The sequence below is a fragment of the Cognatilysobacter xinjiangensis genome (assembly GCF_014651995.1).
In the GTDB taxonomy this organism is placed as follows: Bacteria; Pseudomonadota; Gammaproteobacteria; order Xanthomonadales; family Xanthomonadaceae; genus Cognatilysobacter; species Cognatilysobacter xinjiangensis.
The window spans coordinates 339,541-447,309 of sequence record NZ_BMXY01000002.1; the positions used below are offsets into that span (position 1 = coordinate 339,541).

Consider the following 107,769-nt stretch of genomic DNA (forward strand, 5'->3'; position numbering starts at 1 on the left):
GCGGCGACGCCGTCGGGCGCGGCACCGACCACGTCGATGTCGGATTCCAGCGCGAGCAGCGCGGCGAGCGCGCCACGCACCATCGCCTGGTCCTCGGCGAGCAGGACACGGATCATCGGATGACGTGCGGCATCGGCATGGCGCCGCACGTTAGCAGACGCGGGCCGGTCAGGCGGCCGCGGCGCCGAGGTCGTCCTCGGGCACGTGGCCGGCCGCGCGCGGCAGCGGGATGCAGGCCTCCAGCCGCGTACTGCCAGGCGCGGATTCGATGCGGAGCCGGCCGCCGAGCGCCTCGATGCGCTCGCGCATGCCGCTCAGCCCGTTGCCCGGCGCGATCGCGCCGCCGCGACCGTCGTCGCTGATGCAGAGCTTCACCTCGCGCGGCGTCGACGACAGCGTGACTTCGGCATGCCGCGCGCGCGCATGGCGCTGGATGTTGGTCACCGCCTCGCGCACGGTGAGCGCGAGCACCGTTTCGATCTCGGGCGGCAGGCGTACCGGCGCGAGCGCGTACTGCAGTTCGACGGCATCGGCTTCGAGCAGCAGGCGCGCGGATGCGAGCTCCGCGCCGAGGCCCGCCGCACGGATGCCGGTGACGGCGCTGCGCACCTGCGTGAGCGCCTCGCGGGCCACGCGGCTGACCTCGTCGAGCTCGCGGCGCGCGGCAGCGGGATCGCGCTCGACCAGCTTGCCCGCCAGCTCGCTCTTGATCGCCACGAGCGACAGCGTGTGGCCGAGCAGATCGTGCAGGTCGCGCCCGATGCGCTCGCGCTCGGCGAGCGCGGCGAGGCGGCGCACTTCGTCGTGGCTGAGCTTGAGCGCCGCATCGACCTGCTTGCGGCGGCTGTAGTGCACGTTCATCAGCCCGACCACCAGCCCCACGACGATCGCGTTGAGCACGAACAGCCATGGCAGGCCGAGCATCAGCCAGTACGAGGTGTACAGGCCGAGCACCAACACCATCGCAGGAATCGCGCGCCGCGGCGCCAGGCAGAACGGCAGGTAGGCACACGCGTAGATCACGTAGCCCTGCGCACCCGGGTTCAGCGGCGTCAGCGTGAAACCGAGCGCGCCCATGCCCAGCGCCAGCCACGGGATCCAGCGGCGGTCGCCGTAGTGCACGCGCTGGAACATCAGCAGGAACAGCGCGTAGCTGGCCAGCGTGGGCAGCAGCCAGCCCGGGAAGGCGCCCGGGTTCATCAGCGGGACCAGGAAGATCCAGATCGACCACACGATGTTGAGCCAGGCCATCCAGCCGGTGCCGGGCTGCTGTAGCTGGAAGATCGGCTGGCGCGGGGCCGGCGTGCTGCGCATGGTCGATGCTCCTGTTCGCGGCATCATCGAGGCGACGCGTTCGCGGCTCAACCCCGCGCGAGCCGGCGGCGCGCGGCGAGGAAGAACACGATGCCGTAGAGCGCGAGCACCGCGACGTGCAGCCCGGCGCGGCCGTCGCTGGTCGCGCCGACCACCTGCAATGCGATCTGCGCCAGGTGATGCGCCGGCCACAGCGGCGCCAGCGTGCCGACGATGGACGGCAGCATCGACAGCGGCATCCACAGCCCGGCGAGGAAGGCCATCGGCAGGTAGATCATGTTGACCACCGCCGGCGCGCCCTGGCCGCTGGCGAGACTGCCGACGAACAGGCCGATCGCGCAGAACGGCAACACGCCGATCATGTCGACCAGCACCAGCGTCACGGCCTGCATCGCCGACAGCCGCACGCCGCCGAGCGCCATGCCGATCGCGAGCAGCAGCAGCGAGATGCCGACCGCGAACACCATCGCCATCGCCATGCGCGAGAGCAGCACCGCGCCGGCCGGCACCGGCTGCGCGCGCTTGAGCGCCAGGAAGCCGCGCTCGCGGTCCATCGCGATGGCGACGCCGAAGCCGAACAGGCCCGGCGCCATCACGCCGAATACGCCGTAGGTGGCGAGCAGGTGCGTGGCCACCTGCGGCCCGCCCTTGTGGTTGAGCACGATGGCGAACAGCAGGTAGAACATCGGCGGAAACACCAGCGTGGGCACCGCGAACGACGGCGAGCGCAAAAGGCGCATGAACTCGTTGCGGATCTCGAGCAGGTAGGCGCGCATCGGGTTCGGGCGCGCGGGCAGGGCGAGGGTGTTCATGCGGCCTCCTTGGTGATTTCGACGAAGGCGTCGGCCAGGCCGGCGCGGGTGACTTCGAGCTCCGATAGCGTCGGGTCGCCCGAGAGCAGGCGGTAGACGACGGCCTCGACCGCCGCGGCGACGATCTCCAGCCGCTCGCCGTCGCGCGTGGCGGCGATCACGTCGGGCCATCCGGCCACCGCCGCGGCGTCCAGCGCCGACACGCAGCGCACGCGGCGCTGCGACACGCGCGCACGGATCTGCGCGACGCTGCCCTGTGCGACCACGCGCCCGCCGTTGACCACCACCACCCGGTCGGCCAGTGCCTCGGCCTCCTCGAGGTAATGCGTGGTCAGCACCACGCCGGCGCCCTCGGCCACGAGCTCGCGGATCGCGGCCCACAGCTTCTGCCGCGCCTCGATGTCGAGGCCCGTGGTGGGCTCGTCGAGGAACAGAAGCCGCGGCCGGCCGCAGATCGCCATCGCGAACTGCACGCGACGCTGCTGGCCGCCGGAGAGCCGCCCGTAGCGGCGCTCCAGCAGGCCGTCGAGCCCGGCGAGGGCCACGCAGTCGGCGAGACTGCGCGGGTTGGCGTAGTAGCTGCGGGTGACGTCGAGCAGCTCGCGCACCTTCAGCGTCTCGGGAATGCCGGCCGACTGCAGCATCACGCCGATGCCGCGGCGCCCCTCGAGCTCGCGCGGGTCGCGGTCGAACAGCTGCACGCGGCCTTCGTCGGCGGTCGCCAGGCCGAGCATCAGCGCGATGGAGGTGGACTTGCCGGCGCCGTTCGGGCCGAGCAGCGAAAGCACTTCGCCGCCGCGCACCTCGAGGTCGAGGCCGTCGAGCGCGACGACGTTGCCGTAGCGCTTGCGCACACCGGCCAGGCGGGCGAGCGGCGAGAGCGTGACCGTGGATCCCATGACGCGTCTCCGGTGGAAGGTGGCCACACGATGCGCGGCGCCGGCCGGGTGGGGCAGTCGCGGATGTCAGGAATTCCACATGACAGCTGTCAGGTGACTTGCCCCCGGGCGCGGGCCTAACCTGCGCCTCGTCGCCGCCGCCGCCGCCGCGGCATGATGCGACCGACTCCACCGTCGTCACGGAACGCGATGAACACCTCTGCCGATCTGCTCAAGGAACTCCGCATCGACCGCAGCGCACCGCCGCCGCCGTCGAACCGTCGCCCGCTCTGGATCGGGCTGGCGGTCGTGCTCGGCATCGCCGTGGTCGGCGGCGGCCTGTTCGCCGCCTCGCGCGGTCGCGCCGTCGAGGTGCAGGTGGCCGAGGCCACAGCGATCGGCAATGGCGGCGCGAGTGCCTCGGTGCTGGACGCCACCGGCTACGTGGTCGCGCGCCGCATGGCCACGGTGTCAGCCAAGATCACCGGCAAGGTGCGCGAGGTGCGCATCGAGGAAGGCCAGCACGTCGACGCCGGCTACGTGATGGCGACGCTGGATCCGATCGACGCCGATGCGCAGCGCACGCTCGCCGCCTCGCAGGTCGCCGCCACGCGCAGCCAGATCGGCAGCGTGCAGGCCCAGCTGCGCGAGGCCGAGGCGAATGCCGCGCGGCTGTCGTCGCTGGTGCGGCAGCAGCTGGTGTCGAAGGCGCAGTACGACCAGGCCGTGGCGCAGCGCGACGCCCTGCGCGCGCAGCTCGCCACCGCGCAGCGCAATGCGTCGGTGTCGAGTGCGAACCTGCGCATCGCCGAGAACGGCGTCGACAACACCGTGGTGCGCGCGCCGTTCGCCGGCGTGGTGATCGCCAAGGCCGCGCAGCCGGGCGAAATCGTCTCGCCGCTGTCGGCCGGCGGCGGCTTCACCCGCACCGGCATCGGCACCATCGTCGACATGGATTCGCTCGAAGTGGAAGTCGACGTCGGCGAGTCCTACATCGGCCGCGTCAAGCCGGGCATGCCGGTCGAGACGGTGCTCAACGCGTATCCGGACTGGAAGATCCCGTCGGAGGTGATCGCGATCATCCCGACCGCCGATCGCGGCAAGGCGACGGTGAAGGTGCGCGTGGCGCTCAAGCAGAAGGACGCGCGCATCGTGCCCGACATGGGCGCGCGCGTGAGCTTCCTCGAACGTGAGCAGCCAGCCGCGCGGAAGCGAACGGGTGCGCTGGTGCCGGCCGCGGCGATCGTCGAGCGCGACGGCAAGTCGGTCGTCTATGTCGTCGAGGGCGATGGCGACAAGGCGGACGTCAAGGCGGCCGCCGTGACCACGGGCCGCACGCTCGGCGACGACATCGAAGTGCTTGCAGGCCTGTCCGGCGGCGAGCGCGTGGTGCTCGATCCGCCCGAGAAACTCGAGGACGGCGCGCGCGTGCGCATCGCCCCGGGCGACGCCGAATCCGAATGACCGCGGGCGCGAGCCCGTCCCATCCAGCAGGAGAGCTGCCATGTCATCGCTCGTCAGTATCCGCGGCCTGCGCAAGAGCTATCAGCGCGGCGCCGAACGCCTCGAAGTGCTGCACGGCATCGACCTCGAGATTCCCGAGGGCGACTTCGTCGCGCTGATGGGGCCGTCGGGCTCCGGCAAGTCGACGCTGCTCAACCTCATCGGCGGGCTAGACACGCCCAGCGGCGGCGAGATCGAGATCGCCGGCCGCCGCATCGACACGCTGAGCGCCGGCCAGCTCTCCACCTGGCGCAGCGACAACGTCGGTTTCGTGTTCCAGTTCTACAACCTGATGCCGACGCTCAACGCGCAGAAGAACGTCGAGCTGCCGCTGCTGCTGACGAGGCTCAACGCCGCTCAGCGTGCGCGCAATGCATCGATCGCGCTGCAGCTCGTCGGCCTGGCCGACCGCGCCAAGCACAAGCCCAACGAGCTGTCGGGCGGCCAGCAGCAGCGCGTGGCGATCGCTCGCGCGATCGTGTCCGATCCTACGCTGCTGATCTGCGACGAGCCCACCGGCGACCTCGACCGCCAGTCCGCCGAGGAGATCCTCGGCCTTCTGCAGACGCTCAACCGCGAGCACGGCAAGACCATCGTGATGGTCACGCACGATCCCAAGGCCGCCGACCACGCGCGCCGCACCGTGCACCTGGACAAGGGCGTGCTGGTCGACGAACCGGCCTTCGCGCACTGACCCGACGGCGTACGCGCCGCGACGCTCCGCATTCGACGAGGCGGTCATGAAATACCTGCACCTGATCTGGGCTTCGCTGTTCCGCAGCAAGACGCGCACGCTGCTCACGCTGCTGTCGGTGTTCGTCGCCTTCTTCCTGTTCGGCATGCTCGACGCCGTGCGCGTGGCCTTCAATTCCGGCGGCGACGTGAGCGGCGCCAACCGCATGGTGGTGGCGTCGCGGTTGTCGATCACGCAGATGCTGCCGTACCGGCTGCAGCGCGAAATCGAAGCGATCGACGGGGTGAAGCGGGTGACGCCGATCGCCTGGTTCGGCGGCATCTACCGCGATCCGAAGAACTTCTTCCCGAACTGGTCGGCGGGACCGGGGTATCTGGACCTCTATCCCGAATACAAGTTGCCGCCCGCGCAGCGCAAGGCGTGGGAGGCCGACCGCCGCGGCGCCATCGTCGGCGAATCGCTGGCCAAGCGCTTCGGCTGGAAGGTCGGCGACGTGATCCCGCTGCAGGCGACGATCTTCCCGACCAAGGGCAGCAACGACTGGTCGTTCAAGCTGTCGGGCATCTACCGGGTGGACGACGCCAAGCGCAAGGGCGAGGAGAACATCCTGGTGTTCCACTGGGACTACTTCGACGAGGCCAACGACTACGTCAAGGGCCGCGTCGGCTGGTACATCGTGCAGGTCGAGAACGCGTCGATGGCCAACCGCGTCGCCAAGCAGATCGACGCGCTCAGCGCCAACTCCGACCACGAGACCAAGACGCAGACCGAAGAGGCGTTCAACCAGGCGTTCGCCAAGCAGATCGGCGACATCGGGCTGATCGTCACCGGCATCATGGGCGCGGTGTTCTTCACCCTGCTGCTGCTCACCGGCAACACCATGGCGCAGGCGGTGCGCGAGCGCATACCGGAACTCGCCGTGCTCAAGACCATCGGCTTCAAGGACGGCGCGGTGCTGGGGCTGGTGCTCGGCGAATCGATCCTGCTGGTCGCGCTGGGCGCGGTGCTCGGCATGCTCGGCGCACCGCTGGCGATGCGTGCGGTGAGCGCCCTGAGCAGCGGCTTCATCGCGCTGCCCGATCGCCTGCCCGCCGAGAGCTGGGGCATCGGGATCGCGCTGATGCTCGCCTTCGGCCTCCTCGCCGGCCTGCTGCCCGCCCTGCGCGCCATGCGCCTCAACATCGTCGACGCCCTCGCGGGCCGCTGAGGAGAACCGACATGCGCATCCGACGTTTCCTCGGCAATGCCGCCACCTTGCTCGCGCTGCTCGCGGGCCTGCTGGTGTGGGCGAAGCTGCCCGCGCTCGGCGTGCTGGTGCTCGCGGTGCTGGCCGCGCTGTGGCTGGCGCTCACCCGCGGCGGGCGGCTTGCACTGGCCGCGACGCGCGTGGGCATCGCGGGGCTGCCGCAGCGGCTCGGCGCGTCCTCCGTGGTCGTGGTCGGCATCGCCGGCGTGGTCGGCGTGCTGGTGGCGATGCTGGCGATGGGCGAGGGCTTCCGCGCCACGCTGGCCAGCACCGGCGGCACCGATACCGCGATCATCCTGCGCGGCGGCTCGCAGGCCGAAACCAATTCGGTGATCACCCGCGACCAGGCGCCGCTGATCGAAACGCTCGACGGCATCGCGCGCGGCGCCGACGGCCGCGCGCTGCTCTCGCCCGAGCTCTCGCAGGTGGTGACGTTGCCCACCCGCGACGACGGCAGCGACACCAACGTGCAGTTCCGCGGCGTCGGCCCGGCGGCGTGGACGGTGCGACCGAAGCTGCGCATCGTCGAAGGCCGCCGCTTCAATCCGGGCCTGCGCGAGATCGTGGTCGGCCGCGGCGCGCAGCGCCAGTTCCGCGGGCTGGAGGTCGGGCGCCAGCTCAAGCTCGCCAACCAGCAGTGGACGGTGGTCGGCGTGTTCGAGTCGGGCGATGCCTACGATTCGGAGCTGTGGAGCGACGTCGACGTGCTCGGCCCCGCGTATCAACGCTCGGCCTACCAGTCGGTCACGGTGAAGCTCGACGGCCGCAGCGGGCTCAAGCGCCTGAAGGCGGCACTCGCGGCCGATCCGCGCCTCAAGCTCGACGTGTCGACCACGCGCGACTACTACGCCAAGCAGTCCGAAGGCCTGTCGAAGCTGATCAACGCACTCGGTACGGTGATCGGCCTGATCATGGCGCTGGGCGCGATCTTCGGCGCGCTCAACTCGATGTACGCGGCGGTGTCGGGCCGTGCGCGCGAGATCGCCACGATGCGCGCGATCGGCTTTCGCGGCCTTCCGGTGGTCACCGCGGTGATGCTGGAGACGATGCTGCTCGCCTTCCTCGGCGGGCTGATCGGCGCCGCGCTCGCGTGGCTGATGTTCAATGGACACTCGGTGTCGACGCTGGGCAACAACTTCAGTCAGGTCGTGTTCCAGTTTCGCGTCACGCCGGAGCTGCTGTGGACGGGCCTGAAGTGGGCGCTCGGCATCGGCCTGGTCGGTGGGCTGTTCCCGGCGCTGCGCGCGGCGCGGATGGAAGTGACCGAGGCGCTGCGCGCGCAGTAGCGCGCAGCGTCAGGACGGATCGGCCGGCGTCGTCGCCACGGCGGCCGGCACGGGCTTCGCGCTGCGTGTCTTCGCCAGCGTGATGACCACGACGCCCGCCAGGATCACCGCCATCGCGCCCACGTCCTGCGCGGTGAACACCTCGCCGCCGATCAGCGCGCCGAACACCACCGCGAGCGGCGGATTGACGTACGCATAGCTGGTCGCGAGCGCGGGGCGCACGTGGTGCAGCAGCCAGATGTAGGCGGTGAAGCCGAAGATGCTGCCGGCGACCACGAGATACAGCATCGCCGCGGTCGACGACGCACTCGGCACCGCGGTGAAGCGCTCGCCGGTGACCAGCGCCGCGGCGAGCATCCACACGCTGCCCGCGATCATCTGCCCGCTCGCGGCCATGAACGGCTCGGGCAGGTCCTGGTCGCGGCTCCAGATCGAGCCCCAGGCCCAGGCGATCGGCGCGATGGTCAGGCAGACCAGGCCGAGCGTCGACGAGCGTAGCGCGCTGCCCGCGTTGAGCCACACCACGCCGAGGAAACCGACCACGAGGCCGACCCATTCGATGCGCGTCGGGTGCCGCCCGCGCAGCATCGCGAACAGCCCCGCGAACAGCGGCATCGACGCGACCGCGATCGCCGCGAGGCCGGAACTCACCTGCGTCTCCGCGAGGTTCACCAGCCCGTTCGACAGCAGCACCATGAAGATCGACAGCACCGCGAGCGTGCGCCACTGCCGGCCGGTGGGCGCGGGCGTGCCGCGCATCCGCAGCACCACGTACATCAGCAGGCCGGCGATCGACATGCGGCAGGCGCCGAGCAGGAACGGCGGATAGCCGGGCAGCGCGAAGCGGATCGCCAGATAGGTCGAGCCCCACAGCACGTAGAGCGAGGCAAGGGCGAAGCCGACGGCGAGCGGCGACGGCGCGCGCGCGGGGGAGTGGCTCATCGGGACGGATCCGGAAGCGGGCCGCGTCGCGGCGATATGCAAAGCGTAGCGGCTGCCCGTGCGCGCCGGATGCGCCGGAATGCATGGGCGACGACGGAAACTCGCCTTGCAAGCGAACGTAGCCGACCATCCGTCGGCTGACATGCACCGATCACACCGTCATCAGCATGTTGAACGGCCGTCGGGCTTGAGCGGCAGGAGGGGCGATCTATAGCGTGTGAATGCCGGATCAAACCGGCGGCAGCCACGGAGTCGTCCGCATGATGTTCGAGCACCTGCCTCCGCTCGAGGATTCCACGCTGCACACCCGCTGGCTGCACGAGCTGCGCAACGTCGTCAGCACCGCCAGCGTGGCCGCCGCGATGGCGCGGCGTCTGGTCGACAGCGACGCCGAGACCGCGGCAGACATGCTGCACGAGGCCGAGCGCGCGCTGCTGGCCTGCCGTGACCTGCTCGACAGCGGCGGCGAGCACGTGATCCCCGACCCGCTGCTGCACGAAACGCTGCAGGTGCCGCCGATACCGGCCGTGCGCCGCAGCGACGACCGCGTCGCGCGCTGAGCCCGCTCAGGCGCGCTCGCGCGCCAGCACCTGCTGCTTGAGCGGCAGGCCCCAGCGGTAGCCGCCGAGCGAGCCGTCGCCGCGCACCACGCGGTGGCAGGGCACGACGACCGCCAGCCGGTTGCCGCCGCAGGCCCGCGCCACCGCGCGTGCGCCGCGCGGCAGGCCGACCGCGTCGGCAAGCTCGGCATAGCTGAGGGTCTGGCCCTTCGGGATGCGCATCAGCGCGTCCCAGACGCGCTTCTGGAAGGCCGTGCCGATCAGGTCGAGCTCGACTTCGGCCGCGCGCCCGGCCAGCGCGTCGGCGACGGCGGCCAGGCGCGGCGCGAGGAACTCGTCGCGGCCCTCGTCGACCCGCTCCAGCCGCGCGCCGGGGAACTCGCGGCGCAGGCGCGCTTCCAGCGCGGCCTCGTCGTCGCCGAGCTCGATCGCGCAGATTCCGCGTCCGGTGGCGGCCACCAGCGCCCGCCCGAGCGCGGTATCGATCACGCTCCAGCGCACCGATTCGCCGGCGCCACCCTGGCGATAGCGCGACGGCGCCATGCCGAGCCGAGCCGCGCCCGCCTCGTACACGCGCGACGGCGAGCCGTAGCCGGCGTCGTACAGCGCGGTGGTGACGTCGCGGCCGTCGCGCAGCGCCTGCTTGAGCCGGCCGAGCTTGCGCTGGGCGAGATAGTCGGCGGGGCTCAGGCCGAAGCGCGCGGAAAAGCGGCGCTGCAGGTGGGCAGGGCTCCAACCCACCGCGTCGGCGAGTTCGCGCAGGCCGGGCTCGCCTTCGTCGAGCAGGCGGCGCGCGCGGTCGAGCTTGGCATTGGCATCGTTCATGGCCGAAAAAATAACGGGCGCCCGAAGGCGCCCGCTATCCGTTCCTTGCGATCCGCGCTCAGTCGGCCCAGTGGCCGGGGTTGCGCGCGGTCGGCAGCACCTTGGCCGACAGCTGACGATCGGCATTGAGCAGCGCGACCGCGTCGCCGAGGATCGTCGCCGCCTCGCGCAGCAGCGGGTCCGGGCGCTTCTCGGCTAGCTTGGCGCGCTGCGCGTCCTTGGCGATGTCGCGCTCATTGGCCTGCAGGCCGTCGTCGTTGTCGTCGGCGAGAGGATCGAGCGCGAGGCCCATCTGCTGGCGTGCCAGCTGGCGCTGCTTGCGCTTGGCCTCCTCGCGATCGCGCTCGGCGCGGCGCTGCGCCTCGTTGAGCGAGATCGCCTTCTCGGCGCGCTCCTTGCGGAACTGCTCGACGTCCTCGGTCCACCAGCCGAACTCGCGATCACCGGTGATGCGCTGCTCGTGCTTGCGCACCAGCGTGGGCAGGATCGGGCTGAAGTCGCCGTAGGTGGTGTGCGGTACCGCGGCGATACGCGCCCACGGCAGCGCGTTGTCGTAGGTGCTCTCGCCGAACTCGCTGGCATCGACGGACGCCGGGAACGCGATGTCCGGCACCACGCCCTTGTGCTGCGTCGAGCTGCCGCTCACGCGGAAGAACTGCTGCACGGTGAGCTTGACCTGGCCGAAGCGCGCGGTCTCGTTGGCGGGCCAGCGGTCGAGGTCGAGCAGCGTCTGCACGGTGCCCTTGCCGAAGGTGGTCTCGCCGATGACGAGGCCGCGGCCGTAGTCCTGGATCGCGCCCGCGAAGATCTCCGACGCCGACGCCGAGCCGCGGTTGATCAGCACCGCGAGCGGGCCTTCCCAGGCGATCTGCTGGTCGTCGTCGCCGTTGACGGTGACGCGCCCGCCCGATTCGCGCACCTGCACCACCGGACCCTGGTCGATGAACAGGCCGGTGAGTTCGATGGCTTCGTCGAGCGAGCCGCCGCCGTTGTTGCGCAGGTCGAGCACCACGCCGTCGACCTTCTGCTCGCGCAGGGTCTGCAGCAGTTTGGCGACGTCACGCGTGGCCGAGGCGAAGTCGCGATCGCCGCGACGGCGCGCGTCGAAGTCCTGGTAGAACGCCGGCAGCTTGATCACGCCGATCTTCTGCGCGGGCTTGCCGTCGAGCGCGGGCACGTCGATGGTCTCGGCCTTGGCGGCCTGGTCCTCGAGGCGCACGCGGTCGCGCACGATGTTCACCCGCACCGGATGCGAATCCAGCGGCGATTCGGCCGGCACGATGTCCAGCCGCACGGTGGTGCCCTTGGTGCCGCGGATCTTGGCGACGACGTCGTCGATGCGCCAGCCGACCACGTCCTCCATCGCGCCGCTCGCGCCCTGGCCGACCGCGATCACGCGATCGCCCGGCTTGACCTTGCCGGTCTTGGACGCGGGGCCGCCGGCGACGATCTCGCGGATCGCGACGACGTCGTCCTGCTTCTGCAGCACCGCGCCGATGCCCTCGAGCGTATTCGACATCGACAGGTTGAAATTGTCGGCCGAGCGCGGGGTGAAGTAGTCGGTGTGCGGATCGACCGCGTTGGCGTAGCTGTTGAGGAAGGACTGGAACACGTCCTCGCCCTTGAGCTCGCCGATGTTCTGCGCGAGGTTCGCGTAGCGCTTGTCGAGCGTCTTGCGGATGTCGTCGGGTTGCTTACCGGCGAGCTTCAGGCGCAGCCAGTCGTTGCGTACCGACTGCTTCCACAGCGTGTCGAGCGCGGCGGCGTCGGCCGCCCACGGCACGTCCTCGCGGTCGTAGCGGAAGCTCTCGTTGCCGGTGAAGTCGAAGATGTCCTGCTTGAGCAGTTCGCGCGCGTACTGCGTGCGCGCCAGCGCCTGCTGGCGGTAGGCAGCGAAGACCGCGTAGGCGGGGCTGAGGTCGCCGCTCTTGATCGCGTCGTCGAGCTTCGTGCGATAGACGTCGAACTTCGCGATGTCCTGCGCGGTGAAGAACTGCTTGTTCGGATCCAGCGCATCGAGGTAGCGCTTGTAGATGTCAGCGCTCAGCGCGTCGTCGAGCTCGCGCGGGCGATACGCGTAGCGGCTGTCGGACAGCAGGCCGTAGACCAGCTTGGCCGCGGTGGCCTGGTCCTTCGTCGGCGCGTTCGGAATCGTGGTGACGGTGCCGTCCGGACGCGCGAGGAGCGCGAGCGGCGCGGCGAGGAGGAGGGCGAGCAGGGGAGTCTTGAGCTTCATCGGATCCGGGCGGTGGGGCCGCCGATCAGGTCCGGCGGATCGCCGGGAGTACCACGGTGGACAGGCTTGAGACCGCGGCCCAGTGCCGAAAGTTGCACCGGGCGTCCCGCATCTGAACGCGCCCGGGGCCGCGAGTGCAAGCCCGCGACGGCGGCCGTCGTCGTCGGTTCAGCCCGGACTGCGGACGTCGTCACCCAGCGGCGGAGGCCGCTTCACCGTCGACTATGCGCCGCCGCCCTGCGCAGGCGGCGTGGATGCCCGCGACGCAGCGTGCCGCGGGCGGAAATGCCGGTGCTTCAGGCCGTCTCGACCAGGCCGGCTTCGGCCGCCGAGCGGTCGGCGTGGTACGACGAACGCACCAGCGGGCCCGATGCCACGTGGGTGAAGCCCAGCGCGTAGCCGAACTCTTCCAGCTGCTTGAACTCGTCCGGCGTCCAGTACTTCATCACCGGATGGTGGTGCGGCGTGGGCTGCAGGTACTGGCCGATGGTGACCATGTCGACGTCGTGCGCGCGCAGGTCGCGCAGGGTGTTCTCGACCTGCTCCATCGTCTCGCCGAGCCCCAGCATCACGCCCGACTTGGTGCCCACGTCCGGGTGCTGCGCCTTGAAGCGCTTGAGCAGGGTCAGCGACCACTGGTAGTCGGCGCCCGGGCGCACGTTCGGATACAGGTCCGGCACCGTCTCGATGTTGTGGTTGAACACGTCCGGCGGGTTCGTCGCGAGGATCTCGAGCGCGCGGTCCATGCGGCCCTTGCCGCGGAAATCCGGCGTCAGCACTTCGATCTTGGTGCGCGGCGAATGCGTGCGGATCTCGCGGATGCAGTCGACGAAATGCTGGGCGCCCCCGTCGCGCAGGTCGTCGCGGTCGACGCTGGTGACGACGACATAGCGCAGGCCCATGTCGGCCACCGTCTGCGCGAGCTTGAACGGCTCTTCCGCGTCCGGCGGCTTCGGGCGGCCGTGGGCGACGTCGCAGAAGCTGCAGCGGCGCGTGCAGACCTCGCCGAGGATCATGAAGGTGGCAGTGCCGTGGCCGAAGCACTCGTGGATGTTCGGGCAGCTGGCTTCCTCGCACACGGTGACGAGGCGGTTCTCGCGCAGCTTGGCCTTGAGGTTCGCCACCGCGTTGCCCGACGGGATGCGCACGCGGATCCACGACGGCTTGCGCAGCACCGGGGCGTCCTCGAACTTCACCGGGCTGCGGCCGATCTTGTCGCCGCCGAGCTGCTTGGCGCCCTCGACCAGCGGAGCGGGCGACGCGCCATCGACGACGGCGAGGGGAATGGTGCGGGTGACGGACTCGGTCATGGCAGCGGCCGTGGGAAGCGGATCCGGCGTGGCGCCGGGCGTGCATTGTCCCGCGCGCGGGCGGCGAACACCAAAACGCGCGGGAAACGGTGGAAACGCGGGCTGGGACGCTGGCCCGCGCCTCGTCAGGCGAGCTGTGCGGGCGGCGCGGGGTCGGTCGAGACGGTGAGCCCGAACTGTCGCGCCACGTGCTCGATCAGGCGCGCCTTCACCGTGTCCAGGCTCGACGGCCCGCCGAGGTCGGCCATGCTGGTGACCGCGAGCCCGGCGTAGCCGCAGGGATTGATGCGGCGGAACGGCTCGAGGTCCATCGCGATGTTGAAGGCCAGCCCGTGGAAGGTGCAGCCGTGGCGCACGCGGATGCCCAGCGCGCCGATCTTGGCGTCGCCCACGTACACGCCCGGCGCGCCCTCGCGGCGCACGGCCTCGATGTTCCAGTCGGCCAGCGTGTCGATCATCGATTGCTCGACCTTGCAGACGTAATCCTTCACGCCGACTTTCAGCCGGCGCAGGTCGAGCAGCGGGTACAGCACGATCTGCCCGGGGCCGTGGTAGGTCACCTGGCCGCCGCGGTCGACGTGGATCACCGGGATCTCGCCGGGCATCAGCACGTGTTCGGGCTTGCCGGCCTGGCCGAGGGTGAACACGGGGTCGTGCTCGACCAGCCAGAGCTCGTCGGGGGTGTCGGCGCCGCGGGCGTCGGTGAAGGTCTGCATCGCGCGCCAGACCGGCTCGTAGGCGCGGCGGCCGAGGTCACGCACGATCGCGGTCGGCACCTCGCGCGACGACGGCGCGGGCGCGGCGGCGCAGGCCTCGCTCAGAGCGTCCACTTCACCTCCGGGTGATCGCGCAGCAGCTGGTGGGCGCGCTCGTGCGCCTCGCGGCTCGCGGCGCGGAAGCGGATGCGCACCGAGACGTACTTGCCGCTCGAGGACGGCTTCCAGGTGATGTCCTCGTGGACCAGGTCGACGCCGGCCTCGGCCAGCAGGCGCGGCAGCTCGGTCTCCAGCCGCGCCTCGGCCGGCCCCATCGCGGACAGCTCGAATTCGCCGGGAAACTGGAAGCCGTGGTCGGGATTGTCGGAATGGATGTCCATGCGCGGATTATGGGGCCGAAGCCGCGCGACCCAATCCCGGAACGCATGCGGCCGCCCGCAGGCGGCCGCATGGTGCGACACGAATGGCCGCTTACTTCGAGAGCTGCAGCAGCGTCGACGACACCCAGCCCTTGTTGCCGAACTCGTCCTCGACCTGCCACATGACGCCCTGCTTCTCGCCGGTCGGGTACAGCATCATGCCGACGTCGAGCGAGCGCACCACAGCGCCCTTGCCGGCGGCATCCGAGAGCAGGCGCGCGGGCTTGGCGACGGTGACCGCCTGCGTCGCGTTGGCGGCGCTGGCATTGGCCGGCAGGCCGCCGAGCTGCGCCACGATGTCGGTATAGGCCTGCAGGTAGGCCAGCGTGATCACCTGGCCGATCTCGGTGTTGGCGTAGCCGCCGGCACCCATCGCGCCCAGGCCCGAGCCGCCGAACAGCGCGCCGCTGCCGGACCAGCCCAGGTCGGTCTTCTTGGCGTTGCCCTCGCTCATCGCGACCTGCTCGGACGAGCGCACGTCGGTCACTGTCAGCACCACGTTGGCCGTCTTGCTCTTGAAGTTCAGCCCGCCGATCACCGAGCCGGCCTTGCCGCCGACGAGGCCGCCCAGCAGCCCGCCGATGTTGTTGCCGCTGGCGTTGCTGTTGGCCGCGACGAGGTCGGGGACCATCACGTAATCCGCCGCCTTGACCTGGCCCTTGCCGACGTTGGAACGCCCGCGCAGCTCACCGCTCGAGGCCAGTTCGCGCTCGCGCATCGCCGCGTCCATGCCGGCGCCGCGGTCGACCAGCGTGAAGCAGCGCGACTTGCTGACGAACAGCTTGATCAGCTTGCTGGGCGCCGGCAACTGCTGGCCGGACCACCAGTTGGTGCCGTCCTCGGGCTCGAGAACCGAGATCGTGCCGAGCGGCTTGGCGCAGGTCGGGATCTGGGCGACCTGTTCGCGGCGGGTGTCGTCAACGCTCTTGCCGGTGGCCGGCAGCGCGGCGGCGAGGCCGAGGGCGGCGAGGAGGGGGGCGATGCGGGCAGTCATTGCGGCGGGAGTCCTTGAGGTGGAGTCGGGGCGCGGGACGCGCCAGCGCGAGAGCATAAGCTTCGTGAAGGCGCCGTTGATCGGCCGGAAGTGCTAAGAAATCGCTAAGCCTGGAAACGACGAAGCCGGCGCGGGGCCGGCTTCGTCAGGTCATACGGGGCGGAAGGCGCTTACGAGTTCCACCACATCAGCAGTTCGTGCCAGAGGCGCTTGAAGAAGCCGGCCTCCTCGACCGCCTCCAGCGCGACGAGCGGGCGCTGCGCGAGCACCTTGCCATTGAGCATCACGCGCACGGTGCCGATCTTCTGGCCCTTGGCGATCGGGCCGGTCAGCGACTTCGGCACGTCCATCACCGGCTTGAGCTGCTGGTAACGGCCGCGCGGCAGGGTGACCAGCATCGGCTCGGCCAGGCCCAGGCGCACTTCATCCTGCGCACCCTTCCAGACCTTCTGCACGGCGACCTGCTTGCCGGCGTCGTAGAGCTTGTGGGTCTCGAAGAAGCGGAAGCCCCAGTTGAGCAGCGCCTGCGAGTCGTTGATGCGCTGGTTGTCCGAGGGCGCGCCCATCACCACCGAGATCAGGCGCTGGTCGCCGCGCTTGGCCGAAGCCATCAGGCAGTAGCCCGCGGCCGAGGTGTGGCCGGTCTTGATGCCGTCGACCGACGCGTCGCGCCACAGCAGGCGGTTGCGGTTGGTCTGGGTGATCGGGCCGACCGTGTATTCCTTGATCTTGTTGAGCGAGTACGACTCGGGGAAGTCGCGGATCAGCGCGCGGCCGAGCAGCGCGAGGTCGTGCGCGGTCGACAGGTGGCCCTCGGCCGGCAGGCCGTCCGGGTTCACCCAGTGCGTGTTCTTCAGGCCGATGCGCTTGGCGTAGAGATTCATCAGCGAGGCGAACGCGTCCTCGCTGCCGGCGATGTGCTCGGCCAGCGCGATCGCGGCGTCGTTGCCCGACTGCACGACCATGCCCTTCTCCATCTCGATCAGCGGCGCGGTCTTGTTGACCTCGAAGCCCGAGTAGGAGCCTTCCGTGCCGGCGCCGCCTTTGCGCCAGGCGTTCTCGGTCATCATGACCGGATCGTCGCGCTTGACCTTGCCGGCCTTCAGTTCGGCGGCGACCACGTAGCTCGTCATCACCTTGGTGATGCTCGCCGGGTCGACCTGGGTGTCGTAGTTCTCGCCGGCGAGCACGTTGCCGCTGGCGTAGTCGATCAGGATCCAGGCCTTGGCCTGCGGCTTCGGCGGCGGCGGGACGGGCAGCTCGTCGATGGCCGGCGGCGGCTGGTTGTTGGGCACGGGGCCGGTCTGGGCGACCGCGAGGCCGAGGGTCAGGGTGAGGCCGGCGGCGAACAGGCCGGCGAGGCGGGCAGGGGACTTCATTCGGTGGACTCCGGGCCGGCGGACCGGCGGTCAAACGGGTGTTCGGTCATGCACGGGGTGCAGGGGCGTGATTCTGGACGCGACGGCCCCGCGGGCGATACCCGCGCGTCGCGGGGAGGTTCAGTCGCGCACCCGCTGCGGCGCGGCGAACCCGAGGCCGCGCAGGCGGCTGGCGAGTTCGGCCTCCGCCGTCGCGGCGACCGGGCCGATGCGCAGGCGCCAGATCGGCTGGCCCTTGGCGACCGCGTCCAGCAGCCGCACCCCGGTGATGCCGGCGCCCTGCAGCGTGGCGAGCGCGCGGTCGGCGTTGTCGCGGGTGGAGAAGCTGGCGACCTGCAGGGTGACGGCATCGCCGACCGACATGGTCGGCGATGCGGCGGGCGCGGCCCCGACGGGTGTCGCGGCGATGGACGTCGGCGTCGCTGGCGTCGCAGCCGCCGTCGCAGGCGCCGGAGCCACCGTCGCCGGCTTGCCCGTCGCCACGCGCACGCCGCGCGCCTGCATCCAGTCCTCGAAGCCCTGCGAATTCGGCTGGCCGTCGGCGGTGCGCAGGTCGTAGCGGTAGTCGCGGGTGGCCGCGCCGAGCGCGGTGGGCGTGGCCGGCTTCGCGGGCAGCGTGGCGACGAGGCCGTCGATCGCGGTCGTTGCGGTCGTCGAGGCCTTCGCCGGTGCCGGCGCAGCGGCGAAGGTGGTGCCGGTGGCGGCGCCGCCCGGCTGCAGCGCTTCCACGCGCACGCGCCCCGTCCCGCGCGGGTAGACGCCGAGCTTCACCGCGGCGGCGAGGCTCAGGTCCATCACCCGGCCGTCGTGGAACGGGCCGCGGTCGTTGACGCGCACGATCACCGACTTGCCGGTGTCGAGGTTGGTCACCCGCGCGAAGCTCGGCAGCGGCAGCGTCTTGTGGGCGGCGGAGAAGGCGTACATGTCGTACACCTCCCAGTTCGAGGTGCGGCGGCCGTGGAACTTCTCGCCGTAGTAGGAGGCCAGGCCCTCCTCGACGAAACCGCGCGTGTCGTCCAGCACGCGGTACTGCTTGTCCAGCACCGTGTAGACCGGCTTGTTGCCGAGCTTGGCGCGCGGCAGCGCCACGACCTGCGGTTCGGGAATGCAGGAGATGTCCGGAATCACCGACGGCGTGCGGTCCTTTTCGCCCGGGCGATACAGCCCGCCGGCGACGTAGTCGCCGCGCTTGCTGAGGTCTTCCTCGGCGGCGCGGTACCACGAGCAGTCGCCGGCGGGAGCCGCGGGCGGCGCCTGCACGACGGCGGCGGTGGACGGCGACGGGCGCGGAGCGCTCGCGCAGGCGGCGAGGCCCGCGCACAGCAGCGCGACGACGATCTTCTTCATGGGGCCGGAGCGGTTCCCGATGCGGCGGCAGGAAGCGGCCGTACCTCGCGGCCGGCGATCGACTCGGCCAGCTGGTAGACCGCCATCGCGTAGTGCTTGGAGATGTTGTAGCGGGTGATCGCGTAGAAATTGCGGAAGCCCAGCCAGTACTCGGGCCCGTCCACGCCGTCGAAGTGCAGCGGCACCGCCGGCAGGCCCGCGGGCACCGGCGCCAGCGGCTGGTAGCCCTTCGTGCGCAACTCGGCGAGCGTGTAGACCGGGTCCAGCGCTTCGGGCTCGAAGGCCGGCAGCGCGGGATCGCGCGAGGCGCGCACCGCCACCGGGCCGCCGCGCACCCAGCCGCCCTTCTTCACGAAGTAGTTGGCGATCGAGGCGAACACGTCGGCCTTGCTGTCGAACAGGTCGCGGCGGCCGTCGCCGTCGCCGTCGACCGCGTACTCGCGGTAGCTCGACGGCATGAACTGGCCCCAGCCCATCGCGCCGGCATAGCTGCCCTTGAGCTGGGTGATGTCGAAGCCGGTTTCCTTGCCGAGCGCGAACAGCTGCGCGAGCTCGCCGCGGAAGAAAGTCTCGCGGCGGTCCTCGCGCTCGGCCTTGGCCGGGTCGCCGCTGCGCGGATAGGCGAAGGCCAGCGTGTACAGCGCATCGACCACCGAATAGCTGCCCTTGTTGCCGCCGTAGCTGGTTTCCACGCCGATGATCGCGGTGATGATCTCGGCCGGCACGCCGTAGCGGGCCTCGGCGCTGGCGAGGTCGGCACGGTTCTCGGCGAGGAACCTGCGGCCACCGTCGATGCGCGCCTGGGTCATGAAGATCGGGCGGTAGTCGCGCCAGGGCTTGGCCTCGGCCGGACGCGCCATCGCGTTGACGATCGACTCGCGGATCTGCGCCTTGGCCAGCACCGACTCGATGTAGGCCGGGTCGATGCCGTACGCACGCGCGGTGTCCTGCACGAACTTCGCGCGCGCCTGCTCGAACGGCAGGCGCGGCTGCGCGGGCGGCAGCGGATCGGTGCCGGGCGCGGGGGTCGTCGCCGGCGTGGTCGGCAGCTTCGACGGCGGCGGGACGGCGCAAGCGGCCGTGGCGAGTACGAGCGCGCAGGCGAGTGCACGCGTAACAGGGCGTTGCAGCGTCATCATCGTCGCGAGGTTAGCACGCGTTTTTCACCGGAATCACACATGAAGCGGCCGTCGTAGCGAGGATTCATGCACGCGCGCGCAGTCGCCCCGCAAGCGGCGTGAATGCGAGCAGCTGGCCCAGCAGCGCGCCGATCGAATTGGCGAGGACATCGAGCACGTCGGGCTCGCGCGTTTCGGTGAGCAGGCCCTGCGCGATCTCGACCGCGACGCCGAAGGCGATCGCCGTGAGCATCGCGCGCAGGCGTGCGTCGCGTCGCTCGAAGAGCATCACCGACCAGCCCGAGAGCAGCGCATAGCCGGCGAGGTGCTCGAGCTTGTCGATGCCGTCGAAGGCCGGCGGCGGCAGATCACCCACCGGCAGCAGCGAGCCGAGTGCGATCGCCGCGAACATCGCCAGCCAGGCCAGCATCGCCGGCCGTGGCAGGCGTCGCGGGATCACAGCCGATAGCTCAGGTCGCCGGCGAGGAAGGCGGCGCCGAACTCGACGTCCTTGGACAGGCCCATGGCCTGGAAGCGCTCGCCCATCTCGCCGGGCATCGTCAGGCGCTTGACCTCGTTGGTGCGGCGCAGGCGCTCGGCCTCGTCGTCGATCTGCTCGATGCGCGAGAGCACGCCGGCCAGCCCGTTGCCGAGCAGGAAACTGGCCTGCGAGCAGTAGCCGGCGAGGTCGAAGCCCGCCGTGAGGCCGGCCTCGGCCAGCGCGGTGAAGTCGACCGAGGCGGTGATGTCCTGCAGCCCCGGCCAGGCCAGCACGTCCTCGTGCATGCGGTGGCGATAGAACGCGCGCAGCGTGCCGTCGGTGCGCTGCTCGCCGTAGTACTCGCCGCGGGCATGGCCGTAGTCGACGAACAGCATCGCGCCGCGCTGCATGCCGCCGGCGACGGCCTGGATCCAGTACGGCAGCTGCGGCAGCACCTCGGAGGTGTAGCCGTCGGGCAGCTGGCGGCCGATGCGGCGCTCGATGTGGCGCACCGCCTGCAGCAGCATCGAATCGGCCGGGCGGTACTGCAGCGCGAAGCGGTCGCCTTCGGTGGCGACGTACTGCTCCATCACCTCGCGACCCTGGATGCGGAAGCGCGGCGTGGGCAGCGCGTCGATCACCTCGTTGGCGAACAGCACGCCGTTCCAGTCGTGCGGCACCGGGCCGTCGATCCACTCGACCAGCGCGAACAGCATCGGGTGCAGGCGTTCGAACAACTGTGCGCGCTGGCGCTCGCGCAACTGCGCCGAGGGCTCCAGGATCAGGTAGCGCGCCGGCAGCGCGTCGAGTTCCATCAGCCTCATCAGCGCGACCTGCGCGAACGCGCCCGTGCCGCCGCCGAGCTCGAACATCAGCGCGCTCGGGCCGAGCTGCTGCAGCACCGGCGCCACCGCGTCGGCGACGCAGGCGGCGAACACCGGGCCGAGCTCGGGCGCGGTGACGAAGTCGCCGGCCTCGCCGAACTTGGTCGCGCCCGCGCTGTAGTAGCCCAGGCCCGGCGCGTAGAGCGCGAGCTCCATGAAGCGCGAGAACGGGATCGCACCGCCGTTGGCGGCGATCTCGGCGTGGATGTGGCGGGCGAGCGACTGGCTGTGCTCGCGCGCGGCCTCGTCGGGCGTCGGAAGCTCGGACGCGCGCGCGGCGGGATCGATCGGCATCGGAAAACCGGACGTGGGAGACTCGCCGCAGGATACGGGACGACGGCTGAAGGTTCGGATGACGCAGGCGGGCAACGACGGTGCGGCGCGGCCGGTGGTGCTGGTGACCGGCGCGGCGCGGCGCATCGGCGCGGAGATCGCGCGCGCCCTGCACGCCGCCGGCTGCGACCTCGCGCTGCATTACCGCGCCTCGCAAGCCGACGCCGAAGCGCTGCGCGACGCACTCGAACGCGAACGCCCCGGCTCGGTGCTGCTGCTGCAGGCCGACCTCGCCGAATTCGACCGCCTGCCCGAGCTCGTCGCGCGAACCGTCGGCCGCTTCGGCCGCCTCGACGGCCTGGTCAACAACGCCTCGTCCTTCCACCCGACGCCGCTCGGCACGGTGACGCCCGCGCAGTGGGACGACCTGTTCGCCTCCAATGCACGCGCGCCGTTCTTCCTCACGCAGGCCGCCGCGCCGCACCTGCGCGCCACGTGCGGCGCGGTGGTCAACCTGGTCGACATCTACGCCACGCGGCCGCTGCCCCAGTATGCCGTCTACTGCATGGCCAAGGCGGCATTGCTGATGGCGACGAAGTCACTCGCGCTGGAGCTGGGCCCCGAGGTGCGCGTGAACGCGGTGGCGCCGGGCGCGATCCTGTGGCCGGAGAATCCGTCCGACGTGGAGGCGCGCGACGCGATGCTGGCGCGCACGCCGCTGGGCCGCATCGGCACGCCGGCGGAGATCGCCGAGGCGGTGCGCTGGCTGCTGTTCGATGCGCGCTACTGCACGGGGCAGGTGATCGCGGTGGACGGCGGGCGCCTGCTCGCCGGCTGAGCCTCAGCCGCGCGCCATGTCGACGAGCTTGGCGACGGTGTTCATGTTGCGCGCGGTGCCGGCCTTCGCCGCCGGGACGACGAGCTTCGACGTGCCGATGCCGTTGGCATAGTCGACGTAGATCTCGCGACGGCCTAGCGCGATGCGTTCGTCGCACCGGTGCTTCGCCGTCTCGATCGCATCCGCGGGCGGCGGCGCGGGCAGGAAGATCGCGAGCACGCGGCTGGGCGCGCCGTCGGCGAACGGATTGGCCGCGAGCACCGCAGCGAGTTCGTCCGCACTGCGCAGTCCGACCCGTATCGGCTTGCCCGCATGGCGCAGCAGCGCGGCCTCCAGCGTGGCGACCACGTCGGCCGCGTCGAGGTCGCTGTCGAACACCACGTTGCCGCTCGCGATGTAGGTGCGGGCGTCGCGGAAGCCGGCCTCGTCGCAGAGCCGGCGCAGGTCGGCCATCGCGAGCTTGCCGGTGCCGCCGACGTTGACCGCGTGCAGCAGCGCGACCCAAGTGCTCATGCGTCGCCCAGCGCGCAGGTGGCGAGGTCAGTGTCGCGATCGGGGTGCACGGCCCAGAGCTGCGCGAGGGTGCGGCCGCTGCCGGGCACGACGACATCGGGCGCGATGTCGGCCAGCGGGCGCAGCACGAAGGCGTGCTTGAGTTCGGGGCGCGGGATGCGCAGGTGGCCGTCGCCGTCGAGCACGCGGTCGTCGAACAACACGATGTCGATGTCGAGCGTGCGGTCGGAAAAACGCGGCCCGCTGCGGTCGCGGCCGTGCGCGTCCTCGAGCGCGTGCAGCCAGTCGTTGAGCGGCTGCGGCTCGAGGTCGCTGTCGATGATGGCGGCCGCGTTGACGAAATCCGGCCCGTCGAAGCCGACCGCTGGCGTGCGGTAGGCGGGCGACAGCATGACGTCCCCGAAGCGCGCGCGCAGCGCGTCGATTGCCGCGCGCAGGTGTTTTTCCGGCTCGACGTTGCTGCCGAGGCTCAGGTAGGCGCGGCCGCTCATGCGGCGCGCGTGCGTTCGATCATCACGCCTACCGCGCGCGCGCCGCGCACCGCGCCGGGCTTGCTGAGCTTCAGGCGCAGGCGCTGCACCGGGAACTCGGCGAGCACGATCTCCGCGACGCGCTCGGCCAGCGTCTCCACCAGCCCGAAGCCCGACTGCGCCACGTACTCGCGGATGCGCGTGCTCACCGCCTTGTAGTCCAGCGTGTGCGCGATGTCGTCGCTGGCCGCGGGCACGCGGTTGTCGAAGGCCATCTCGAGGTCGAACACCAGCGTCTGCCGCACGCGGCGCTCCCAGTCGTAGATGCCGATCAGCGCCTCGATCTCGAGGCCTTCGATGAAGACGTGGTCCATGGCGGCGTTCCCCTGCGGTGCGGCGATGCTACGGACGCGGCGCGCGTTGTCCACCGCGGCGGGTCATGCGGTCGCGGCGAGCTTGACCGCGGGCAGCGTCGACATGTCCCAGCGCGGCGCGACGTGCACGCCGAGATCCTCGTGCTGGCCGGCCTGCAGGCGCAGCGCGCCGGCGAAGGCGATCATCGCGCCGTTGTCGGTGCACAGCACCGGCGGCGGGAAGCCGACGATCGCGCCGCGCCTCGCTGCGAGCTCGTGCAGCTTCTCGCGCAGGCGCAGGTTGGCGCCGACGCCACCGGACACCACCAGCCGGCGGAAACCGGTCGCGTCGAGCGCACGCGCGCACTTGATCGCCAGCGTGTCGACCACGGCGTCCTCGAACGCGCGGGCGATGTCGGCGCGCGTGGTCTCGGACTGGTCGGAATCGCGCCAGGCCAGCAGCACCTGGGTCTTGAGGCCGCTGAAGCTGAAGTCGAGGCCCGGGCGGTCGGTCATCGGACGGGAGAACTTGAACGCGCCGGGGCGGCCTTGCCCGGCCAGCGCGGCGAGTTGCGGGCCGCCGGGGTAGGGCAGGCCCATCAGCTTGGCGGTCTTGTCGAAGGCCTCGCCAGCGGCGTCGTCCAGCGTCTCGCCCAGCAGGCGGTAGCGGCCTATGCCGTCGACGCCGACCAGCTGCGTATGCCCGCCGGAAACCAGCAGCGCCACGAACGGCTCGGGCGCGCGGCCGGCGTGCAGGGCCGCGCGCTGTTCGGCGTCGTCCATCAGCGGCGCCAGCAGGTGGCCCTCCATGTGGTGCACCGCGATCGCCGGCACGTCCAGTGACCAGGCCAGCGAGCGCGCCACGCCGGCGCCGACCAGCAGCGCGCCGACCAGCCCGGGGCCGGCGGTGTAGGCGATGCCGTCGATGTCGGTGGTCGACAGGCCGGCTTCGGCGAGCGTCTGCCGGATCAGCGGCAGCGTCTTGCGCACGTGGTCGCGGCTGGCGAGCTCGGGCACCACGCCGCCGTACTGCGCATGCAGGGCGATCTGGCTGTAGACGGCATGCGCGCGCAGGCCGTCGGCGGTGTCGTAGACGGCGACGCCGGTTTCGTCGCAGCTGGTCTCGATTCCAAGGATTTTCAATGGCTTGGCCTTCGCGGCCCGGCGTGGATCGATGCCGGTCGATACCGCGTGTCGAAAAAATGTGAGCGGCGGCTTGCAGCGCCGCGGGGTAGGCCGATATCATAGGCGGCTCGCCTGGCCTGTGGCCGGCGGTCCCAATCACCCGAGATTCCGTATGCCGAGCGTCAAAGTCCGCGAAAACGAGCCTTTCGAGTTTGCCCTGCGCCGTTTCAAGCGCACCTGCGAGAAGGCCGGCGTCCTCGCTGAAACCCGCAAGCGCGAGTTCTACGAGAAGCCGACGCAGGAGCGCAAGCGCAAGGCCGCCGCGGCGGTGAAGCGTCAGGCGCGCCGTTCGTCGCGCGACGTCACCAAGCGCCAGCGCATGTACTGATCGCGTCGCCGGGTTTCCGGCACGCGACACTGCGGCACCAGAAAGCCGACCACGCATGGCGTGGCCGGCTTTTCTGCGTTCCCGTCATTTGCGGGTCACGGGGGCCCGCGTCCAGGCTGCGCGCTCGGATGTCGAAGTGATTCCAAAGTCCCGAGGGTTGTCTGCCCTCGCGACTGTGGCGGCTCAGTCGTTCTTGTCCTTGTCCGTTGCCGTGCCGGCCGGCGGCCTGGCGGCCTCGCGCGGCAGCTTCGGGAAATCCGGCGCCAGCTCCGCGTCGACGCGGATCGGCCGTGCCCAGCGCCCGTAGGTGGCCACCACGTCGCGCTTGAGCGCGTGGAAGCGCGGTGAGCCGGGCGCGATGTCGAGCGTGCGGGCCAGCGTCGCCCAGTCGGCCGTCTCGCCCGCGCGGCGGTCGGCGACCTCGCGGCACGGACGGCCTGCCTGACGGGCGAGGCTGCAGGCGAGGTAGACGTCGCCCGGCGTCCAGCCCGGGCGAGCCAGCAGCTCCTGCACCAGATCGCGCGGCGCACGGTGGTAGCGCGCGACTTCGTCGACGAAGGCGTCGCGGTAGGTCGCCGCATAGGCGTCGATGTCCGCCAGGCGCGCATCGAGCCAGGCATCGCCAGTCTCGCGCGCCGCCGCGGCCGGCTGCTGGGCGAGCGCGAGCATCGGCAGCGCCAGGCAGGCGGCGATCAGGAGAGCGTGGAAACGGGGGGATCGGGTCGTCATGCGGCGCCGATCATGCGCGCCACGGCGCGAAGGCGCCAGCGACGCGACGAAGGGCCACGGCATCGCTGCCGTGGCCGTGCGGTCGTCAGCGGCCGTAGCCGTAGCGCTTGTGGTCGTAGCGCGGGTCGTAGTACTCGGCCTTGCACTTGCCGTTCTTGTTGCACTTCACGGCACGGCTGGACGGCTGGTTGTAGTAGCCCACGGCACGGCCGTAAGGCGGCGCGTCGCGATAGCCGGTGCGATAGCCGTTGTCGACGACGCGGTAGTAGACCGGGCGGCCATAGGCGTCGCGGCGCATCATCAGGCGATCGTTCGAGCCGTAGTCGCCATAGCGGTAATACGGCTGGTCGCCGCGGAAAACGACGTCGGCGATGCTGACGATGGCACGCGTGAGTTCATCGGCCGACTGCGCCTTGGCGGGCGTCGGCGCGAACGCGGCGGCGCCGAGTGCGGCGGCGAGGACGGCGGGTGCGATCCAGCGGTCAAGAGCCATGGGAACCTCCACTCGCCCGCGACGTGCGGGCACGGTCCGACCATGCGCCGGCACCGGTGAATCACCCTGTAATCCGGCCGATATCCGCGATCCGGCTCAGCGCCTGTTCGCGTTCGTGATTCAGGCCGCGCTGCTTTCGATCGACACCAGCGCCTCGAACAGCGCGCCCGCATCGGCAAGTTCGCGCACACGCGCCGGATCGCCCACGCTCGCGTCGCGCTCGTGCACCCACGTGAGGTGATAGGGAATGTGCACGCCGACACCGCCCAGCTCGATCACCGGCGCGATGTCCGAGCGCAGCGAATTGCCGACCATCGCGAACTCGTGCGCGGCGATGCCGAATTCCTCGAGCAGGCGGCGGTAGGTCGCGGTGTCCTTCTCGCTGACGATCTCGATGCGGTGGAACAGGTCGGAGAGGCCCGACTCGCGCACCTTCGCCTCCTGGTGGAACAGGTCGCCCTTGGTGATCAGCACCACCGGCCAGCGCGCGGCCACGCGCTCGACCGATTCGCGGATGCCGGGCAGCAGCTCGACCGGATGCCGCAGCATCGACTGCGCGAGCTGCACGATGCGATGGATGTCGGTGGCGGCGATGCGCGCCTGGCTGATCTCGATCGCCGTCTCGATCATCGACAGCGCCATGCCCTTCACGCCATAGCCGAACACCGCGAGGTTGCGCTTCTCGACTGCGTACAGGCGCTCGTGCAGCGCCGCGCCGCGCAGTTCGACATAGGGCGTCATGATCGACTCGAAGGTCGCCTGCGCCTGCGCGAAGTAGTCCTCGCTGCGCCAGAGGGTGTCGTCGCCGTCGAAGCCGATCATCTTCAGTGCCATGCGCGAAGTATGGCAGCGTCCGCTCACGGGGCCTGCACCGGCGCGGCGCCACGCTGCCGCCATCCGGCGCGGCCGACGCGCCCCCGCTTGCAGGAGGCTCCATGAAGATCCGCCACGTCTACAGCACCACCGACCTCGACATGGCGCGCGCCGCGATGAACGCCGCCCGCGCCGCCGGCGCCGGCGAGGGCTGCCTGTCGCTGGTCGCCCGCTCCGACATCGAACTCGATTCGATCTCCAACGACTACAAGGAAGCCGACAGCGACTCGATGCCGGCGGCGATCAAGGGCGTGGTCGCGGGCGGCGCCACCGGCTTCCTGCTCGGGCTGGTCGCGGTCGTGGTATCGCCGCTGGGTATCACGCTGGCCGGCGCCGGGATCGCCGCGCTTGCGGGCGCCGGCATCGGCGGCATGGCATCGACCATCTTCGGCTCGGCGCTGCCCGACCCGGTGCGGCAGAAGTTCGACGACGAGATCCAGGCCGGGCGCATCCTTCTGCTGATCGACTGCGACGAGGAGGTCAGCGCGCGCGCCGCGCCGGCCATCGAGGCGACCGGCGCCAAGCACCTGCCGTTCGAGCAGCCGACCGCCATGGTGCAGTGATCAGCCGCTGCAGGCGCGCAGCAGCAGGTTGAGAACGATCGTCAGGACGACGGAAATGATCAGGCTCGGCAGGCAGCCGACGAGGCGGACACGGGCGGGCATGCGGGCGACGGGCTGCGGACGGCCGTCGATCCTGGGTTCTCGCGGGTGAACGGGCCGTCGGCCGTGCGCCGCGGAAGGACGCTGCCCCGCACCTTCTACCGCCGCGATCCGCGCATCGTCGCCGTCGATCTGCTCAACAAAGTGCTGGTGCGCGACGACGGCCGCCGCGGCCGCATCGTCGAGACCGAGGCCTACTGCGGCGCCGAGGATCCGGCGGCACATAGCTTCCGCGGCCCGACCCCACGGACCGCCACCATGTTCGGCCCGCCCGGGCGGTTGTACGTCTACTTCACCTATGGCATGCACTGGTGCTGCAACCCGGTCTGCGGCGAGGACGGTGAAGGCGTGGCCGTGCTCCTGCGCGCGCTGGAGCCACTGGCCGGGCTGCCGCTGATGCGCGCGGCGCGCCCGGCTGCGCGGAGCGACCGCGACCTCTGCCGCGGCCCCGCGCGCCTCTGCGCGGCCTTGGGCATCACTGGCGCCGACGACGGCGCCGACCTGGTAGGCGGCCGTGGCGGCCTGCGCATCGTCGACGACGGCCAGCCGCCGCCCGCCGAGCCGGTCGTGCGTCCCCGCGTGGGTATCACGCGGGCGGCCGATGCGCCTTGGCGCTGGTATGTTCCCGGCAGCGGTTTCGTATCCCGCACATGAAGGCGTCAGGCGGCCCGTATTCAAGAACGATGCGGGGCCGACCGTTATCGCGGTGGGGAAGACGCTTCCCGGGGGAAGGTTGCGGCCGGCGAAGCCGGTCGTGAAGACAGATGAGGACGGCGTTGACGGCGATCAGGACCAGCGAGGTGCCCGCGGCGGAGCGGCAGCGCATCGGGCACGTGCTCGGTGGGCTGCTCGATGCTGTCGACATCCCCGACTTCGCGCGGCGCGTGGCGGCGTATTTCGAGGGCGAGGGCTTCGCCCGCGTCGACGTCCTCTGGATGATCGGCGGCAGTGAGCTGCACACGCGCGACGACTGCGTCCTGCACGAGGACGACCGACGCCTGGTCGAAATGGCGCGCGCGAACGGCGAGTGGGCGGTGGACGCGGCGCGCGGCCGCATCGCCGCCGGCATCGAGGTGCAGCAGAGCGGCGACGCGATCGGCGTCGTGCTCGACGCGCAGCCCGCGCTGCAGGCCCGCGTGCGGCAGCAGTGCGACCTGCTGGCGCCGGTGGCGCGCGCTGTGTTCGAGAAGCACCGGCTCACCGCGTCGATGCGCGCACTCGAGCGCTCCGAGCAGCTGCAATCCGCGTTGTTCCAGATCGCCGACATGGCGAGCTCGGACATGGACCTGCCCGACATGCTGCGCGAGCTGCACGCGATCGTCGGCCGCTTCATGTACGCCGAGAACTTCTACATCGCGCTGTACGACGACCAGAAGGATGCGATCCGCTTCATCTACCTGGTCGATACCGAGGACACCATCACCCGCGATCCGGACCAGTTCCTGCCGATGGCCGAGCTGGAGCACGGCCTGACCTGGTACGTGATCCGCAACAGGCAGCCCCTGATGGGCTCGATGCAGGAGATCCGCGGGCAGATCGACGGACCGATGCGCGACATCGGCGCCGACTCGCACGACTGGATGGGCGTGCCGATCATGGTCGGCAACACCGTGCGCGGCGTGCTGGTGGTGCAGAGCTACATCGAGCGCCCGCGCTACACGGCGGCCGACCAGGCGCTGCTGACCTACGTCGGCAGCCACATTCTCACCGCGCTCGACCGCAAGCTGCAGCAGGAAGAGCTCGAGCGGCGCGTCGAGGAGCGCACCCAAGCGCTGACCCTGGAGATCCAGGAACGCCAGCGCAGCGTCCGCATCCAGGAGACGCTCTACCGCATCGCCGAGCTCTCGCATACCGCGACCAACCTCGACGAGTTCTACGCCGCGGTGCATCGCATCATCGGCGAGTTCCTCGATGCACGTAACTTCTACATCGCGCTGCTGTCCGACGACGGCGAGACGATCCACTTCCCGTACTTTGTCGACCAGCACGGCAAGACCGCCGAAAGCCGCCGCCTGGGCCGCGGCATCTCCGAATACGCGATGCGCCAGGGCAAGCCGCTGCTGGTCGACATGACGCAGCCGGAGACCGTCGCGCACATCGAGGAGCTGCACGCGCGCGGCGAGCTGGCGATGATGGGCAAGGCGGCGATCGCCTGGCTCGGCGTGCCGCTGATGCTCGGCGAGCGCGTGATGGGCCTGCTCGCCGTGCAGAGCTACACGCCGGGCGTGGGCTATACCGACCGCGACCGCGAGCTGCTCACCTTCATCAGCTACCAGATCGCGAACGGCCTGGAGCGCCAGCGTGCCGCGGCCGAGCTCAAGAATGCCTATGCGGACCTCGAACGCCGCGTGTCCGAGCGCACGATGGAGCTGTCCGAGCAGATCGAGGTGCGCGAGCAGATCGAGCAGCGACTGAAGCACGAGGTGCTGCACGACTCGCTGACCGGCCTGCCCAACCGCGCCTACCTGCGCGACCAGCTGGTGCGCGCGCTCGCCCATCGCGAGCGCGACCCGCACTACCGCTTCGCCGTGCTGTTCATGGACCTCGACCGTTTCAAGGTCATCAACGACTCGGTCGGCCACCTCGTCGGCGACGCGCTGCTCAAGGAAGTCGCGCGGCGCTTCGCGCATTGCGTGCGCGGGGGACGCGACATGGTCGCGCGCCTCGGCGGCGACGAGTTCGCGATCCTGATGGAAGTGGACGCGCCCGAGTCCGCCATGCGCATGGGCCAGCGCGTGATCGACGCGCTGCGCGAGCCGGTGCGCGTGGAGGGCAAGGAGCTGTTCACCGGCGTCAGCGTGGGCATCACCCTGTCGAGCCCGCACTACACCTCGCCGGAAGACCTGCTGCGCGATGCCGACATCGCCATGTACCGCGCCAAGGCCGGCGGCCGCCATCGCATCGAGGTGTTCGACGAACAGCTGCACGAGCAGGCGCTGCAACTGCTGGAAGTCGAGAGCGACCTGCGCCGTGCGATCACGCGCCAGGAGTTCGAGCCCTACTTCCAGCCGATCGTGCGACTGGTCGATGGGGCGGTGGTCGGCTACGAGGCACTGATGCGCTGGAACCATCCCGAGCGCGGCGTGCTCGCGCCCGGTGCGTTCCTGCACGTCGCCGACGCCAGCGGCAGCATGGAGGCGATCGACTGGCAGGTCTTCGACCGCACGCTGGACTGCATCGGCCGGCTGCTGCAGCCCGGCCAGTACGTCAACCTCAACTTCTCGCCGCGACATTTCCGCTCGCTCGAGCTCGACCAGCGCTTCCTGCAGCTGATCGCGTCCAAGGGTGTGTCGCCCTCGCAGGTGCGCATCGAGGTCACCGAGGGCGCGCTGCTGGAGAACCCCGAGCAGATCGGCCAGGTATTCAACCGCCTGCGCGAGAACGGCGTGCTGATCGCGCTCGACGACTTCGGCACCGGCTATTCCTCGCTGAGCTACCTGCACCGCTTCAAGCTGCACACGGTGAAGATCGACCGCTCGTTCATCAGCGACCTGCGGCTGGAGGACGAGGGCGGCAGCACCGCGGTGGTGCGCGCGATCCTCGCGCTCTCGCGCGCCCAGCGCCTCGAGGTGGTGGCCGAGGGCATCGAGACCGACGCGCAGCGTCGCGCGCTGCTGTCGCTCGGCGCGGAGATCGGCCAGGGCTACTTCTTCGCCAAGCCGGCCTCGCTGGACGCAATTCTGGCGGGCCGCAAGGACGATCTCGCCTAGCGCGGCCAGTGATGCGCGCGGCAGGCCCGCACCACGCTGGCCAGGGCACTGCCCGGCACGCCGCTGGCGACCGTGCGGTCGCCCAGCTTCAGCGCGAACGAGCGCGCCACCAGCATGCGATCCAGGATCGGCGCATCCAGCGCGATCCGGGTGCCGAACGCCGGCCGCGTGCCGACCCCGGTGCGTTCGACCGGATACGGCACTGCCGTGCCGTCGGCGACCAGCACGAGCTGCGGCAGCTTCGACGGCAAGTGGTCGCCCGCCAGTCGCAGGACGATGCGTGGATCGCCCGGGTCGCACTGGACCTGGATCCGCAGCCCGTCCCGCGCCGTCCACCGCGCCTGCGCCTGAAGGCCGTCACCGTACTGTCGCCAGCGGGCGTCGGGCGTGTCCGCGCCGCGACCGGCGGCGGTGCCCGCCGACAGCAGCAGGGTCAGAACGACACAGAAACGTGATGCAGTTCGCATAATTGGGCGACCGTAGCGCGTCGGCGTGGCGGCGGCGTGCATGCCGCACGCCTCGCCGACCAGCGGCGTTACGACCCGATCACCCGCCCGTGGCTCGCCGCTAACGCCGCCCTGCCCAGCATCGGCCCAAAAGGGAGATGGGCATGGGCACCAACATCCAAGAGAAGCACCTGCGCGATTCCGGCCGCGCCAATCCACCGGCCGGCCCGGACGGGCTCGGCGGCGGCACGCATGCGCTGCGCGCCGGCAAGGACGGCCCGACCCAGCGAAAGTCGGTGCAGCCGAAGGACGACGCCGGCGACGGCCCGTCGCAGGGCGACCGCATGGACCAGGGCCGCCACAGCGGCCGCGACGGCAATCCGGGTTGAGGAGGCGGCGATGCGACCCGACGAGCAGAAACTGAAAGCGACCCAGAAGTCCGGCAAGAAGACCGACGCGCGCGAACTCGATCACCACGGCCAGAAGGTCTCGTCCGCGCATCGGCCCGAGGCGCAAGCCGAGGACGACGCGTCGGCCATCGACAGGACGCGCTCGCGCGATCCCAACTTCGGCCGCGGGCATCACTGACGCATGGCGATGAATCGCGCCTACGTCGCGCAGGAACCCACGCGCGAGGCGGTGGAGGCGATGCCCGGCGCGGTGCTGCTGGAATTCGGCGCGCCCTGGTGCCCGCACTGCCAGGCCGCCGAGCCGCTGGTCGACCACGCGCTCTCGCAGCGCGACGACGTCGCGCACCTGCGCATCGAGGACGGCCGCGGCCGCCGGCTGGGCCGCTCGTTCGGCGTGAAGCTGTGGCCGACCTACGTGCTGTTGCGCGACGGCGTCGAGTACGGCCGCACCGTGCGGCCGCGCTCGCTGCGCGAGGTCGAGGCGCTGTTCGACGACGCGGAGGCCTGAGCGCGTGCAGCCCGACGCCGGAGCGTCAGCGTCAAAGCCGCCGGTGATGCCGGTCCCGCCGCCGCCGTACGACATCGCCGAGATCATGGGCGGCCTGTACGGCCCCGGCATCATCGCGCGCCGCGGCGCGTTCGAGCGCGGCTGGGTAGCGCGCCTGCGCGAGGACGTCGACACGCTGTTCGACGAGGCGCGCTGCATTCCCGGTGGCGCGGTGCCGCGCGGGCCGAACCGCCACTACGTCGAGATCCATCCCGAGCGCCTGCGCGGCTTCGTCGACCTGATGATGCATCCGTGGATCACCACGGTTGCGCGCGCCGTGCTCGGCCCCGGCTGGCGCGTCGTCGAGGTCGGCTTCGACGTGCCCGGCCCCGGCGCGATGGACCAGCCCTGGCATCGCGACTTTCCGATGCCCGAGGCGACGCGCGTGGGGCGCCGGCTGGACTCGCTCGCCTTCAACCTGACCACCATCGACGTGACCGAGGACATGGGCCCGTTCGAGATCGCGCCGGGCACGCAGTGGGAGACCGGCGAGGACTTCGCTGCCGGCATGTTCCCGCCCGAGGCCAACGGCCCGCGCTATGCCGCGCGCGCCGAGCGCAAGCTCGCGCGCATGGGCGACGTCTCCGCGCGTTCGGCGCTGACCATCCACCGCGGCACCGCCAACCGTTCGCAGCTCTCGCGCCCGGTGCTGGTGCTCGGCGTCGACGCACCCGATGCGCGCAACGGCGAGCGCCACGACCTGCAGCTCACGCGACGCTATGTGGCGACGCTGCCCCCGGGCGTGCTCGACCACCTCGCCTGCCGCCTCGTCGACGAGCTCGAGCCGATCGTGCAGCTGCACCAGATCGACGGGCTCACGATGGGCCGCGCCTAGCTGCGTAAACTGCGCGCCCCGTTCCGCACCGCCCTGCCATGAGCGCCTATTCCGAGATCGCCGACGCCATCGTCGACCATGCCGAGGCGATGACGCGCCTGAGTGCCGACCGCCTCGACGCCGCGGCCTTCGACGCCGCCGTGGCCGAGCACGTGCATTCGATCCGCGTGCTGGCCGTCTCGCACATCGACCCGGTCGCCGACCGCGCGTTCTTCAAGACGATCAAGGCCGCGACCGCGCGTGCGCCCGGCGTCTACGTGCACATTCCCGACGGGATCATCGAGTTCCTCGTCGACACCGCGCGCGGGCAGCAGCGCTTCGAGCTGTGGAACGCGAAGGAGCTGCGCGCCGGCGGGCGCGACTGAGGCTCAGCCCGCCGCGGGCGCCAGTTCCTCGCGCGTGCCGGGCGCCCGCGCGAGGCGGCGCAGCTTCGGCGCCACCACCGGTACCGTCAGCATCGTGCTGCCGATCGCCATCAGCAAGAGCGCGGTGAACATCGCGCTGGTGATGATCGCCTTGTCCAGCAGCACGTTGGCGAAGATGATCATGATCAGCGCCTTGGTCTGCAGCAGCCAGCCGATCATCGAGGCCTCGCCCGGCGCCCAGCCGAGGATGCGCCCGGCCAGGCGCACGCCGAGCAGCTTGCCGGCCACCGAGGCCACCAGCAGTGCCGCCGCTGCGAGGAATACCGCCGCGCCGCCCATCGACCATGCGGTCTTGAGCCCCGTGCTGAGGAAGAACACCGGCATCATCACCAGCAGCACGTTGTGGCGCAGGCCGTCGAGCTTCTCCTGGTCGAACCAGTGCGCGTCCATCACCACGCCGGCGAGGAACGCGCCGACCATGAAGTGCAGGCCGCACCAGTCGGCGCCGAGCGCGCAGACCGCCAGCCAGACCAGCGCGACGAACCAGCGATCGCGTTCGGGCAGCTTCGGCATCAGGCGACGGAACAGCACGCAGGCGATGCCGAAGGCGACGAGGAACAGGCCCTGGCGGCCGATGCGTTGCCAGTCCATCAGCACCAGCGCGAGCACGCCCCAGATGGCGACGTCGTCGAGGCTCGCGTAGCGCAGGATGCGCTGGCCCATCGGCGTGCGCAGCAGCTCGAGCTTCTCCATCAAGAGGATCAGGATCGGCAGCGCGGTCACCGCGCAGGCCATGCCGACGCCGACCACGAACTGCCAGGGCAGGCCCTTGTCACCGATCCAGCCGGGAAAGCCGAGCATGGCCACGGCGACGACCGCGCCCAGCGCCATCGGCACCGACAGCGCGAGCCCTGCGGTGATGCCGCTTTCGCGACGCTTCTCCCAGGCCTTGCGCAGGTCGAGTTCGATGCCGGCGATCATCACGAACAGCATCACTGCCCACCAGGCAAGGCCGTTGAGCGTCTTGACCACGTCGGCGGTGAACACGAACTCGTAGTACTGCGGATACGCCTTCCCGAGCACGCCGGGGCCGAGCAGGATGCCGGTGATGATCTGCACCACCACGAGCGGTGCGAAGTAGTCGGTGCGGCCGAGGCGCCACAGCACGTAGGGCACGAAGAAGATGATCGCCATCGCGATCAGGAAGACCTCGGTGGTGCTCATCGCGTGCATCTGGAACGTCCTTTCCCCGGAATGCCGCGGATTATGCCGGTGCCGCGGGTGCGCGCGTCAGGCGATCGACGCGCCGCGCTCGGCCAGCAGCTCGCGCAGGATCGAGCGGTGGCAGCGGGACTCGTCCTCGCAGTAGCAGCCCACCGAGAAGTCGGCGGTGTGCGAGAGCGCGGCCAGCGCGTCGAGCACGTGGCGTCCCTCGCCGCCGGCCATCTCGGCGCGGTAGCGGCGCACGAAGGTGGCCCAGTCGCGGGGGCCGGTGCCGTGCAACGCGAGCTTCAACGTCTCCGGCTGCGGCGCGAGCGTGGGCAGCCAGGCGTCGTAGTAGTCGCGCGTGGAGAAGTCCTCCTTGCGCACCCCACGGGGCGGACGGCGCACGGTGCCCAGCCGCGTGCCCTCGCCGGGCAGGCGCGGGGATCCGAGTCGGACGATGCGGACGGCCATGGACGCTTCCGGAAGGTGGCGGGCCATGCTCGCGCAGCCACCTCCGGAAGACCAGCGGGCTCAGGCGGCGCGGCGCTCCAGCGCCTCGACGGCCCGCGGCGCGCGGCGGCGGTCGACGCCGACGTAATTGCGGCTGATGACGGTGGGCAGGCGCAATACGCGGCTGCGGCGACGCATGCGCGCGAGTTCGTCGCGGGCCTCGCAACGGATCGCGTCGCAGACGAGGAAGGACAGGGCGGCGGCCAGGGAGAGCGTCAGCGCGGTGGCGAAAATCATGAAAGCGGACATGACGGCGGGGGACATGCGTGCCGGGGTGGCACCCTTATTCCGATGCATGCCGACGCGCATCGGTTGCAGTTTTTTCGCCCTCTAGGCCATCGGTCATGCAAGCGGCTAGGCCGCGTCCCGCCGCTCGCCGCGGCGCTGCCGCCGCTCCTGGATCAGCCGCCCGGCCGGGAACGCGACGGCCGCGCGCAGGCCGGCGACGGTGGAGGCATTGCGCACGCCGCGCCGCGCGACGTTGAGCACGTGCTGCAGCATCTCGCGCCTCGGCACTTCGCCTTCCTCGCGCACCGACGCAAGGCGATGCAGCGAATACAGCCCGACCGCCGCCGAGATCAGGAAGAAGAACTGCCACCAGCCGATCGACAGCGTGACCAGGTCGAGTGCGCCGGTGGGCGAGCGCCACTCCAGCGCGAGCCGCAGTTGGCGCTTCTCGAAGAACGTCGCGAACAGGCCGCCGAGCAGCGGCGCTGCGCCGGCCGCGAGCGCCGTTACCAGCGCATTGGTGGCCACGTACGCGGTGGCGCGCCCGCGCGGCGCGAGCTTCAGGCCGATCGCGCTGGAGGCGAGCGCGACGCCGGCGGACGTCATGCCCATCAACACGTGCAGCAGCGTGAGGTAGGCGATGGTCCAGCCGGGCGGGCCGATCTGCCCGGCGAGCGCCATCGCCGCGATGCACAGGATGAAGGCGGGCGCGGCGAAGCTCAGCACCGTCTTGTTGGTGAAGCGGTCCGACAGCCGTCCCCAGCCGCGCAGCACCACGATGTTCGCGGCCTGGCTGACGATGCTCATCAGCAGCACGAAGCCGGCCGAGGTGCCGAGCTGGCGGATCATGTAGACGCTGAAGAACGGCGCGGCGAGGTTGACCGCGCACTGCCACGAGGCGAAGAAGCGGATCAGGTTGCGGAAGCCCGGATCGCGCAGCGGCTCCAGCAGCAGGCGCCCGAGCTTGCGCTGCTGCACCGGCGCGGGCATCGGCGGCTCCGGTACGCGGGAGAGATGCCAGGTGCTGATCAGGCTGGACACGAAACCCAGGCCGTAGACCGCGGCGAACGCCATCGGGCTGCCGCCGCCACGCCCGCTCGGGTCGCCGAACTGCAGCGCCGCGGCGGCAAGGCCCGTGCCGCCGATGCCGAGCACCGTCGCCCAGATCGTGCGGCGCGCGAAGAACAGCCCGAGCTTCTGCTCGGGAATGAGGTCTCGGATCCACGAGTTCCACGCGCAGCCGGCCACCGCATTGAGGCCGCAATGGATCGTCTCGCCGATCACCAGCAGAAGCAGCGCGACGTTGCGGTCAGGCAGGAACCCCAGTACCGCCATCAGCGGCAGCGCCAGGCGCGCGACGAACAGGCCAATGATGGCCACGCGCCGACGCGAGCGCACGCGCTCGAGCAGCGCGACCGCGGGCGCCTGCAGCAACTGGGTGAGGAACGGGATCGCGGCGAGCACGCCGATCACCGTCGACGACGCGCCCAGCATCAGCGCATACGCGACCAGCACCACGCCGCTGTTGAGCGTGCCGACGACGGTCGCGAACGCGGCGTCGTACATCAGCCGGCGTCCGCCCTCGCGCAGTTGCCCCGGCGAGATGTCGTGGACGGGGGCGGGAGTCATACGGCGTCGCGTCGGCCGGCGCACGGGCCGCACAGGACAGCAGAGCGCACGTGACGGACGGATCGGCCGCTGGGCGGTCGTCGCGACGCCATGAGCGCGCTCAGGCCGCGTCGTGCGCGCCGCGCATCAGCACGATGCCGCCGAGCAGCATCGCCGCGCCCCAGGCGAGGAACACGTAGTCCCAGATCGACAGCCCGAGCACCTCGACGACGTGGTGGATCTGCAGCAGCAGGTGGTCGACGACGCCTTCCACGAGATTGAACACGCCCCAGCCGGCGAGCAGCGCGCCGACGAGGAGCCGCGTCGACAGCAACGCATCGGGGCGCCGGCAGGCGCGCCACAGCAGCGCGATGCCGAACGCGGTGAGCAGCCACACGCCGGCATGGAAGACGCCGTCCCACACCATGTTGACCTTCGCGCCCACCAGCACGTCGTTCGGCACGCGCGCCGACAGCATGTTGTGCAGCTGCAGGATCTGGTGGAACACGATGCCGTCGACGAAGCCGCCCATTCCCATGCCGATCGCGAGGCCGGCGGCGCGCACCGGCGCCAAGGCACGCGCGGTCATCGCGGGCCTCCGCGGCGGCGCTCGCGTCCGGCCAGTGCGATCAACCCGGCCAGCAGCGGCAGCGGCGCGGCGATGGCGGCGAGGTTCGCGCCGGGATAGCGACGCAGCACGCTGTCGCGCACCAGGCGCGCGGTCGGGCTTCGGCAGAGCGTGCAGGCCAGCGCTTCGGAGATCGGCAGCGCGAACAGCAGGACGAGGAAGAACGCGCGAAGTCGCATGGGCGCACCATCGTTCCGTGAAGCGCGCACGCTAGTAGGCGGCGCGCGCAGGTCGCGTGAGAGCGGCGCCTTCATCGGCGCACCACGGCGCATCGGGATTGATGAAGGCATGACGCCGCGCTACATCGCCGCCCGCCGCCCCGATGGGTCCCCTTCGCGCCACATCACGCGGCGCCGGCTCGAGCGCATGCGCCGGCGGTTCCGGCAGGCACTGGTGATCGCCGCGTCCTGCCTGGTCACGGCGGCCTGCGTTCTGCGTTGACGCGCTTATCGGGCGGTGCGGCGACGGACTAGCATCGGCGCATCTCCATTGCGCGTGCCCCGTCATGACCGCCCCCGCCTTCGAGACCCACGAGGTCGCCAACCAGCCGACCGAATTCGCACCGCGCGACCTGTGGACGGACGACGTCGCGCTGCGCGAGGCGGTGGCACGCGAGGGCGCGGACGGCTTCGTCGATCGCCTCGCCGCCTACGGCGCGCTGGCCGGCGATGCGCTGTACGCACTCGGCTTCGACGCCAACCGCGACCGCCCGCGCCTGCGCACGCACGATGCGTACGGCCGCCGCATCGACCGCGTCGAGTTCCACCCGGCCTATCACGGGCTGATGGAGGCCGCGGTCGCACACGGCGTCGCCGGGTTGTCGTGGTCGAGCGGCGTGCCAGGCGCACACGCCGCGCGCGCGGCGCTGAGCTACCTGCACCATCAGGCCGATGCCGGCACCAGCTGTCCGCTGACGATGACGCATGCCGCCGTGCCGGTGCTGCGCCGCGAGCCGGGGCTGCGCGAATGGGCGGACAAGGCCGCGGCCTTCGCCTACGACCCGCGCGAGGCGCCGATCGCCGACAAGCGTGGCGTCACGCTCGGCATGGGCATGACCGAGAAGCAGGGTGGCAGCGACGTGCGCGCCAACGCCACGGTGGCGACGCCGCAGGCCGACGGCTCGTACGCGCTGGTCGGCCACAAATGGTTCTTTTCCGCGCCGATGTCCGACGGCTTCCTCGTGCTCGCGCAGGCACCGGGCGGCATCAGCTGCTTCCTGATGCCGCGTCGCCTGCCCGATGGCGCGAAGAACGCGTTCCGCCTGATGCGCCTGAAGGACAAGCTCGGCGACTGGAGCAATGCGTCGTCGGAAGTCGAGTTCACCGGCGCGACGGCCTGGCGCATCGGCGACGAGGGGCGCGGCGTCGCCACCATCCTCGAGATGGTGATGCTCACGCGGCTGGACTGCATGCTCGGCGCCGCCGCGCAGATGCGCATGGCGCTCGCGCAGGCGATGCATCACGCGCGGCATCGCGTGGCGTTCGGCGCACGGCTCGTGGAACAGCCCCTGATGCGCAATGTGCTGGCCGATCTCGCACTGGAAGTGGAAGCCGCGATCGCGCTGTCGATGCGCGTGGCGCGCGCGGTCGACGCCGCGCCGCGCGATCCGCGCGAGGCCGCATTTGCGCGCGTCGCCACCGCCATCGGCAAGTTCTGGCTGTGCAAGCGCGCGCCGGTGGCGGTGAACGAGGCGCAGGAATGCCTGGGCGGCATCGGCTACATCGAGGAAACGATGCTGCCGCGCCTGTACCGCCAGGCGCCGCTCAATTCGATCTGGGAAGGCAGTGGCAACATCCAGTGCCTCGACGTGCTGCGCGCGCTCGCGCGCGAGCCGGCCACGCGCGACGCGCTTCTGGCGGAGCTGCAGGCCGCCTGCGGGCGCGACGCCGCCTTCGACGCGGTCATCGAGCCGACGCTGCGCTCGCTCGCGGACGCGGTACCGGGCGAAGCAGGCGCGCGCCGGCTGGTCGAGGCGCTCGCACTCGCGCTGCAGGCCGCGGTGCTCACCTCGGCGGGCTCGCCGGTGGCGCCGGCCTTCGTCGCCAGTCGACTCGTGCAGGCGCATCCGCTGGCCTTCGGCACGCTCGCGGCGGGCGTCGATACGGACGCCGCGATCGCGCGCGTGCTGCCGGGCTGAGACTCAGGCGACGGGTCGGCGGCCGTCCGCGGCGCGCAACGAGGCGCCGCGCACGCGCTGGCGCCAGGTCTCGGCGGTCTGCGGTTTGACGAACAGCGCGACCACGTCGGGATGCGCCTGCTGCACCAGCGATTCGATGCGACGGACGCAGGCCTCGATGCGCGGCGTGTCGAGGTGGTCGTGGAAGTCGGCGCTGAGCGCCGCGATCACCGTCTGCGGCCCCAACTGCTGGGTGATCACGCCGTTGGCGCAGTTGATGTCGGGGTCGGCACGCGCGATGCGCATGATGTCCTCGCGCACGTCGCGCCCGGCCACCTCGCCCAGCAGCAGCGCCTTGGTCTCGCGCGCGAGCACCAGCGCGGTCGCCGCGAGGACGATGCCGATCAGGATGGACGCCGCGCCGTCGAAGCGCGGGTCGGAGGTGAACTGCGCGAGCGCCACGCCGGCCAGCGCGATCAGCAGGCCCGCCATCGCCGCGGTGTCCTCGAACAGGACGGTGAAGGTGGTGGGGTCCTTGCTGAGGCGGAACGCCTGGAACCAGCCGAGGCTGCCCTTGGCGCGCTTGAACTCGCGCCAGGCGATGGCCCAGGAAAAACCCTCGAACACCAGCGATGCGCCGAGCACGAGGTAGTTCACCAGCGGCCGTTCCATCGGCTCGGGCCGCTGCAGGTGCTTGATGCCTTCGTAGATCGACACGCCTGCGCCCAGCGCGAACACCAGCAGCGCGACGATGAAGGCCCAGAAGTAGATCTCGCGGCCGTGGCCGAACGGATGCGCGTCGTCGGCCGGCCGCGCGGCACGGCGCATGCCGTAGAGCATCAGCACTTCGTTGCTGGTGTCGACCAGCGAATGCACGCCCTCGCTCAGCATGGCCGAGCTGCCCGTGGTGTACGCGGCGAAGAACTTGGTGATCGCCACGGCGAGGTTGCCGACCAGCGCGGCGAGGACGACCTTGCGGTCCGACGAGGCCATGGCGGTACGTGGAAAAAGGGAGCCCGATGCTCGACGCGCCGCCGTGAACCGGTCGTCGCGGCCGCGCTTCATGCGGCGGTCAGCGCCAGCGCCGGTTTTTCGCCTGCCGCTCGCCCGTTGCTAACGCGCGCGGCGGCAGGCTGCAGGTCCGAACGAAGGAGGCGAATCCCATGAGCAAGTCGAAAAAGCCGGCCGCCGAGAACGCGGTGCTGACGCAGGCCACCAACAAGGGCCGCGTGGACACGCAGACCCAGCGCGACGCGACGCGGCTCTACAAGGACAACCAGTCCGACCAGTCCGAAGGCGCCAAGGCCGAGGGCCAGCCCACCGCCATGCACGGCCGCGGCGCAGGCTTCAGCCGCAATACGCACTGACGAACGCAATGCGCACCGGATGCGACGCGGGCCCATACCCGCGCCGCATCCGTCGCTGCGCGCCCCACACGAGGATCCCCGCATGGCCACTTCCGACAACTCGCATTCCAACCCGATCTCGCGCGCTTTCGCCAAGTTCTTCGAGCGTGGCGACGTGAGCCGCAAGCACGAAGACGCCGCGCCGGCGCCGCGCCAGGTGGTGCCGCAGCAGGCGGCGGCCCGCACCGCGGCTGCGGCGCCCAGCGCCGCGGCGACGCCCGCTGCGCGTACGGCCACCGCGGCACCATCGACGCCCGCCAACGCGGTATCCGCGCAGGCGATGCCCGCGGCCGCGCCGTCGACCATCGCACCGGGCGCCGCCGCGGTATCGACGCAGGCCGCCGCCCAGCCGCGAACCTACACCGTCAGGGCCGGCGATTCGCTGTCGAAGATCGCGCAGCAGGTGTACGGCCGAGCCGACCTCTGGCCACGGATCTTCGAGGCCAATCGCGACACCGTGCGCGATGCGGACCTGATCCATCCGGGCCAGGTGCTGGTGATTCCCGACGCGACGACCCTGCACTGAGGCGTTGCGCGACGCGCGGACCGTCGCCCGCGCGTTGTCGGTCGCAGCGCCTCCCGGTCGTCGCAGCTCGGTGCTGAACGACGCGGCCACGCACCTTCAGGGAGGCCGCGTCGCGCCGATACCGTCGACGCGTCGCCCCTCCACCGGCGATCCGAACGGAGGGTCCGCATGAGTCGCCTGCCGCCGACCAGCGCGTCCGTCTACCAGCGCACGCTCGAGCGCGGCTTTCCCGTACTGCGCTTCGAGCCCGTGCTGGAGGTCGAGTACCAGCGCTTCCACAGCCGCGCGCAACTGCAGCGCGTGCGCTGGGCGGGCTGGCTGGGCTTCGTGATCTTCGCCGCCTTCATCGGCCTCGATGTGGCGACGCTGCCGGCGGACGTGCATCGCTGGACGGTGCCGATCCGCGTGCTGCTGATCATGCCGGCGCTGCTGCTGGCGGTCGTTGCCAGCCATAGCCGCGGCTGGCGCACGCGCATGCGGCTGCCGATCTTCATCGCCGCGCTGTCCACCGGGCTCGGCACCGCTGCGGTGATCGCGGTGGGCCTGCAGCGCGGCCATCCGCTGCCCTACGAGGGCATCCTGCTGGTCGCGATGGCGATCTACCTGCTGGCGAGCCCCGGCTGGTGGGGTGCGCTCGCGATCAACCTGCTCACGCTGGCGGCGGTGCTGGGCGCGGAGCTCGCCTGGCAGGCCGATGCGCAGGCCGGGCTCTACCAGGTCGTGTTCCTGCTGGCGGCCAACGTGGTCGGCGCGTCCGGCGGCTACTTCCTCGAGCACGGCGCGCGCTCGGTGTTCCTCGTGCAACGCATGCTCGACGAACGCGCGCGCCACGACGGCCTGACCGGCCTGCCCAACCGCGGCGCGCTGGACGAGCACCTCGCGCGCATCTGGCGGCAGGCGGTGCGCGAGCGCGCGGTGGTCGCGCTGGCGATGGTCGATGTCGATCATTTCAAGCGCTACAACGACCGCTACGGCCATGCCGAGGGCGACGCGGCGCTGCAGGCGGTGGGTGCGGCGGTGGCCACGCAGGCGCGCCGCCCGCTCGACCTCGCCGCACGCTATGGCGGCGAGGAATTCATGCTGGTCTGGTACCGCGCGGCGGGCGTGGACCCGGCCGAGCTGGGCGAGGGCGTGCGCGAAGCGGTGGAAGCGCTGGCGCTGCCGCATGCCGACAGCCCGCGCGGGCACCTCACCGTCAGCGTGGGCGTGGCCGCTGCGCATGCCGGCCCGCAGGGGGCGGTGCAGGCGCTGATGGAGGCCGCCGACGCCGCTCTCTACGCCGCCAAGCAGCAGGGGCGCGACCGCGTGGCGGTGCAGGCCGCCCCATCCGCTGCAGCCTGCACCGTCGGCTGAGGCCGTCACGGCGCGTTTCCGGGTCGCCGCCCAGTCTGGCGGCTCCGCGACGGACCGGACCGATGGCGCCTCACACCGACCACCGCAGCCCCGCCACGCGCGCCCGCGACCGCCGCGCGGCGGACGAGGAGAAGCGCGCGCTCTCGCACAAGCACCGCGACCGGCGTCCGGCCGACCGCCACGATCCGCCTGCGCCACCGCGCGATCGAAGCTGACATCGCCGAAATGCGACGCGCATCGGCCTTCGACGCTCATGCGCCGTCGCTTCCGGCCGATACCGGGAAGATTCCCGGTTCTCCGCAGTGATGACGCACGTCCTGATCGTCGAAGACGACACCACCATCCGTGACGGCCTCGCCGAGCTGCTCGAACTCGAGGGCTTCAGCGTGAGCCGCGCGGCGAACGGGCGCGAATCGCTGAGCCAGCTCAACGCGGGGCTGCGGCCCGACGTGATCGTGCTCGACCTGGTGATGCCGGTCATGGACGGGCTGCGCTTCCTCAAGACCGTGCGTGGCTCGGCGCACGGCGACATTCCGGTGCTGGTGATGACGGCGGTGGGCGACCAGGTCGACCTCGCGAACCTGGCCGAGGACATAGGCTGCCCGGTCCTGTCCAAGACCGGCCCGCTGGAGCCGCTGCTGGCGGCGCTGCACGCGTTCGACTAGCACCTGCGCAACGCCGACGGCCGTCGGGTTACAACGGGCGACCCGACGGAGGCCCGATGCCCGACACCGCCCTGTTCCCGCGCCCGCGCTGGCGCGCATTCCGCCATCCCTCCGGCTGGCTGCTGGCCGTGCAGCTGCTGAGCCTGCTGCTGTACGCGCAGCTGGGCGATGTCGACACGCAGGACCGCCGCGTGCTGTTCAGCGCGATCGCGCTGGTGGTGGTACCGCTCGCGGTCTGGGTGGTGCGCCGCAGCCCGTCGGTGAACTGGATCGCCTGGCTGCTCGCGGCGCCCGCGATCGCGCTGTCGGTGTCGGCGATCGCGTTCGACCGGCCGGACCTGGTGGTGTGGTCGTCGCTACTGGAATCGGCGCTGTACTTCTACGCGGCGGGCAGCCTGATCTCCTACATGCTGCACGATCACGTGGTCACCACCGACGAGCTCTACGCCTCCGGCGCGACGTTCACACTGGTGGCCTGGGCGTTCGCCTACGCGTATCTCGTCTGCCAGTCCTGGTATCCGGGCAGCTTCACCGGCGCGGTCGATCCCGAGCGACCACGCGTGTGGCTGGAGCTGCTGTTCCTCAGCGTGTCCACGCTTTCGGGCGTGGGCAACGGCGACATCGTGCCGATGCTGCCGCAGGCGCGCGTGCTGGTGATGCTCGAGCAGATGGCCGGCGTCGGCTACATCGCCATCGTGGTGTCGCGGGTGATCGGCCTGTCGATCGTGCGACGCCGCGAATGAGTCAGTCCGCGTCGGGCCGGTAGCGCAGCACGCGCACCACGTAGGCCAGCACCAGTGCGCCGACGACGATCTTCGTGCCGGTGCCGAGGTATTCGCCGATGCGCTCGAAGTGATCGCCGGCGAGCTTGCCGAGGTACACCAGCGCCGCGGTCCACACGAGCGTGCCCAGCAGGCTCGCGGTGATGAACGGCACGAGCGGCATGCGGTGCACGCCGGCGGGAATCGAGATCAGCGAGCGCAGCCCGGGCACCATGCGGCAGCCGAACACGGCCCAGGCGCCGTGGCGGTCGAACCACTGCGTCACGCGGTCCACGTCGCGCGGCGACAGCGTGAGCCAGCGCCCGTGGCGGCGCGCGAAATCCTTGAGGCGGTCCTCGCCGTAACGCGAGCCCAGCCAGTACAGCAGCAGCGCGCCGGCCATCGCACCGAGGGTGCCCGCGACGATCGCGCCGACCAGCGTGAGCCGCCCCTGCGCGACCAGATAGCCGCTCAGGGGCAGCACCAGTTCCGAGGGGATCGGCGGGAACACGGTTTCCAGCAACGTCAGCAGCGCGATGCCGAAGTAGCCGAGCGATTGCAGTGTCTGCTGGACCCACTCGTCCATGCGGAACCCGGTGGCGGAAGAGACGGCAGCCTCGCACGGCCGTCATCAACGCCGGATGGACGTGCATCGCGCCGTCGCGGCACGCGCGCTAGCCTCGCGTCGATCCCGTCCCGGAGCCTTTCGATGAAAGCCCTGCTCGCTATCGCCCCGCTGTTGCTCGCCACCACCGCCTGCGGCACCCGGGGCGCCACGCGCGAGGCCTCGGCGCCGCGCGCGATTCCGGTGGTCTGCAGCGCCGGACGCATGGACATCGAATGCTTCCGTCAGGCCAGCGAGATCTGCGGCCGCAAGGGCTACGACCTGTTCGATCTGCAGGGCCGGCCGGCGACGGCGAGCGACGCGCAGTACCGCGCGCTGGAGGCGCGTTGCCGCCCGTAGGCGCGGACGACACTACCGCCGCGTTGACGGCGCACGTCGATACTGCACGGGACGCCGGCGATCCGCGCCGCGAAGGAAACGACCATGCTCCGTGCGCTCGCCAAGATCGTCCTGACCTATGCCGTCACCCGCGCGCTGAGCCGCGCCGGTGGCCGTGGCGGCCTGATCGATTCCGTGTTGGGCGGCAAGAAGAAGACCGGCACGCGTCGCCGCGGCGCCGCCCGCGGCCGCGCGCGCTGAGCCGCGGGCGGCCGTAGCATCCGGGCTCCATCGACGAGGGAGCCTGCGATGACGTCCTATGCCTGCGCGAAGTGCGGGTGCACCGACTACAGCCGCAACGAGATCCGCACCGAAGGCGGCTGGCTGTCCGCCGCCTTCGACGTTTCCACCAACCGCTTCACCGCAGTGAGCTGCACGCGCTGCGGCTACACCGAGTTCTATCGCGCCAACGCGAGCGGCGGCTCGCAGCTGTTCGACTTCCTGGTGTCGTAACGGGGCGGCTCAGCCGCCGGCCGGATGCACGCGCAGCGCGAGCGCGGCGGCGATCTCGCGCATCGCGTCGTCGTCGCGGCTACGGGTGATCCAGCCCGCGTGCTCGTCACCACCGAGATCGCGCACCCACAGCGTGTAATGGTGCTCGCGCAGGCGGTCGAACGCGGTGTCGAGCAGGGCGGGCACGTCGGTGGCGTCCAAGTCCTCGTCGTCGTCGAGGTCCCAGTCGATGCGCAGGTTCCAGCGTGCGGCCAGCTCGTCCAGCGCCTCCATCGCGCCGTGCGTGTCGTCGGCGGCGACGCGGAAGCCGGCCTTCCAGTCGATGACGTCCTGCAGGCGGTCGATCGCCGTGTCCACGTCCTGGCCTTCGTCGAGGCCTTCCTGCCAGGCCAGCAGCTGCGCGTGCGCGGCGTCCTCGTCGCCCGGGTTGATGAGCAGCAGCAGCTGCCAGATCACCGCTTCGAGCGCGGCCTCGTCGTCGAGGTCGGCGCCGGCGTCGAACGCCTGCGCGAAGTTGTCGTCGGGATCGAAGTCGGAATGCATGGCGGGCTCGCCGGGGTGGGGGGGCGCATCATCGCGCCGGCGGCGTCGCGACGGAATGCCCGCGTCGCCTCAATCCGCCGATCGCGTACGCGCGGCCAGCCGGAACAGCAGCGCCGACAGCAGCCAGGGCGCCATGAAGAACAGGGTGACGCCGACGGTATGCAGCGGCCCGTTCACCGGCAGGCCCCAGCCGCCGACCACCGCGACCACGCCCACCAGCGCATGCAGCGCGGCCACGACGAGCATCACCCGCGCCATGCGCGCGGTACGGAAGCGCACCAGCAGCGTGCCGACCGCAGCAGCGAGCGGAATGCCCATGAACATCGCATTGGCCGGATTGAAGCCGTCGCCGACCAGCCCCACCGCGAGGTTCGCCCACACCATCGAGAAGCCGCCGAGTACCGCCACCGCGAAGGCCGCGCGCGACAGCCAGCCGCCCGACATCCGCGTCGCCAGCTCGAACGCGCCGCAGGTCAGCGCCAGCAGCACGCCCATGACCACGAAGTCCGAAGCGGTCCAGTTCACGCCGGTGTCGAAGCGCATGGCGATGGCCGGCACCAGCAGCAACGCGGCCGCGGTGGTCCAGATCGCAGCGCTCCAGCGGCCGCGCCAGGGCATCGCCCGTTCCCGGATCCACAGGGTCATCGTCGCTCTCCTCGCTCCATCGCCGCGCATGCGGCACCGGCGCAGCATCGCGCCGTCGCGTGAGCCGATGATGCGGCGTCGGTGAAGCGGGGAAGAAGTCGCGCTCAGCCCGGCCAGTAGCCGTCCGGCCAGCGCTGCATCACGGCGCGGTAGCTGTCGGGATCGACGTACCACATGCGCGGCGCGCGCCAGCCGATGCAGACCCCGTCGACGCGCAGGGTGAGCTGCATCGGGTTCTGTCCCAGCAGCGCGCACAGCTGCATCCAGTTGGGCGAAGTGATGGACACGAAGTCCTGCGGCGGGCGGGTCGATCGATGGGCGGCCATGGCGCCAGTCTCGGCGCGTGCATCTCACGGGCTGAGATGCCTTGTATGACGCCGGCTTACGCCTCGTCGGTCGCCGCGCGCGACGCGAGCAGTCGGCGGATCGTGTCGAGCAGGCGCGTGGCCTCGAACGGCTTGCCGATGAACGCGTCGGCCAGCGACTCCAGCAATTGCGGCGGCCGCGGCACGGCGCTGACCATGATCGCCGGCGTGCGCGCGAGTCGCGGCTGCGCGCGCACGTGGCGCAGGAAGGTAAGGCCATCCATGCGCGGCATCATCTGGTCGGTGATGATCAGGTCGCAGTCCAGCGACCGCAGCTTTTCCAGCGCCTGTACCGGGTTGGCCGCCGACACCACCGAGAAGCCCTCAAGCTCCAGCAGCAACTCGAGCGACTCGCGGATGCCCGGTTCGTCCTCGACCAGAAGGATGATGGGTGGCTGCGCCGGCGATCGCCCTGACACGCCTCAGTCCCCCGCCGGGTCCTGTCCGGCTCCGGCGGTATCCGGCGAACGGGGATCGGCCGGCCCCTCGAGCGCGACGCCTTCGGACGTGATGTGGAACGCGTGCGCGCACGGGTCGAAATCGCTCTCCCGCACCTTCAGCACGGCGAACGTGCGGCGCAGCCGCGCGCCGTCCTGCGCATACCGCAGCAGCAGGATGTTCTGCGCGATGGACGAGCGGTTGCCGGCCATGGTGAGCGCTTCGTGCCCGAAGATGTCCGGTACCTCGGATATGAAGATCGACGTGCAACCCATGTTGCGCAGCTCGTAGGTGAGCGCGGTGAGGAAGCGGCCGAGGCGCGGCGGATCCAGCGTCACCTTCTCGAACGCATCGAGCCCGTCGATCACCAGCCGCCGCACGCCCCGTTCGCGCACGCGGGCGAGCAGCGCGTGGCCGAGTTCGTCGATGTCGTGTTCGATCGGCGGATGCCAGGCGATTTCCACGCTGCCTTCCTCCACCCGCGCGGGCAGGTCAATGCCGCGCAGCGGCGCGATGCGCAGGCATTCGTCCGGCGATTCGTAGAACGTGAACAGCAGCCCCGGCTCCTGCGGCGAGCTGGCCGCGAGGAAGTGCAGGCCGAAGGTCGTCTTGCCCGTGCCCGATGCGCCCCAGAGCAGCGTGTTGGAATTGGCCGGCAGGCCGCCGCCGAACAGCGTGTCGACCTTGGCCAGGCCGGTCGGCACGCGCGCATGCCCGGCGGGCAGGCGCGGCTGGTGGCCGAGATAGGACTCCAGGCGTGGAAACACCTCGACGCCGCCGGTGGAGATGCGCAGTCGATGACGGCCGGGAATGAAGCCGCTGCCGCGCAGCTTGTGCACCTCGACATGGCGCGACGAACGATGCGCGCCGTCCTCGCGGCCAAGCTCGATCCAGCCGTCCACCATCGTGTATTCGGGGCTGTCCGATGCGCGGCGGCTGTTGGTCAGCAGCAGCACCGTGCAGCCCATCAGCTCGGCCTGAAGCGCGAGGTCGTTGACGAACTTGCGGTACTCGCTCTCCGACAGGCCCGCATCGGCCAGCACGAAAAGCCCGTCGAGCACGACGAGGTCGGCGCGGTGGCTGCGCGCCTCGGCCGCCATCAGCTGCAGCAGCGCGCGCGCGCCTTCCTCCATCAGCACCGAGTAGCCGCTGATGTAGTGGATGGTCTCGCCGATGTCGCCGTGGTCGAAGAACCGCATCGGCGTGAGCGCGCTGGTCATCCGGCCGTGCGACTCGGACAGCAGCGTGATGTACACGGTGCGCCCGCCGCTGCGCGCGTTGGCGAAGGCCATCTGGTTCGCGAGCGTCGTCTTGCCCGCGCCCGGCGTGCCCTGGAAGATCGCCACCGAGCCACGCATGAAGCCGCCGCCCAGCACGCGGTCTAGGCCGGCGTCGCCGGTGGAGACGCGGCCGGCCTTCGCTTGGTCGTCGTGGGTGTCCATCAGTCAGGTCCGGATGACCCGATCGGGTCGGCATGGGCGCCGAGCGCGCGGCGCGTGGGAGCATACCCGTTCGGCGGCGTCCACCTTCATGCGGCTTGAACACCATCGCGGCAGGATCGCCGGATCGCGCCGGGATGCATCGCAGGCATCCGCAGGCCCAATGTCGAGACTCCGATGAACACCGCCCCTGCCTTCCGCTCGCCCACCGGCTTCGACCTTGCACCACCGGCGCCCGAGCAACGCCGCGCGCTCGAGGCCTCGCTCACGCCCGACGAGCGCCACGTGCTGCTCGAGCACGGCACCGAGTCGCCGTTCTGCGGCGTGCTGCTGGAGAACAAGGAGCCCGGCGCCTACTGCTGCAGGCTCTGCGGCCTGCCGCTGTTCCGCTCCGGCGAAAAGTTCGACTCGCGCAGTGGCTGGCCGAGCTTCACGTCGCCGGTCGACGAATCGCACCTGCAGTTCGTCGAGGACCGCAGCTACGGCATGCTGCGCACCGAGATACGCTGCGCGCGCTGCGGCAGCCACCAGGGCCACGTGTTCGACGACGGCCCGCCGCCGACGGGCCTGCGCTTCTGCATCAACTCTGTGTCGCTGCGTTTCGTGCGCGCGGACGAGGCGCTGCCCGATCCGCTCGGTCGCGGCGATCGCCTCGGCGGCTAGACCGGCCTTCGCACCGCATCGCCGGCCACGCGGCTAGCCTGCACGCTCTCGTGGATGGAGCCCGCCATGCATCGCATCAATCGCCTCTCGCCGGTACGCCTGGACATCGAGCTGCAGGGCCGCCTCGACGCCGACGCGATGCGCGCGCTGATCGAGGCGCTGCTGCGCGAATCGGAAGGCATCGAGCACGGGCGCATGCTCTGCCGCGTGCGTGACTTCGAGTTGCCCAGCCTCGGCGCGCTCGGCGTGGAGCTTTCGCACATGCCCGAGCTGTTCGCGATGATCGGCCGCTTCGACCGCGTCGCGGTGCTGGCCGACGACGCCTGGATCCAGCGCCTGGGCCAGATCGAGAACGCGGTGATCCCGGGCATCGAGATCAAGGTGTTCGCCGGCGATGCCGCCGCCGACGCGGAGGCCTGGCTCGCCCGCTGAGCGCGCCGTCAGCGCTCGAAGGCGAGCGTCACCGAGGCCGCGCTGCGTTCGGCCTTGCCATGGAACACCGCCTCGATGTTGTTGCCGTCGGGGTCGATGAGGAAGGCCGCGTAATAGCCCGGGTGATACGGGCGTTCGCCGGGCGCGCCATTGTCGCCCCCGCCGGCGGAAAGGCCTGCGTGATGGAAGGCGTCGACCATCGCGCGATCGCGCGTCTGGAACGCAAGATGATGGCGACCGGTGAGGCTGTCGGTCGACGACTGCGCCGTCGTCGACACGTACAGCTCGTCGCACCAGAAGAAGTCCTTGCCCGCGCCGCCGATCGGCACTCCGAGCGCACCGAGCACCGCTTCGTAGAAGCGCCGGCTTGCATCGAGGTCACGGACCACGAGATGGAGATGGTCGATCAACCGACCGCGATGCAGCACCTGCTGGGCCATGGCCGCGCTCCGGATCACGGGGGCACCATCGTGCGACGCGGCCGGGCAGGGCGACGTGATCAGCCGCGACGCACCAGTACCACGCCCGCGACCACCAGCAACGCACCGAGCGCGCGACCGGCGCTCACCGGTGATTGCGGCAGGCCGAGCGCGCCGTGGTGGTCGAGCCACAGCGCCATGCCGATCTGCCCGGCGATGCCGATCGTGATCAGCGAGGCCAGCCCCCAGCCGCGGCGCCGCATAGGCCGCGACCGCCACGTAGGCCGCGCCGTACACGCCGCCGATCCATGCGTACCAGGGCAGCGTGCCGAACGGCGCCAGCCCCGGCCGCGACCCGCTTGCCAGCCATGCGAGCAGCAGCGCGACGGTGCCGACCGCGAACGAGATCAGCGCCGCGAGCAGCGGCGAGCCGCCCGCGCGCGCCAGCATCACGTTGGTCGGCGCCTGCAGCGCGATCAGGCCGCCAGCGAGCAGGACGAGCAGGGCGGGCAGCAGAAACGATGGATTCATGGCGGTTCGTCGGGAGGTCGTGGAGGCCGATTGTCGCAATCATGCGACGACGGACTGCAATCGCGGCGCATCCCGGCTACGCTGCCGCCGGTCGCCGCATCGCGGCGTATCGACCACACAAACAGGGGAAATCTATGCGCTTCGCCACGTCCGCCGTCCTGGCTTGCTGCCTGCTCGCGACCGCACCGCTGGCCCATGCCGACGCTTCCGTCGAGAAGCGCCTCAGCGAGCGCGGCATCAAGTTCGAGCGCGACGACGACGGCGACTACCGCGTCGTCTACAACTACGGCGACGAAGGCCGCACGCAGCTGGCCTACGTCAGCGGCAACACCGAAACCACGCGGAGCTTCGTGGTGCGCGAAGTATTCGCGCCGGCCGGCCATGTCGATGACGACCGGATCGGGCTCGAACGCGCGCTAAAACTGCTCGCCGACAGCCGCCAGTCCAAGCTCGGCAGCTGGGAACTCGCCGGCAAGGTGCTGTACTACGTCATCAAGCTGCCCGACGACGTCAGCGCCGCGGCGCTGGAAGCCGCCCTCGATACCGCGGCGACGCAGGCCGACAACATGGAGATCGAGCTATCGGGCGATCGCGACCGCTACTGACGCATCGCGTGGCGCGCCGCCGACGGACGGCGCGCGCCGCACGGGCGGCTTCGGCCAACCTGCCCTCCCGCCACCGAGGAGCCAAGCCATGTACATCGACGGATTCGTGCTGCCGCTGCGCGAGGAGCGCCTGCAGGACTACATCGCGATGGCGGAAACCTTCGCGCGTCGCGCGCGCGAGTGCGGTGCGCTCGGCGTGGCCGAGTCGCTCGGCGACGGCCTCGAGCACGGCCACACCACCGATTTCTTCCGTGCCGTGCAGGCCGAGGACGGCGAGAACGTCGTGTTCTCGTTCGTTCTGTGGCCCGACAAGCCCACGCGCGACGCCGCGTGGGAGAAGCTCATGACCGACCCGGAGCTGCAGCCCGGCCCCGAGCCCATGCCCTTCGACGGGCGCCGCATGTTCTGGGGCGGTTTCAAGCCGTTCGTCAACACGCTCGCCGTGCAGTGACGCGTTCCGCGCGCGGACGCCGGCCGACGCGGTGCCGGCGATGATCGTGACGTGTGAGGCACGGACCTCGCATCCAATCCGTCGGGTTGTGTGGCGCGAATGAAGTGCGCCTACATACGTTAGTCTCGGCCCATCGCAATTGTCCGCGAGGCAGCATGCAGGCGCAGCCGCGTCGGCCCGGGCCCTGGCCCCGATTCCTCGTCGTACTGGCCGCGCTCGTCGCGGTCGGCGGTTGTGCCACGGTGCACGTGGCCACGTCGCCCGCCGACAAGGCCATCCTGCACAAGCGCGGCGACGTGCTCACGCGCGGCAGCCTCAGCGATGCGGCACTGGCCACGCTGCGCAGCGCGGCGATCGAGCCGGCCGACTGCCAGCGCTACGTTGCCGACTGCCTCGCGCGGCTGCGCCGAACCGAGCCACTCGGCGACGAGGCGCGGCTGGCCACACTCGCCGAGGTCGCGAGCGTGGGCGCGTTGCGCGCGGGCGGTGGCGACGAATCCGGCTACAGCGACGCCGCCATAGCGGCCTGGCTCGACGTTGCGCGCTATGCCTACGGCTACCTGTTCCTGACCGCGCGCGCGCCGCATGCGCGCGTTTTCGAGGCGCGCCAGAATCAGGTGCGCGACTACTACAACGTCGCCGTGCAGCACGTGGCGCTGGGCGTGGCCGAGAGGAATCTGGACCGGCTGGCGCAGGCGCGCGACGGCGTGGTGCAACTGCGTGCGGGCGGCTGGTCGTTGGCCTTCGATCTCACGCACTTTCCGTCCGAGAACGCCGCAGCCGTGCCGGTGCGCGTGATCCCCACCGACGGCCTACGCTTCCGCGGCCTGTACACCACGTTCCGCCGCGACGGCTTCGGCTCGGAGATGGCGGTGGAGCTCGCCGCCGACAGTATCGGCGACCCTGCCGCGGCCAAGCCGCCCGGCAGCCCGCGCCGCGTCTCGCGCGTGCGCTTCGTGCCGTTGACGGTGGTGATCGACTTTCCCGGCCGCGACCTCGCCGAGGTGCTCGCCACCGATCGCGCCACGATCTATGCGTTCGATCCCTACGAGCAGCGCGACATCGACCTGCACGGCAGCAGGCTGCCGCTCGCCGCCAACTTCTCCGCCGGCTACGGCGTGTGGCTGGCAGAGTCGCCGTTCGCGCGTCAGGCCACGCTCTCCCTGCTCGGTCGGCCCGGGGGACTGCGCGAGCCGCACGTCTACCGCATGCAGCGCTTCGATCCCGACCGCCGCATCCTGCTGATGATCCACGGCCTCGCGAGCAGCCCGGAGGCCTGGGTCAACCTCGCCAACGAGGTGATGGGCGACGAGGCGCTGCGCGACGGCTACCAGATCTGGCAGGTCTACTATCCGACCGGCCTGCCGCTGGCCTGGAACCACCACGAGCTGCGCGAGGTGTTGGCCGAGGCGCTGGACGAGGTCGATCCCGCCGGCACGTCGCGTGCGCGCCACGACATCGTCGTGGTCGGTCACAGCATGGGCGGGGTGCTCGCGCGGCTGCTGGTCTCCAATCCCGGCGACGAACTCTCGCAGTGGCTCGACGCGCGCCTCGCCGCGCGCGGCGGCGATGCCGCGCTCGCGCAGCGCCTGCGTCCCTTCGTCGACTTCGCGCCGATGCCCGGCATCCGCCGCGCGGTATTCATGGCTGCGCCGCATCGCGGCACGCCCGCCGCGGAGCGCGGCATCGGCTGGCTTTTTACGCGGCTGATCCGCACACCGCTGGAACTCAGGGAGCACCTGCAGTCACGCCTCGGCGACGAGGAAGGCATCGCGGCGCTCGGTGGCGAACGCGCGCGGCCCACCAGCATCGATTCGCTGCGCGACACCGATCCGTTCATGCGCGCCGCGGCCAGCGTGCCGATCGCCGCGGGCCTGCCTTACCACTCCATCATCGGCGTCGAGGACGCGGCCGCTCCGCTGCAGGTCGCCACCGACGGGCTGGTGCCCTACGCGAGTGCGCACCTCGACGGCGCGGTATCGGAGCTGGTGATCGCCGGCGACCACCACGTGCAGGAACGGCTGGAGTCGATGCTGGAGTTGCGCCGCATCCTGCGGCTGCACATGCAGGCGGAGTGACGGCCCGCCGGCACCGTCGCTCCGATATCAGGTCGGGGCGAACGGCTTGACCTGCTTCTTCTCGTTCTTCGCCGCGCGCTTTTCCTGCGGCGTTTTCGAAGGCTTCTTCTTCGTTTCCTTCTTGCGGTCCATTCCCTTGCTCATGACGCACTCCGGTTCCGCAGGAGGGCTGCGGTCGCCGGCAGCATGGCACGTCGGCGGTGAGCGCGCCGCGCGGGAGGCCCGCGTTTCCCGGCGCACTACGGCCGGTTAGCATGACCCGCCGCCGCGGACGCGACGGCCGCCGCATGCGGCGATCACGAACGCCAAGGAAACCAACGGGATGAAGGGATACTGGAAGGCGGCCTGCGCCGCGATCGTACTGGTCGGCACGATGGGCGCCGCGGACGCCAAGTCCAAGCTCGGCAGGACCGACGTCGCGATGTACCAGGGCAAGCCGCCGCCGCAGGCCGCGAGCGCGTTGCTGGACATCGCCAGGACGCAGACCGAGGACGGCAGCTGGGAAACGATCGCGATCGGCCGCATCTACTACCTCGGCGGCCGCAAGGCCGACGGCGAGGCGATCTTCAAGACGCTGCTCGACAGCACCGAGAAGACCAGCGACGTGTTCCGCATCGCGCGCGTCTACATCGAGGCCGGCGAATGGGCGAAGGCACGCCCGTTGCTCGACCGCATGCTCACCATGAAGGAAACCGACGCCGGCGACGTCATGCGCGCCGCGCGCACCTATGCCGAACACAAGGAATGGGCGCGCGCCAAGCCGCTGTTCGAGAAGTTCCTGGCGATGAACGACTACGACGAGAAGGAGCTCGCGGAGATCGGCGCCTGGTACATGCTCAACGGCGACCGCGCCACCGCCGAGGCCTATTTCGACCGCTCGGTGAAGAAGGACCCGACCAGCGTCTGGGCGACCACGCGCATGGCCGGCGCGTACCTGGGCGTCGCACCGAAGGACTGATCGAGCCGATCCTGCGAGAACGCCGGCTTCGCGCCGGCGTTCCCGTTTGCGGGAATCGCGACGTCAGTCCGCTCTCGGCGTCACGCCCTTGAACGGCTCGACCGGCGCCGGGCGCCCGCTGGAATCCAGCGCGATCATCGTGAAGTGCCCGCGCGTGCACAGGTGCCGCGTGGCGGCCTGCGGGTCTTCGGTATTGAGCTCGACCTCCACGCGCATCGAGCGGCGGCCCGCGTCGACCACGCGCGCCACCAGCTCGACCAGCTGTCCCTGCCGCACCGGCAGGTGGAAATCGACCTGCTCCGAGCGCGCGGTCACCACGGTGGTGCGCTTGGCGTAGCGCGTGGCCGCGACGAATGCGGTCTTGCCCATCCACGCCAGCGCCTGGCCGCCGAACAGCGTCCCCGGGTGGTTGCTGTGGTCGGGAAACACGATCTCCCACAGCCGCGCCTCGCGCGGCGTTTCAGGCGTCGACATGGCGCGCCCTCCGTGCGCGGGCGAGGCGGCGCGCGCCGGCCGGTGCTGCTCGATGGGGGCGATGGAGCACTGCATGTCCAGTGATCCAGGACGGCGGCGGAAGCGCGGCGAGGCCGCGGGCCCCACTGTCGCAGCCCGTGCACGGACGTTTCGTTCACGCGCCGCGCCAGCCGCAGTGCCGCATGACCGGTCGCGCGTCCACCGCGGGCACGAAGCCGCTAGAGCTTAGGCCCGGTCGCGCCGTCCAGGATCATGCGCACGCGGCGTAACAGGTCGGTCATCGAATAGGGCTTCTTCAGCAGCTCGAATTCCGAAGGCGCATCGCGCTGCAGGCCGGCGAGGTCGCGATCGAAGCCGCTGGTCAGCAGCACCTGCATCGACGGATGCTTGCGCCGCATCTCCTGCGCGAGCATGTAGCCGTTCACGCCGCCGGGCATCACCACGTCGGTGAACAGCAGTTGCGGGTAGTCGTGCGGATGCATCGCCTCCATGCGCGCCAGTGCGTCCGCGCCGGTGTAGGCGATCTCGGTGGAATATCCCGCGCTCTGCAGGATCTCCGCGGCCAGGTCGGCGATCTCGGGGCGGTCGTCCACGACCAGCACGCGCTCGTTGCCGCCCCGCGCCTCGCCCGTTCCGACCCGCAGCGTCTGCGCGCCGGGCGTGTCGCCGATGGCGGGGAAGTACAGGCGTACCGTGGTGCCGCGCCCGGGCTCGGATTCGATTGCCGCCGCGCCGCCGCTCTGCTTGGCGAAGCCGTACACGCTCGACAGGCCCATGCCGGTGCCCTTGCCCACGTCCTTGGTGGTGAAGAAGGGCTCCATCACGCGGTTGATCAGCTCGGGCGGGATGCCCGCGCCGGTATCGCTGATTTCGATGGTGGCGTACGCGCCCGGCGGCAGGCTCACCTTGGCGTGTCGGTCGGCGCCGCTGATGTCCACGCGCGCGGTGCGCACGTGGATCTCGCCGCCTTCGGGCATCGCGTCGCGCGCGTTGACGAACAGGTTCAGCAGCGCCATCTCGAACTGCGTGTTGTCGAGCTGGCAGTTCGGCAGGTCCGGATCGAGCTCGTACGCCACGTGCACGCGATCGCCGAGCGTGCGACCGACGAGGTCCTGCATCGCCTTCGCCGAGGCGTTGAGGTTGACCACGCGTCCGCGCAGCGTCTGCTTGCGCGAGAACGCGAGCAGGTGCTGCGTCAGCGTGCTGGCCTTGTCGACCGCCGCGCGCACGGCCGACAGGCCCTGCTCGACGTCGCCCGGCTGCAGCAGGCCCATCTTCGCCTTCATGCCGAGGAAGTCGACGCGGCCGGCCATCACCTGCAGCAGGTTGTTGAAGTCGTGCGAGATGCCGCCGGTGAGCTGGCCCAGCGCCTCCATCTTCTGTGCCTGCGCGAGCGCTTCCTCGGCATCGCGGCGACGGCTGACGTCGAGCTGCGAGGCGAAGAAGTAGACGAGCTCCCCGGCATGGTTGAACACCGGCGAGACGAACAGCGCGTTCCAGAAGCTCGAGCCGTCCTTGCGGTAGTTGAGGATCTCCAGCGAGATCTCGGTGCGCGTTTCCACCGCGTCGCGGATCGCCGCCACGGTGTCGCGATCGGTATCGGGGCCCTGCAGGAAGCGGCAGTTGCGGCCGAGGATCTCGTCGAGCTCATAGCCGCTCATCGCCACGAAGGCGCGATTGGCGAACACGATCGGGTTGTCCGGCTGGCGCGGATCGGTGACCAGCATCGGCATGCGGGTCAGTTCGATCGCGGCGAAGAAGATGTCGTCCTTGTGGTCGCGCAACTCGTTGGCCGCGCCCTGCTGGACAGTCGGGCGCGGGCCCGGCAGACGGGGTTTTTCGTTCGACACGGGGGCTCCGGCGGCGTCTGTTCCAATCCCGCCCAGGTGCGCCGCAGTGGTCGGGTAGGCCGGGCGAGGATAACGGGCCTGCGAGCCACGAACGTCAAGAAGCGGCCGTAGCGTTCGCGGCCGGTTGCGGGGGATGACGCTCGCGTGACGTCGGCCGTTTCGGAGTTCGCGAAGCTGAACAGGCGTTGCGTCGCTTCACCGGCAACCCACCGGCGCCCGGCAGGCTGGTCGCGAGTCCATCTCCGAAGGTCGCCATGTCAATTCGCATCAAGCTGCTCGCCACGCTGCTTGCCCTCGCACCTGCGCTCCAGGCGGCGGAGCCTGTGCGCGCGGTCGAGCGCGTCGATCTCCGCCGCTACGCCGGTACCTGGTACGAGCAGGCACACCTGCCGCTGTTCTTCCAGCGCGACTGCGCGCGCGACACTACCGCCACGTACACGCTGCGCGACGACGGTCGGATCGACGTGCTCAACCGCTGCACGAAGGCCGACGGCACCACCAAGCAGGCCAACGGCGTCGCACGCCGCGTCGGCGACAGCACGTCGAAGCTCGAGGTGCGCTTCGCGCCCGCGGCGTTCTCGTTCCTGCCCTTCGTCTGGGGCGACTACTGGATCATCGACCTCGACGAGGACTACCGCTGGGCGCTGGTCGGCACGCCGTCGCGCGACAACCTGTGGATCCTCTCGCGCGACCGCGTGCTCGATCCCACGGTGCGCACGGGCCTGGTGGAGCGTGCGCGCGCGATGGGCTATCCGGTGGAGAAGCTGATCGACACGCCGCAGGGCTGAGCGCGGCCTGCGCGACGCCTCCCGCCATCAGTGCGGGAAGAGCCGGACGGATGCCCGGCTCTTCCCGATGGGACACGCGGATCAGAAGCTCGCGCGCAGGCCGAGGCTGTAGGTGTCCTCGCGATCGCCGAGTTCGACCGTACCCGTCACGCCCCAGCGCTCGCCGATCTTCACCAGCGCGCCGAGTTCGCCGGCATAGCGCGTGCTGTCGTAGCCCTGGTCGGTGTAGTGCGCCTTCGCCCAGCCTTCCACGCGTTCGCCGAAGGCCGCCTGCGCGCCGACGCTTGCGCGCCAGGTGTCGTCGGCGAAGCCCTCGTAGTCGCTGCGAAGCCAGCTGCCTTCGCCGAGCAGCTCCACGCGCGGCGCGATGCGGTACGCATAGCCCACGCCCAGCTGCGCGCTGGAACGGTCGAACGCCGCAGAACCGTCGGTCTCGCCCTGCCGGTAGGCACCGAAGCCGTACAGCCCGCTGTCGCCGAACGCGGCCGAGCCGCGCAGATACATGCCATCGAATTTCCGATCGCCGCCGAAAGCCGACGGCACGTCCTCGGTCAGGCGCGACACGCCGGCCTCGACGTAGTCATGGGACAGCTCCGCGGCCGACGCCGCGCAGGGGATCGCCGCCGTCATCAGGACGGCCAGGACACGCACACTCTTCATGAGATTCCTTCGTGCTCGAACCCGCGATGCGGGGCGGCCCGCCATGGGCCGCGCAAGACGGACACGAAGAGGCAACGGCCGGTTCCGGGCGCTTCCCCGCCTGTTCAGTGGGCAGCAGGCGTGGGCTGTTCGGCCTCGACCCCCAGCAGCGCCTCGGCGATGCGCGTCAGCGCCGCGCCATCGATGCGGCTGTTGTTGAGCAGCACCACGCTGCGCCCGTCGTCCGCGCGCACGATCAGCGACTTGTACGGGCCGTTGGAGTTGTTGTTCCAGCTCAGCCGATGCTCGCGGCCATCGATGCGACGCGTGCGCACGCGGCCGCCGTAGGCGTAGTCCTGCTCCGGCACGTTGACGCGCCACAGCGCCTCGCGCGACGAGGGCGACAGCAGGTCGCCGTCGTAGACACCGTCGAGCAGTCGCAGCAGGTCGTCCGCGGTGCCGTAGAGGCCGCCGACCGGGCCGAGGAACTCCGGCACCGGCGACAGCATCGCCGTCGATGCCGGCTTGGCCTGCGGATGCAGCGCGTCGTAGCCACGCGCCGCATGCGGAATGCCGTAGAAGTCGCCGACCGATACGCCGCTGTCGCGCAGGCGCAGGGGCTGCAGCACCTGCTCGCGCGCCACCTGCGCATAGGGGTGGCCGGTGACACGTTCGATCACCGCCTGCACCACCAGCCAGTTCGAATGCGAGTAGTCGAAGCGCTCGCCCGGCGCGAACGCGAGCGGCGAGCTCGCGAAGCGCCGCACCGCGGTGAGCGCGTCGATGCCGGCGAACGCGGCCATCGTGCCGTTGGCCTTCAGCGCGGCCGCGAGGTCGTTCGGCACGCCGCTGGTATGCGAGAGCAGGTGGTGCAGGGTGACGCGGTCGCCGTTGGCGTAGTCCGGCAGCCAGGTGGACACCGGCTTGTCGAGCGACAGCCTGCCCTGGTCGACCAGTCGCAGCACCACCACGGACGCCAGCCACTTGGAGAACGAGCCGGCCTGGTAGCGCGTCGCCGGCGTGGCGGCGATGCCGCGCTCGGCGTCCTCGGGGCCGTAGGCACGACGCATGCGCACGTCGTGGCCCCCGCCGACCAGGATCACGCCGTCGAAGTGTTCCTGCGCGGCGAGGCGGTCGGCCTGCGCCTCCAGCGCGTGGTCGCGGGCGGGCGCCGCGAGGGGCAGGGCGAGCAGCAGCGCACAGGCGACGGCGGCCAGGCGCATGGGGCGGAGGGACATGGGAATCCGGCGGCGTTCGGGCGGAACGCCACCCTAGCCGATGCGCGACTCAGCCGCCGCGCACCCGCAGCGTCAGCCCGCGCAGGAAGTAGCGCAGCAGCTGGTCGCCGCAGAGGCGGAAGTTCTTGTGGCCCGGCTGGCGGAACAGCGCGGACAGCTCGGGCTTGGAGATCGGATGCCCCGCGGCCTCGAAGATCGCGTGCATGTCGGTGTCCTTCAGCTCGAAGGCCACGCGCAGCTTCTTCAGCACGGCGTTGTTGTTGACGCGCTTCTCGGGCGCACGCGGCGCGGCGTCCTCGCGCGGGCCGCGGCAGTGGATCACCAGCCCGTCGAGGAACAGCCCCAGCAGGCGGTCGCTGAGCGCGACGAAGCCGGGCTCGTCCTCCTTGCGCAGGAAGGCCTGCACCTCGTCGCGCTCGAGCACCACCGTGGGGTCGGCCATCTGCACGAGGGTCGCGACGTGCGCGTCGGAGAGGTCGAGCAGGTAGCGCACGCTGCGCAGGACGTCGTTGTTGATCATGGAGCCGGGCCTGCGTGGAGGGGCGTGCAGGATAAAGACGCGGGCTGCATTCGCCCAGCGAAGCCGCCGTCCTGTCCTGCCGTGCTCCGATCCGCGACGCACCGACGCCAACTGCGGCGCGGGGCCCGCTAGGCTGGCGGTGCTGCGTTCCCGCGGCGATGGAGCCCCATGGACAGCACCGACACCCAGCACGACAGCCTCCCGGTCATCCACGACGACGCGCAGCTCGACGCCTACCTGGCCGCCTGCGCCGCCGCCCGCCCGGAGGCGGCACTGGACGGGCTGCGGATGACACGCGACGCCTGGCTTGCCCGCAGCGACGATCAGGGCGAGGCGGCCTGGGCGCACGCGCGGCGGCTCGGCCTGGCGCTGGTCGACCTGGCGCAGGTCACGCGCGATCCGTCGCTGGACACGCTGTTCCCCGAAGCGGTGCGCCGCCGGCTGCGCATGACGCCGCTGCGCGCCGCGCACGGCTGGGTCGCGGTCGCCATCGATGCCGAGACCGACGACGCGATGGTGTCCTCGCTCGGCTTCGTCAGCAGCCGGCCGGTGGTCGCGCTGGTCGCGACCGGGCAGGCGCGCCGCGGCAGGTCCAATGCGCGCGCCGACCGCGAGGAGGACGGCCGCATCGCCACGCAGCTCGGCCTGGTGCCGGGCCAGCGTGCGGCGAATGACGCCGCGCGCGAGGAGGCGCTGGCGAACGAGTCGACGATGATCCGCGCCATGCGCGCGCTGATGGCGTCGGCGGTTGACCAGCGCGCCTCGGACGTGCATATCCGGCCCGGCGCGGCGGGCGTCGAGGTGCTGTTCCGCATCGACGGCAACATGGTCCACCAGCGCGAGGTCATCCCCGAGCTGGCGGCGATGGTGGTCAACCGCATCAAGGTGTTCGCCGGTCTCGACATCGCCGAGCGCCGCCGCCCGCAGGACGGCCGCGGCACGTTCCGGCCCGAGGGTCGCCGCCCGGTCGACCTGCGCGTGTCGACGGTGCCCACGGTGCACGGCGAGAGCGTGGTGATCCGCCTGCTCGATACCGAGGAAAGCCTCAGGACGCTCGACGAGATCCAGCTCACGCCCGCCGATCGTGCCGAGCTCGACGCACAGATCTCGCGTCCGCACGGGCTGTTCCTCGCCACCGGGCCCACGGGTTCGGGCAAGTCCACCACGCTCTACGCGGCCCTGCAGGCGCTGCGCACGCAGCCGATCAACATCCTCACCGTCGAGGATCCGGTCGAGTACACGCTGGCCGGCATCCGCCAGATGGAGGTCTGCGAGGAGATCGGCGTCACCTTCGCCAGCGCGCTGCGCAGCTTCCTGCGCCACGACCCCGACGTGATCATGGTCGGCGAGATCCGCGACCGCGAGACCGCCCGCATGGCCGTGGAGAGCGCGCTCACCGGCCATCTGGTGCTGAGCACGCTGCACACCAATACCGCGGCGAGCACGCTCACGCGCCTGCTCGAGCTCGGCGTCGAGGCCTACCTGTTGCGCGCTGCGCTCACCGGCGTGATCGCCCAGCGCCTGGTGCGGCTGACCTGCGAACACTGCCGCGTGCCCGAAGACCCCGCGCCCCCCGTGCGCGCCGCACTCGGCGTCGGCCCGGACGAGCGCTTCAGCATCGGCCGCGGCTGCCCGCGCTGCCACGGCACCGGCGTGTTCCGCCGTCGCGCCGTCTACGAGCTGATGCCGGTGACGCCCGCGCTGCGGGCGCTCATCGCACCCGGCGTCGAGGCCGACCGCCTGCATGCCGCCGCACTGGCCGGCGGCATGGTGCCGATCACCGCGGCCGCCCTGCAGCTGGCGCGGGAGGGCCACATCTCGCTGACCGAGGCCTACCGTGTCCGCGCCGACTGAGCGACCAGTCGTCCCGCCGGGGCAGGCCGTCATACTGCGCGCATGAAGACGCCCGCCCTGATCGCCGCCATCGCCCTCGCCACCGCCGCCTGCAGCGCCGTCCCGACCGACGCCGCGCGCACGCAGGGCCTGACCCTCGCCTCCTGGAACACCGAGCACCTCGCCGAGCGCAACGGCACCGGCTGCCGCCCGCGCACCGACGCCGACTACGCCGCGATGCGCGCGCACGTCGCGCGCCTCGGCGCCGACGTCGTCGCCTTCCAGGAAGTCGAATCGAAGGCCGCCGCCGAACGCTTGTTCGACCCCGCCGAATGGACCGTGCTGATCGAGGACCGCCCGGGCGATGCGCGCACCGCCGACTGCGGCGGCCGCGCGCAGGGCCAGAAGATCCGCGCGCAGCGCACCGGCTTCGCCATCCGCAAGGGCCTCGCCTTCGAGCGCCAGCCCGACGTCACCGCGCTGCAGCTGGGCGATGCCGACCTGCGCTCGGGCGTCGACGTGATCGTGCGCCCGCGCGGCACGCAGCCGCTGCGCCTGCTGTCGGTGCACATGAAGTCCGGCTGCAGCGCGGGCGACAGCAACGCCGCGTGTGCGGTGTTCTTCAGGCAGGTGCCGGTGCTGGAGCAGTGGATCGACGCGCGTGCGAACGAGGGCATGCGCTTCGCGGTGCTGGGCGACTTCAACCGCCGCCTCGCGTTGCCGGGCGACGCCGCCTGGGCCGACTGGGACGACGCCGACCCGGCCAACGCCGACCTCGCGCGCGCCGGCGGCGACCGCAAGGCGACCTGCAATCCGCGCTATCCCGACTTCATCGACCACATCGTGCTCGACCGCCGGGCCAGCGCCGGCCTCGAGAGCTTCAGCGAGCTCACCTACGCCGAGGGCGCCGATCACCTGAGCGACCACTGCCCGATCTCGGCGCGCCTGCGCTGAACCACCGCACCGGGCGCCGGCGATGTGCCGCGCCCGGGCCGCGCATCGCTACACGATCGATACCCGCAATGCGTCACGCGGATGCATCCGTGCGCATGCGCGAATGCCGGCGCGTCGCTGACGCGAGTGTTGCCGCGCAAGTGACGTAGGCGCGCGCATCGACACCGCTTGCGCAGCACGTCCGATACAGCGAATTCATGCGAATCGACGTGCATTCGCTGCACCGTGCATGACGCGCCCGCCTACGGCCGCTCGATCGAAAACGCGCGAAATGCTAGAATTACTGCAGATTTCGCAGCGCCTCCGGCGTATTCGCGTACAGCGCGAACCCGAAGAAGACGTTCCGCCGCATCGTCGTGCACGGCATGACGCGGCGCGAGCAGCGTGGCATGCAGGCCGATCGCCAGATCCTTCGCGCCTGTGCCCTTCCGGTGATTCGCACCGCCCACGGCGGTCATGCCCACACTTCCGCACGGCCTCCGGGTCGTTTCCGGCCGACCGCACCGGCGGTTCGCGCCGCTTCGTCGCATCCATCGCGACCGAACGACAGGAGCCTGTCATGAGCCTGAGTACCCAGCGTCCCTTCGCCACGCGCAGCCGTCGCAGCAACGACGCGTCGCAGTCGCTCACGCACGAGCAGATCGCGCGCGACATCGCCGCCTTCCGCCGCAACGGCGGATCGATCGAACGCCTCGGCAACACGCGCGTGCTGACCCGCGTGGACGAAGCCGCCACGCGCGCGCCGCGTCCGGTGGCCGCGCCGCGAAGCCGGCATTGAGGTTCGTCGTCATCACGCGTGGCGCCCGGCCGTACGCCGGGCTCTGCGTCGCGGTGCCCTGCGCGCTGTTTCCGTGGCGCAGGGCGGGGATGTTCCGTGCGATGTCGCGCGGGGCGTTCCATTAGCGCCCGATACCGTCATCCGAACGATGTCCGGAGCCCGCCGCGTGCGGGCTCCGGCGTTTCAGAGCCCCTTGCAGGGCCCGGAATACGGCCCGCCCGACGGCGTGATGCCGCCCGCGTACGAACCGTCGTCGCCGTTGTCGTTCCACTTCACCGCGATGCGCGCCTTCAGCGCGAGATAGCGCTCGCGCTCTGCCGGCGACAGTTCTTCGCGCAGCTCACGCGCGGCCAATCGCAGGCGCGGCACCAGCGACGCGTCATTGAGTTCCGCGGCGTCGTACAACGCGAGGAACATCGGCACGTCGTTCACCACTGCGATGCCGTAGCGGCTGCGGAACCGGTTCGGGGAGTGCAGTTGCAGCAGCAGCGGAAGATCCGCGCGGTCGCGGCGCGCGATGGCCCGGTCGACGTAGCGCAGTGCGCGTACACGGTAGTCGCGCCAAGCATCGAGGTTCGACAGGAAATCGTTCGGGTCCAGTACCGGCATGCCGACGAGCCACCGCTCCTGGGCGATGCCGCCGTGGCTGGCGACGACCGTCTGGTAGCGGTAGAGCGTGGCCTCGTCGATGCGCGGTACGCCTTCGCACGCGTGCGCGCCGGCCTCGACCTCGTCGAGCGAGCGCGAGATCGCATCGAGCATCTGTGGCGTCGGCTTCTTCGGTTCCAGGCTGCTCGCCAGACGCATCGCTACCGCCACTTCCTCGCAGCGCGACATTTCCAGCACGATGCGGCAGGCGGCCGCGGGCGAGCCGCGCTCGGCGAACGGGCGCAGCTGCGCGACCACGTCGCGAACCGGCGTGTCCGGCGGCGGCACGGGCGCGGGCTGGGCCGCGCGCGCCGCATCGTTTCTGGTGGCAATGCCCGATGCAGCGGGCGCACGCGCAGGGGTGACGGCGTCGCCGCCGGATGCGGCATATCGATTCCAGCCGATGCCGGCGACGGCCACGATGGCCAGCGCCGCTGCGATGACGGGTGTGCGTTTCACGTCCGATGTTCCCCCGTGTCCATGGCCGGCGCGCGATAGGGTGGCGCCGGCGATGGCCGGAGTGTCGTCCGGACCACGCCTGTCGGGAAGTGGGCATCGCCGCCACCGCGCATCGCCGGCCTGCGACGCTGGACCCCCTGCGCGCGGCCACGCCTCACCCGTTCAAGCGGGTTCCGCGTGCGTCCCGTTCACGACGCCGGATCGAAGTGGAACACCCGCAGTTCCTGGTCCGCGCGGCAGGCCTTCGCCAGGCGCGCGGCCCAGTCGATGGCCGCCTCGCGCGTGGGCAGCTCGAACACGGCGAAGCCGCCGTCGATCGCACGCGCGCCGTTCGTCGCGCCGTCGACCACGCGGCCGTCGGCGGACACCCGCACCACCGGCGTGCCGTCGTCGATGCCGCCAGCGAACACGTAGACGCCGGCGGCCTTCGCGTCTTCGATCACCGCGTGCGAATCGCGCACCGTGGCGTCCCACTCGCCGTCGGGCACCGCCATCGCCGCGCTCGGGAATGCGATCAGGTACTTGGCCATCGTCGTCGCCTCGGGTCGTCGCGCGGATCAGTCGGCGAACGCCGGGAACGCCGGCAGCTTTCCGATGTCGCGCGGATCATGCTGGATGATCACCGTGGCCTTGAGGTTCTCGGCGATCTTGCGGAAGCGGTCGAGCGAGGCCAGCGAGTCGGCGCGGTTGGTGTTCCAGGTCGGCACGCCGTTGGAGCGGTAGTTCTCGTGGAAATGGGTGACGTCGCCCGTCAGCAGCACGTTGCCCTTCTTCGCCAGCTTCACCAGCAGGCCGCGGTGGCCCGGCGTGTGGCCGGGCAGGTCGAGCATCAGCACGCTGCCGTCGCCGAACACGTCGCGGCGGTCGCCGCTCACGCGTTCGAGCTTGCCGCGGCCGATCCACGGCGCGAAGCGCGCGCGGCGCTCGGCGTACTGCTTCGGATCGAAGCCCGCCGGCGTTTCGCTGGCCGTCACCGCGTTCCAGTCGTTCGCGCCGATCAGCAGCGTGGCGTCGGGAAACTGCGCGAGCTGGCCGGTGTGGTCGTCGTGGTAGTGGCTGATGCCGACGAAGTCGATGTCCGCCGGCTTCACGCCGATGCGCGCGAGCTGGTCGACGAGCGACACCTTCGGCGCGGCGTCCGAGCCGTCGAGCGCATTGCCGGTGTCCCACAGCAGGTAGCGGTCGCCGTTGCGCACGAGGTAGCAGCTGTACGTGAGCGCGATCTTGCGGTTCTCGTGCTCGAAGGTGTCGGAGAACGCGGCGACGCTCACGGCTTCGCGCGGGCCGCCGCAGTCGAGGCGGGCGAGGGCGACGTCGGCGGCATGGGCGGCGCCGCAGAGGCCGAGCAGGGCGGTGGCGAGCAGCAGGCGGGTGGTGCGCATGGGGACTCCGTCAGGTGTCGGTTTCGGACTGCAGGCGGACGACGGGCTCGCCGTCGTCGTCGATGTCGAGGATCACCGTTATCGGCCGGCAGCAGACCGCGCAGTCCTCGATGTAGGTCTGCGCGCCGGCGCTGGCGTCGATGGCGAGGCTGATCGGCTCGCCGCAGTAGGGGCAGCTGCCGTCGTGCGTGGTGAGCATGCGGTGCCTCCTGCCGGCGTCGAGCGGGTGACTGTAATCCCGCGCGGCCCCTGGCGTGGCCCGCCACATCAGTCGCGGCAGTAGCCCTCGCCCGGCTTCACCGTCAGGCAGTCCTTCTTGCCCGCCAGGTATTTCAGGCCCGTCGCGTCGCCGTCGGTGCGCACCGCGCTTTCCGCCACGCCGTCGCGCATGAAGCGCAGGCCCTCGGCGGTCACCGAGCCATCGAACGTGCCCTTGTGGTCGAGATCCCACTGCATCTCCAGCGTGACGCCGCCACCGGGCTTGGCCGCCACCACGAGGTACATGCCTTCAACGCCGGTCCAGCGGCCGAGGTAGTCCGCTTCGAGTGCGGCGCCGTCGGCCGGGGCGGGCGTCGCGGGCGCGGGCGTGGCATCGGTGGCATCGCTGGCGTCGCGTTCCGGCGCGGCAGGTGCCGTCGCGCTGGCATCGCTTGCCGGCGCATCGGCCGCGGGCGTGTCGGTAGGCGCGCGATCGGAACAGGCGGCGAGCAGCGTGCAGGCGACGAGGGCGAAGGCGAGTTTGTTCACAGGCGGTCCCGGTGGATGGCGGTCCACGGACGCTACGCGGGCGCGCGTGGACGGTGCGTCGGGCTGGCACCTGCACGCGAAACGCCTACTCGCGGCAGCCCATCTTGCGCAGCACCGCATCGCGGTCCGACGCGGGGATACCGGCGAGCGTTGCGGCGTCGAGGTTGCCCTGTTCGACGTGCACGGCCTCGTACAGCTCGGGCGTGATCTGGCGCCAGCCGACATAGCCGCAACTCTTCGCACCGGTCGCGTAGTCGACGACGTAATCCACGGCGACGTAGCGCCCGGCCGGTATGCCCTTGGGATCGTCCTGCCAGTCGAGGTCGAACAGGCGTACCGCGCCCGGTGCACCTGCCGCACGTACGAATGCGGTCTGGCTGGCGATCGCATCGGGCATCAGCAGGTCGCGTTTGATTTCACTGGAGTACAGCGCGGCCAGCGACGTGCGGTCGCCGGCGTCGCGCGCCTTGAGGAAGGTGGCCATGTTCGCCCGCACGCGTTCCTCGTCGGCCGGCGTCGGCGCCGGGCGCGCGGCGGAATCCGCGACCAGCGGACGCGCGTCGCCGCACTGCACGTCCTGCGTGAGCTGGAGCTGTTTCGGCGTCGTACCGGTGACGGCCTCCTGCCCCTCGAACGTGTAGCGCCCCAAGGTGACCGTCGCGCCCTGGCAGATCTGCGCGAATGCGGGCGCGAGCAGCGCCTGCGCCTCGCGCAGGTCGGTGGTGCCGGGGACGGTCGCGCGGATGCGATAGCGGCCGTCGCCATGGTCTTCCGCGTTGATCTGGAATGACACCGCGCCTTGCGCGGTCGCCATCAGCGGGAGCAGGGCGGCAAGGGCCAGCAGGCGGCGGGGCATGGTCGGCTCGCGAGGTGTTTTGGCGACGATACCCCGGTGCGATCGGAGCCGCTGGCCGTCGGGTAGTGGCCGGGCTTCCGGCGCAGCATGTACAACGCGTTTCGTGCGCTGCCCGCCTAGTCAGCTTTCTTTGCTGGCCCAAAGAAAAGATGACCAAAAGAAAGGGCCTTCCCGACGGATCTACAGCTCGCGACCGGACGGGATTGCGCGGATCGCGACACTCGGCATATTGCAGCCCGCCGCAGCGCGGCGGGCGTTCGTCAGCGCGCGAGCCAGTGGCTCGCAAGCAGCGCTTCCTCACTGGTTGGCGACGGCGCACGTCCTGTGTGCCGCCCTTCGGGTCTCTCGCGACATCTCCGGCCAGCGAGAAGGCGCCTTTTACGGCGCTTTCGCTATCGGGAACCCGAGCTTCGTCGCCAGCTCGTCCACGATGTTCGACACCACCTTGTCGCGGTCGTGGTAGCCGTGCAGCGCGGAGTTCTTCCATGCGCCGCTGCCGAGCAGAGTGCCGGTCTTGGCGTCATAGACTTGGACGTCCAGCGCACGCAGGTACATCACCATGTCCCACTTCCAGTTGTCGGCGTAGCGCACCAGCAGGTCGGCATCCGTCTGCTGGCCGTCCGGCCCCGACGTGACACGCAGGCCATGCGACATGAGTGCGCGCTGGAGGCTTGCGTCCATGTCAGCCGAGTTGTCGCCGTGCGTGACGACATGGGCGCTCTTGGGCTGGATCGACGTTCCCGGATTGACCACCACTTTTCGTGAGGTGGCGCAGCCGGACGACAGCATGGCGAGCGATAGAACAAGCGAGATGACGAAGCGGTTCACGGTCCCCTCCCCGGGCGTGTCTCGAATGAGATGACGCGGAGTGTAGAGCGCGAGCGCAGCCCTCCCTGGCCGCCAATAGCCAGCGGCACCCCGAAAATGTCTCGCCTGTGTTTCGAGCTTTTCCAGCCGAGCGCCCGCGTGATTGCCGCAAACGGCGACGGCCGACACTTCTGTCGGCCGTCAGTTGGTGCCGTGATGCTGCAGGGCGAGGCCAGGGCGATCGCGCCGGCCTCATTCGCCTCAGGCGCCTAGCAGCTCCACCTCGAACTTCAGCGTCGCGTTCGGCGGGATCACGCCGCCGGCGCCGCGCGCGCCGTAGCCCAGGTCGGCCGGGATGATCAGCGTGCGGACGCCGCCTTCGCGCATGCCCTGCACGCCCTCGTCCCAGCCCTTGATGACCATGCCGGCGCCCAGCGGGAAGATGAAGGGCTCGCCGCGGTCCTTGCTGGAGTCGAACTTCTGGCCCTGCTCGCCGTTCTCGTACAGCCAGCCGGTGTAGTGCACGGTGACGTTGCGGCCGCGCTGCGCTTCCGGGCCGGTGCCGACCGTGGTGTCTTCGTACTGCAGGCCGGAGGGGGTGGTGGTGTAGGCCACGGGGGTTCCAGTCGATGGCGAATGGGGGGCGGAGTTTAGCCGTCGACCGGTAAGCGGCCCGGGTGGGGCGCCCCGGGCAAGTCGCGGCCGGCCTTGCTCGCCCGTCGCCGGTGGGATGTAGGCAGGCGCGGACGTCGCGGGCGGGTGGCGATGTCGACGTCGCGCCTGCGCAGGCGCGGCGCGCGGTTCGCGAATCGCTCCAAGTGCCTGCGGAAGCGCTTCGAGGGCTTCGCGAAGCGGTCGGAGGGCTTATCGAGGCGGTCGAAGCGCCTATCGAAGCCGTCGGAGCGCTTCCGGAAGCGCTCGGAGTGCTTATGGAACCGGTCGGAGCGCTTCGGGAAGCGCCTGAAGTGCTTCCGGAAGCCCGCGAAGCGCCTCCGGAGAGGCTGCGAGTGGTTCGCGAACCGGTCTGGGCGATTCGCGGGGCGGTCTCGGCGTCGGTCCTGGCGCGTGGCCTGGCCGACGGGCCGCTCGTGGCGTATCCATCGGCGGGAGCGGGGCAGGCCGCCGCGGGTCGGCGAGTCGGACGCGTTTGGTGCGCTGCGCGCCCGAGTCGACTTCCTTGCCGCCGAAAGAAACGTAACCGGACGAAACTGCTGTTCTGCTTGCCCCGGCGCGCCAGCCGGTCCGACTTCCGGCACATGCCTCGACCCGTCGAAGGCGCCTAATTGGCGCGTGACCCGGAGTGGAGGACGTGTCGCATGGCTCACGAATCCCGTATTGCCCGCTTGTCCAGCCGCCAGAAGAAGGCGTCAGCACTCTTCCTGATGGTGCTTGCCCTGGCGTTCGCGAACGAGGCGTTCGATTGGCCGCTCGTTGGCACCTACGACTGGGAAGCCATCCTCGCGTTGACTCTCTTCGGTCTCGGCGGCATTGCGGGCGCCGCGGTTTCGAGTCGCCGCCCCGGCTCGAGCGCCGCGTCCCGCGCCTGAAAGGCGCTCGCGGTTGGCGAGCCGCGCCTCGTTCCGGCGCGGCTCGAGGCCGTCGACGCCGGCTTGCAGGGCGGGCCTGAGGCGACCTTCGCCAGACGCACCGCCAAAAGGCGTTACGAGCGCTGGCGCGCGCGAGTCGACTGCTTTGCTCCCGAAGAAAAGCAGCCAAAAGAAGCGGCGCGCGCCGAGGATCTACAGCTCGCGACCGGCTGCGACTGCCCGGATCGCCACACGCGGCACCCTGTAGCCCGTCGCAGCGCGGCAGGCGTTCGTCAGCGCGCGAGCCAGTAGCTCGCAGGCAGCGCTTCCCCACGTGATGGCGACGATGCACGTCCTGTGCGCCGCCCTTCGGTCTCGTGGCATTGACGGGCTATCGGGGGCGAGGAATTTCACTCCGCCCCCTGTTTCTCCTGGGCCCGGGTAGCCGCTTGGAAGTGGAGCCTGACGCCTTTTCACTTGCGACCGGCCGCCGCCGCCCGTACAAGGTCCGCGTCCCTCCGCCCACGCCGCCCCGTGATCGACCGCGACGCACTGCAACGTGACGGCTACGCCCTGCTGCGTGGCGCCATCCCCGACGCCTGGCTCGACCCGCTGCGCGCCGCCTTCGATGCGGGCGTGCGGCCCGGGCACGCGTGGCCGGTGCCGCGCGGTCCGGACTGGCGGCATGCGCTGGTCGATCTCGACCCCACCGTGCGCGCCGTGTGCCGCCTGCCGGCGATGATCGCCGCCGCGGGCGCATTGATCGGCGAGCGCTTCTTCCTGGCGCAGGTGGAAGGCCGCGAACCCCTCCCCGACGGCGGACACCAGGGACTGCACCGCGATCTCTCCGCGACGCGCGCAGGCGATACCGTCAACGCGATCGCCTTCTTCGACGACTACGGCCCGCACAACGGCGCTACGCGGTTGGTGCCGGGCAGCCACCGCACCGAGCCGCGCAGCGCTCCGGTCGACCCCGACGCCGAATCGCGCGCGATACAGCTCGCCGGCCGCGGCGGCGACGTGCTCGTATTCGACGCCGATCTGGTGCACGCGGCATCGTGCAATACCAGCGGTGCGCGCCGGCGGTCGATCCTGATCGGCTACTTCGCGGCGCCCAACCTCGAGGCGCACCGCGCGACGGCGGCGCTGCGCGGGGTGCGCATGGATGAGGTCGAGTTCTTCGAGCCGTAAGCGCGGCCGGATCGCCGACAGGCGACGGGACGGGCACGGGTCGGCGAGCGCGCCGGATCGCCACACTCGGCACTGCTTGCCCGCCGCAGCACGGCGGGCGTTCGTCAGCGCGCGAGCCAGCCGATCGCGAGCGGCGCTGCCTCGTTTGGTCGCGACGGCGCGCGTCGTGCGCGCCGCCCTTGGGGGGTCTGTCGATAGCACTCGGCAAATGAGGTCCAGGGAACTCGACTCTGACCTTCAATCCGGCTCGGCTACCGACGGCGACGAAAATGCACTCTGACCCCGTTTTCGTGGTGTTGCCAGGCTACTGAGGTCGAGGAATCGGACTCTGACGCCAATTTCCTAAATGAACCTGACCCCTTTGTTCGGAGCCCTTTGTTCGCTTTTTTTGCGTTACTACTCGGCTGCTGAGGTTGAGGAAATCGCACTCTGACCCCTGCCTCTCTCCTGCTTATCTGTTTCTGCTTCGCTAGGAAATAGACATCCGAAGCGCGGGATAAAACGTGCTGATCGGATTGTCCACCGCCTCGGGGTCGTCCAGAGCCCGACGCACCTGGCTGCTGATCTCCGCACGATGCGTTTCAAGCTTTGGGACTAGCGAATAGATGTCGGACGTATCTATACGTATCGTGCGCATCTGGTTTACATCGAAAGGCAATCGCTCCTGCGTTCGCGAAATTTGCACAATTGGCAATCGCGCGGCGTGGCGCAAGGCGAGTTCGTAAAACACGTTCGGGTTGTGAAATGACAAGTCTGCAATCACAAGTCTCGATTGCAGTATGCAGTCGATGATTTGCCGAGTGATCGTTCCTGGCTTGTCAATCGCATCCGCCCTGACAAGCTTCAATCCGAAAGGCTCCAGAGCAGGCTCAACAATAGAGCTGACAAAGAGATCGGAGTGCTTGCGCTGCTCGCTACCCTCCTCACCGATAGGCGTGATGTAAAAGCACATGGCGTCAAATTCGGCCTTAGGCGCTGTCACCATTGCGCCGTTTTCCACACGGTATTGATCTAGTTGTGGCCGGGCAAAATCGGATAGCACGCGCGAGTCCGCTTTCGCTGGAAGCGTATCTAAAAAGTGCTCAACTGAGACAATTCGTTCCGCGCCCGAGAGGGTCTGCAGCAGACCGACAAACCGCAGGTTGATCACAAATGTATCAACCGCTTCTTCTGCGAGATCTTCAGGCACCCCGGCATCTTTGGCCGCGTCGATCAGGGCAGCTCTCAGTGGAAGCTTATTTCCTAGAAATCGCTCGTATAGAGCTCTGAACGAATCGATTCGCTCGATTGCGAGGGCTATGCGAGCGCGGGACTGCTCACGAGGTGGGAGCTCATCATCAACCGCTTTCAGGCCGTCGCTTGTGAGTTTGAGAAATTCAGCCTGATAGCCGCCCTCGGTTAGCCCGTACTTGCCCGCATTGGTGATGAGCTGGCGACTTGCGCTGCTTTCTGGTGACTTTTGAAGGTGGTCAAAGACAGATACTCGTCTAACGGCTTGCCCGCTTCCGAAATCAAATATCGCCTTCGCAAATTCGAGCGCTTCCTGAAAAGACGCCGCAGGAAAAGGGCGGCTGTTCCTTGCCTTTTTCTTAGTCACGGCCGCCTCAATGCGTTCCTCATGCGTTTGAGGTGTTTGCGAGTGCCTAGCTTTAGTCACCATGCGCGCGGTCCGTTAACGGAAGAGTTGAGGTCAATTTTTCGCCCCCGCTCGACAATGGTATGCCGAGTTCTCGGCGGCAGATTTCCATGCGGATTTCATGAAGCTGCCATGCCCCTTTTCGGGCTTGGTCGAGCATGTAAATCGCTATTGCCGCAGTTGCGATCACAAGTCCAAGAGTCGTTTGCCAGTCGAATCCAACGTCTTTTACCCAGGCGAGTGCGATGGCAAATGCCGCGGATGTACACGCGGGAATCATGGAGAGCTCGAACTTCAACCGGGTGACCATGGCCCGAACATAGCGCTGCGCGACGAATCGTTCGGCCGAGGTGGTGAAAAGGTAGCTCATCCACTGTTGATCGAAGTCTGAGTAGGCGAGTGACTTCGTGCGGCAAACGTAGCGATCGACGTACTTAACCTCAATTTCTGATCCGACGTCCTCAATGATCATTCCTACGACTAGAGACAACGCCAGCACAGAGGCGCCGACGATTACGCCCGCGTCTTGCCACGTCGTTACCTGCAGGAGGGCCGGCCATATGAACCATGCGGCCCAAGGAAATGCGGCGAGCATTCCAGGCAGGAGGATCACAACCACCACGCGGAAGACGTCGGGCTTCAGCGGACTGCTGATATCCATCATTCATATCCACAAAAAAGGCCAGGTCGTGTCGATGCCTGGCCTTGATTGAAGTGCTGTTAGGGGTGGGGCCTCACCCGCACTTGCTATACCCACAATTCAAGCAAGTCGCACACCCATCCATCAGCACCAGCGCCTTCGTGCTGCACTTGTGGCACATGGTCGCGCTGGGCGGGAAGGTGGTGCCGTCGCCGGTGACGGCCACGCTCTCGTTCGCGGCGGGTGCATTCGCGCGTTCGTACGCGGCGCGCTTCTCGGCGATCAGGGCGCGGGCGGCGTCGCTCATTTCGGGGTCGTGGATCAGGCCGATCGACTTCATGTGTTCCTCGACCACGGCGCCGATCTCGGCCACCAGGCTCGGCATGTACACGCCGCCGGCCTTGAAGTAGCCGCCGCGCGGGTCGAACACGGCCTTCATCTCGTCGACCAGGAAGGTCACGTCGCCGCCCTTGCGGAACACGGCGGACATGATGCGCGTGAGCGCGACGATCCACTGGAAGTGCTCCATCGACTTGGAGTTGATGAAGACCTCGAACGGGCGGCGCTGTTCGTGCTCGGTGCCGGCGTTGAGCACGATGTCGTTGATCGTCACGTACATGGCGTGCTCGACCAGCGGCGTCTTGATCTTGTAGGTGGAGCCGATCAGCACGTCCGGGCGCTCGACGCGCTCGTGCATCTGGATGACGTCGGCGAGCTTGTTCTCCACCGGGGCGGGCGCGCTGCTGGCCTGGGCCTCGCGGGCGCGATCCTCCGCACCGATCACGCTGTAGCCCTTGATTTTCTTCTCGATCTTGACGGCCATCGGCCCTGTCCCCGTGCTGCGTTGCTGTTGTCGGTAGTGGCGCGTCGCCCTGGGCGGCGCGTCGTGGAATCGGAAGGTGCCGGCGGCGGGCCGCCGGCACCGGTTGCTGCGTTACAGGCTGGCGCGGCTGTCGCCGCGGCTGCGGCCGTTCAGGCCGCGACCGGCCAGCGAGCCGCGCGCCGTGGCGCCGCGCGAGGCGGTGCCGGTGCTGCGGGTGGACGCGGCCGAACGGCTGCCCGCGCTCTTGCGCGCGCCGCCCTTCTTCGCCGCCGCGCCGCGCGAGGACGCGCCGGCCGAACGGCCCGACGCCTTCTTCGCGGTGGCGGTGCGGCCGCCCTTCTTGGCCGCCGAGCCGCGGCCCGTCGAACCGCCGCGGCCGCTCGAGCTGCCGCCGCGGCCCGAGGCCTTCTTGGCCGCCGAGCGCGTCGACTTCTTCGCCGCCGCCGTGCGACCGCCGGCCGACTTCTTCGACGCGGCCTTGCGCGCGCCGCCCTTCTTGGCGGCCGTCTTGCGCGTGGCGCCGGTCTTGGAGGCCGCCGTCTTGCGCGCGCCGCCCTTCTTCGCCGCGGTCTTGCGCGTGGCGCCCTTCTTGGCGGCTGCCTTGCGCGCGCCGGTGGCGCGGGTCTGCGCACCCTTGCGGGCGGCGGCCGAGCGGCGTGCGCTGGCGGCCGTCTCGCGCACGGCCTTGGTGGCGCGCGTGGCGGACTTCTTCACCGCCTTCTTCGCGGCGTTGACCTTGCGCGTCGTCGCGGCCTTCTTGCCGGCCGCCACGCGCGTGGTCGACTTGCGACCGCCCGCGGCCTTCTTCGTCGCGGTCTTCTTGCTGGTGGCGCTCTTGCGCGCGCCGGCCGACTTGGTGGCCGACGTCGAGCGCGAGCCCGCCGCCTTCTTGCTGGCGGTCTTGCGGCCGCCGGTGGACGTGCCGGTGCCGGCCGAGCGCGAGCCCGCCGCCTTCTTCGTCGCGCTCTTGCGGCCGCCGGCCGACTTGCCGGCGCTGCCCGTACGCGTCGCGCGGCTACGCGACGCGGTGGACTTGCGGGCGCCCGACGAGCGGGCTTCCTTGCGCGCGGCGGTGCTGGTGCGCGTCAGCGACTTCTTCGCGTTCTGCACCACGCGGCCGACCGCGTCGCCCGCGCTGCTCGCGGTGTCGACGACCTTCTCGACCACGGTGCTGGCGGTGCCGGCGATGGCGCTGCCGATGTTGCTCGCGGTTTCCGCCACGGTGCCCGCCGCATTGGAGAGCGTCGAGGTCACGCCGTTGCCACTTCCGTTTCCATTGCTCATTTGGAAAGCCCTCCTTAGGGGCACTGTTTTTCAAATCGGGATAACGGGTGTCGTTATCGCGCTCTGCTATACAGCCGCTGCGCACAACAGCGTGTGAAAACCACGCTTACTTCATCGGGGTTTTTGACGGGACGGATGCGTTGCTGACGCGGTGTCGGAACGCATCGCGGGTGCCGCGCGCCGGGTGCGTTGCCCGCGCGTCGGCGGTCGATCAGAACTTGCCGTAATAGCCTTCCTTCAGCGCATCGAAGAGGTTGGCGGCGGTATGCATCTCGCCGTCGTACTCGACCTCCTCGTTGCCCTTGACCTCGACCACCTGGCCGTCTTCCAGCTCGAAGCGGTAGGTGGTGTTCTCCAGGTCCTTCTCCTTGACCAGCACGCCCTGGAAGGCGGCCGGGTTGAAGCGGAACGTGGTGCAGCCCTTGAGGCCCTGCTTGTGGGCGTAGGTGTAGATGTCCTTGAAGTCCTCGTACGGGTAGTCGGTCGGGACGTTCGCGGTCTTGGAGATCGAGCTGTCCACCCACTTCTGCGCCGCGGCCTGCACGTCGACGTGCTCCTTCGGCGTGATGTCGTCGGCGGCGATGAAGTAGTCGGGCAGGGCGGCGGCCGGGTCGTCCGAGAACGGCATCGCGTCCGGGTTGACCAGCTCGCGGTAGGCCAGCAGCTCGAAGCTGTAGACGTCCACCTTTTCCTTCGACTTCTTGCCTTCGCGGATCACGTTGCGCGAGTAGTGGTGGGCGAAGCTCGGCTCGATGCCGTTGGAGGCGTTGTTGGCGAGGCTCAGCGAGATCGTGCCGGTGGGCGCGATCGAGCTGTGGTGGGTGAAGCGGCTGCCGACCTCGGCCAGTTCCTTCACCAGCTCCGGCGCCACGTCGGCCACGCGCTGCATGTAGCGCGAGTACCGGGCGTGCAGCACCTTGCCGGTGATCTTGGCGCCGACCTTCCAGCCGTCCTTCTTCATCTCCGGACGCTTGCGCAGCATCTCGGCGGTGACGGTGAACTCCTCGTCCATGATCGGCGCCGGGCCCTTCTCGCGGGCGAGCTCCAGGCCCATCTCCCAGCCGGCCACCGCCATCTCGCGGGCGATCTGCTCGGTGAACTCGCACGACTCCTTCGAGCCGTACTTCATGCGCAGCATGGTCACCGTGCTGCCGAGGCCGAGGAAGCCCATGCCGTGGCGGCGCTTGCGCATGATCTCGTTGCGCTGCTGCTCCAGCGGCAGGCCGTTCACCTCGACCACGTTGTCGAGCATGCGGGTGAACACGCGCACGACTTCGCGGTACTCGTCCCAGTCGAACGTGGCCTGGTCGGTGAACGCGTTGCGCACGAACTTGGTGAGGTTCACCGAGCCCAGCAGGCAGGCGCCGTACGGCGGCAGGGGCTGCTCGCCGCAGGGGTTGGTGGCGCGAATGGTCTCGCACCACCAGTTGTTGTTCATCTCGTTGACGCGGTCGATGAGGATGAAGCCCGGCTCGGCGTAGTCGTACGTCGAGACCATGATCATGTCCCACAGGTGCCGCGCGCGGATGTGGCCGTAGATCTTGCAGGCCACCAGCCCGTCGTCGCGCGTGACGTAGTTGCGGTGCGTCGGCCACTCGCGCCAGACCACCTGCTCCTCGTTGTCGAGGTCGAGGTCGCCCTGTTCCTTGACGTGCACCGGGAACACCAGCGGCCAGTCGCCGTCGGACTCGACCGCTTCCATGAAGCCGTCGGTGATCAGGAGCGAGAGGTTGAACTGGCGCAGGCGGCCGTCCTCGCGCTTGGCGCGGATGAAGTCGCGCACGTCGGGATGGCTGACGTCGAACGTGCCCATCTGCGCGCCGCGGCGGCCGCCGGCCGACGACACGGTGAAGCACATCTTGTCGTAGATATCCATGAAGGACATCGGGCCGGAGGTGTACGCGCCGGCGCCGGCGACGAACGCGCCGCGCGGACGCAGCGTGGAGAACTCGTAGCCGATGCCGCAGCCGGCCTTCAGCGTGAGGCCCGCCTCGTGCACCTTCTCGAGGATGCCGTCCATCGAGTCCTCGATGGTGCCGGAGACGGTGCAGTTGATCGTCGACGTCGCGGGCTTGTGCTCGAGCGCGCCGGCGTTGGAGGTGATGCGGCCGGCCGGGATCGCGCCGCGGCGTAGAGCCCACAGGAAGCGCTCGTTCCAGTACTTCTGCTTCTCGCCGGTCGGCTCGGCCTCGGCCAGGGCCTTGGCGACGCGCTGGTAGGTGGCGTCGATGTCGGCATCGACCGGCGCACCGGTCTTGGTCTTGAGCCGGTACTTCTTGTCCCAGATGTCCAGCGAGGCCGGCTGCAGCGGGATATCCCCGTTGCTCGGATTCTTGGCCATACCGACTACCTCCAGGCGCGCCGTGCTCATTCCTGCGTCATCTCCGGTCGAGGCCGCGCGGAGGCGGCCGGGGATTGGGGTGGCCAGCGCCGGGGCGAGGGCCGGAAAGGGGTGGTGTTCCACGGGGCGACAGTCCGTCGAAGCGGCCGTGAAACCACTCTCGGGGGCGTTGGGGACCATGGGCCGGAGCCTCCGCTCCGACGCCTGCTACCTCAACCTATTCCCCGTCGAGTCGTCGTGAACCACAAGATTTAGTGGCTCCCGGGTTTGTGAAGGTAAGGACCGGAGGCCGGGTCGTCAACGCCTTGACGGCGCCCCTTCGAGTGCCTCACGAGGCGTTTTCACGGCATCTTGATGCTGCGATGCCGCATGTCCGACGAACGGCGCGGGACTGGCGGCACGAGCGCGCGGTCCGTGCTGCACTTGAATCCGTTCAGCTGCGGCGCGACATCGTTGCCGCCGAGGTTCCGTTTCCGCTTTCGTCCGAGGATCGCGATGGCTTCCCCCCGCACCACGCTGCTCACCCTTTCGCTGGCCGCCGCCTTCGGCGGCTTCGCCGCCACCGCCGTGCGCGACGTGTTCGACCGCGATGCCGAGGCCGCGCCGGCGACCGCGCTCACCCTGCCCACGGCCGCGGCGCTGCCCGCCGCGGTCGGCGGCACGCCGATGCCGTCGCTGGCGCCGATGCTCGCGCGGGTCACCCCCGCGGTGGTGAGCGTGCATTCCAAGCAACGCGTGCGCGTGAGCCCGTTCGCCGATCCGTTCTTCCGCCAGCTCTTCCCCGACCTCACCCAGGAACGCATCAACGAGTCGCTCGGCTCGGGCGTGATCGTCGACGCGCAGCGCGGGCTGATCCTCACCAACCACCACGTCATCGAAGGCGCCGACCAGGTGAGCGTGACGCTCGCCGACGGCCGTACGCTGGCCGCCGAGTTCATCGGCAGCGATCCGGATACCGACATCGCGGTGATGCGCATCAAGGCCGACAAGCTGCAGGCGCTCGCGCTCGCCAATTCCGACGGCCTGCGCGTGGGCGACTTCGTGGTGGCGGTGGGCAATCCGTTCGGCATCGGCCAGACGGTGACCAGCGGCATCGTCTCGGCGGTGGGCCGCAGCGGCCTGCCGGGGCTGGGCTACCAGAACTTCATCCAGACCGATGCGTCGATCAATCCGGGCAACTCGGGCGGCGCGCTCGTCAACATCAACGGCGAGCTGGTCGGCATCAATACCGCGAGCTTCAATCCGCGCGGCTCGATGGCCGGCAACATCGGCCTGGGCTTCGCGATCCCCGCCAACCTCGCGCGCGGCATCGCCGAGCAGCTGGTCAACAACAAGGGCGTGGTTCGCCGCGGCACCTTCGGCGTGGAGACGCAGGACCTCGACGAGCGCCTGGCGCGCGCGCTGGGCATCAGCGCCGACGGCGGCGCGGTGGTCACGCGCGCGTTCGCGGGCTCGGCGGCGGCGCAGGCGGGCCTGCGCGCGGGCGACGTCATCACCGCGGCGAACGGCCAACGCATCAACGGTCGCGACGCGCTGCGCAACTTCGAAGGCCTGCAGAGCCTGGACAGCCGCGTGACCCTCGACGTACTGCGCGACGGTAAGCCGCTGCGCGTGCAGCTGGGCCTCAAGGAACAGCCGCGCTCGATCGCGGGCGCCGACGTCGATCCGCGCCTGGCCGGCGCGACGTTCGCCGAACTGCCCGCCAGCCTGCGCAACGCGGGGCTGTCGGGCGTACTGGTGGAATCGGTCGCGCGCGGCTCGCGCGCGGCGCAGAATCGCCTGCAGCCCGGCGACGTGATCCTCGCGTCCAATGCCGGCGCGTTCTCGGATCTCGCGTCCTTCCGCGCCGGCTTCACGCAGCAACCGGCAGATTTGATCTTCCGCATCATGCGCGGCAATCAGCAGGGCGTCTTGCCCGTGCGCTGAGCCGCGATCCCCCGAGCCCAGGAGAGAGCGTTCATGGCCACCAACAACCGCAACGGTTCGTCGTCCGCCGACGTCGCCACCACGGGCGATTTCCGCTCGAACATCGGCGAGGCCGGCAGCAGCCTCAAGCAGGCCGCGGTCGATACCAGCGAAGCGCTGCGCAACGCGGCCGTCGCCGCGGGCGAGGAACTGCGCGTGGGCAAGGCCAACGTCAAGGCCGACCTCGCCGACACCGCGCTCGCCGGCATCGCCGCGGCGGAAACCGCGGGCGGCGCCGCGCGCGAACAGGTCGACGCGCTGATGGACAAGGGCCGCGACCTCGTCGACAGCGCCGCGGAGCTGATCCGCGAGCGTCCGCTGGCGAGCTTCGGCGTCGCCTTCGCGGCGGGCTGGCTGATCGCGAAGCTGGCGCGCGGCGGCGGCGACCGCTGAGTCGGTCGTGACCGGCGCGGGGAGCGCGAACGGCAGCACGGGGAGCCCGGGTTCCGAAGGCCCGGGTTCGTCGCGCGCGAACGCGCCCGACCTGGAGGAAGCGCTGCGGCAGGTGATGGCCGCGGGACGCTCCAGCCTCGGCGCCGCGTCCGACGCTTCCAAGGCCTTCCGCAGCCTGCTCGCGGCCGACATCTCGCTCGCGCGCAGCGCGCTGGGGCGCACGCTGGCCTTCGTCGGCCTCGCCATCGCCTTCGGCGCCAGCGCTTGGCTGCTGCTGATGGCCACGGCGGTGGTGTTCCTCTATGCCGTCGCGGGCCTGACCTGGATGAGCGCGATGCTGATCTGCTCCGCCCTGAGCCTGGTGGTCTGCGGGCTCTCGGCCTGGGCGGCGATGCGCTATTTCGAGCACACCCGGCTCAAGGCCTCGCGTCGCCAGCTGGCGCGACTGGGTATCGGCGAGCTCGCCGATTTCACCCCGCCGCCGGGCTCCGCCGCGCCGGCGAAGTCGGTCGAGGACACGAAGCTGCAGACCGCGTCGGGCGAACCCGTCAAGGACAGCGTCGGCGTGCCGGTCACGCCTCCGTAGCCATGGCCACCTCGTTCAAGCAACTGATGCGGAAGGTCGAGCAGGCCGAGGCCACGCTCGAGGCGCGCGAGCGTCTGGTCGCCGCCGACTGGCGCCAGCTCAAGGCGTCGTGGAAGGACGGCTGGACGCCCGGGCGCATCGTGCTCGCGGGCGTGGTGGCCGGCTTCATCGTCGGCCGCGTCGAGCCGGTCAAGGCCGTCGCCAAGGGCGGCACCATCATGCAGATGATCACCGCGCTGTCCGGCCTCGTCGCCAGCGCGAGTACCGAGCAGGCGGCGACGCGCGTGGAAAGCGCCGCGGCCGACGTCGGCGATGCCGCACAGGCCACCCCGGCGGTGGCGCCGGTCGACCCGGCCTGAGGATCGAATGACCAGCACCACGCCGCAGCACACGCTCGTCCCCGCCACCGACGGCATCGTCGAGGCGTCCGCGACCGATCCCGCGACCGCGCACCCGGGCCGCCCGCGCGCACCGACCGCCGTGGTGGTGCTCGCGGTGATCGCCACCGGCTTCACCCTGTGGGCCGCGCAGGGCCTGATCCTGCCGGTGCTGCTGGCGATGTTCTTCGCGCTGGTCGGCAACCCGATCATCCGCGTGCTGAAGCGCATCTACGTGCCGCGCTTTCTCAGTGCGCTGCTGGTGATCACGCTGGGCTTCGCCGGCACCGTGCTGCTGGTCGAGCAGCTCGTGCAGCCGGCCACCGAATGGATCCGCGAGGCGCCGCGCGGCGTGCGCTCGCTGGCGCCCAAGCTGCGCGAGATGGTGCGCCCCGTGCACGAGGCGAACCAGGCCGCCCAGCGCCTGGCCAGCGCCGCCGCGGCGGGCACGGGCAGTGACACGCGCGTGCAGGTGGTACGCACCGAGACCAACGACCCGCTGCGCTGGCTGATGGGCACGCCGAAGCTGCTCAGCTCGATCCTCGCGGTCGTGCTGCTCACGTTCTTCTTCATGGTCTACGGCGAGAACCTGCAACGGCATGCGCTCGCGCTGTTGCCCACGCGGCAGCAGCAGAAGATCACCGTCGACATCCTGACCTCGATCGAGCGCGAGATCTCGCGCTACGTGCTCACCATAAGCGTGATCAACGCGGTGGTCGGCGTGGTGATCGCGGTGCTGCTCAACGCCATCGGCGTGCCGTCGCAGGAGGCGCTGCTGTGGGGCACGATGGCGATGCTGCTGAACTTCGCGCCCTACGTCGGCCCGCTGATCGGCATGCTGACGCTGCTGCTGATGGGCTTCCTGCGCTTCGAGGACTGGATGGCGCTCGCGCCCGCTGGCATCTACCTGCTCGTGCACACGCTGGAAGGGCAGTTGCTCACGCCGATCGTGCTCGGCCGCAGCATGCGCCTGTCGCCGCTGATCCTGATCCTGTCGCTGATGGTGTTCGGCTGGCTGTGGAGCATGATCGGCCTGCTGCTCGCGGTGCCGCTGCTGGTCTGCGTGAAGCTGGTGCTCTCGCGGATCGACGGCATGGATGGCTGGGCGCGGTTGCTGGAATAAGTCAGCGCGCGAACGGCGACGGGCCGTATAGCCGCGTGAGGTGGTCGGCGACCGCGGGATACGCGCGGCGCAGCACGTCCGGCGCGCTGAAGTGGTATTCGCTCGCCACCGCGAAGAATTCGTCCGGCGCCTCGGCCGCGTACTCGTCGATGTCGACGCGCCGACCGCGGTCGAGCCGCGCGCTCAGGTCGTCGAACGCGGCCTGGAAATCGCGCACCCACGCGGCGTGGCGGTCGCCGGGCAATGGCGGCGTGCCGTCGAGCTCGCCGTCGAGCGCGTCGATCTTGTGCGCGATCTCGTGCACGGCCACGCAGAAACCGTCGTTCGGCGCGTCGCAGTCGGCCTGCACGTCGGCCCAGGACAGGATGAGCGGGCCGGCTTCCCAGGCCTCGCCGATCAGGTCGTCCTCCCACTCGTGCAGCACGCCCGTGGCATCGACGTGGGTGCGGTTCACGCGGAACGCGTCGGGATAGACGATCAGCTGCGACCAGCCGCGCAGCGCGCCGACGCCGAGCTCCAGCACCGGCAGGCAGCACAGCGCGGCGAGCAGGGCGCGGTCGCCGTCGCCGAGTTCGAGGTCGGCCACCGGCGTGATCGTGCGGTTGCGCAGGAACCACGCGGCGAGGCGCGAGAGGCGCGCGCGGCGGGCTTCGTCGAGCGCGGCGATCCACGGCGCATGCGCGAGGACATGCGCCTCGAGCGCGGGATCGAGCGGAGCGTCAGGGGTATCAGGCCGCGCGAGGCGGCGGAGCCAGCCGAGCAAGCGGCGTCAGCGGAACATGCCGGGCAGGAAGCTGTGCCAGCGCGTGCGCGAATCGGTATTGGCGTCGCTGTGCACGCTCGGGCGCACGCGCGGGGTCGCGTCGCGCGACGGCACCTGCGCCGCCTTGCGGGCCTCGGCCTTCGGCGCGGGCGCCGTCTCCGCCACGTCCGCCGCCACGCTGCCACCGCCGCCGTTGGCGCTGCTCAGCTGCACCTCGCGCCCGAAGGCGTCGGCGCAGGCCAGAAGCATCAGCAGGCACAGGCAGGTACGGTGCATGGCAGGTCCCGGTCCCGGGCGGTTTCCCGGAGCCCCGCGAGCATAGCGCGAAAAGACGGCGTGACGGCGCCGGGCGTCGGCACCTCCCGGGCCGGGCGCGGGCGGCCTTCATAATCCCCGCATGAGCTCCGTTTCCGATGCCCGCCCCGGGCGCCCGATCGACGACCGCGCGCTGCTGCAGGCGCTCGCCGCCGGCCCGGTGTCCGGCGATGCCCTGGCCCGCGCCGCCGGGCTGACACGCGCCGCGGTCTGGAAGCGCATCGAGGGGCTGCGCGAGGCGGGGGTGCCCGTCGAGGCCGCCGCCGGCAAGGGCTATCGGCTGGCGATGCCGCTGGACCTGCTGGACTCCGCGGCGATCCGCGCCGCGCTGCCGCCGGCCGTCGCCGCACGGCTGGCGCAGCTCGACGTGGCCTGGTCGATCGAATCCACCAATACCGCGCTGCTGCGCGAGCCGGCCCCGGCGCAGGGCGCGCGCGTGCTGTTCGCGGAACGCCAGACCGGCGGGCGCGGCCGGCGCGGGCGCAGCTGGCAGTCGCCACTGGGCGCGAGCCTGCTGCTCTCGGTGTCGCGCAGCTTCGACGGCGGCCTCGCGCGGCTGGGCGGGCTCAGCCTGGTCGCCGGCATCGCGGTCGCGGAAGCGCTGCGCGCGTCGGGCTTCGATGCGGTCGGGCTGAAGTGGCCCAACGACGTGGTGATCGAGGCCGATGGCGGGCTTCGCAAGCTCGGCGGCCTGCTGGTCGAGGGCGGCGGCGAGCACGCGGGGCCGGTGCGCGCCGTGGTCGGCATCGGCCTCAACGTACGGCTGCCCGCCTCGACCGCCGCCTCGATCGACCAGCCCTGGACCGACCTGTCGCGACTGGGCGACACGCCCACGCGCAGCACGCTGGCGGCGACGCTGCTCGCGAACCTGCTGCCCGCGCTGGATGCCTTCGACCGCGATGGCTTCGCGCCTTTCGCGCTGCGCTGGAGCGCGGTGGACGTGCTGCACGGCCGCGATGTCACCTTGCATCTGCACGACCGCACCGAGACTGCGCAGGTGCTCGGCCTCGCCGACGACGGCGCACTGCGCGTGCGCACCGCCGATGGCGAGCGCACCGTGCATGCGGGCGAAGTCAGCCTGAGGACCGCCGCATGAACGCCTGGTTGTTCGATCTCGGCAATACGCGACTCAAGTGCGCACCGCTGGTGGGTGGCGCGCCGGGCGAAGTGCACGCGCTGGCGCACGGGGAGGGCGAACTCGCCGCGGCACTCGATGCGGTGCTGCCGCCGGATTTCGACGTCGCCTACGTGTCGAGCGTCGCCGGCGAAACCCTGCGCGTGGCGCTGCTCGACGCGCTGACGCGGCGCTGCCGGCGGATCGAACTCGCACGCACGCAGGCCGCGTTCCTCGACCTGCGCATCGCCTACGCGCAGCCGACGCGGCTCGGCGTCGACCGCTTCCTCGCGATGCTCGGCGCGCGTGCGCGCGGACGCGAGGCGCTGCTCGTCTGCGGCGTCGGCACCGCGCTCACGCTGGATCTCGTCGACGCCGACGGCCTGCATCGCGGCGGCCGCATCGCGCCTTCGCCGCGGCTCATGCGCGAGGCGCTGCACGCGCGCGCGCCGCAGTTGCCGGTCGACGGCGGCGTCTGGAACGACTGGGCGACCGACACCGCCGACGCGCTCGCGTCCGGCTGCCTCGGCGCGTCGCTCGCACTGCTGCACGAGGCGCAGGCGTCGGCGACGACGCTGCTCGGCGCATCGCCGCGACTGCTCGTGCATGGCGGCGGCGCGGGGCCACTGCTCGAACGCCTCCCCGGCGCCGTGCATCGCCCGTCGCTGGTGCTCGACGGCCTCGCGCGCTGGGCGACCGCGTAGTGACCGCGATCACGCGGCACGCGCACGCCGCGTCGCAGGTGCTGGCTAGAATCGACGCATGTTGATGCGGGCCTCGCTGGTGCTGTTGCTGGTGCTCAACGCGGGCGTGGCCGCGTGGTGGGCGACGCACGTGCCCGCGGCGGCGGTGGATGCACCCGCGATGCCGGCCGACGTGCCCCTGTTGCAGCTCGCCGATGCGCCGCGTGGTGCGGCAGCCGCGCCCGCGCCCGTGCTGCCCGGCGATGGGCTGCGCTGCTACCGCTACGGCCCGTTCGGCAATCCCGCCGCGTTCGATGCGGCGCGGCGCGCGATCGTCGCGCAGGTCGCGTGGACCGCCACTGCCGAGCAGGTCGCCGGCACGCCGCGCGCCTGGCGCGTGATGCTGCCGCAGCCCGATCGTGCCACCGCGACCGCCACCGCCGCGCGTATCGGCGCCGCGGGCTTCAGCGACTACCTCGTGCTGCCCGAAACCGGTGACGATCCGAATGCGATCGCGCTCGGGCGCTACCGCAGCGAAGCCGCCGCGCGCGAGCGTGCCGCGCGCCTCGCGCAGGCGGGCTTTCCCGCGCGCGCCGAGCCGGTGGGCGGTCGCGTCGTGCAATGGCTGGACGTGGCCGCCACGCCCGCCTTCGAGCCGCGCTCGGCGACGCTGGGCCTCACCGGCGCACCCATCGACTGCGCCGGCGTGCCGCGGGACGGGCGCTACACTATCCCCGGGCCGGCTTAGCTCAGTCGGTAGAGCAACTGATTTGTAATCAGTAGGTCGTCGGTTCGATTCCGACAGCCGGCACCACGGCCCGCCCGCGTCTTCCACCCCTTCATCGCGTCCCGCGCGCTGCGGTACTGTGGCCCGACGGCCCACGGTGGGGATGGGATGTTCGGAGCGACACGCATCGGCGGACGGGCAGGCACCGGCGCGCGCGAACAGTGCGTGCAGCTGCTCGTCTGGACCGGCATGTTCGTCGCGTCCGCGCTGGCGACGCTGGGGCTGGCGGAGCTGAGCAACGGCTCGGCGTCGGTCTGGATCGCCAACGCCTTGATCGTCGGGCATGCGATCCGCCACCCGCGCGCGCCGCTCGCGCCGCTTCTGGGCGCGGTCTTCCTCGGCACGCTGCTGGCATCGATCGGTCGGGGCACGCTGTCCGGCGCGTTGCTGTCGGGCGTGGCCAACGTCGTCGAGGTGGCGATCGTCTGCGTGGTGTTCGGGCGACTGCACCTGCGCGGCGACGATGCGCCCGACGTGCGCCGCATGCTCGCCGGCCTGGTGGTCGCGGTGGTGATCGCGCCGGCCGTCAGCGCGGCCATCGGCGCGACGATTCCCGGCGCGATGGGACGTGGCGACATCGTCCTGCGCTGGTTCCTCGCCGACGCGTTCGGCATGTTCGTGGTGCTGCCGCTGGCTTGGGCCTATACGCCGCGCGGCGCACAGGCATTGCTGCGCGGACGGCACGGCGCGGAGTTCGCGGCCGGCGCGCTCGTCGCGACGGCGGTCGCCGTGGTCGGCATCACCCAGCTGCGCCATCCGTATGCGCTGCTGCCGTTGCCGTTGCTGCTGGTCGCGCTGCGAAGTGGCGTACTGGCGACCGCCGCCTGCAATGCGCTGGTGGTCGCGACGGTGGTGACGCTCACGGCGCTGCAGCACAACGGCCTGCTTCCGCCGGCGCAGGGCATCGCCGACGTCGGACTGCGCCATACGTGGTTCCTGGCCTGCCTGGTCGCGCTCGGGCCGTTGGTCGTCGCGGTGCTGACGCGCGATCGCGATCGCGATCGACGTGAATCGGCCGAGGTCGCCGAGCGCCTGCAGGTGATCGCCGACAACCTGCCGGCCTTCGTCGCCGAGTTCGGGCCGGACCTGCGCTACCGCTTCGTCAACCACAAGTACTTCACCTGGCTGGGGCTGGCGGCGGACGCGGTAATCGGGCGCACGCCCGCCGAGGTGCTGGGCGAGGACGCCGCGCAACGGCTGCTGCCCTTCATGCAGCGCGCGCTGGAGGGCCAGCCGCAGCGTTTCGAGTTCCAGCTCGACGAGCGCCGGCTCGACGTGTTCTACGAGCCGCTGCCGCAGTCCGGCGGCTTCATCCTGATGGCGCACGACATCACCTGGCGCTACCAGGCCGAGCGCCGTTTCCGGCTGATGATCGAGGCCGCGCCCGATGCGGTGGTGCTGCTGGACCCCGACTCGCGCCGCATCCTGCTGGTGAACCACCAGGCCGAACGCCTGTTCGGGCTGGCGCGCGAAGCGCTGCTGGGCCAGCCGATCGCACGCTTCATCGAGGGCATCGAACGCATGGACGGCCCGGCGCTGCGCGACTATCTCGACGCGCGTCGCGAACACGCGCAGGGCGAGGTGCTCGAGTTCGATGCGGTGCAGTCGGGCGGCTCGCGCTGCCCTGTCGAGGTGCTGCTGAGCGAGCTGAACGCCGGCGAGGAAACGCAGCTCGTCGCATCGATCCGCGACGTGTCCGCGCGCCGCCGCACCGAGCAGGCGCTGCAGGAGGAGCGCGAGCGTGCGCAGGTCACGCTGGATTCGATCGGCGACGCGGTGATCACCTGCGATACGACGCGGCGCGTAACCTCGCTCAACCCGGTCGCCGAAGCGATGACCGGCCTGCCCTGCGGCGCGGCACTCGGCCGGCCGCTCGCCGAGGTGGTGCGCCTGCATCACGCCGATGCCACGGCCAGCGGCGCGCGCGCCGGTGCCGCGCTGCTGCATCGCCACGACGGCAGCGAGCTGCACGTGGAATACGCGCACTCGCCGATCACCGACGGCAAGGGCCGCGTGGTAGGCGGCGTGACGGTACTGCGCGACGTCAGCGAGGTGCGCGCGATGGCCGAGCGCATGTCGCACCTCGCGCAGCACGACTACCTCACCGGCCTGCCCAACCGCGTGCTGCTGCAGGACCGCCTGTCGCAGGCGCTGCACCAGGTCGGCCACGGCGCGCGCGGCGCGGTGCTGTTCGTCGACCTCGACCACTTCAAGACCATCAACGACTCCCTGGGCCATCCGGTGGGCGATCGCGTGCTGCAGGAGATCGCGCAGCGGCTCGCGGGCGTGGTGTCGGAGGACGACACCGTGAGCCGGCAGGGCGGCGACGAGTTCGTGCTGCTGCTCACGCGGCTGTCGGGCCCGAGCGATGCCGCGCGCATCGCGGAAGCGCTGATCGCCGCGATCGAGGCGCCGCTGGAGATCGAGGACCGCGTGCTGCACGTGTCGGCCAGCGTGGGCATCGCGCTGTTCCCCGAGGACGGGCAGGACATGCGCATGCTCACCAAGCAGGCCGATACCGCGCTCTACCACGCCAAGCAGTCCGGCCGCGCGCGCTACAGCTACTTCACCGCGGTGATGAGCGAACGCGCCGACCAGCGCCTGCGGCTGGAAGGCGAACTGCGCGCGGCGGTGGCCGACGGCGGCCTGTTCCTCGTCTACCAGCCCAAGATGCGCCTGCCCGGGCGCGAGCTTTCCGGCATGGAGGCCCTGGTGCGCTGGCGCCATGCCGACGGCCACGTGGTGCCGCCGTCGGACTTCATTCCCGTCGCCGAGGAAACCGGGCTGGTGCTCGCCATCGACGAATGGGTGCTGCGCGAGGCCTGCCGGCAGAACCGCGCGTGGATCGACGCCGGCCTGCCGTCGGTGCCGGTGGCGGTGAACCTCTCGCTCGCGCGCTTCGACCCCGAGCGCATCGTCGGCGGCATCGCGCGTGCGCTGTCGGACACCGGGCTCGCGCCGTGGCTGCTGGAGGTCGAGCTGACCGAAAGCCAGATGCTCGGCCACAGCGAACGGGCCACGCAGCTGATCGAGGGCATCCGTCGGCTCGGCGTGCGCGTGTCGGTGGACGATTTCGGCACCGGTTATTCGAGCCTCGGCTACCTCACGCGGCACCGCTTCGATGCGATCAAGATCGACCGCTCGTTCGTGCACGGCCTGCCGCATGCCACCGGCCAACGCGCGGTGGTGCAGGCCATCCTCGGCATGGCGCAGGCGCTGGACTACCGCGTGGTCGGCGAGGGCGTGGAGACCGAGGAGCAGGCCACCGCGCTGCTCGAGCTCGGCTGCCACGAGATGCAGGGCTACCTGCTCGGACGGCCGCTGCCGGCGTCGGAGATGGAGCGGCTGCTTCGCACGATGAAGAGCTGACGCCCTTGCCCCGCGCCTCACGCCGCGCGCGCGAGGCTGCCGTGTCCCGAAACACCAGGAGCACGACATGGCACGCAACTTCCCCGGCGGCGCACCCGTGAGCGGCATCGAAGGCCAGGGCGATCTCGACCCGGCTACCCGCGGTGCCGATCGCGTCGACAGCAGGATCGCGGACCGACAGGCGCTGGAAGGCCGCGAGGACGACGACCTCGCCGCCGGCAGCGAGGGCGAGGCCTGGCTGGAGGGCGCACGCAGCACGCCCCCCGCCGCCGACGTGCGCAGCGATGACCAGGGCACGCCGAACGGCGAGCCCACCTGAGTCCGCGCCGGCCGGTCGATACAATCGACCGACCGGCCGGGCCTGCTGGGGCGGGGTTGTCGCGGCGCCCGGTCGCGGAGACGCGCCATGTCCCGTCACTACTCCCCCGTCACCCTCATCGGGGCGCCGACCGATGTCGGCGCCGGCCACCGCGGCGCGCGCCTCGGGCCGGAAGCCCTGCGCATCGCCGGCCTCGGCGAGGCCCTGATGGCCCGTGGCCTGCAGGTGCTCGACCGCGGCAACCTCGAAGGCCCGCGCAATCCTTGGCTCGATGCCGTCGACGGCTATCGCCACATCACCGAAGTCACCGAGTGGAACCGCCTGGTGATGGAGGCCGTCTACGGCGAGCTCCGCGACGGCCGCATGCCGATCCTGCTCGGCGGCGACCACTGCCTCGGGCTTGGTTCGATCACCGGCGTCGCGCGCTGGTGCCGCGAGGCCGGCAAGAAGCTGCGCGTGGTCTGGCTCGATGCGCATGCCGACTTCAACACGAGCGAAGTCACGCCGTCCGGCAACATCCACGGCATGCCCGTGGCCTGCCTGTGCGGCCTCGGCCCCGAGCCGCTCACGCATCTCTCCGGCGTGTCGCCCGCGGTGCGCCCCGAGGACATCCGCCAGATCGGCATTCGGTCGGTGGACGAGGGCGAGCGCCGCCTGCTCAAGCAGTACGGCATCGACGTCTACGACATGCGCTACATCGACGAGGTCGGCATGCGCGCGGCGGTGGAGGAAGCGCTCGACGGCCTCGACGAGGACACGCACCTGCACGTGAGCTTCGACGTCGACTTCCTCGATCCGTCGATCGCGCCCGGCGTGGGCACCACGGTGCTCGGCGGCCCGACCTACCGCGAGGCCTCGCTGGTGATGGAGATGCTCTGCGATACCGGCCGCCTCGGCTCGCTGGACATCATGGAGCTCAATCCGCTGATCGACGACCACAACCGCACCGCGATCCTCGCGGTCGACCTGGTGGAAAGCCTGTTCGGCAAATCGACGCTGCTGCGCGACTGAGCGGCCGCGGCTTTAGCGACATCGGAATGGGGAATGCGGCGTCGATCGTGAAGATGCCGCCGCGAGTGCAACGCCTCGCCGCGGGAATGAACGCCGCGTGAGGCGCGCGAGCGACAGTGCACGCGCGTTTCACGGCGGCCGTCGTGTCATCGCCGCACGGATTCCCACTGCCGCGCCGCGGCGTCCCCCAGGAGATGACACCATGAAGCGCCTGATCGTTCTGATGATGCTCGCCATGTTCTCGATGAGCACCCTCACCGCCTGCAACACGATGGCGGGCGTGGGCAAGGATGTTTCGAAGGCCGGCGAAAAGGTCGAAGACAAGGCCGAGGACTGCAAGGACGGCAAGTGCTAATCCACGCAGGATTCGCATGACGAGAGGGCCGGAGCGATCCGGCCCTTTCTCTTTGCGCCGCCGGTGGCGCGCTGCAAGCGACGCAAGTGCGACGCTGGGTCCGGCGGGTGGCGCGAACGCGCGCGGTAAACTGGCGATCCGCCCGTTTTTCCGCATCGAAATGACCCGCACCCGCGTCCTCACCGGCATCACCACCTCGGGCACGCCGCACCTGGGCAACTACGCCGGCGCGATCCGCCCGGCGCTGGAGGCCAGCCGCGACCCGTCGGTGGAGAGCTTCTACTTCCTCGCCGACTACCACGCGCTGATCAAGTGCCAGGAACCGGCGCGCGTGCAGCGCTCCACGCTGGAGATCGCCGCGAGCTGGCTGGCCGCGGGTCTGGATCCGTCGAAGGTGTGGTTCTACCGCCAGAGCGACATCCCGGAGATTCCGGAACTCACCTGGCTGCTCACCTGCGTCGCCGGCAAGGGCATCCTCAACCGCGCGCATGCCTACAAGGCGGCGGTCGACCGCAACCGCGAGGCCGGCGAGGACGACGATGCGGGCGTGAGCGCCGGTTTGTTCATGTATCCGGTGCTGATGGCCGCGGACATCCTGATCTTCAACGCCGACAAGGTGCCGGTCGGTCGCGACCAGATCCAGCACATCGAGATGGCGCGCGATTTCGGCCAGCGCTTCAACCATCTCTACGGCGAGCACTTCACGCTGCCGGAAGTGACCATCGCCGAGAATGTGGCGACGCTGCCGGGCCTGGACGGCCGCAAGATGTCCAAGAGCTACGACAACGTGATCCCGTTGTTCGCGCCGCGCGAGCAGCTGAAGAAGCTGATCTATTCGATCGTCACCGACTCGCGCGCGCTGGGCGAGCCGAAGGATGCCGATGCATCCAACGTGTTCCAGCTCTACCAGGCGTTCTCGACGCCCGAACAGGCCGCGTCGATGCGTGCCGCGTTCGAGGCGGGCATCGGCTGGGGCGAGGCCAAGCAGGCACTGTTCGAGCGCATCGACGCCGAGATCTCGCCGATGCGCGAGAAGTACGAAGCGCTGATCGCGAAGCCCGCCGAGATCGAGGCGATCCTGCGCGACGGCGCTGCGCGCCTGCGCGCGACTTATGCGACGCCGCTTCTGGCCACGCTGCGCGAAGCCGTGGGCCTGCGCGACCTGTCGAAGGCGAGCGTCGCCGCGACGAAGGTCGAGGAAAGGCCCGCACCTGCGATGTTCAAGCAGTACCGCGAGGCGGACGGCCGCTTCTACTTCAAGCTGGTGCAGGGCGATCGCGTGCTGCTGCAGAGCGCGGGCTTCGATGCCCCGCGCGATGCGGGCCAGCGCGTGGCCGCGCTCAAGCAGGCCGGACGGCTCGACGACGAGTCGTTGCTCGCCGACGGCGTGTCGCGCGAGGACGTCGATGCCGCGCTCGCGGCGATGGCGGAGGCCGCGGCATGAACCAGCAGGTCCAGCTGCACCTCGCGCTCATCCTGTTCCTGCCGTGGTTCGCGATCCTCGGCAGCCTGTTCTGGTTCTATCCGCGCCAGCCGCGCACGCGTGCGCGACGCGTGTTCGATGTCACGTCGCTGGTCGTCGCAGTCGTGGCGTTCGTGATCGCGATGCGCATCGGCTACGTCATCGCCGAGCCCACCGGCACGGCCGGCAACATCTGGCGCCAGGTGGTGGCGACCGCGGGCGGCTATGCGGCCTTCCTCGGCGTCATGACCGTCGCCTGGTTCCTGCGCCGCCGCTGGCTGCGCCGCCTGCTGCCGAATTGAACCGCCTTTAAACCCGTCGGCCCGGCGGGGCATCGATGAAGGACCGCGACGCTTCCGTCGCGGCTTCCATCGATGGATCCCGACATGGCCGACCGTCTCCTGCGCTCCGCGCTCGCCACTGCGCTGCTGCTCGCCTGCACCTCCCTCCACGCGCAGGAACCGGCGGCCGCGCCGGTGGCGGCACGCAGTTACCCGGCGGCCGATTTCGCGCGCTACTCGCCCAACAACGCCTACGACATGCTGCGGCAGGTGCCCGGCTTCGTGATCCGCGAAGCCGAGCAGGAACGCGGCCTCGGCGAGGCCACCGGCAACGTGGTCATCAACGGCCGGCGCATCTCGGGCAAGTCCAACGACGTGCTGACCGAGCTCACGCGCGTGCCGGCCGCCAACGTGGTGCGCATCGACATCGTCGAGGGCGCGACGCTCGACATTCCGGGCCTGTCCGGACAGGTCGCCAACGTGGTGACCCGGGCGGGCGGCATCAGCGGGCAGTGGTCGTGGAAGCCGGACGTGCGCAAGTACTACACGCGCCCGCAGATCACCCGCGGCGACGTCTCGGTGAGCGGCTCCAGCGGCGGCCTGCAGTACACGGTCGGCCTGCGCAACGACGCCAACCACAGCGGCGCCGGCGGCGGCACGCGCATCTACAACGCCGACGGCACGCTGCGCGACACGCGCGACGACGCGTGGACCGGGGAGATGGACCGGCCCAAGCTCAGCACGCAGCTCACGTACACCGCCGCCGACGGCGACGTCGCCAACCTCAATGCGTCGGTGCAGAAGGAGTTCTACCACTACCGCGAGGACGGCTTCCGCAGCGGACCGGGCCTGCCCGATCGCGAGCGCAAGGTCCGCGAGCACGAGGGCGGGCATACCTGGGAAGTCGGCGGCGACTACGAGTTCGGCGTCGGCATCGGCAGGCTCAAGCTGATCGGCCTCGATCGCTATGCGCATACGCCGTACTCGCAGACCGTGACCACGCGCTACCTCGACGGCTCATCGCCCGACAGCGGCAGCCGCTACGCGCGCGACAGCGAGGAAAAGGAGCAGATCGCGCGCGCCGAATACCGCTGGAAGACCGGCGCCAGCGACTGGCGCATTTCCGCCGAAGGTGCGTTCAACCGGCTCGACAGCACCACGCTGATCGCCGAGCTCGATCCGAGCGGCGTCTTCGTCGACGTGCCGCTGCCCGGCGCGAACGCGCGCGTGCAGGAGGACCGCTACGAACTGATCGGCAGCTGGGGCCATCCGCTCGGTGAGAAGGCCAAGCTGCAGCTCTCCGCCGGCGCCGAGCATTCCACGTTGGCGCAGGTCGGCGGCGGCGGGCTCACACGCGAATTCCTCAGGCCCAAGGGCACGCTGTCGGTGGCGTGGAAGCCGACCAGCACGCTCGACGTCAACGTGAAGCTGCAGCGCCGCGTCGGCCAGCTCAACTTCTACGACTTCCTCGCCTCGGTGAACCTCAACGACGACCGCGAGAACGCCGGCAACCCCGATCTCGTGCCGCAGCAGAGCTGGGACTTCGAGGTCGAGGCGACCAAGAACTTCGGCGCCTACGGCACCAGCACGCTGCGCCTGTACGACCATCGCATCGACGACCTGATCGACATCATCCCGATCGGTGCCGATGGCGAGAGCCTGGGCAACATCGACAGCGCGCGCGAATACGGCGTCGAGTGGAAGGGCACGTGGAAGCTCGAGCCGTTCGGCTGGCGCGGCGCGAAGGTCGACACGCGCTGGTGGCTGCAGCAGAGCGAAGTGCGCGACCCGCTCACCGGCGTGGAGCGTCGCATCAGCGGCAGCCTGATCCACTTCTGGCAGGTGAAGCTTCGCCACGACGTGCCGGGCACCTCGTGGGCCTGGGGCTTCGACATCAACCACGAGCTCGACGCGCGCGACGTGCGCCTGACCGAGATCGGCTACACCTGGGAAGGCCCGCGCTGGGGCGAGCTGTTCATCGAGCGCAAGGACTTCCACGGCCTCACGCTGCGCGCCGCGGTGGCCAATGCGCTCGACGCCGGCAGCTATCGCGACCGCTACGTCCACCTCGGGCGTCGCACCGATCCGCTGGACTACCACGAGGTGCGCGACCGCCGCATCGGGCCGATCTTCGCGTTCCAGGTGGCCGGCAAGTTCTGATCGGACAGCGTGTCCCGCCGGCACGGGTCGACCCCGCCGCCGCGCGCCGGGACAATGCCGGCATGCACGGCTTCTTCGTCACCGGCACCGACACCGGCGTGGGCAAGACCCGCATCGCCACCGCATTCGCGCATGCGCTCGGCCTGCGCGGCCTGCGTGTTCAGGTTCGCAAGCCGGTCGAGTCCGGCGTCGACGCGCGCACCGGCCCGGCCGACGCGCAGGCGCTGCGCGAGGCCGCGGGCGCGCACGAGGCGATCGACACGGTCTGCGCGCTGACGCTGCGCGCGGCGCTCTCGCCCGAGCGCGCGGCGGCGCTGGAAGGCGTCGAACTCCCGCTGTCGCGGCTCGTCGAAGCGGCGCGGCGCGATGTCGCCGACGACGGCCTGCTGCTGGTCGAAGGCGCGGGCGGCTTCTATTCGCCGATCGCGACGGGCGCGCTCAATGCCGATCTCGCCGCTGCGCTCGGCCTGCCGGTAATCGTGGTGGCCGCCGATCGACTCGGCGCGCTCAACCACGTGCTGCTCACCGTCGAGGCCGTGCAGCGCCGTGGGCTCGAAGTCGCCGCCATCGTGCTGAGCCGCCCCGCGCCGGTCGTCGACGACGGCATGGACAATGCCGCCGACCTGCGCGCGCGGCTGCCGCTGCCGGTAATCGCGCTGCCGCACGGTGCGTCGAGCACGAACGCGTGGCGCGACGAAGCCGCATCGCTCGCGCCGCTGGTCGACGCGCTGGCATCGAAGGGCCTGCTGCCGTGAACGCGACGCTGCAGGACGCGGACATCGCGCGCGCGGTCGAACTGCTGCGCGCCGGCCAACTGGTCGCGTTCCCGACCGAGACCGTCTACGGGCTCGGCGCCAATGCGCGCGATGCCGCGGCCGTCGCGAAGATCTTCGCCGCGAAGGGCCGCCCTGCCGATCACCCGCTGATCGTGCACATCGCCTCGGCGCGGGCGCTGCCGCTATGGGCCGCGCACGTGCCCGAAGCCGCGCGGCGGCTTGCCGAGGCGTTCTGGCCCGGCCCGCTCACGCTGGTGCTGCCGCGCGCCGACGGCGTGCCCGATGCGGTCACCGGCGGCCTGTCGACCGTCGGGCTGCGCGTGCCGCGGCACCCGGTCGCGCTCGCGCTGCTGCGTGCCTTCGACGGGGGGCTCGCCGCGCCGTCGGCCAACCGCTACGGGCGCGTGAGCCCGACCTCGGCCGCGCACGTGCGCGACGGGCTCGGCGATCGCGTCGATCTGGTGCTCGACGGCGGCCGCTGCGAGGTCGGGCTGGAGTCCACCATCGTCGATCTCTCCGGCGATGTCCCGGTGCTGCTGCGCCCCGGCGCGGTCACGCAGGCGATGCTCGAACGCGTGCTCGGCGAGCGCGTGCATCCGGCGGGCGAAGGCGCCACGCCGGCGCCGGGCCGAAAGCCCTCCCACTACGCGCCGCGTGCGCGCGTGCTGCTGGCCAGCGACGCCGAGGCGGTGAGCCTCGCGCGCTGCTTCCACATGGGCGGCGCGCGCGTGGGCCTGCTGTCGGCCACCGCGCCGATGGAGGCGGGCATCGACTGGCTCGGCCTGCCGCCCGATACCGATGCGCAGGCTCGCGAGCTCTACCAGCGGCTGCACGATGCCGACACGCTCGGGCTCGACATCGTGGTCGCGGTGGTGCCGCGCGACCACGCCGGCATCGGCGAGGCGCTGCGCGACCGGCTGCGCCGCGCCGCCGGGCTCGGCGACGGCACGCCCGATGCGTCAGACTTGTCGGCATGACGACCGACCGCCTCACCCTCACCCGTCCCGACGACTGGCACCTGCACCTGCGCGACGGCGACATGCTGCGCGACGTGCTGCCCGACACCGCGCGCCAGATGGGCCGCGCGATCGTGATGCCGAACCTGGTGCCGCCGGTGGTGACGACGGACGATGCCGCGGCCTATCGCGAGCGCATCCTCGCTGCGTTGCCGGCCGGTGCAGCGTTCGAGCCGCTGATGACGCTCTACTTCACCGAGGGCACCACGCCGGCCGAGATCGAGCGCGCGAAGGCGAGCGGTTTCGTGCACGGGGTGAAGCTGTATCCGGCGCATGCGACCACCAATTCCAGCCACGGCGTCACCGACCTGCGCCGCTGCGACGCGACGCTGGACGCGATGCAGCGCGTCGGCCTGCCGCTTCTCGTGCACGGCGAGGTGACCGATCCGGATGTCGACGTGTTCGATCGCGAGGCGGTGTTCATCGAGCGCGTGCTGGCGCCGCTGGTGCGCGATTTCCCGGAATTGAAGGTCGTGCTCGAGCACGCGACGACGTCGGCGGCGGTCGAGTTCGTCGAGACCGCGCCGGCGAACATCGCCGCCACGATCACGGCGCATCATCTGCTGCTCAATCGCAATGCGATCTTCGCCGGCGGCCTGCGCCCGCATCACTACTGCCTGCCTGTGCTCAAGCGCGAGCTGCATCGCCAGGCGCTGGTGAAGGCGGCGACGTCGGGCAGCGCCAAGTTCTTCCTCGGCACCGACAGCGCGCCGCATCCCAAGCACGCCAAGGAATCGGGCTGCGGCTGCGCGGGCATCTACACCGCGCATGCGGCGATCGAGCTGTACGCGGAAGTCTTCGACGCCGCCGGTGCGCTGGATCGCCTGGAAGCGTTCGCGAGCTTCAACGGCCCAGCGTTCTACGGCCTGCCGCGCAACGCCGGCACGATCACGCTGCTGCGCGAGGCGGTGCCGGTGCCGGAAACGGTGGGCAGGGGCGGTCAGGAGCTGGTGCCGTTCCGCGCGGGTGCCACCGTGGGCTGGCGCCTGATCGACGCCTGAGGCGCGCCTAGCGCCCGGCGGTGTCCGCGCCCGCGCCGCCCGCCGCGAGCGCATCGGCGGCGCGCAGCGGCAACCTGATCTCGAACGTCGAGCCAAGCCCCGGGCCGTCGCTGTGCGCGGTCAGCTCGCCGCCGTGCAGGCGCGCGAAGCTGCGCGCCAGCGCGAGGCCGATGCCGAGCCCGCCCTCGCGTGCGTCGGCCGTCTCGGCCTGGGTGAACAGCTCGAACACGCGCGGCAGCAGCGCGGCGTCGATGCCGATCCCGCTGTCGCGCACGCGCAGCAGCACCGATGGCCCGTCGATGCACGTGTCGAGGCGGATCTCGCCGCCCTCGGGCGTGTAGCGCGCCGCGTTGTTGAGGATGTTGGCGACGACTTGCACCAGCCGCGTGCGGTCGCCCTCGAGCATGGCATCGGCGGCCGCATCGTCGACCTGCAGGCGATGGCGGCGGCGCTCGATCAGCGGTGCGGTCTGCTCGACCGCCGCGGCCACCACATGACCGAGCCGCAGGAGCTGGGGATTGAGCGCGATCTGCCCGCGCCGGATGCGCGAGGCATCGACGAGGTCCTCGACCAGGTTGCGCATGTGCTGCGACTGGCGCTCGATGATTTCCGCGGCCTGCACCACGGTGTCCACGCGTCCCGGCGCCAGCTTGAGCAGCTGCGCGGCGGTGGCGATGGGCGCCAGCGGATTGCGCAGCTCGTGCGCGAGCATCGCGAGGAAGCGGTCCTTCTGGCGGTCGGCCTCCTCCAGCGCGCGATGCCCGCGCTCGAGCATGTCGCGCACGCGCATCTGCTCGTGGATCTCGGTGCAGGTGCCCACCCAGCGCACCGGCTCGCCGGCGTCGTTGCGCAGCGGCAGCGCACGCCCGAGCACCCAGTGGTAATCGCCGTTGCGATCGCGCAGGCGGTATTCGGCCTCGAACGGCTCGCGGCTGCCGATGCACTCGCGCCAGCGTGCGGTCACCGCGTCGCGGTCGTCGGGATGTACCAGTGCGATGACCTCGCCCGGCGCGGGCGAGGTAGTCATGCCGGTGTATTCGAACCAGCGCTGGTTGAAGTACTCGGGCAGGCCGTCGGCACCGGTCGACCAGACCATCTGCGGCACCATGTTGGTCATGGTGCGGAACTGCGCTTCACTCGCGCGTGCGGCGGCGAGTGCGGTCTCGCGCTCGGTCACGTCCGAGCCCTGCACGAAGATGCCGTCGACCGCGCCTTCGGCGTCGCGGAGGGGCTGGTAGACGAAATCGACGAAGTGCTGGCGCGGCGCGTCCTCGGGCCCGAGCTGCACGGGCAGGCCGCGGCCGACGAACGCGCGGCCGGTCTCGCGGACCTGGTCGAGCAGCTCGATGAAGCCCTGGCCGGCGATTTCCGGCAGCGCGTCGCGCAGGGGCTGGCCGGCGAAACCGCTGCGCCCGACCAGCTGCTCGTAAGCCCCGTTGGCCAGCTCGAACACGTGCGCCGGTCCGCGCAGCACGGCGATGAAGCCCGGCGCCTGCTGGAACATGTCGGTAAGGAAGCGCTGCTGCGCCGAAAGTCGCGCGTTGTCGCGCTGCAACGCGGCCGCGCGCGAGAACACGCCTTCCTCCAGCTGCGCGGGCGTGGCGCCGTCGCCACGTACGGCCGCGCGCAGGCGCTGCAACTCCGTCACGTCGGTGGTGTGCTGCAGGATGGCGGTGACGCGGCCGTCGGCATCCTTCAGTGGCGTGTGTGTCGCGCTCCAGAAGCGCGTTTCCTGCACGACGCCGTGGGGCGTCGGAGTTTCGATCGCATAGGGAATCAGCGCCAGCACGTCGCGCTCGCCGGTGGCCAGCACGCGCTCGAGCGAGGCGCGCAGCACGCCGGCCTGCGACCGGCCGTGCTCGTCGGCGGCGCCGGGAAACAGCTCGAACAGCCCACGGCCGATCAGCGCCTCGCGCGGCCGTCCGACGGCCTCGGCGTAGGCGCGATTGGCCTCGAGGTACCGGAACTCGCGGTCCAGCACCATGTACGGGTTGGGCGAGTTGGCGAAGATGTCCTGGAATGCGAACGACATGCGGGCAGATTCCGGACCGTTCCCCGCATTATGCCAGCGCGATGCGTCGTGCCCGTCTGCGGCGCACGCGCCGTGACGCACCGCACGCGACCGGTTCAGGCCGGCAGGAAATCGGTGTAGAGGAAACGCCCGTCGCGCAGCACCTGCTCCCCGGCGCGCCCGGCGAGCGCGCCGTCGAACATCGGCCCGTCGAGCACCAGCGTGTGGAACTCGCCGTTCTCGCCGCAGGGATCGCAGCCCGGGGGCAGGTCGGCAAGCAGGGTGTCGTCGAAGGCGCGGCCGGCGAAGCCGGCATCGAGCTGTTCGAGGTCGACGCAGCACAGCCGCGCGCGCAGGCCACCGGCGATCATCGCGTGGGCCAGCTCGCGGGTATCGCTGCCGTACAGCGGTGTCTCGATGCGCCAGCCCATGGCCGCGCAGGAGGCCTCGCGCCAGGCGCGCACGTCGGCGAGGAACAGGTCGCCGAAGGCGACGGTGTCGAGTTCCGGCCAGCGCGCCTTCGCCCGCGCCAACGCATCGGCGAACGCGGCCTCGTAGCGCGCGTTGTCGCACTGCGGCTCGATTTCGGCCTCGATGAGAGGCAGCCCCGTGGCCGCGGCCTGCGCATGCAGCAACTCGCGGCGGATGCCCTGCATCGCCACTCTGTTGTAGCCGGTATTGACGGTGGTAAGCAGCGCGACGACGTCGACGTCGTCGCGCTGGCGCAGGGTGTGCAGCGTCCAGGCCGCGTCCTTGCCGCCGCTCCAGGCGAGCAGCAACGGGCGGTGCGTGCTCATCGCGGAGCTCTGCGCTCGATGCGGGTCAGACTGCGGTGACGTCGCGCAGCTGCCAGCCGCTGCCGGCGAGCAGGCGCAGGCGGTGGCGCACGACGTCGCCCGGCAGCACGGTGGTGAGCACGAGGTCGATGTGCAGGTCGTGCTGCTCGCCGGTCACGGTGGCGGCCGGATCGGTGGCGCCGAGCGCGGGGTCGACATCGTCCGGATCGTCCTGCGCGCCACGCCAGCGGTCGAACACCTGCGACGTACGCATCGCCTGCTCGAGCTGCTCGGCGAATCCGCCCGCGCCGTGCGCGGAGAACGAGGTCGCGGGGTCGCTGCCGCGGGCGGCGGCGCCATCGGGCAGGCTGATGTAGTAGCGCGTCGGCATGAGAGGGTCCTCGATGATCGGCGTTCAGTGTATTCAGGCTATCGCCGATCGTTCGTGAAAGCCCGTGAACGACGACGGCCCGCACGAGGCGGGCCGTCGTGGGCTACGCCGCGGCGCGATCAGTCCTGGTCGGCGCCGGTGGCATCGGCATGCGTGGTGCTGCGACCACCCATGCCGCCTTGCCCGCCCTGCCAGAAGAAGCGCGGCGCCGGCGCGTTGCGGCCGCCGATTTCCTGCATGCCGGCGTCGACGTCGAACAGGCGCCCACCCACCATCACGTAACGCGTGTCGATGGTGCTGCGGATGTTCTCCAGCGGGTTGCTGTTGAGCACCACGAGGTCGGCCTTCTTGCCCGCCTCCAGCGAGCCGAGCTGCTTCGACATGCCGAGGTAGTCGGCGCCGTCGATGGTGGCCGCTCGCAGCGCCTCGAAGTTGCCCATGGCCTGCCCGAGCATCCAGATCTCCCAGTTGGCCGACAGGCCCTGCAGCTGCCCGTGGCCGCCCACCTGGATCTTGATGCCGGCGTCGCGCATGGTTTTCAGCGCCTTGCCGACCTCGACGTGCCAGTAGTCCCAGGCGGGCGCGACCTCGCGGCGGATGCTGCGCGCGTCGAGCTCCTCGCGCGGGAAGAAGCGCGCGAGTTTCTTGTCCTCCCAGACGTTGTCCTTCGCATACCAGAGGTATTCGCCGGACAGGCCGCCGTAGTTCACCACCAGCGTCGGCGTGTTGCGGACATCCGTCTGCGACCACACGCCCAGCACGTCCTTGTACAGCGGTGCGACCGGGATGTTGTGCTCGATGCCGGTGACGCCGTCGAGCATCATCGGCATGTTGTGGTTGAAGGTGGAACCGCCTTCCTCCACCACCAGCATGCCGAGCTCGCGCGCGGCCTGGTTGATCTGCTGGTGCTGCTCGCGACGCGGCTGGTTGTAGCTCTTCACGCTGAACGCGCCGAGCGCCTTCATGCGACGCAGGTGGCTGCGCGCGTCGTCGAGCGAATCGACCACCGCCTTGAAGTCGCCGTCGGCGCCGTACAGGATCGTGCCGGTGGAGAACATGCGCGGGCCGACCATCTTGCCGGCCTTGACCAGCTCCGACTGCGAGAACACATATTCGCTGCTCGCCGACGGATCGTGCGAGGTGGTGATGCCGAACGCGAGGTTGGTGTAGTACGCCCAATTCTTCTGCGGCACCACGCCCGAACCGAAATTGGCGGCATGCGCATGCACGTCGATGTAGCCGGGCACGATGGTCTTGCCGCGTGCGTCGACGGTGCGCGCCCCGGCCGGCACGCTCACCTGCGACGACGGGCCGACCGCGACGATGCTGTCGCCGCGCACCACCAGCGTGCCGTCCTCGATCACCTCGCGCGCGGTTTCCGCGTCGCGCATGGTGACGATGCGCGCATTCGTGAACGCGACGGTCTGGTCGGGCACGTAGACGGGCTGCGCCAGCCCGATCGCGATGCCGCCGTCACTCGTCGGCTTGGGCAGCTCGGCCGGCGCGCCGGGCAGGAAGGCGAAGCTCTGCGTGAGGTCGCGCGAGAAGTAGCGGTCGCCCACGGTCCAGTGCAGCGACTTCGAGTCCGCGGCCCAGTGCAGGTAGCTGCCGACGTCGGCGCTGACCTGCGTCACCGGCACCGCCTTGCTGTCCTTCGACAGCTCCAGCGGCGTGCCGGTTTCCACCAGCGGCGCGACGTAGGCATTGAACAGCTCGGTGAACGCGACCCATTTGCCGTCGGGGCTGATCGTCACCGTGTCCGGGTACTTCAGCGAGAACACCTCGCGCGGTTCTTCGCCGTTGAGGCCCACCGACATCAGCTTCTTCTTCAGTCCGCCGCCGGTGAAGTAGTACACGCGCGAGCCATCCGCGCTGAACTGCGGCGCCGCGCCTTCGTACGCGATGCGGCGCGCGCCGCTGCCGTCGGCGTTCATCACGTAGATGCCGGTGTCGTTCGACCAGGCCGAGCCGGTCATGCCGCTGCCGCCGGTCTTGGCGTAGACGATGCGGCGCGCGTCGGGCGAGAAGCGCGGGCCGTAGTAGTAGCCCTTCTGCGAGGTCAGCTTGCGGCCCGTGCCGGTGCCGGCGGCGTCGCGCAGCCAGATCGCCGACAGGCCCTCGTCCGACCACGTCGTGTAGATCAGCTTGCTGCCGTTCGCGCTGAAGCTCGGCTGGTACTCGTACACGCCGCTGCTGGCGGTGAGGCGCTCGGGCGCGCCGCCCGGCAGGGACTTGCGCCACAGCTGGCCGAGCGCATGGAACACCAGCGTTTTTCCATCCGCGCTGGTCGCCACGTCGCGGATCATCTTCGGCGCGAACGTGCCCGAGTCGATCTCGTGCGTGAAGCGCAGCGGCGCGGCGACGGTCTGCTCGACGTCGGCGGTGAACGGGATGTTCGACGGCGTGCCGCTGGCCATGTCGATGCGCCAGAGCTTGCCCTGCGCCCAGATCACGACCGACCTGGAATCGGGCAGCCAGTTGAAGTCGGTGTAGGGGCCGAAGATCGCCCAGGCTTCCTGCTGGTCGTGCGAAAGGCCGTCCCACACCGGGCGCACCTCGCCGCTGGCGAGGTCCATCACGTGCAGCACGGATTTCTCGCGCACGCGCTTGACGAAGGCGAGCGACTTCCCGTCGGGCGAGGGCTGCGGGCGCACCGCGCCGCCGGCGGTGTCGATCAGCGTGTCGATGCGGCCGTTGGTGCGGTCGAGGCGCTTGATCGCGTAGATCGTGCCGTGCGGGTTCTTGTTGTACTGGAAGGTCGGGCCGGGGCTGACGTCCTCGCTGAAGTACACGTAGCGCCCGTCCGGCGACACCGCGGGCTCGCCCAGATCCTGCTGGTCGTTCTTCTGCTTGGTCAGCTGCACGCCCGAGCCGCCGCCGGCCACGTGGTACATCCACAGCTCGCCGGCGCCCAGCGAGCGCTGGCCGGTGAAATGCTTGCGGCCGATCAGGAACTGCCCGTCCGGCGTCCACACCGGGTTGTTGAGCAGGCGGAAGTCCTCCTTGGTCACCTGCACGGCGTTGCTGCCGTCGGTGCGCATGCGCCAGAGGTTGTTGCCGCCGCCGCGGTCGGAGGTGAACGCGATCTGCGTGCCATCCGGCGAGAAGCGCGGCTGCACGTCCCATGACGGCCCGGAGGTGATGCGCGTGGCCTTGCCGCCGCCGATCGGCAGCATGTAGATGTCGCCCATCATCGAGAACGCCAGCTGGCGCCCGCTCGGCGACACGTCGACGTCGAGCCAGGTGCCCTCGTCGGTGGTGAAGCGCACCGTCTTGGTCGGTCCGTGCGGCGCGTTGACGTCCCACTTCGGCGCGGCTGCGGCGTCGCCCGGCTTGGCCGGGCCGCGCTGGGCCTGGCCGGGGTCCTCGGCCTTGGGCACGCCGGCGGGGTTGAGCGCGTCCTGCTCGAGTTCGACGTCCGGCGGGGGCGGCGGCGTGTCGCCCTTCGACGCGTTCTGCGCGTGGGCGGTGGCGGCACCAAGGCCGAGCGCGCCGGCGAGCGCGAGGGAGAGCAGGGTACGGGTCGGGGTCATGGCGTCGACGGGTGTGAAAACCCGTCGACGTTAGCCCCGCGGCGCCTGTGACGACCGGGCCGAAAGTCCCGGTCGGGCACCGCGGCGCGTGATGCGCGTCGCGCGGCGATCAGTCCCAGGCCGGCGCATCGGAGGCGAAGCCCAGCGTCAGCGAGCTCTTGCCCACGTTGACCATGCCGGTAAGGCTCATCGTGCTTTCGAGCAGTTCGACGCGATGAGTGCGGCAGGTCTCGGCCAGTTCCGTGTAGCCGGGCAGGCGACGGATGTCCTCGACCGGGCCGCCGTAGCTGATGGCCAAGGTCGGGGTCATCAACTTGCCGTCGCGTACGCGGCGGGCGGCGAACGTGAAGAGCTTCTCGGCGGCGTTGTCGAAGCCCTTGAGCTTGGCGATCGGGCCGGTCTCGCCGCGGCGGCAGTGCAGCACCGGCTTGATGTCGAGCGCGCTGCCGAGCGTGGCCGACAGCAGGCTCACGCTGCGGTCGCCGCGATGGCGTGTGCGCGCGCGCAGGTAGTTGAGGTCGCGCGGCACCATGTAGGCATGCGTGTTCATCGCGATCTGCTCGATGCGGGCGCGCATCTTCGGCGCGCCCTCCTCGGCCTGGCGCAGGCGCACGGCTTCGACCGCCGCGATCGCCTGCCCGGCGAACACGCTCTGCGTGTCGATCACGCGCAGCGAGAACGGCGTGGCGATGCCGGCGGCGCTGCGCGGCTCCTTGTAGTCGTTGAGGATCGCGAAGCTGGCCTGCTGCGTGTTGTCGAAGATCGGGCTGCGCGACTTGGTGATCGTCATGCAGAACACGTAGTCGTAGTCGATCACCAGCCTCTTCAGGAACAGGTCCTGCACCTGCTGCACGGTGAAGGGCTGCGTCTCGGCCTGCGCCATCAGCTCCTCGGACTTGTTGTCCAGGAACTCGAGCGTGGCCTGCTCGTTGCGCTGGTCGGCCAGCACCGCGTCGCCGATGCGGACGGTGATCGGCAGCAGCGTGAGCTCGTTCTTCTCGATGTAGTCGCGCGGCAGGTCGCAGGCCGAGTCGACGACGAGTCCGATACGCATGGGTCAGCCCCCTGTGGCTTTCGATGACATTGATCGCAGGCGGAATTGTCGGCACCCGCGCGCGTTTCTTGACCGCGCGCGCGGGCCATGCGCACCCGCATTGATGTGTGTATTCAGCAACCGACCGCCTCGTGCTCGGCGACGCGGTGTACCAGCTCGCCGTCGGCTGCCTGCGTGGACAGGTAGAGCGTCGGGCGGCTGAGGTTGTAGTGGTCGGTGGCGTCGAGGATCAGGTCGAGCCGTCCATCGCGGTCGATGTCGCCGGCGAACAGCAGCGCCGGTGAGGCGTCGTCGCCCAGCATCAGGCTGCCGTCCTCGTTGCGCATGGCCGCGAGTTCGAGCAGCGCCTGCCGATGCGTGCCGGTCTCGAGTTCGACGCGGCACGGCGCGCCCGGCAACGCGCAGCGCAGCGCGAGGCGGTACGCGGCATCGCCCAGGCGCAGGTCGATGGGCGCCTCGGAAATCCGGGCGGGCTCGTCACCCCGCCAGGCCGTGGCCACCGCGCCGGAGCGCAGGCCCGCGCCGCGCAGCAGCATGCGCGTGCCGGCTACCGTACTCGATACCGCTTCGCCGGTGCGCGCACCGGGGGCGTCGACGATCTCGTCGTGCACGCGGCGCACGCGAGCGGTGGCCACGACCAGCGCCGCAGCGGCGCCGCCGCCGCGCAGTGCCAGCCAGCGCTCGCCGTCGCGCGCCACGGCCTCGCCGCCGTGGAAGCTGCCGACGGGCT

Annotated in this window: 121 protein-coding genes, 1 tRNA gene and 1 pseudogene (2 of these 123 cut by a window edge); 57 read left to right on the forward strand and 66 right to left on the reverse strand. The window is 70.5% G+C overall.

All coding sequences use genetic code 11. The features are described 5' to 3' along the window. The 4 genes in view from IE066_RS10070 to IE066_RS10085 are tightly spaced (at most 52 nt apart) and all read right to left on the reverse strand, a layout consistent with a single transcriptional unit that may run on beyond the window. Positions 1–116 carry the start of a response regulator transcription factor gene (locus IE066_RS10070; protein ID WP_189449423.1) on the reverse strand. Its footprint begins 487 nt before the window's first position, so 116 of the gene's 603 nt are visible here — the first part of the coding sequence; its start codon is at positions 114–116; its stop codon lies off the left edge, out of view. Between the two features lie 52 nt (positions 117–168). Further along, the gene (locus tag IE066_RS10075) at positions 169–1,314 is read right to left on the reverse strand and encodes a sensor histidine kinase (RefSeq protein ID WP_189449425.1); all 1,146 of its coding nucleotides are present in this window, start codon (positions 1,312–1,314) and stop codon (positions 169–171) included. A 47-nt stretch (positions 1,315–1,361) separates the two neighbouring features. Beyond that, complete coding sequence (locus tag IE066_RS10080; RefSeq protein WP_189449427.1) at positions 1,362–2,126, reverse strand: ABC transporter permease; 765 nt, start codon at positions 2,124–2,126, stop codon at positions 1,362–1,364. Then, complete coding sequence (locus tag IE066_RS10085) at positions 2,123–3,025, reverse strand: ABC transporter ATP-binding protein (protein ID WP_189449429.1); 903 nt, start codon at positions 3,023–3,025, stop codon at positions 2,123–2,125. Before IE066_RS10085 ends, IE066_RS10080 begins: the two co-directional genes overlap by 4 nt. A gap of 189 nt (positions 3,026–3,214) precedes the next feature. Here IE066_RS10085 and IE066_RS10090 point away from each other — a divergent pair, with 189 nt between their 5' ends. Genes IE066_RS10090 through IE066_RS10105 form a run of 4 tightly spaced genes read left to right on the forward strand, consistent with a single transcriptional unit; the run spans position 3,215 to position 7,733 of the window. Continuing rightward, on the forward strand, positions 3,215–4,468 hold the full coding sequence (locus IE066_RS10090; RefSeq protein WP_189449431.1) for an efflux RND transporter periplasmic adaptor subunit: 1,254 nt from the start codon (positions 3,215–3,217) through the stop codon (positions 4,466–4,468). A 40-nt stretch (positions 4,469–4,508) separates the two neighbouring features. Further along, positions 4,509–5,201 (forward strand): ABC transporter ATP-binding protein, encoded by a 693-nt coding sequence (locus tag IE066_RS10095; RefSeq protein WP_189449433.1) that lies wholly within the window; start codon positions 4,509–4,511, stop codon positions 5,199–5,201. Positions 5,202–5,247: 46 nt separating this feature from the next. Then, complete coding sequence (locus tag IE066_RS10100; protein WP_189449435.1) at positions 5,248–6,408, forward strand: ABC transporter permease; 1,161 nt, start codon at positions 5,248–5,250, stop codon at positions 6,406–6,408. A gap of 11 nt (positions 6,409–6,419) precedes the next feature. Then, positions 6,420–7,733: an ABC transporter permease gene (locus IE066_RS10105; RefSeq protein WP_189449437.1), complete on the forward strand. Its 1,314-nt coding sequence runs from the start codon at positions 6,420–6,422 to the stop codon at positions 7,731–7,733. 9 nt (positions 7,734–7,742) lie between these two features. Here IE066_RS10105 and yedA read toward each other — a convergent pair whose 3' ends face one another. Then, positions 7,743–8,675: a drug/metabolite exporter YedA gene (yedA, locus tag IE066_RS10110; protein WP_189449439.1), complete on the reverse strand. Its 933-nt coding sequence runs from the start codon at positions 8,673–8,675 to the stop codon at positions 7,743–7,745. 260 nt (positions 8,676–8,935) lie between these two features. Here yedA and IE066_RS10115 point away from each other — a divergent pair, with 260 nt between their 5' ends. Further along, positions 8,936–9,235, forward strand: a complete 300-nt coding sequence (locus tag IE066_RS10115) for a hypothetical protein (protein ID WP_189449442.1) — start codon at positions 8,936–8,938, stop codon at positions 9,233–9,235. 6 nt (positions 9,236–9,241) lie between these two features. On the opposite strand, the gene IE066_RS10120 is transcribed toward IE066_RS10115, so the two are convergent. The 11 genes from IE066_RS10120 to IE066_RS10170 form a co-directional block, all read right to left on the reverse strand. Next, positions 9,242–10,060 (reverse strand): methylated-DNA--[protein]-cysteine S-methyltransferase, encoded by an 819-nt coding sequence (locus IE066_RS10120; protein WP_189449444.1) that lies wholly within the window; start codon positions 10,058–10,060, stop codon positions 9,242–9,244. A gap of 58 nt (positions 10,061–10,118) precedes the next feature. Next, a complete protein-coding gene (locus tag IE066_RS10125; RefSeq protein ID WP_189449446.1) occupies positions 10,119–12,296 on the reverse strand; it encodes a carboxy terminal-processing peptidase in 2,178 nt (725 codons plus the stop codon). A gap of 296 nt (positions 12,297–12,592) precedes the next feature. Then, positions 12,593–13,606, reverse strand: a complete 1,014-nt coding sequence (lipA, locus tag IE066_RS10130) for a lipoyl synthase (RefSeq protein ID WP_189449449.1) — start codon at positions 13,604–13,606, stop codon at positions 12,593–12,595. A gap of 125 nt (positions 13,607–13,731) precedes the next feature. Beyond that, positions 13,732–14,436: a lipoyl(octanoyl) transferase LipB gene (lipB, locus tag IE066_RS10135; RefSeq protein ID WP_189449451.1), complete on the reverse strand. Its 705-nt coding sequence runs from the start codon at positions 14,434–14,436 to the stop codon at positions 13,732–13,734. Next, positions 14,424–14,702 carry a DUF493 family protein gene (locus IE066_RS10140; protein WP_189449453.1) on the reverse strand — a complete coding sequence of 93 codons (279 nt, stop codon included), beginning with the start codon at positions 14,700–14,702 and terminating at the stop codon, positions 14,424–14,426. The genes lipB and IE066_RS10140 overlap by 13 nt, the downstream gene beginning before the upstream one ends. A 91-nt stretch (positions 14,703–14,793) precedes the next feature. Beyond that, positions 14,794–15,735: a CsgG/HfaB family protein gene (locus IE066_RS10145; protein WP_189449455.1), complete on the reverse strand. Its 942-nt coding sequence runs from the start codon at positions 15,733–15,735 to the stop codon at positions 14,794–14,796. A 170-nt stretch (positions 15,736–15,905) separates the two neighbouring features. Beyond that, complete coding sequence (locus tag IE066_RS10150) at positions 15,906–17,114, reverse strand: D-alanyl-D-alanine carboxypeptidase family protein (RefSeq protein WP_189449457.1); 1,209 nt, start codon at positions 17,112–17,114, stop codon at positions 15,906–15,908. Between the two features lie 120 nt (positions 17,115–17,234). After that, the gene (locus IE066_RS10155; RefSeq protein WP_189449459.1) at positions 17,235–18,461 is read right to left on the reverse strand and encodes a septal ring lytic transglycosylase RlpA family protein; all 1,227 of its coding nucleotides are present in this window, start codon (positions 18,459–18,461) and stop codon (positions 17,235–17,237) included. Then, positions 18,458–19,597, reverse strand: coding sequence for a lytic murein transglycosylase B (gene mltB / locus IE066_RS10160; protein WP_229790775.1), 1,140 nt, complete (start codon positions 19,595–19,597; stop codon positions 18,458–18,460). Before mltB ends, IE066_RS10155 begins: the two co-directional genes overlap by 4 nt. A 67-nt stretch (positions 19,598–19,664) precedes the next feature. Further along, entirely contained in the window at positions 19,665–20,039 is a 375-nt protein-coding gene (locus tag IE066_RS10165) for a VanZ family protein (RefSeq protein ID WP_189449462.1), read from the reverse strand. Next, positions 20,036–21,238, reverse strand: a complete 1,203-nt coding sequence (locus IE066_RS10170; RefSeq protein WP_189449465.1) for a class I SAM-dependent methyltransferase — start codon at positions 21,236–21,238, stop codon at positions 20,036–20,038. The genes IE066_RS10165 and IE066_RS10170 overlap by 4 nt, the downstream gene beginning before the upstream one ends. Before the next feature lie 58 nt (positions 21,239–21,296). On the opposite strand from IE066_RS10170, the gene IE066_RS10175 reads away from it, so the two are divergent. Next, positions 21,297–22,055: a pteridine reductase gene (locus IE066_RS10175; protein WP_189449467.1), complete on the forward strand. Its 759-nt coding sequence runs from the start codon at positions 21,297–21,299 to the stop codon at positions 22,053–22,055. 3 nt (positions 22,056–22,058) lie between these two features. On the opposite strand, the gene IE066_RS10180 is transcribed toward IE066_RS10175, so the two are convergent. The 4 genes from IE066_RS10180 to tsaD form a co-directional block, all read right to left on the reverse strand. Further along, complete coding sequence (locus IE066_RS10180) at positions 22,059–22,568, reverse strand: DUF1697 domain-containing protein (RefSeq protein WP_189449468.1); 510 nt, start codon at positions 22,566–22,568, stop codon at positions 22,059–22,061. Continuing rightward, positions 22,565–23,059, reverse strand: a complete 495-nt coding sequence (gene folK / locus IE066_RS10185; RefSeq protein WP_189449470.1) for a 2-amino-4-hydroxy-6-hydroxymethyldihydropteridine diphosphokinase — start codon at positions 23,057–23,059, stop codon at positions 22,565–22,567. The genes IE066_RS10180 and folK overlap by 4 nt, the downstream gene beginning before the upstream one ends. Then, positions 23,056–23,412, reverse strand: a complete 357-nt coding sequence (gene folB / locus IE066_RS10190) for a dihydroneopterin aldolase (protein ID WP_189449472.1) — start codon at positions 23,410–23,412, stop codon at positions 23,056–23,058. The genes folK and folB overlap by 4 nt, the downstream gene beginning before the upstream one ends. Before the next feature lie 63 nt (positions 23,413–23,475). Beyond that, on the reverse strand, positions 23,476–24,534 hold the full coding sequence (gene tsaD / locus IE066_RS10195; protein WP_189449474.1) for a tRNA (adenosine(37)-N6)-threonylcarbamoyltransferase complex transferase subunit TsaD: 1,059 nt from the start codon (positions 24,532–24,534) through the stop codon (positions 23,476–23,478). A 154-nt stretch (positions 24,535–24,688) separates the two neighbouring features. Here tsaD and rpsU point away from each other — a divergent pair, with 154 nt between their 5' ends. Beyond that, positions 24,689–24,904, forward strand: a complete 216-nt coding sequence (gene rpsU, locus IE066_RS10200) for a 30S ribosomal protein S21 (protein ID WP_115647413.1) — start codon at positions 24,689–24,691, stop codon at positions 24,902–24,904. Positions 24,905–25,087: 183 nt separating this feature from the next. Here rpsU and IE066_RS10205 read toward each other — a convergent pair whose 3' ends face one another. From IE066_RS10205 to IE066_RS10215, 3 genes are all read right to left on the reverse strand, one after another. After that, positions 25,088–25,633, reverse strand: a complete 546-nt coding sequence (locus IE066_RS10205) for a hypothetical protein (RefSeq protein WP_189449476.1) — start codon at positions 25,631–25,633, stop codon at positions 25,088–25,090. A gap of 85 nt (positions 25,634–25,718) precedes the next feature. Next, positions 25,719–26,126, reverse strand: a complete 408-nt coding sequence (locus tag IE066_RS10210; protein ID WP_189449478.1) for a hypothetical protein — start codon at positions 26,124–26,126, stop codon at positions 25,719–25,721. A gap of 120 nt (positions 26,127–26,246) precedes the next feature. After that, a complete protein-coding gene (locus IE066_RS10215) occupies positions 26,247–26,987 on the reverse strand; it encodes an HAD family hydrolase (RefSeq protein WP_425488928.1) in 741 nt (246 codons plus the stop codon). 74 nt (positions 26,988–27,061) lie between these two features. On the opposite strand from IE066_RS10215, the gene IE066_RS10220 reads away from it, so the two are divergent. From IE066_RS10220 to IE066_RS10230, 3 genes are all read left to right on the forward strand, one after another. Beyond that, the gene (locus IE066_RS10220) at positions 27,062–27,562 is read left to right on the forward strand and encodes a hypothetical protein (RefSeq protein WP_189449482.1); all 501 of its coding nucleotides are present in this window, start codon (positions 27,062–27,064) and stop codon (positions 27,560–27,562) included. 165 nt (positions 27,563–27,727) lie between these two features. After that, positions 27,728–28,315: a DNA-3-methyladenine glycosylase gene (locus IE066_RS10225; RefSeq protein ID WP_229790776.1), complete on the forward strand. Its 588-nt coding sequence runs from the start codon at positions 27,728–27,730 to the stop codon at positions 28,313–28,315. Positions 28,316–28,437: 122 nt separating this feature from the next. After that, positions 28,438–31,371: a bifunctional diguanylate cyclase/phosphodiesterase gene (locus IE066_RS10230; protein WP_189449485.1), complete on the forward strand. Its 2,934-nt coding sequence runs from the start codon at positions 28,438–28,440 to the stop codon at positions 31,369–31,371. Here the strand turns inward: IE066_RS10230 and IE066_RS10235 are convergent. Beyond that, positions 31,368–31,880, reverse strand: a complete 513-nt coding sequence (locus tag IE066_RS10235; protein WP_189449486.1) for a hypothetical protein — start codon at positions 31,878–31,880, stop codon at positions 31,368–31,370. The genes IE066_RS10230 and IE066_RS10235 overlap by 4 nt on opposite strands. A 101-nt stretch (positions 31,881–31,981) precedes the next feature. On the opposite strand from IE066_RS10235, the gene IE066_RS10240 reads away from it, so the two are divergent. From IE066_RS10240 to IE066_RS10260, 5 genes are read left to right on the forward strand one after another with little or no spacing between them, the layout of a single operon-like run. Continuing rightward, positions 31,982–32,206: a hypothetical protein gene (locus tag IE066_RS10240; RefSeq protein ID WP_189449487.1), complete on the forward strand. Its 225-nt coding sequence runs from the start codon at positions 31,982–31,984 to the stop codon at positions 32,204–32,206. 10 nt (positions 32,207–32,216) lie between these two features. Beyond that, positions 32,217–32,405: a hypothetical protein gene (locus IE066_RS10245; protein WP_189449488.1), complete on the forward strand. Its 189-nt coding sequence runs from the start codon at positions 32,217–32,219 to the stop codon at positions 32,403–32,405. 3 nt (positions 32,406–32,408) lie between these two features. Continuing rightward, on the forward strand, positions 32,409–32,735 hold the full coding sequence (locus IE066_RS10250) for a thioredoxin family protein (RefSeq protein WP_189449489.1): 327 nt from the start codon (positions 32,409–32,411) through the stop codon (positions 32,733–32,735). Positions 32,736–32,781: 46 nt separating this feature from the next. Next, complete coding sequence (locus IE066_RS10255) at positions 32,782–33,609, forward strand: phytanoyl-CoA dioxygenase family protein (protein ID WP_189449491.1); 828 nt, start codon at positions 32,782–32,784, stop codon at positions 33,607–33,609. 38 nt (positions 33,610–33,647) lie between these two features. Continuing rightward, a complete protein-coding gene (locus IE066_RS10260; protein ID WP_189449494.1) occupies positions 33,648–33,974 on the forward strand; it encodes a hypothetical protein in 327 nt (108 codons plus the stop codon). 3 nt (positions 33,975–33,977) lie between these two features. Here IE066_RS10260 and IE066_RS10265 read toward each other — a convergent pair whose 3' ends face one another. The 6 genes from IE066_RS10265 to IE066_RS10290 all read right to left on the reverse strand — a co-directional run bounded on the left by IE066_RS10265 (position 33,978) and on the right by IE066_RS10290 (position 38,333). Beyond that, on the reverse strand, positions 33,978–35,198 hold the full coding sequence (locus tag IE066_RS10265; RefSeq protein WP_229790777.1) for a cation:proton antiporter: 1,221 nt from the start codon (positions 35,196–35,198) through the stop codon (positions 33,978–33,980). 66 nt (positions 35,199–35,264) lie between these two features. Next, complete coding sequence (locus IE066_RS10270; RefSeq protein WP_189449497.1) at positions 35,265–35,651, reverse strand: DUF488 domain-containing protein; 387 nt, start codon at positions 35,649–35,651, stop codon at positions 35,265–35,267. Positions 35,652–35,711: 60 nt separating this feature from the next. Further along, positions 35,712–35,927 (reverse strand): hypothetical protein, encoded by a 216-nt coding sequence (locus tag IE066_RS10275; RefSeq protein WP_189449498.1) that lies wholly within the window; start codon positions 35,925–35,927, stop codon positions 35,712–35,714. Between the two features lie 117 nt (positions 35,928–36,044). Continuing rightward, complete coding sequence (locus tag IE066_RS10280; protein WP_189449500.1) at positions 36,045–37,547, reverse strand: MFS transporter; 1,503 nt, start codon at positions 37,545–37,547, stop codon at positions 36,045–36,047. A gap of 100 nt (positions 37,548–37,647) precedes the next feature. Further along, positions 37,648–38,115 (reverse strand): DUF2243 domain-containing protein, encoded by a 468-nt coding sequence (locus IE066_RS10285; RefSeq protein ID WP_189449503.1) that lies wholly within the window; start codon positions 38,113–38,115, stop codon positions 37,648–37,650. Continuing rightward, a complete protein-coding gene (locus tag IE066_RS10290) occupies positions 38,112–38,333 on the reverse strand; it encodes a hypothetical protein (RefSeq protein ID WP_189449505.1) in 222 nt (73 codons plus the stop codon). The genes IE066_RS10285 and IE066_RS10290 overlap by 4 nt, the downstream gene beginning before the upstream one ends. Here IE066_RS10290 and IE066_RS10295 point away from each other — a divergent pair. Both IE066_RS10295 and IE066_RS10300 read left to right on the forward strand, forming a co-directional pair. Continuing rightward, entirely contained in the window at positions 38,332–38,595 is a 264-nt protein-coding gene (locus tag IE066_RS10295) for a hypothetical protein (protein ID WP_189449507.1), read from the forward strand. The genes IE066_RS10290 and IE066_RS10295 overlap by 2 nt on opposite strands. A gap of 64 nt (positions 38,596–38,659) precedes the next feature. Beyond that, positions 38,660–40,291: an acyl-CoA dehydrogenase family protein gene (locus tag IE066_RS10300; protein ID WP_189449515.1), complete on the forward strand. Its 1,632-nt coding sequence runs from the start codon at positions 38,660–38,662 to the stop codon at positions 40,289–40,291. Between the two features lie 3 nt (positions 40,292–40,294). On the opposite strand, the gene IE066_RS10305 is transcribed toward IE066_RS10300, so the two are convergent. Beyond that, positions 40,295–41,263 (reverse strand): cation diffusion facilitator family transporter, encoded by a 969-nt coding sequence (locus IE066_RS10305; RefSeq protein ID WP_189449517.1) that lies wholly within the window; start codon positions 41,261–41,263, stop codon positions 40,295–40,297. A 170-nt stretch (positions 41,264–41,433) separates the two neighbouring features. Between IE066_RS10305 and IE066_RS10310 the strand changes: the two genes are divergently transcribed. The 6 genes from IE066_RS10310 (at position 41,434) to IE066_RS10335 (ending at position 44,963) form a co-directional block, all read left to right on the forward strand. Continuing rightward, complete coding sequence (locus tag IE066_RS10310) at positions 41,434–41,637, forward strand: hypothetical protein (RefSeq protein ID WP_189449519.1); 204 nt, start codon at positions 41,434–41,436, stop codon at positions 41,635–41,637. Between the two features lie 319 nt (positions 41,638–41,956). Beyond that, the gene (locus tag IE066_RS10315; protein ID WP_189449718.1) at positions 41,957–42,202 is read left to right on the forward strand and encodes a LysM peptidoglycan-binding domain-containing protein; all 246 of its coding nucleotides are present in this window, start codon (positions 41,957–41,959) and stop codon (positions 42,200–42,202) included. A 168-nt stretch (positions 42,203–42,370) separates the two neighbouring features. Then, positions 42,371–43,555, forward strand: coding sequence for a GGDEF domain-containing protein (locus IE066_RS10320; protein WP_189449520.1), 1,185 nt, complete (start codon positions 42,371–42,373; stop codon positions 43,553–43,555). A 62-nt stretch (positions 43,556–43,617) separates the two neighbouring features. Next, positions 43,618–43,770: a hypothetical protein gene (locus IE066_RS10325; protein WP_189449521.1), complete on the forward strand. Its 153-nt coding sequence runs from the start codon at positions 43,618–43,620 to the stop codon at positions 43,768–43,770. A gap of 90 nt (positions 43,771–43,860) precedes the next feature. Beyond that, on the forward strand, positions 43,861–44,220 hold the full coding sequence (locus IE066_RS10330; protein ID WP_189449522.1) for a response regulator transcription factor: 360 nt from the start codon (positions 43,861–43,863) through the stop codon (positions 44,218–44,220). 56 nt (positions 44,221–44,276) lie between these two features. Next, a complete protein-coding gene (locus IE066_RS10335) occupies positions 44,277–44,963 on the forward strand; it encodes an ion channel (RefSeq protein WP_189449523.1) in 687 nt (228 codons plus the stop codon). Position 44,964: 1 nt separating this feature from the next. Here IE066_RS10335 and IE066_RS10340 read toward each other — a convergent pair whose 3' ends face one another. Further along, positions 44,965–45,567, reverse strand: a complete 603-nt coding sequence (locus IE066_RS10340; RefSeq protein WP_189449524.1) for a DedA family protein — start codon at positions 45,565–45,567, stop codon at positions 44,965–44,967. A gap of 123 nt (positions 45,568–45,690) precedes the next feature. Between IE066_RS10340 and IE066_RS10345 the strand changes: the two genes are divergently transcribed. From IE066_RS10345 to IE066_RS10355, 3 genes are all read left to right on the forward strand, one after another. Beyond that, positions 45,691–45,945 (forward strand): hypothetical protein, encoded by a 255-nt coding sequence (locus IE066_RS10345; protein WP_189449525.1) that lies wholly within the window; start codon positions 45,691–45,693, stop codon positions 45,943–45,945. Between the two features lie 84 nt (positions 45,946–46,029). Further along, positions 46,030–46,185: a hypothetical protein gene (locus IE066_RS10350; RefSeq protein ID WP_189449527.1), complete on the forward strand. Its 156-nt coding sequence runs from the start codon at positions 46,030–46,032 to the stop codon at positions 46,183–46,185. A 48-nt stretch (positions 46,186–46,233) separates the two neighbouring features. Continuing rightward, positions 46,234–46,437 (forward strand): zinc ribbon domain-containing protein, encoded by a 204-nt coding sequence (locus tag IE066_RS10355; protein ID WP_189449529.1) that lies wholly within the window; start codon positions 46,234–46,236, stop codon positions 46,435–46,437. Positions 46,438–46,446: 9 nt separating this feature from the next. On the opposite strand, the gene IE066_RS10360 is transcribed toward IE066_RS10355, so the two are convergent. From IE066_RS10360 to IE066_RS10380, 5 genes are all read right to left on the reverse strand, one after another. After that, positions 46,447–46,980, reverse strand: a complete 534-nt coding sequence (locus tag IE066_RS10360) for a DUF6630 family protein (RefSeq protein ID WP_189449531.1) — start codon at positions 46,978–46,980, stop codon at positions 46,447–46,449. Between the two features lie 69 nt (positions 46,981–47,049). Next, positions 47,050–47,625, reverse strand: a complete 576-nt coding sequence (locus IE066_RS10365; RefSeq protein WP_189449533.1) for a hypothetical protein — start codon at positions 47,623–47,625, stop codon at positions 47,050–47,052. A gap of 104 nt (positions 47,626–47,729) precedes the next feature. Continuing rightward, the gene (locus IE066_RS10370; protein ID WP_189449535.1) at positions 47,730–47,951 is read right to left on the reverse strand and encodes a hypothetical protein; all 222 of its coding nucleotides are present in this window, start codon (positions 47,949–47,951) and stop codon (positions 47,730–47,732) included. 56 nt (positions 47,952–48,007) lie between these two features. Beyond that, complete coding sequence (locus tag IE066_RS10375) at positions 48,008–48,409, reverse strand: response regulator (RefSeq protein WP_189449537.1); 402 nt, start codon at positions 48,407–48,409, stop codon at positions 48,008–48,010. A gap of 3 nt (positions 48,410–48,412) precedes the next feature. Then, entirely contained in the window at positions 48,413–49,870 is a 1,458-nt protein-coding gene (locus IE066_RS10380) for an RAD55 family ATPase (protein ID WP_189449539.1), read from the reverse strand. A gap of 174 nt (positions 49,871–50,044) precedes the next feature. Between IE066_RS10380 and msrB the strand changes: the two genes are divergently transcribed. Both msrB and IE066_RS10390 read left to right on the forward strand, forming a co-directional pair. After that, positions 50,045–50,530 carry a peptide-methionine (R)-S-oxide reductase MsrB gene (gene msrB / locus IE066_RS10385; RefSeq protein ID WP_189449541.1) on the forward strand — a complete coding sequence of 162 codons (486 nt, stop codon included), beginning with the start codon at positions 50,045–50,047 and terminating at the stop codon, positions 50,528–50,530. Between the two features lie 66 nt (positions 50,531–50,596). Continuing rightward, positions 50,597–50,962 (forward strand): SpoIIAA family protein, encoded by a 366-nt coding sequence (locus tag IE066_RS10390; RefSeq protein ID WP_189449543.1) that lies wholly within the window; start codon positions 50,597–50,599, stop codon positions 50,960–50,962. Positions 50,963–50,970: 8 nt separating this feature from the next. Here IE066_RS10390 and IE066_RS10395 read toward each other — a convergent pair whose 3' ends face one another. Both IE066_RS10395 and IE066_RS14885 read right to left on the reverse strand, forming a co-directional pair. After that, the gene (locus IE066_RS10395) at positions 50,971–51,402 is read right to left on the reverse strand and encodes a VOC family protein (protein ID WP_189449546.1); all 432 of its coding nucleotides are present in this window, start codon (positions 51,400–51,402) and stop codon (positions 50,971–50,973) included. A gap of 225 nt (positions 51,403–51,627) precedes the next feature. After that, a pseudogene (locus IE066_RS14885) lies at positions 51,628–51,912 on the reverse strand (DMT family transporter); the annotation flags it as partial. Positions 51,913–52,046: 134 nt separating this feature from the next. Between IE066_RS14885 and IE066_RS10405 the strand changes: the two are divergent. The 4 genes from IE066_RS10405 to IE066_RS10420 all read left to right on the forward strand — a co-directional run bounded on the left by IE066_RS10405 (position 52,047) and on the right by IE066_RS10420 (position 56,004). Further along, a complete protein-coding gene (locus IE066_RS10405) occupies positions 52,047–52,517 on the forward strand; it encodes a hypothetical protein (RefSeq protein ID WP_189449548.1) in 471 nt (156 codons plus the stop codon). Between the two features lie 88 nt (positions 52,518–52,605). Next, positions 52,606–52,968: a DUF1428 domain-containing protein gene (locus IE066_RS10410; RefSeq protein ID WP_189449550.1), complete on the forward strand. Its 363-nt coding sequence runs from the start codon at positions 52,606–52,608 to the stop codon at positions 52,966–52,968. A gap of 155 nt (positions 52,969–53,123) precedes the next feature. Next, the gene (locus IE066_RS10415; protein WP_189449552.1) at positions 53,124–55,046 is read left to right on the forward strand and encodes a lipase family protein; all 1,923 of its coding nucleotides are present in this window, start codon (positions 53,124–53,126) and stop codon (positions 55,044–55,046) included. Positions 55,047–55,368: 322 nt separating this feature from the next. Then, entirely contained in the window at positions 55,369–56,004 is a 636-nt protein-coding gene (locus IE066_RS10420; RefSeq protein WP_189449554.1) for a tetratricopeptide repeat protein, read from the forward strand. A 63-nt stretch (positions 56,005–56,067) separates the two neighbouring features. On the opposite strand, the gene IE066_RS10425 is transcribed toward IE066_RS10420, so the two are convergent. After that, complete coding sequence (locus IE066_RS10425; RefSeq protein ID WP_189449555.1) at positions 56,068–56,478, reverse strand: acyl-CoA thioesterase; 411 nt, start codon at positions 56,476–56,478, stop codon at positions 56,068–56,070. A gap of 218 nt (positions 56,479–56,696) precedes the next feature. Further along, positions 56,697–58,328, reverse strand: coding sequence for a histidine kinase famiy protein (locus IE066_RS10430; protein WP_189449557.1), 1,632 nt, complete (start codon positions 58,326–58,328; stop codon positions 56,697–56,699). A gap of 254 nt (positions 58,329–58,582) precedes the next feature. Here IE066_RS10430 and IE066_RS10435 point away from each other — a divergent pair, with 254 nt between their 5' ends. After that, positions 58,583–59,116, forward strand: a complete 534-nt coding sequence (locus IE066_RS10435) for a lipocalin family protein (protein ID WP_189449559.1) — start codon at positions 58,583–58,585, stop codon at positions 59,114–59,116. Between the two features lie 81 nt (positions 59,117–59,197). On the opposite strand, the gene IE066_RS10440 is transcribed toward IE066_RS10435, so the two are convergent. The 3 genes from IE066_RS10440 to IE066_RS10450 form a co-directional block, all read right to left on the reverse strand. Further along, positions 59,198–59,776 carry a hypothetical protein gene (locus IE066_RS10440; protein ID WP_189449561.1) on the reverse strand — a complete coding sequence of 193 codons (579 nt, stop codon included), beginning with the start codon at positions 59,774–59,776 and terminating at the stop codon, positions 59,198–59,200. Positions 59,777–59,880: 104 nt separating this feature from the next. Continuing rightward, on the reverse strand, positions 59,881–60,993 hold the full coding sequence (locus tag IE066_RS10445) for a serine hydrolase domain-containing protein (protein ID WP_189449563.1): 1,113 nt from the start codon (positions 60,991–60,993) through the stop codon (positions 59,881–59,883). A gap of 49 nt (positions 60,994–61,042) precedes the next feature. After that, complete coding sequence (locus IE066_RS10450) at positions 61,043–61,513, reverse strand: YehS family protein (RefSeq protein WP_189449565.1); 471 nt, start codon at positions 61,511–61,513, stop codon at positions 61,043–61,045. 168 nt (positions 61,514–61,681) lie between these two features. Between IE066_RS10450 and IE066_RS10455 the strand changes: the two genes are divergently transcribed. Beyond that, on the forward strand, positions 61,682–63,367 hold the full coding sequence (locus IE066_RS10455; protein ID WP_189449567.1) for a GspE/PulE family protein: 1,686 nt from the start codon (positions 61,682–61,684) through the stop codon (positions 63,365–63,367). 42 nt (positions 63,368–63,409) lie between these two features. Then, positions 63,410–64,300, forward strand: a complete 891-nt coding sequence (locus IE066_RS10460; RefSeq protein WP_189449569.1) for an endonuclease/exonuclease/phosphatase family protein — start codon at positions 63,410–63,412, stop codon at positions 64,298–64,300. Between the two features lie 242 nt (positions 64,301–64,542). Here IE066_RS10460 and IE066_RS10465 read toward each other — a convergent pair whose 3' ends face one another. Then, positions 64,543–64,758 (reverse strand): hypothetical protein, encoded by a 216-nt coding sequence (locus IE066_RS10465; RefSeq protein WP_189449571.1) that lies wholly within the window; start codon positions 64,756–64,758, stop codon positions 64,543–64,545. A gap of 101 nt (positions 64,759–64,859) precedes the next feature. On the opposite strand from IE066_RS10465, the gene IE066_RS10470 reads away from it, so the two are divergent. Further along, positions 64,860–65,078 carry a hypothetical protein gene (locus tag IE066_RS10470; protein WP_189449573.1) on the forward strand — a complete coding sequence of 73 codons (219 nt, stop codon included), beginning with the start codon at positions 64,860–64,862 and terminating at the stop codon, positions 65,076–65,078. Positions 65,079–65,261: 183 nt separating this feature from the next. On the opposite strand, the gene IE066_RS10475 is transcribed toward IE066_RS10470, so the two are convergent. The 8 genes from IE066_RS10475 to IE066_RS10510 all read right to left on the reverse strand — a co-directional run bounded on the left by IE066_RS10475 (position 65,262) and on the right by IE066_RS10510 (position 70,592). Further along, positions 65,262–66,185 carry a hypothetical protein gene (locus IE066_RS10475; protein ID WP_189449575.1) on the reverse strand — a complete coding sequence of 308 codons (924 nt, stop codon included), beginning with the start codon at positions 66,183–66,185 and terminating at the stop codon, positions 65,262–65,264. 188 nt (positions 66,186–66,373) lie between these two features. Beyond that, positions 66,374–66,715 (reverse strand): YciI family protein, encoded by a 342-nt coding sequence (locus tag IE066_RS10480; protein WP_189449577.1) that lies wholly within the window; start codon positions 66,713–66,715, stop codon positions 66,374–66,376. Positions 66,716–66,742: 27 nt separating this feature from the next. After that, positions 66,743–67,567: an N-acyl homoserine lactonase family protein gene (locus IE066_RS10485; protein ID WP_189449579.1), complete on the reverse strand. Its 825-nt coding sequence runs from the start codon at positions 67,565–67,567 to the stop codon at positions 66,743–66,745. 10 nt (positions 67,568–67,577) lie between these two features. Beyond that, entirely contained in the window at positions 67,578–67,766 is a 189-nt protein-coding gene (locus IE066_RS10490) for a CPXCG motif-containing cysteine-rich protein (RefSeq protein ID WP_189449581.1), read from the reverse strand. Positions 67,767–67,834: 68 nt separating this feature from the next. Next, a complete protein-coding gene (locus tag IE066_RS10495) occupies positions 67,835–68,314 on the reverse strand; it encodes a hypothetical protein (RefSeq protein WP_229790778.1) in 480 nt (159 codons plus the stop codon). Positions 68,315–68,399: 85 nt separating this feature from the next. Next, positions 68,400–69,170, reverse strand: coding sequence for a hypothetical protein (locus IE066_RS10500; RefSeq protein WP_189449583.1), 771 nt, complete (start codon positions 69,168–69,170; stop codon positions 68,400–68,402). A gap of 378 nt (positions 69,171–69,548) precedes the next feature. Further along, entirely contained in the window at positions 69,549–69,998 is a 450-nt protein-coding gene (locus tag IE066_RS10505) for a hypothetical protein (RefSeq protein ID WP_189449584.1), read from the reverse strand. Between the two features lie 240 nt (positions 69,999–70,238). Further along, a complete protein-coding gene (locus IE066_RS10510; protein WP_189449587.1) occupies positions 70,239–70,592 on the reverse strand; it encodes an FKBP-type peptidyl-prolyl cis-trans isomerase in 354 nt (117 codons plus the stop codon). A 701-nt stretch (positions 70,593–71,293) separates the two neighbouring features. On the opposite strand from IE066_RS10510, the gene IE066_RS10515 reads away from it, so the two are divergent. Both IE066_RS10515 and IE066_RS10520 read left to right on the forward strand, forming a co-directional pair. Beyond that, positions 71,294–71,524, forward strand: coding sequence for a hypothetical protein (locus IE066_RS10515; RefSeq protein ID WP_189449589.1), 231 nt, complete (start codon positions 71,294–71,296; stop codon positions 71,522–71,524). Positions 71,525–72,037: 513 nt separating this feature from the next. Further along, positions 72,038–72,694: a phytanoyl-CoA dioxygenase family protein gene (locus IE066_RS10520; RefSeq protein WP_189449599.1), complete on the forward strand. Its 657-nt coding sequence runs from the start codon at positions 72,038–72,040 to the stop codon at positions 72,692–72,694. Between the two features lie 469 nt (positions 72,695–73,163). Here IE066_RS10520 and IE066_RS10525 read toward each other — a convergent pair whose 3' ends face one another. The 5 genes from IE066_RS10525 to IE066_RS10545 all read right to left on the reverse strand — a co-directional run bounded on the left by IE066_RS10525 (position 73,164) and on the right by IE066_RS10545 (position 79,448). After that, positions 73,164–74,291 carry a hypothetical protein gene (locus IE066_RS10525; protein WP_229790779.1) on the reverse strand — a complete coding sequence of 376 codons (1,128 nt, stop codon included), beginning with the start codon at positions 74,289–74,291 and terminating at the stop codon, positions 73,164–73,166. A gap of 52 nt (positions 74,292–74,343) precedes the next feature. Next, positions 74,344–74,991: a hypothetical protein gene (locus tag IE066_RS10530; protein ID WP_189449601.1), complete on the reverse strand. Its 648-nt coding sequence runs from the start codon at positions 74,989–74,991 to the stop codon at positions 74,344–74,346. Between the two features lie 73 nt (positions 74,992–75,064). Then, positions 75,065–75,793, reverse strand: coding sequence for a TSCPD domain-containing protein (locus tag IE066_RS10535; protein WP_189449602.1), 729 nt, complete (start codon positions 75,791–75,793; stop codon positions 75,065–75,067). 111 nt (positions 75,794–75,904) lie between these two features. After that, positions 75,905–77,077, reverse strand: coding sequence for a hypothetical protein (locus IE066_RS10540; RefSeq protein ID WP_189449603.1), 1,173 nt, complete (start codon positions 77,075–77,077; stop codon positions 75,905–75,907). A gap of 211 nt (positions 77,078–77,288) precedes the next feature. Further along, positions 77,289–79,448, reverse strand: a complete 2,160-nt coding sequence (locus IE066_RS10545) for an adenosylcobalamin-dependent ribonucleoside-diphosphate reductase (protein WP_189449604.1) — start codon at positions 79,446–79,448, stop codon at positions 77,289–77,291. Between the two features lie 465 nt (positions 79,449–79,913). Between IE066_RS10545 and IE066_RS10550 the strand changes: the two genes are divergently transcribed. From IE066_RS10550 to IE066_RS10570, 5 genes are read left to right on the forward strand one after another with little or no spacing between them, the layout of a single operon-like run. Continuing rightward, positions 79,914–81,344, forward strand: coding sequence for a trypsin-like peptidase domain-containing protein (locus IE066_RS10550; RefSeq protein WP_189449605.1), 1,431 nt, complete (start codon positions 79,914–79,916; stop codon positions 81,342–81,344). 33 nt (positions 81,345–81,377) lie between these two features. Then, positions 81,378–81,776 (forward strand): hypothetical protein, encoded by a 399-nt coding sequence (locus IE066_RS10555; protein ID WP_189449606.1) that lies wholly within the window; start codon positions 81,378–81,380, stop codon positions 81,774–81,776. 7 nt (positions 81,777–81,783) lie between these two features. Further along, positions 81,784–82,362, forward strand: a complete 579-nt coding sequence (locus IE066_RS10560; RefSeq protein WP_189449608.1) for a phage holin family protein — start codon at positions 81,784–81,786, stop codon at positions 82,360–82,362. Between the two features lie 2 nt (positions 82,363–82,364). Then, on the forward strand, positions 82,365–82,721 hold the full coding sequence (locus IE066_RS10565) for a hypothetical protein (RefSeq protein ID WP_189449610.1): 357 nt from the start codon (positions 82,365–82,367) through the stop codon (positions 82,719–82,721). A gap of 7 nt (positions 82,722–82,728) precedes the next feature. Next, positions 82,729–83,862, forward strand: a complete 1,134-nt coding sequence (locus IE066_RS10570) for an AI-2E family transporter (protein ID WP_189449612.1) — start codon at positions 82,729–82,731, stop codon at positions 83,860–83,862. Position 83,863: 1 nt separating this feature from the next. Here IE066_RS10570 and IE066_RS10575 read toward each other — a convergent pair whose 3' ends face one another. Both IE066_RS10575 and IE066_RS14955 read right to left on the reverse strand, forming a co-directional pair. Beyond that, entirely contained in the window at positions 83,864–84,625 is a 762-nt protein-coding gene (locus IE066_RS10575; RefSeq protein WP_308427442.1) for a M90 family metallopeptidase, read from the reverse strand. 6 nt (positions 84,626–84,631) lie between these two features. Beyond that, positions 84,632–84,901 carry a hypothetical protein gene (locus IE066_RS14955; RefSeq protein WP_308427443.1) on the reverse strand — a complete coding sequence of 90 codons (270 nt, stop codon included), beginning with the start codon at positions 84,899–84,901 and terminating at the stop codon, positions 84,632–84,634. Positions 84,902–85,022: 121 nt separating this feature from the next. Here IE066_RS14955 and birA point away from each other — a divergent pair, with 121 nt between their 5' ends. From birA to pyrC, 14 genes are all read left to right on the forward strand, one after another. After that, positions 85,023–86,036, forward strand: coding sequence for a bifunctional biotin--[acetyl-CoA-carboxylase] ligase/biotin operon repressor BirA (gene birA / locus IE066_RS10580; protein ID WP_189449614.1), 1,014 nt, complete (start codon positions 85,023–85,025; stop codon positions 86,034–86,036). Next, complete coding sequence (locus IE066_RS10585; protein ID WP_189449616.1) at positions 86,033–86,758, forward strand: type III pantothenate kinase; 726 nt, start codon at positions 86,033–86,035, stop codon at positions 86,756–86,758. Before birA ends, IE066_RS10585 begins: the two co-directional genes overlap by 4 nt. A gap of 58 nt (positions 86,759–86,816) precedes the next feature. Continuing rightward, complete coding sequence (locus tag IE066_RS10590; RefSeq protein ID WP_189449617.1) at positions 86,817–87,485, forward strand: hypothetical protein; 669 nt, start codon at positions 86,817–86,819, stop codon at positions 87,483–87,485. Next, positions 87,476–87,551 (forward strand) — tRNA-Thr (locus IE066_RS10595). Before IE066_RS10590 ends, IE066_RS10595 begins: the two co-directional genes overlap by 10 nt. Before the next feature lie 138 nt (positions 87,552–87,689). After that, a complete protein-coding gene (locus tag IE066_RS10600) occupies positions 87,690–90,893 on the forward strand; it encodes a bifunctional diguanylate cyclase/phosphodiesterase (protein ID WP_189449619.1) in 3,204 nt (1,067 codons plus the stop codon). Positions 90,894–90,960: 67 nt separating this feature from the next. Further along, positions 90,961–91,212, forward strand: coding sequence for a hypothetical protein (locus IE066_RS10605; protein ID WP_189449621.1), 252 nt, complete (start codon positions 90,961–90,963; stop codon positions 91,210–91,212). Positions 91,213–91,299: 87 nt separating this feature from the next. Next, positions 91,300–92,223, forward strand: a complete 924-nt coding sequence (rocF, locus tag IE066_RS10610; protein ID WP_189449623.1) for an arginase — start codon at positions 91,300–91,302, stop codon at positions 92,221–92,223. A 202-nt stretch (positions 92,224–92,425) separates the two neighbouring features. Beyond that, positions 92,426–92,578 carry an entericidin A/B family lipoprotein gene (locus IE066_RS10615; RefSeq protein WP_189449625.1) on the forward strand — a complete coding sequence of 51 codons (153 nt, stop codon included), beginning with the start codon at positions 92,426–92,428 and terminating at the stop codon, positions 92,576–92,578. 160 nt (positions 92,579–92,738) lie between these two features. Then, positions 92,739–94,022, forward strand: coding sequence for a tryptophan--tRNA ligase (locus IE066_RS10620; protein WP_189449627.1), 1,284 nt, complete (start codon positions 92,739–92,741; stop codon positions 94,020–94,022). Then, entirely contained in the window at positions 94,019–94,342 is a 324-nt protein-coding gene (locus IE066_RS10625; protein ID WP_189449629.1) for a hypothetical protein, read from the forward strand. Before IE066_RS10620 ends, IE066_RS10625 begins: the two co-directional genes overlap by 4 nt. A gap of 84 nt (positions 94,343–94,426) precedes the next feature. Then, on the forward strand, positions 94,427–96,481 hold the full coding sequence (locus tag IE066_RS10630; protein ID WP_189449631.1) for a TonB-dependent receptor plug domain-containing protein: 2,055 nt from the start codon (positions 94,427–94,429) through the stop codon (positions 96,479–96,481). Positions 96,482–96,543: 62 nt separating this feature from the next. Further along, positions 96,544–97,236 carry a dethiobiotin synthase gene (gene bioD, locus IE066_RS10635; RefSeq protein ID WP_189449633.1) on the forward strand — a complete coding sequence of 231 codons (693 nt, stop codon included), beginning with the start codon at positions 96,544–96,546 and terminating at the stop codon, positions 97,234–97,236. Then, entirely contained in the window at positions 97,233–98,234 is a 1,002-nt protein-coding gene (locus IE066_RS10640) for an L-threonylcarbamoyladenylate synthase (RefSeq protein ID WP_229790780.1), read from the forward strand. The genes bioD and IE066_RS10640 overlap by 4 nt, the downstream gene beginning before the upstream one ends. Further along, the gene (gene pyrC / locus IE066_RS10645; protein ID WP_189449636.1) at positions 98,231–99,274 is read left to right on the forward strand and encodes a dihydroorotase; all 1,044 of its coding nucleotides are present in this window, start codon (positions 98,231–98,233) and stop codon (positions 99,272–99,274) included. Before IE066_RS10640 ends, pyrC begins: the two co-directional genes overlap by 4 nt. Positions 99,275–99,281: 7 nt before the next feature. Here the strand turns inward: pyrC and IE066_RS10650 are convergent, their stop codons facing one another. From IE066_RS10650 to IE066_RS10675, 6 genes are all read right to left on the reverse strand, one after another. Continuing rightward, on the reverse strand, positions 99,282–101,306 hold the full coding sequence (locus IE066_RS10650) for a sensor histidine kinase (RefSeq protein WP_189449638.1): 2,025 nt from the start codon (positions 101,304–101,306) through the stop codon (positions 99,282–99,284). A 95-nt stretch (positions 101,307–101,401) separates the two neighbouring features. Beyond that, positions 101,402–102,082 carry an adenine nucleotide alpha hydrolase gene (locus IE066_RS10655; RefSeq protein ID WP_189449640.1) on the reverse strand — a complete coding sequence of 227 codons (681 nt, stop codon included), beginning with the start codon at positions 102,080–102,082 and terminating at the stop codon, positions 101,402–101,404. A gap of 25 nt (positions 102,083–102,107) precedes the next feature. Next, positions 102,108–102,452: a hypothetical protein gene (locus tag IE066_RS10660; protein WP_189449642.1), complete on the reverse strand. Its 345-nt coding sequence runs from the start codon at positions 102,450–102,452 to the stop codon at positions 102,108–102,110. A gap of 119 nt (positions 102,453–102,571) precedes the next feature. Further along, complete coding sequence (locus tag IE066_RS10665) at positions 102,572–105,985, reverse strand: amidohydrolase family protein (RefSeq protein ID WP_189449643.1); 3,414 nt, start codon at positions 105,983–105,985, stop codon at positions 102,572–102,574. Positions 105,986–106,094: 109 nt separating this feature from the next. Next, positions 106,095–107,039 (reverse strand): DegV family protein, encoded by a 945-nt coding sequence (locus tag IE066_RS10670; RefSeq protein ID WP_189449644.1) that lies wholly within the window; start codon positions 107,037–107,039, stop codon positions 106,095–106,097. 113 nt (positions 107,040–107,152) lie between these two features. Further along, positions 107,153–107,769: the 3' portion of a hypothetical protein gene (locus tag IE066_RS10675; protein ID WP_189449645.1), read on the reverse strand. Its footprint extends 43 nt past the window's final position; only the last 617 of its 660 coding nucleotides appear in the window; the start codon falls outside the window, past its right edge; its stop codon occupies positions 107,153–107,155.

What these genes read in the sequence shown, in the direction of transcription:
- IE066_RS10075 (WP_189449425.1), bottom strand. Translation starts at nt 1,314, where the DNA reads ATGCGCAGCACGCCGGCCCCGCGCCAGCCGATCTTCCAGCTACAGCAG.
- IE066_RS10080 (WP_189449427.1), bottom strand. Translation starts at nt 2,126, where the DNA reads ATGAACACCCTCGCCCTGCCCGCGCGCCCGAACCCGATGCGCGCCTAC.
- IE066_RS10085 (WP_189449429.1), bottom strand. Translation starts at nt 3,025, where the DNA reads ATGGGATCCACGGTCACGCTCTCGCCGCTCGCCCGCCTGGCCGGTGTG.
- IE066_RS10090 (WP_189449431.1), top strand. Translation starts at nt 3,215, where the DNA reads ATGAACACCTCTGCCGATCTGCTCAAGGAACTCCGCATCGACCGCAGC.
- IE066_RS10095 (WP_189449433.1), top strand. Translation starts at nt 4,509, where the DNA reads ATGTCATCGCTCGTCAGTATCCGCGGCCTGCGCAAGAGCTATCAGCGC.
- IE066_RS10100 (WP_189449435.1), top strand. Translation starts at nt 5,248, where the DNA reads ATGAAATACCTGCACCTGATCTGGGCTTCGCTGTTCCGCAGCAAGACG.
- IE066_RS10105 (WP_189449437.1), top strand. Translation starts at nt 6,420, where the DNA reads ATGCGCATCCGACGTTTCCTCGGCAATGCCGCCACCTTGCTCGCGCTG.
- yedA (WP_189449439.1), bottom strand. Translation starts at nt 8,675, where the DNA reads ATGAGCCACTCCCCCGCGCGCGCGCCGTCGCCGCTCGCCGTCGGCTTC.
- IE066_RS10115 (WP_189449442.1), top strand. Translation starts at nt 8,936, where the DNA reads ATGATGTTCGAGCACCTGCCTCCGCTCGAGGATTCCACGCTGCACACC.
- IE066_RS10120 (WP_189449444.1), bottom strand. Translation starts at nt 10,060, where the DNA reads ATGAACGATGCCAATGCCAAGCTCGACCGCGCGCGCCGCCTGCTCGAC.
- IE066_RS10125 (WP_189449446.1), bottom strand. Translation starts at nt 12,296, where the DNA reads ATGAAGCTCAAGACTCCCCTGCTCGCCCTCCTCCTCGCCGCGCCGCTC.
- lipA (WP_189449449.1), bottom strand. Translation starts at nt 13,606, where the DNA reads ATGACCGAGTCCGTCACCCGCACCATTCCCCTCGCCGTCGTCGATGGC.
- IE066_RS10140 (WP_189449453.1), bottom strand. Translation starts at nt 14,702, where the DNA reads ATGGACATCCATTCCGACAATCCCGACCACGGCTTCCAGTTTCCCGGC.
- IE066_RS10145 (WP_189449455.1), bottom strand. Translation starts at nt 15,735, where the DNA reads ATGACTGCCCGCATCGCCCCCCTCCTCGCCGCCCTCGGCCTCGCCGCC.
- IE066_RS10150 (WP_189449457.1), bottom strand. Translation starts at nt 17,114, where the DNA reads ATGAAGTCCCCTGCCCGCCTCGCCGGCCTGTTCGCCGCCGGCCTCACC.
- IE066_RS10155 (WP_189449459.1), bottom strand. Translation starts at nt 18,461, where the DNA reads ATGAAGAAGATCGTCGTCGCGCTGCTGTGCGCGGGCCTCGCCGCCTGC.
- mltB (WP_229790775.1), bottom strand. Translation starts at nt 19,597, where the DNA reads ATGACGCTGCAACGCCCTGTTACGCGTGCACTCGCCTGCGCGCTCGTA.
- IE066_RS10170 (WP_189449465.1), bottom strand. Translation starts at nt 21,238, where the DNA reads ATGCCGATCGATCCCGCCGCGCGCGCGTCCGAGCTTCCGACGCCCGAC.
- IE066_RS10175 (WP_189449467.1), top strand. Translation starts at nt 21,297, where the DNA reads ATGACGCAGGCGGGCAACGACGGTGCGGCGCGGCCGGTGGTGCTGGTG.
- IE066_RS10180 (WP_189449468.1), bottom strand. Translation starts at nt 22,568, where the DNA reads ATGAGCACTTGGGTCGCGCTGCTGCACGCGGTCAACGTCGGCGGCACC.
- folK (WP_189449470.1), bottom strand. Translation starts at nt 23,059, where the DNA reads ATGAGCGGCCGCGCCTACCTGAGCCTCGGCAGCAACGTCGAGCCGGAA.
- folB (WP_189449472.1), bottom strand. Translation starts at nt 23,412, where the DNA reads ATGGACCACGTCTTCATCGAAGGCCTCGAGATCGAGGCGCTGATCGGC.
- rpsU (WP_115647413.1), top strand. Translation starts at nt 24,689, where the DNA reads ATGCCGAGCGTCAAAGTCCGCGAAAACGAGCCTTTCGAGTTTGCCCTG.
- IE066_RS10205 (WP_189449476.1), bottom strand. Translation starts at nt 25,633, where the DNA reads ATGACGACCCGATCCCCCCGTTTCCACGCTCTCCTGATCGCCGCCTGC.
- IE066_RS10210 (WP_189449478.1), bottom strand. Translation starts at nt 26,126, where the DNA reads ATGGCTCTTGACCGCTGGATCGCACCCGCCGTCCTCGCCGCCGCACTC.
- IE066_RS10220 (WP_189449482.1), top strand. Translation starts at nt 27,062, where the DNA reads ATGAAGATCCGCCACGTCTACAGCACCACCGACCTCGACATGGCGCGC.
- IE066_RS10235 (WP_189449486.1), bottom strand. Translation starts at nt 31,880, where the DNA reads ATGCACGCCGCCGCCACGCCGACGCGCTACGGTCGCCCAATTATGCGA.
- IE066_RS10240 (WP_189449487.1), top strand. Translation starts at nt 31,982, where the DNA reads ATGGGCACCAACATCCAAGAGAAGCACCTGCGCGATTCCGGCCGCGCC.
- IE066_RS10245 (WP_189449488.1), top strand. Translation starts at nt 32,217, where the DNA reads ATGCGACCCGACGAGCAGAAACTGAAAGCGACCCAGAAGTCCGGCAAG.
- IE066_RS10250 (WP_189449489.1), top strand. Translation starts at nt 32,409, where the DNA reads ATGGCGATGAATCGCGCCTACGTCGCGCAGGAACCCACGCGCGAGGCG.
- IE066_RS10255 (WP_189449491.1), top strand. Translation starts at nt 32,782, where the DNA reads ATGCCGGTCCCGCCGCCGCCGTACGACATCGCCGAGATCATGGGCGGC.
- IE066_RS10260 (WP_189449494.1), top strand. Translation starts at nt 33,648, where the DNA reads ATGAGCGCCTATTCCGAGATCGCCGACGCCATCGTCGACCATGCCGAG.
- IE066_RS10265 (WP_229790777.1), bottom strand. Translation starts at nt 35,198, where the DNA reads ATGAGCACCACCGAGGTCTTCCTGATCGCGATGGCGATCATCTTCTTC.
- IE066_RS10270 (WP_189449497.1), bottom strand. Translation starts at nt 35,651, where the DNA reads ATGGCCGTCCGCATCGTCCGACTCGGATCCCCGCGCCTGCCCGGCGAG.
- IE066_RS10275 (WP_189449498.1), bottom strand. Translation starts at nt 35,927, where the DNA reads ATGATTTTCGCCACCGCGCTGACGCTCTCCCTGGCCGCCGCCCTGTCC.
- IE066_RS10280 (WP_189449500.1), bottom strand. Translation starts at nt 37,547, where the DNA reads ATGACTCCCGCCCCCGTCCACGACATCTCGCCGGGGCAACTGCGCGAG.
- IE066_RS10285 (WP_189449503.1), bottom strand. Translation starts at nt 38,115, where the DNA reads ATGACCGCGCGTGCCTTGGCGCCGGTGCGCGCCGCCGGCCTCGCGATC.
- IE066_RS10295 (WP_189449507.1), top strand. Translation starts at nt 38,332, where the DNA reads ATGGGCGCACCATCGTTCCGTGAAGCGCGCACGCTAGTAGGCGGCGCG.
- IE066_RS10290 (WP_189449505.1), bottom strand. Translation starts at nt 38,333, where the DNA reads ATGCGACTTCGCGCGTTCTTCCTCGTCCTGCTGTTCGCGCTGCCGATC.
- IE066_RS10300 (WP_189449515.1), top strand. Translation starts at nt 38,660, where the DNA reads ATGACCGCCCCCGCCTTCGAGACCCACGAGGTCGCCAACCAGCCGACC.
- IE066_RS10305 (WP_189449517.1), bottom strand. Translation starts at nt 41,263, where the DNA reads ATGGCCTCGTCGGACCGCAAGGTCGTCCTCGCCGCGCTGGTCGGCAAC.
- IE066_RS10310 (WP_189449519.1), top strand. Translation starts at nt 41,434, where the DNA reads ATGAGCAAGTCGAAAAAGCCGGCCGCCGAGAACGCGGTGCTGACGCAG.
- IE066_RS10315 (WP_189449718.1), top strand. Translation starts at nt 41,957, where the DNA reads ATGCCCGCGGCCGCGCCGTCGACCATCGCACCGGGCGCCGCCGCGGTA.
- IE066_RS10320 (WP_189449520.1), top strand. Translation starts at nt 42,371, where the DNA reads ATGAGTCGCCTGCCGCCGACCAGCGCGTCCGTCTACCAGCGCACGCTC.
- IE066_RS10325 (WP_189449521.1), top strand. Translation starts at nt 43,618, where the DNA reads ATGGCGCCTCACACCGACCACCGCAGCCCCGCCACGCGCGCCCGCGAC.
- IE066_RS10330 (WP_189449522.1), top strand. Translation starts at nt 43,861, where the DNA reads ATGACGCACGTCCTGATCGTCGAAGACGACACCACCATCCGTGACGGC.
- IE066_RS10335 (WP_189449523.1), top strand. Translation starts at nt 44,277, where the DNA reads ATGCCCGACACCGCCCTGTTCCCGCGCCCGCGCTGGCGCGCATTCCGC.
- IE066_RS10340 (WP_189449524.1), bottom strand. Translation starts at nt 45,567, where the DNA reads ATGGACGAGTGGGTCCAGCAGACACTGCAATCGCTCGGCTACTTCGGC.
- IE066_RS10345 (WP_189449525.1), top strand. Translation starts at nt 45,691, where the DNA reads ATGAAAGCCCTGCTCGCTATCGCCCCGCTGTTGCTCGCCACCACCGCC.
- IE066_RS10350 (WP_189449527.1), top strand. Translation starts at nt 46,030, where the DNA reads ATGCTCCGTGCGCTCGCCAAGATCGTCCTGACCTATGCCGTCACCCGC.
- IE066_RS10355 (WP_189449529.1), top strand. Translation starts at nt 46,234, where the DNA reads ATGACGTCCTATGCCTGCGCGAAGTGCGGGTGCACCGACTACAGCCGC.
- IE066_RS10360 (WP_189449531.1), bottom strand. Translation starts at nt 46,980, where the DNA reads ATGCATTCCGACTTCGATCCCGACGACAACTTCGCGCAGGCGTTCGAC.
- IE066_RS10365 (WP_189449533.1), bottom strand. Translation starts at nt 47,625, where the DNA reads ATGACCCTGTGGATCCGGGAACGGGCGATGCCCTGGCGCGGCCGCTGG.
- IE066_RS10370 (WP_189449535.1), bottom strand. Translation starts at nt 47,951, where the DNA reads ATGGCCGCCCATCGATCGACCCGCCCGCCGCAGGACTTCGTGTCCATC.
- IE066_RS10380 (WP_189449539.1), bottom strand. Translation starts at nt 49,870, where the DNA reads ATGGACACCCACGACGACCAAGCGAAGGCCGGCCGCGTCTCCACCGGC.
- msrB (WP_189449541.1), top strand. Translation starts at nt 50,045, where the DNA reads ATGAACACCGCCCCTGCCTTCCGCTCGCCCACCGGCTTCGACCTTGCA.
- IE066_RS10390 (WP_189449543.1), top strand. Translation starts at nt 50,597, where the DNA reads ATGCATCGCATCAATCGCCTCTCGCCGGTACGCCTGGACATCGAGCTG.
- IE066_RS10395 (WP_189449546.1), bottom strand. Translation starts at nt 51,402, where the DNA reads ATGGCCCAGCAGGTGCTGCATCGCGGTCGGTTGATCGACCATCTCCAT.
- IE066_RS10405 (WP_189449548.1), top strand. Translation starts at nt 52,047, where the DNA reads ATGCGCTTCGCCACGTCCGCCGTCCTGGCTTGCTGCCTGCTCGCGACC.
- IE066_RS10410 (WP_189449550.1), top strand. Translation starts at nt 52,606, where the DNA reads ATGTACATCGACGGATTCGTGCTGCCGCTGCGCGAGGAGCGCCTGCAG.
- IE066_RS10415 (WP_189449552.1), top strand. Translation starts at nt 53,124, where the DNA reads ATGCAGGCGCAGCCGCGTCGGCCCGGGCCCTGGCCCCGATTCCTCGTC.
- IE066_RS10420 (WP_189449554.1), top strand. Translation starts at nt 55,369, where the DNA reads ATGAAGGGATACTGGAAGGCGGCCTGCGCCGCGATCGTACTGGTCGGC.
- IE066_RS10425 (WP_189449555.1), bottom strand. Translation starts at nt 56,478, where the DNA reads ATGTCGACGCCTGAAACGCCGCGCGAGGCGCGGCTGTGGGAGATCGTG.
- IE066_RS10435 (WP_189449559.1), top strand. Translation starts at nt 58,583, where the DNA reads ATGTCAATTCGCATCAAGCTGCTCGCCACGCTGCTTGCCCTCGCACCT.
- IE066_RS10440 (WP_189449561.1), bottom strand. Translation starts at nt 59,776, where the DNA reads ATGAAGAGTGTGCGTGTCCTGGCCGTCCTGATGACGGCGGCGATCCCC.
- IE066_RS10445 (WP_189449563.1), bottom strand. Translation starts at nt 60,993, where the DNA reads ATGTCCCTCCGCCCCATGCGCCTGGCCGCCGTCGCCTGTGCGCTGCTG.
- IE066_RS10450 (WP_189449565.1), bottom strand. Translation starts at nt 61,513, where the DNA reads ATGATCAACAACGACGTCCTGCGCAGCGTGCGCTACCTGCTCGACCTC.
- IE066_RS10455 (WP_189449567.1), top strand. Translation starts at nt 61,682, where the DNA reads ATGGACAGCACCGACACCCAGCACGACAGCCTCCCGGTCATCCACGAC.
- IE066_RS10460 (WP_189449569.1), top strand. Translation starts at nt 63,410, where the DNA reads ATGAAGACGCCCGCCCTGATCGCCGCCATCGCCCTCGCCACCGCCGCC.
- IE066_RS10465 (WP_189449571.1), bottom strand. Translation starts at nt 64,758, where the DNA reads ATGACCGCCGTGGGCGGTGCGAATCACCGGAAGGGCACAGGCGCGAAG.
- IE066_RS10470 (WP_189449573.1), top strand. Translation starts at nt 64,860, where the DNA reads ATGAGCCTGAGTACCCAGCGTCCCTTCGCCACGCGCAGCCGTCGCAGC.
- IE066_RS10480 (WP_189449577.1), bottom strand. Translation starts at nt 66,715, where the DNA reads ATGGCCAAGTACCTGATCGCATTCCCGAGCGCGGCGATGGCGGTGCCC.
- IE066_RS10485 (WP_189449579.1), bottom strand. Translation starts at nt 67,567, where the DNA reads ATGCGCACCACCCGCCTGCTGCTCGCCACCGCCCTGCTCGGCCTCTGC.
- IE066_RS10490 (WP_189449581.1), bottom strand. Translation starts at nt 67,766, where the DNA reads ATGCTCACCACGCACGACGGCAGCTGCCCCTACTGCGGCGAGCCGATC.
- IE066_RS10500 (WP_189449583.1), bottom strand. Translation starts at nt 69,170, where the DNA reads ATGCCCCGCCGCCTGCTGGCCCTTGCCGCCCTGCTCCCGCTGATGGCG.
- IE066_RS10515 (WP_189449589.1), top strand. Translation starts at nt 71,294, where the DNA reads ATGGCTCACGAATCCCGTATTGCCCGCTTGTCCAGCCGCCAGAAGAAG.
- IE066_RS10530 (WP_189449601.1), bottom strand. Translation starts at nt 74,991, where the DNA reads ATGGATATCAGCAGTCCGCTGAAGCCCGACGTCTTCCGCGTGGTGGTT.
- IE066_RS10535 (WP_189449602.1), bottom strand. Translation starts at nt 75,793, where the DNA reads ATGGCCGTCAAGATCGAGAAGAAAATCAAGGGCTACAGCGTGATCGGT.
- IE066_RS10540 (WP_189449603.1), bottom strand. Translation starts at nt 77,077, where the DNA reads ATGAGCAATGGAAACGGAAGTGGCAACGGCGTGACCTCGACGCTCTCC.
- IE066_RS10545 (WP_189449604.1), bottom strand. Translation starts at nt 79,448, where the DNA reads ATGAGCACGGCGCGCCTGGAGGTAGTCGGTATGGCCAAGAATCCGAGC.
- IE066_RS10550 (WP_189449605.1), top strand. Translation starts at nt 79,914, where the DNA reads ATGGCTTCCCCCCGCACCACGCTGCTCACCCTTTCGCTGGCCGCCGCC.
- IE066_RS10555 (WP_189449606.1), top strand. Translation starts at nt 81,378, where the DNA reads ATGGCCACCAACAACCGCAACGGTTCGTCGTCCGCCGACGTCGCCACC.
- IE066_RS10565 (WP_189449610.1), top strand. Translation starts at nt 82,365, where the DNA reads ATGGCCACCTCGTTCAAGCAACTGATGCGGAAGGTCGAGCAGGCCGAG.
- IE066_RS10570 (WP_189449612.1), top strand. Translation starts at nt 82,729, where the DNA reads ATGACCAGCACCACGCCGCAGCACACGCTCGTCCCCGCCACCGACGGC.
- IE066_RS14955 (WP_308427443.1), bottom strand. Translation starts at nt 84,901, where the DNA reads ATGCACCGTACCTGCCTGTGCCTGCTGATGCTTCTGGCCTGCGCCGAC.
- birA (WP_189449614.1), top strand. Translation starts at nt 85,023, where the DNA reads ATGAGCTCCGTTTCCGATGCCCGCCCCGGGCGCCCGATCGACGACCGC.
- IE066_RS10585 (WP_189449616.1), top strand. Translation starts at nt 86,033, where the DNA reads ATGAACGCCTGGTTGTTCGATCTCGGCAATACGCGACTCAAGTGCGCA.
- IE066_RS10590 (WP_189449617.1), top strand. Translation starts at nt 86,817, where the DNA reads ATGTTGATGCGGGCCTCGCTGGTGCTGTTGCTGGTGCTCAACGCGGGC.
- IE066_RS10605 (WP_189449621.1), top strand. Translation starts at nt 90,961, where the DNA reads ATGGCACGCAACTTCCCCGGCGGCGCACCCGTGAGCGGCATCGAAGGC.
- rocF (WP_189449623.1), top strand. Translation starts at nt 91,300, where the DNA reads ATGTCCCGTCACTACTCCCCCGTCACCCTCATCGGGGCGCCGACCGAT.
- IE066_RS10615 (WP_189449625.1), top strand. Translation starts at nt 92,426, where the DNA reads ATGAAGCGCCTGATCGTTCTGATGATGCTCGCCATGTTCTCGATGAGC.
- IE066_RS10620 (WP_189449627.1), top strand. Translation starts at nt 92,739, where the DNA reads ATGACCCGCACCCGCGTCCTCACCGGCATCACCACCTCGGGCACGCCG.
- IE066_RS10625 (WP_189449629.1), top strand. Translation starts at nt 94,019, where the DNA reads ATGAACCAGCAGGTCCAGCTGCACCTCGCGCTCATCCTGTTCCTGCCG.
- IE066_RS10630 (WP_189449631.1), top strand. Translation starts at nt 94,427, where the DNA reads ATGGCCGACCGTCTCCTGCGCTCCGCGCTCGCCACTGCGCTGCTGCTC.
- bioD (WP_189449633.1), top strand. Translation starts at nt 96,544, where the DNA reads ATGCACGGCTTCTTCGTCACCGGCACCGACACCGGCGTGGGCAAGACC.
- pyrC (WP_189449636.1), top strand. Translation starts at nt 98,231, where the DNA reads ATGACGACCGACCGCCTCACCCTCACCCGTCCCGACGACTGGCACCTG.
- IE066_RS10650 (WP_189449638.1), bottom strand. Translation starts at nt 101,306, where the DNA reads ATGTCGTTCGCATTCCAGGACATCTTCGCCAACTCGCCCAACCCGTAC.
- IE066_RS10655 (WP_189449640.1), bottom strand. Translation starts at nt 102,082, where the DNA reads ATGAGCACGCACCGCCCGTTGCTGCTCGCCTGGAGCGGCGGCAAGGAC.
- IE066_RS10660 (WP_189449642.1), bottom strand. Translation starts at nt 102,452, where the DNA reads ATGCCGACGCGCTACTACATCAGCCTGCCCGATGGCGCCGCCGCCCGC.
- IE066_RS10665 (WP_189449643.1), bottom strand. Translation starts at nt 105,985, where the DNA reads ATGACCCCGACCCGTACCCTGCTCTCCCTCGCGCTCGCCGGCGCGCTC.
- IE066_RS10670 (WP_189449644.1), bottom strand. Translation starts at nt 107,039, where the DNA reads ATGCGTATCGGACTCGTCGTCGACTCGGCCTGCGACCTGCCGCGCGAC.